This is a genomic window from Methylocystis heyeri (assembly GCF_004802635.2).
In the GTDB taxonomy this organism is placed as follows: domain Bacteria; phylum Pseudomonadota; class Alphaproteobacteria; order Rhizobiales; family Beijerinckiaceae; genus Methylocystis; species Methylocystis heyeri.
This window is the reverse complement of the sequence record NZ_CP046052.1, coordinates 1,084,884-1,196,078: the sequence shown is the minus strand read 5'-3', so window position 1 is coordinate 1,196,078 and position 111,195 is coordinate 1,084,884. Positions and strand designations below refer to the sequence as shown.

General features: G+C 62.8%; 113 protein-coding genes and 1 riboswitch (2 of these 114 running past the window's edge). Of the genes, 47 read left to right on the top strand and 66 right to left on the bottom strand.

What is annotated here, in order from left to right; all coding sequences use genetic code 11:
- Positions 1-824, top strand: partial view of a (Fe-S)-binding protein gene (locus tag H2LOC_RS05360; RefSeq protein ID WP_136495448.1) — the 3' portion only. The gene continues 514 nt to the left of window position 1, outside the view; the window shows 824 of its 1,338 coding nt (coding positions 515-1,338); its start codon lies beyond the left edge, outside the window; the stop codon is at positions 822-824.
- Positions 825-844: 20 nt separating this feature from the next.
- Positions 845-1,435 (top strand): DUF3501 family protein, encoded by a 591-nt coding sequence (locus H2LOC_RS05355; protein WP_136495447.1) that lies wholly within the window; start codon positions 845-847, stop codon positions 1,433-1,435.
- 157 nt (positions 1,436-1,592) lie between these two features.
- Here the strand turns inward: H2LOC_RS05355 and H2LOC_RS05350 are convergent, their stop codons facing one another.
- Complete coding sequence (locus H2LOC_RS05350) at positions 1,593-1,931, bottom strand: hypothetical protein (RefSeq protein ID WP_136495446.1); 339 nt, start codon at positions 1,929-1,931, stop codon at positions 1,593-1,595.
- 235 nt (positions 1,932-2,166) lie between these two features.
- On the opposite strand from H2LOC_RS05350, the gene glyA reads away from it, so the two are divergent.
- The 6 genes from glyA to H2LOC_RS22065 all read left to right on the top strand — a co-directional run bounded on the left by glyA (position 2,167) and on the right by H2LOC_RS22065 (position 6,771).
- Positions 2,167-3,441 (top strand): serine hydroxymethyltransferase, encoded by a 1,275-nt coding sequence (gene glyA, locus H2LOC_RS05345; protein WP_136495445.1) that lies wholly within the window; start codon positions 2,167-2,169, stop codon positions 3,439-3,441.
- Between the two features lie 72 nt (positions 3,442-3,513).
- On the top strand, positions 3,514-4,023 hold the full coding sequence (gene nrdR / locus H2LOC_RS05340; protein ID WP_136495444.1) for a transcriptional regulator NrdR: 510 nt from the start codon (positions 3,514-3,516) through the stop codon (positions 4,021-4,023).
- Complete coding sequence (gene ribD, locus H2LOC_RS05335; RefSeq protein WP_136495443.1) at positions 4,020-5,132, top strand: bifunctional diaminohydroxyphosphoribosylaminopyrimidine deaminase/5-amino-6-(5-phosphoribosylamino)uracil reductase RibD; 1,113 nt, start codon at positions 4,020-4,022, stop codon at positions 5,130-5,132. Before nrdR ends, ribD begins: the two co-directional genes overlap by 4 nt.
- Position 5,133: 1 nt before the next feature.
- Positions 5,134-5,736, top strand: a complete 603-nt coding sequence (locus H2LOC_RS05330; RefSeq protein WP_136495442.1) for a riboflavin synthase — start codon at positions 5,134-5,136, stop codon at positions 5,734-5,736.
- A 22-nt stretch (positions 5,737-5,758) separates the two neighbouring features.
- Positions 5,759-6,250, top strand: a complete 492-nt coding sequence (locus H2LOC_RS05325) for a hypothetical protein (RefSeq protein WP_136495441.1) — start codon at positions 5,759-5,761, stop codon at positions 6,248-6,250.
- Between the two features lie 29 nt (positions 6,251-6,279).
- Positions 6,280-6,771: a putative quinol monooxygenase gene (locus H2LOC_RS22065; protein WP_425487321.1), complete on the top strand. Its 492-nt coding sequence runs from the start codon at positions 6,280-6,282 to the stop codon at positions 6,769-6,771.
- Between the two features lie 51 nt (positions 6,772-6,822).
- Here the strand turns inward: H2LOC_RS22065 and H2LOC_RS05315 are convergent, their stop codons facing one another.
- The 3 genes from H2LOC_RS05315 to H2LOC_RS05310 form a co-directional block, all read right to left on the bottom strand.
- Positions 6,823-7,770, bottom strand: coding sequence for a tyrosine recombinase (locus H2LOC_RS05315; RefSeq protein WP_136495439.1), 948 nt, complete (start codon positions 7,768-7,770; stop codon positions 6,823-6,825).
- Between the two features lie 141 nt (positions 7,771-7,911).
- Positions 7,912-8,055, bottom strand: a complete 144-nt coding sequence (locus tag H2LOC_RS21485; protein WP_202620526.1) for a hypothetical protein — start codon at positions 8,053-8,055, stop codon at positions 7,912-7,914.
- Between the two features lie 169 nt (positions 8,056-8,224).
- Positions 8,225-8,971 carry a L,D-transpeptidase gene (locus H2LOC_RS05310; RefSeq protein WP_136495438.1) on the bottom strand — a complete coding sequence of 249 codons (747 nt, stop codon included), beginning with the start codon at positions 8,969-8,971 and terminating at the stop codon, positions 8,225-8,227.
- 438 nt (positions 8,972-9,409) lie between these two features.
- Between H2LOC_RS05310 and H2LOC_RS05305 the strand changes: the two genes are divergently transcribed.
- The 4 genes from H2LOC_RS05305 (at position 9,410) to H2LOC_RS05290 (ending at position 15,524) form a co-directional block, all read left to right on the top strand.
- Positions 9,410-11,089 carry an amidohydrolase gene (locus H2LOC_RS05305; RefSeq protein ID WP_162009700.1) on the top strand — a complete coding sequence of 560 codons (1,680 nt, stop codon included), beginning with the start codon at positions 9,410-9,412 and terminating at the stop codon, positions 11,087-11,089.
- 135 nt (positions 11,090-11,224) lie between these two features.
- Positions 11,225-13,930 (top strand): tetratricopeptide repeat-containing sulfotransferase family protein, encoded by a 2,706-nt coding sequence (locus H2LOC_RS05300; RefSeq protein ID WP_136495436.1) that lies wholly within the window; start codon positions 11,225-11,227, stop codon positions 13,928-13,930.
- Positions 13,931-13,970: 40 nt separating this feature from the next.
- The gene (locus H2LOC_RS05295; RefSeq protein ID WP_162009699.1) at positions 13,971-14,999 is read left to right on the top strand and encodes a type II secretion system minor pseudopilin; all 1,029 of its coding nucleotides are present in this window, start codon (positions 13,971-13,973) and stop codon (positions 14,997-14,999) included.
- An 84-nt stretch (positions 15,000-15,083) separates the two neighbouring features.
- Positions 15,084-15,524, top strand: a complete 441-nt coding sequence (locus H2LOC_RS05290; protein WP_136495434.1) for a uracil-DNA glycosylase family protein — start codon at positions 15,084-15,086, stop codon at positions 15,522-15,524.
- On the opposite strand, the gene H2LOC_RS05285 is transcribed toward H2LOC_RS05290, so the two are convergent.
- Positions 15,487-16,113, bottom strand: coding sequence for a septation protein A (locus tag H2LOC_RS05285; RefSeq protein ID WP_136495433.1), 627 nt, complete (start codon positions 16,111-16,113; stop codon positions 15,487-15,489). The genes H2LOC_RS05290 and H2LOC_RS05285 overlap by 38 nt on opposite strands.
- Entirely contained in the window at positions 16,110-17,189 is a 1,080-nt protein-coding gene (ftsY, locus tag H2LOC_RS05280) for a signal recognition particle-docking protein FtsY (protein ID WP_136495432.1), read from the bottom strand. Before ftsY ends, H2LOC_RS05285 begins: the two co-directional genes overlap by 4 nt.
- A 121-nt stretch (positions 17,190-17,310) precedes the next feature.
- Here ftsY and H2LOC_RS05275 point away from each other — a divergent pair, with 121 nt between their 5' ends.
- Positions 17,311-18,732 carry an MFS transporter gene (locus tag H2LOC_RS05275; RefSeq protein ID WP_246206994.1) on the top strand — a complete coding sequence of 474 codons (1,422 nt, stop codon included), beginning with the start codon at positions 17,311-17,313 and terminating at the stop codon, positions 18,730-18,732.
- 148 nt (positions 18,733-18,880) lie between these two features.
- Here H2LOC_RS05275 and H2LOC_RS05270 read toward each other — a convergent pair whose 3' ends face one another.
- The 6 genes from H2LOC_RS05270 to H2LOC_RS05245 all read right to left on the bottom strand — a co-directional run bounded on the left by H2LOC_RS05270 (position 18,881) and on the right by H2LOC_RS05245 (position 24,752).
- Entirely contained in the window at positions 18,881-19,804 is a 924-nt protein-coding gene (locus H2LOC_RS05270) for a DMT family transporter (RefSeq protein WP_136495431.1), read from the bottom strand.
- A gap of 88 nt (positions 19,805-19,892) precedes the next feature.
- The gene (locus tag H2LOC_RS05265; RefSeq protein WP_136495430.1) at positions 19,893-20,231 is read right to left on the bottom strand and encodes a cupin domain-containing protein; all 339 of its coding nucleotides are present in this window, start codon (positions 20,229-20,231) and stop codon (positions 19,893-19,895) included.
- Positions 20,232-20,323: 92 nt separating this feature from the next.
- Positions 20,324-21,043 (bottom strand): RlmE family RNA methyltransferase, encoded by a 720-nt coding sequence (locus tag H2LOC_RS05260; protein WP_136495429.1) that lies wholly within the window; start codon positions 21,041-21,043, stop codon positions 20,324-20,326.
- Positions 21,040-23,139, bottom strand: a complete 2,100-nt coding sequence (locus tag H2LOC_RS05255; RefSeq protein ID WP_136497000.1) for an ABC transporter ATP-binding protein/permease — start codon at positions 23,137-23,139, stop codon at positions 21,040-21,042. Before H2LOC_RS05255 ends, H2LOC_RS05260 begins: the two co-directional genes overlap by 4 nt.
- 163 nt (positions 23,140-23,302) lie before the next feature.
- On the bottom strand, positions 23,303-23,638 hold the full coding sequence (locus tag H2LOC_RS05250) for an integration host factor subunit alpha (protein WP_154331583.1): 336 nt from the start codon (positions 23,636-23,638) through the stop codon (positions 23,303-23,305).
- A gap of 289 nt (positions 23,639-23,927) precedes the next feature.
- Positions 23,928-24,752: a carbon-nitrogen hydrolase family protein gene (locus tag H2LOC_RS05245; RefSeq protein ID WP_154331582.1), complete on the bottom strand. Its 825-nt coding sequence runs from the start codon at positions 24,750-24,752 to the stop codon at positions 23,928-23,930.
- 261 nt (positions 24,753-25,013) lie between these two features.
- Here H2LOC_RS05245 and H2LOC_RS05240 point away from each other — a divergent pair, with 261 nt between their 5' ends.
- On the top strand, positions 25,014-26,024 hold the full coding sequence (locus tag H2LOC_RS05240) for an NHL repeat-containing protein (protein WP_162009698.1): 1,011 nt from the start codon (positions 25,014-25,016) through the stop codon (positions 26,022-26,024).
- On the opposite strand, the gene gcvPB is transcribed toward H2LOC_RS05240, so the two are convergent.
- The 8 genes from gcvPB to H2LOC_RS05200 form a co-directional block, all read right to left on the bottom strand.
- Positions 26,017-27,531 carry an aminomethyl-transferring glycine dehydrogenase subunit GcvPB gene (gene gcvPB, locus H2LOC_RS05235; protein ID WP_136495425.1) on the bottom strand — a complete coding sequence of 505 codons (1,515 nt, stop codon included), beginning with the start codon at positions 27,529-27,531 and terminating at the stop codon, positions 26,017-26,019. The two genes, H2LOC_RS05240 and gcvPB, sit on opposite strands and share 8 nt — an antisense overlap.
- Positions 27,531-28,865, bottom strand: coding sequence for an aminomethyl-transferring glycine dehydrogenase subunit GcvPA (gcvPA, locus tag H2LOC_RS05230; RefSeq protein WP_136495424.1), 1,335 nt, complete (start codon positions 28,863-28,865; stop codon positions 27,531-27,533). The genes gcvPB and gcvPA overlap by 1 nt, the downstream gene beginning before the upstream one ends.
- 14 nt (positions 28,866-28,879) lie before the next feature.
- Complete coding sequence (gene gcvH / locus H2LOC_RS05225) at positions 28,880-29,254, bottom strand: glycine cleavage system protein GcvH (RefSeq protein WP_154331580.1); 375 nt, start codon at positions 29,252-29,254, stop codon at positions 28,880-28,882.
- Positions 29,255-29,451: 197 nt separating this feature from the next.
- Positions 29,452-30,570 (bottom strand): glycine cleavage system aminomethyltransferase GcvT, encoded by a 1,119-nt coding sequence (gene gcvT, locus H2LOC_RS05220; protein WP_246206993.1) that lies wholly within the window; start codon positions 30,568-30,570, stop codon positions 29,452-29,454.
- Positions 30,571-30,728: 158 nt separating this feature from the next.
- A riboswitch (glycine riboswitch) is annotated at positions 30,729-30,818 on the bottom strand.
- A gap of 256 nt (positions 30,819-31,074) precedes the next feature.
- On the bottom strand, positions 31,075-31,626 hold the full coding sequence (locus tag H2LOC_RS05215) for a hypothetical protein (RefSeq protein ID WP_136495423.1): 552 nt from the start codon (positions 31,624-31,626) through the stop codon (positions 31,075-31,077).
- A 102-nt stretch (positions 31,627-31,728) separates the two neighbouring features.
- Complete coding sequence (locus H2LOC_RS05210) at positions 31,729-32,010, bottom strand: hypothetical protein (protein WP_136495422.1); 282 nt, start codon at positions 32,008-32,010, stop codon at positions 31,729-31,731.
- Positions 32,011-32,321: 311 nt separating this feature from the next.
- Positions 32,322-33,509, bottom strand: a complete 1,188-nt coding sequence (locus H2LOC_RS05205) for a cell wall hydrolase (protein ID WP_136495421.1) — start codon at positions 33,507-33,509, stop codon at positions 32,322-32,324.
- A 159-nt stretch (positions 33,510-33,668) separates the two neighbouring features.
- Positions 33,669-34,088: a secondary thiamine-phosphate synthase enzyme YjbQ gene (locus H2LOC_RS05200; RefSeq protein ID WP_136495420.1), complete on the bottom strand. Its 420-nt coding sequence runs from the start codon at positions 34,086-34,088 to the stop codon at positions 33,669-33,671.
- Positions 34,089-34,262: 174 nt separating this feature from the next.
- Between H2LOC_RS05200 and H2LOC_RS05195 the strand changes: the two genes are divergently transcribed.
- Positions 34,263-35,057 carry a sulfite exporter TauE/SafE family protein gene (locus H2LOC_RS05195; RefSeq protein WP_136495419.1) on the top strand — a complete coding sequence of 265 codons (795 nt, stop codon included), beginning with the start codon at positions 34,263-34,265 and terminating at the stop codon, positions 35,055-35,057.
- Positions 35,058-35,318: 261 nt separating this feature from the next.
- Here the strand turns inward: H2LOC_RS05195 and H2LOC_RS05190 are convergent, their stop codons facing one another.
- Positions 35,319-36,050: a cytochrome c biogenesis CcdA family protein gene (locus H2LOC_RS05190; protein ID WP_136495418.1), complete on the bottom strand. Its 732-nt coding sequence runs from the start codon at positions 36,048-36,050 to the stop codon at positions 35,319-35,321.
- 183 nt (positions 36,051-36,233) lie between these two features.
- On the opposite strand from H2LOC_RS05190, the gene H2LOC_RS05185 reads away from it, so the two are divergent.
- Complete coding sequence (locus tag H2LOC_RS05185) at positions 36,234-36,572, top strand: hypothetical protein (protein ID WP_136495417.1); 339 nt, start codon at positions 36,234-36,236, stop codon at positions 36,570-36,572.
- A gap of 342 nt (positions 36,573-36,914) precedes the next feature.
- Positions 36,915-37,448 carry a protease adaptor protein RcdA gene (rcdA, locus tag H2LOC_RS05180; protein WP_136495416.1) on the top strand — a complete coding sequence of 178 codons (534 nt, stop codon included), beginning with the start codon at positions 36,915-36,917 and terminating at the stop codon, positions 37,446-37,448.
- A 96-nt stretch (positions 37,449-37,544) separates the two neighbouring features.
- Here rcdA and rpmE read toward each other — a convergent pair whose 3' ends face one another.
- Both rpmE and cpdR read right to left on the bottom strand, forming a co-directional pair.
- Positions 37,545-37,775: a 50S ribosomal protein L31 gene (rpmE, locus tag H2LOC_RS05175; protein ID WP_136495415.1), complete on the bottom strand. Its 231-nt coding sequence runs from the start codon at positions 37,773-37,775 to the stop codon at positions 37,545-37,547.
- Between the two features lie 225 nt (positions 37,776-38,000).
- Positions 38,001-38,375, bottom strand: a complete 375-nt coding sequence (cpdR, locus tag H2LOC_RS05170) for a cell cycle two-component system response regulator CpdR (protein WP_136495414.1) — start codon at positions 38,373-38,375, stop codon at positions 38,001-38,003.
- 235 nt (positions 38,376-38,610) lie between these two features.
- Here cpdR and H2LOC_RS05165 point away from each other — a divergent pair, with 235 nt between their 5' ends.
- Both H2LOC_RS05165 and hisN read left to right on the top strand, forming a co-directional pair.
- The gene (locus H2LOC_RS05165) at positions 38,611-39,573 is read left to right on the top strand and encodes an N-formylglutamate amidohydrolase (RefSeq protein ID WP_136495413.1); all 963 of its coding nucleotides are present in this window, start codon (positions 38,611-38,613) and stop codon (positions 39,571-39,573) included.
- Positions 39,574-39,597: 24 nt separating this feature from the next.
- Positions 39,598-40,395, top strand: a complete 798-nt coding sequence (hisN, locus tag H2LOC_RS05160; RefSeq protein ID WP_136495412.1) for a histidinol-phosphatase — start codon at positions 39,598-39,600, stop codon at positions 40,393-40,395.
- A gap of 10 nt (positions 40,396-40,405) precedes the next feature.
- Here the strand turns inward: hisN and H2LOC_RS05155 are convergent, their stop codons facing one another.
- From H2LOC_RS05155 to H2LOC_RS05140, 4 genes are all read right to left on the bottom strand, one after another.
- Positions 40,406-41,563: a glutathionylspermidine synthase family protein gene (locus H2LOC_RS05155; protein ID WP_136495411.1), complete on the bottom strand. Its 1,158-nt coding sequence runs from the start codon at positions 41,561-41,563 to the stop codon at positions 40,406-40,408.
- Positions 41,560-41,952 (bottom strand): hypothetical protein, encoded by a 393-nt coding sequence (locus H2LOC_RS05150; protein WP_136495410.1) that lies wholly within the window; start codon positions 41,950-41,952, stop codon positions 41,560-41,562. Before H2LOC_RS05150 ends, H2LOC_RS05155 begins: the two co-directional genes overlap by 4 nt.
- Before the next feature lie 4 nt (positions 41,953-41,956).
- Positions 41,957-42,361, bottom strand: a complete 405-nt coding sequence (locus H2LOC_RS05145; protein ID WP_136495409.1) for a DUF350 domain-containing protein — start codon at positions 42,359-42,361, stop codon at positions 41,957-41,959.
- 105 nt (positions 42,362-42,466) lie between these two features.
- Positions 42,467-43,465: an aldo/keto reductase gene (locus tag H2LOC_RS05140; protein WP_136495408.1), complete on the bottom strand. Its 999-nt coding sequence runs from the start codon at positions 43,463-43,465 to the stop codon at positions 42,467-42,469.
- Positions 43,466-43,565: 100 nt separating this feature from the next.
- Here H2LOC_RS05140 and H2LOC_RS05135 point away from each other — a divergent pair, with 100 nt between their 5' ends.
- Positions 43,566-44,162 (top strand): TetR/AcrR family transcriptional regulator, encoded by a 597-nt coding sequence (locus H2LOC_RS05135; protein ID WP_136495407.1) that lies wholly within the window; start codon positions 43,566-43,568, stop codon positions 44,160-44,162.
- A 171-nt stretch (positions 44,163-44,333) separates the two neighbouring features.
- Here the strand turns inward: H2LOC_RS05135 and H2LOC_RS05130 are convergent, their stop codons facing one another.
- Positions 44,334-45,443, bottom strand: a complete 1,110-nt coding sequence (locus H2LOC_RS05130; RefSeq protein ID WP_136495406.1) for a type I restriction endonuclease — start codon at positions 45,441-45,443, stop codon at positions 44,334-44,336.
- Between the two features lie 285 nt (positions 45,444-45,728).
- Here H2LOC_RS05130 and H2LOC_RS05125 point away from each other — a divergent pair, with 285 nt between their 5' ends.
- Together H2LOC_RS05125 and H2LOC_RS05120 are read left to right on the top strand one after the other, a co-directional pair.
- Entirely contained in the window at positions 45,729-46,193 is a 465-nt protein-coding gene (locus H2LOC_RS05125) for a hypothetical protein (protein WP_136495405.1), read from the top strand.
- Positions 46,194-46,379: 186 nt separating this feature from the next.
- On the top strand, positions 46,380-48,350 hold the full coding sequence (locus tag H2LOC_RS05120; protein ID WP_136495404.1) for a DUF6165 family protein: 1,971 nt from the start codon (positions 46,380-46,382) through the stop codon (positions 48,348-48,350).
- Between the two features lie 425 nt (positions 48,351-48,775).
- Here H2LOC_RS05120 and H2LOC_RS05115 read toward each other — a convergent pair whose 3' ends face one another.
- Entirely contained in the window at positions 48,776-49,843 is a 1,068-nt protein-coding gene (locus H2LOC_RS05115) for a hypothetical protein (RefSeq protein ID WP_136495403.1), read from the bottom strand.
- Positions 49,844-49,922: 79 nt separating this feature from the next.
- On the opposite strand from H2LOC_RS05115, the gene H2LOC_RS05110 reads away from it, so the two are divergent.
- Together H2LOC_RS05110 and ybaK are read left to right on the top strand one after the other, a co-directional pair.
- Positions 49,923-50,870 (top strand): LysR substrate-binding domain-containing protein, encoded by a 948-nt coding sequence (locus H2LOC_RS05110; RefSeq protein ID WP_154331579.1) that lies wholly within the window; start codon positions 49,923-49,925, stop codon positions 50,868-50,870.
- A gap of 140 nt (positions 50,871-51,010) precedes the next feature.
- Positions 51,011-51,487 (top strand): Cys-tRNA(Pro) deacylase, encoded by a 477-nt coding sequence (gene ybaK / locus H2LOC_RS05105; RefSeq protein WP_136495400.1) that lies wholly within the window; start codon positions 51,011-51,013, stop codon positions 51,485-51,487.
- A 185-nt stretch (positions 51,488-51,672) separates the two neighbouring features.
- Here ybaK and H2LOC_RS05100 read toward each other — a convergent pair whose 3' ends face one another.
- From H2LOC_RS05100 to H2LOC_RS05045, 12 genes are all read right to left on the bottom strand, one after another.
- The gene (locus H2LOC_RS05100; RefSeq protein WP_136495399.1) at positions 51,673-52,203 is read right to left on the bottom strand and encodes a GNAT family N-acetyltransferase; all 531 of its coding nucleotides are present in this window, start codon (positions 52,201-52,203) and stop codon (positions 51,673-51,675) included.
- 153 nt (positions 52,204-52,356) lie between these two features.
- Positions 52,357-52,788 carry a PIN domain-containing protein gene (locus tag H2LOC_RS05095; RefSeq protein ID WP_136495398.1) on the bottom strand — a complete coding sequence of 144 codons (432 nt, stop codon included), beginning with the start codon at positions 52,786-52,788 and terminating at the stop codon, positions 52,357-52,359.
- 3 nt (positions 52,789-52,791) lie between these two features.
- Positions 52,792-53,073, bottom strand: a complete 282-nt coding sequence (locus H2LOC_RS05090; RefSeq protein WP_136495397.1) for a hypothetical protein — start codon at positions 53,071-53,073, stop codon at positions 52,792-52,794.
- Positions 53,074-53,226: 153 nt separating this feature from the next.
- On the bottom strand, positions 53,227-53,442 hold the full coding sequence (locus tag H2LOC_RS05085) for a type II toxin-antitoxin system Phd/YefM family antitoxin (RefSeq protein WP_136495396.1): 216 nt from the start codon (positions 53,440-53,442) through the stop codon (positions 53,227-53,229).
- 211 nt (positions 53,443-53,653) lie between these two features.
- Positions 53,654-54,568 (bottom strand): hypothetical protein, encoded by a 915-nt coding sequence (locus H2LOC_RS05080; protein WP_136495395.1) that lies wholly within the window; start codon positions 54,566-54,568, stop codon positions 53,654-53,656.
- A gap of 13 nt (positions 54,569-54,581) precedes the next feature.
- The gene (locus H2LOC_RS05075; protein WP_202620525.1) at positions 54,582-55,136 is read right to left on the bottom strand and encodes a hypothetical protein; all 555 of its coding nucleotides are present in this window, start codon (positions 55,134-55,136) and stop codon (positions 54,582-54,584) included.
- Positions 55,137-55,469: 333 nt separating this feature from the next.
- Positions 55,470-57,068, bottom strand: a complete 1,599-nt coding sequence (gene guaA, locus H2LOC_RS05070) for a glutamine-hydrolyzing GMP synthase (protein WP_136495394.1) — start codon at positions 57,066-57,068, stop codon at positions 55,470-55,472.
- Positions 57,069-57,222: 154 nt separating this feature from the next.
- On the bottom strand, positions 57,223-58,524 hold the full coding sequence (locus H2LOC_RS05065; protein WP_136495393.1) for an RsmB/NOP family class I SAM-dependent RNA methyltransferase: 1,302 nt from the start codon (positions 58,522-58,524) through the stop codon (positions 57,223-57,225).
- Positions 58,525-58,693: 169 nt separating this feature from the next.
- A complete protein-coding gene (locus tag H2LOC_RS05060; protein ID WP_136495392.1) occupies positions 58,694-59,533 on the bottom strand; it encodes an energy transducer TonB family protein in 840 nt (279 codons plus the stop codon).
- On the bottom strand, positions 59,530-59,979 hold the full coding sequence (locus H2LOC_RS05055; protein ID WP_246206992.1) for an ExbD/TolR family protein: 450 nt from the start codon (positions 59,977-59,979) through the stop codon (positions 59,530-59,532). Before H2LOC_RS05055 ends, H2LOC_RS05060 begins: the two co-directional genes overlap by 4 nt.
- Complete coding sequence (locus tag H2LOC_RS05050) at positions 59,980-60,627, bottom strand: MotA/TolQ/ExbB proton channel family protein (protein ID WP_136495391.1); 648 nt, start codon at positions 60,625-60,627, stop codon at positions 59,980-59,982. It abuts the gene before it with no gap.
- Between the two features lie 121 nt (positions 60,628-60,748).
- A complete protein-coding gene (locus tag H2LOC_RS05045) occupies positions 60,749-63,322 on the bottom strand; it encodes a TonB-dependent receptor (protein ID WP_136495390.1) in 2,574 nt (857 codons plus the stop codon).
- 212 nt (positions 63,323-63,534) lie between these two features.
- Here H2LOC_RS05045 and H2LOC_RS05040 point away from each other — a divergent pair, with 212 nt between their 5' ends.
- From H2LOC_RS05040 to H2LOC_RS05030, 4 genes are all read left to right on the top strand, one after another.
- Positions 63,535-64,251 carry a phosphatase PAP2 family protein gene (locus H2LOC_RS05040; protein WP_136495389.1) on the top strand — a complete coding sequence of 239 codons (717 nt, stop codon included), beginning with the start codon at positions 63,535-63,537 and terminating at the stop codon, positions 64,249-64,251.
- Positions 64,252-64,392: 141 nt separating this feature from the next.
- Complete coding sequence (locus H2LOC_RS21480) at positions 64,393-64,530, top strand: hypothetical protein (protein ID WP_202620524.1); 138 nt, start codon at positions 64,393-64,395, stop codon at positions 64,528-64,530.
- A gap of 80 nt (positions 64,531-64,610) precedes the next feature.
- Entirely contained in the window at positions 64,611-64,754 is a 144-nt protein-coding gene (locus tag H2LOC_RS21640; protein ID WP_154331578.1) for a hypothetical protein, read from the top strand.
- 46 nt (positions 64,755-64,800) lie between these two features.
- Positions 64,801-65,199, top strand: a complete 399-nt coding sequence (locus H2LOC_RS05030; protein ID WP_136495388.1) for a DUF930 domain-containing protein — start codon at positions 64,801-64,803, stop codon at positions 65,197-65,199.
- Between the two features lie 10 nt (positions 65,200-65,209).
- Here H2LOC_RS05030 and H2LOC_RS05025 read toward each other — a convergent pair whose 3' ends face one another.
- On the bottom strand, positions 65,210-66,202 hold the full coding sequence (locus H2LOC_RS05025; protein WP_136495387.1) for a fructose-bisphosphatase class II family protein: 993 nt from the start codon (positions 66,200-66,202) through the stop codon (positions 65,210-65,212).
- Positions 66,203-66,308: 106 nt separating this feature from the next.
- Positions 66,309-67,619 carry a homoserine dehydrogenase gene (locus H2LOC_RS05020; RefSeq protein WP_136495386.1) on the bottom strand — a complete coding sequence of 437 codons (1,311 nt, stop codon included), beginning with the start codon at positions 67,617-67,619 and terminating at the stop codon, positions 66,309-66,311.
- Between the two features lie 219 nt (positions 67,620-67,838).
- Here H2LOC_RS05020 and H2LOC_RS05015 point away from each other — a divergent pair, with 219 nt between their 5' ends.
- Positions 67,839-68,384 carry a DUF992 domain-containing protein gene (locus H2LOC_RS05015; RefSeq protein ID WP_136495385.1) on the top strand — a complete coding sequence of 182 codons (546 nt, stop codon included), beginning with the start codon at positions 67,839-67,841 and terminating at the stop codon, positions 68,382-68,384.
- A gap of 24 nt (positions 68,385-68,408) precedes the next feature.
- On the opposite strand, the gene H2LOC_RS05010 is transcribed toward H2LOC_RS05015, so the two are convergent.
- The 4 genes from H2LOC_RS05010 to rnr all read right to left on the bottom strand — a co-directional run bounded on the left by H2LOC_RS05010 (position 68,409) and on the right by rnr (position 74,438).
- On the bottom strand, positions 68,409-69,152 hold the full coding sequence (locus tag H2LOC_RS05010; protein WP_136495384.1) for an SDR family NAD(P)-dependent oxidoreductase: 744 nt from the start codon (positions 69,150-69,152) through the stop codon (positions 68,409-68,411).
- Positions 69,153-69,579: 427 nt separating this feature from the next.
- Positions 69,580-70,980, bottom strand: coding sequence for an amidophosphoribosyltransferase (gene purF, locus H2LOC_RS05005; RefSeq protein WP_425487320.1), 1,401 nt, complete (start codon positions 70,978-70,980; stop codon positions 69,580-69,582).
- 174 nt (positions 70,981-71,154) lie between these two features.
- Positions 71,155-71,868, bottom strand: a complete 714-nt coding sequence (locus H2LOC_RS05000; protein ID WP_136495382.1) for a CvpA family protein — start codon at positions 71,866-71,868, stop codon at positions 71,155-71,157.
- 278 nt (positions 71,869-72,146) lie between these two features.
- Positions 72,147-74,438, bottom strand: coding sequence for a ribonuclease R (gene rnr, locus H2LOC_RS04995; RefSeq protein WP_425487319.1), 2,292 nt, complete (start codon positions 74,436-74,438; stop codon positions 72,147-72,149).
- A gap of 269 nt (positions 74,439-74,707) precedes the next feature.
- Here rnr and H2LOC_RS04990 point away from each other — a divergent pair, with 269 nt between their 5' ends.
- A complete protein-coding gene (locus H2LOC_RS04990) occupies positions 74,708-75,601 on the top strand; it encodes a ChbG/HpnK family deacetylase (protein ID WP_136495381.1) in 894 nt (297 codons plus the stop codon).
- 111 nt (positions 75,602-75,712) lie between these two features.
- On the opposite strand, the gene H2LOC_RS04985 is transcribed toward H2LOC_RS04990, so the two are convergent.
- Both H2LOC_RS04985 and H2LOC_RS04980 read right to left on the bottom strand, forming a co-directional pair.
- Positions 75,713-76,987: an ImmA/IrrE family metallo-endopeptidase gene (locus tag H2LOC_RS04985; protein ID WP_162009697.1), complete on the bottom strand. Its 1,275-nt coding sequence runs from the start codon at positions 76,985-76,987 to the stop codon at positions 75,713-75,715.
- Positions 76,988-77,136: 149 nt separating this feature from the next.
- The gene (locus H2LOC_RS04980; protein WP_136495379.1) at positions 77,137-77,601 is read right to left on the bottom strand and encodes a hypothetical protein; all 465 of its coding nucleotides are present in this window, start codon (positions 77,599-77,601) and stop codon (positions 77,137-77,139) included.
- A gap of 520 nt (positions 77,602-78,121) precedes the next feature.
- Here H2LOC_RS04980 and H2LOC_RS04975 point away from each other — a divergent pair.
- The 3 genes from H2LOC_RS04975 (at position 78,122) to tnpC (ending at position 80,517) form a co-directional block, all read left to right on the top strand.
- A complete protein-coding gene (locus H2LOC_RS04975; protein WP_136495378.1) occupies positions 78,122-78,511 on the top strand; it encodes a transposase in 390 nt (129 codons plus the stop codon).
- Positions 78,508-78,852: an IS66 family insertion sequence element accessory protein TnpB gene (gene tnpB, locus H2LOC_RS04970; protein ID WP_136495377.1), complete on the top strand. Its 345-nt coding sequence runs from the start codon at positions 78,508-78,510 to the stop codon at positions 78,850-78,852. The genes H2LOC_RS04975 and tnpB overlap by 4 nt, the downstream gene beginning before the upstream one ends.
- 78 nt (positions 78,853-78,930) lie before the next feature.
- Entirely contained in the window at positions 78,931-80,517 is a 1,587-nt protein-coding gene (tnpC, locus tag H2LOC_RS04965; protein WP_246206786.1) for an IS66 family transposase, read from the top strand.
- A gap of 58 nt (positions 80,518-80,575) precedes the next feature.
- On the opposite strand, the gene H2LOC_RS04960 is transcribed toward tnpC, so the two are convergent.
- The 3 genes from H2LOC_RS04960 to H2LOC_RS04950 are packed head-to-tail and all read right to left on the bottom strand — an operon-like array spanning position 80,576 to position 82,129.
- Entirely contained in the window at positions 80,576-80,782 is a 207-nt protein-coding gene (locus H2LOC_RS04960) for a hypothetical protein (RefSeq protein ID WP_136495375.1), read from the bottom strand.
- Between the two features lie 50 nt (positions 80,783-80,832).
- On the bottom strand, positions 80,833-81,336 hold the full coding sequence (locus H2LOC_RS04955) for a DinB family protein (RefSeq protein ID WP_154331577.1): 504 nt from the start codon (positions 81,334-81,336) through the stop codon (positions 80,833-80,835).
- Between the two features lie 22 nt (positions 81,337-81,358).
- Positions 81,359-82,129, bottom strand: coding sequence for a Fic family protein (locus H2LOC_RS04950; RefSeq protein WP_154331576.1), 771 nt, complete (start codon positions 82,127-82,129; stop codon positions 81,359-81,361).
- Between the two features lie 138 nt (positions 82,130-82,267).
- Between H2LOC_RS04950 and H2LOC_RS04945 the strand changes: the two genes are divergently transcribed.
- A complete protein-coding gene (locus H2LOC_RS04945; RefSeq protein ID WP_154331575.1) occupies positions 82,268-82,609 on the top strand; it encodes a type II toxin-antitoxin system prevent-host-death family antitoxin in 342 nt (113 codons plus the stop codon).
- Positions 82,610-82,656: 47 nt separating this feature from the next.
- Complete coding sequence (locus tag H2LOC_RS21475; protein WP_202620523.1) at positions 82,657-82,938, top strand: hypothetical protein; 282 nt, start codon at positions 82,657-82,659, stop codon at positions 82,936-82,938.
- A gap of 45 nt (positions 82,939-82,983) precedes the next feature.
- Here the strand turns inward: H2LOC_RS21475 and nadC are convergent, their stop codons facing one another.
- The 4 genes from nadC to nadA form a co-directional block, all read right to left on the bottom strand.
- Positions 82,984-83,853, bottom strand: a complete 870-nt coding sequence (gene nadC / locus H2LOC_RS04935) for a carboxylating nicotinate-nucleotide diphosphorylase (protein WP_136495374.1) — start codon at positions 83,851-83,853, stop codon at positions 82,984-82,986.
- A complete protein-coding gene (locus H2LOC_RS04930; RefSeq protein ID WP_136495373.1) occupies positions 83,850-85,388 on the bottom strand; it encodes an L-aspartate oxidase in 1,539 nt (512 codons plus the stop codon). Before H2LOC_RS04930 ends, nadC begins: the two co-directional genes overlap by 4 nt.
- A 4-nt stretch (positions 85,389-85,392) precedes the next feature.
- Positions 85,393-86,034: a DUF4202 domain-containing protein gene (locus H2LOC_RS04925; protein WP_136495372.1), complete on the bottom strand. Its 642-nt coding sequence runs from the start codon at positions 86,032-86,034 to the stop codon at positions 85,393-85,395.
- A gap of 106 nt (positions 86,035-86,140) precedes the next feature.
- The gene (nadA, locus tag H2LOC_RS04920) at positions 86,141-87,244 is read right to left on the bottom strand and encodes a quinolinate synthase NadA (protein WP_154331574.1); all 1,104 of its coding nucleotides are present in this window, start codon (positions 87,242-87,244) and stop codon (positions 86,141-86,143) included.
- 360 nt (positions 87,245-87,604) lie between these two features.
- On the opposite strand from nadA, the gene H2LOC_RS04915 reads away from it, so the two are divergent.
- The 4 genes from H2LOC_RS04915 (at position 87,605) to H2LOC_RS04900 (ending at position 92,587) form a co-directional block, all read left to right on the top strand.
- The gene (locus tag H2LOC_RS04915; protein WP_136495371.1) at positions 87,605-88,990 is read left to right on the top strand and encodes a rhamnan synthesis F family protein; all 1,386 of its coding nucleotides are present in this window, start codon (positions 87,605-87,607) and stop codon (positions 88,988-88,990) included.
- Positions 88,991-89,173: 183 nt separating this feature from the next.
- Positions 89,174-91,156, top strand: coding sequence for a putative bifunctional diguanylate cyclase/phosphodiesterase (locus tag H2LOC_RS04910; protein ID WP_136495370.1), 1,983 nt, complete (start codon positions 89,174-89,176; stop codon positions 91,154-91,156).
- A 78-nt stretch (positions 91,157-91,234) separates the two neighbouring features.
- Positions 91,235-92,185 (top strand): aspartate carbamoyltransferase catalytic subunit, encoded by a 951-nt coding sequence (locus H2LOC_RS04905; protein ID WP_136495369.1) that lies wholly within the window; start codon positions 91,235-91,237, stop codon positions 92,183-92,185.
- A 45-nt stretch (positions 92,186-92,230) separates the two neighbouring features.
- Positions 92,231-92,587 (top strand): hypothetical protein, encoded by a 357-nt coding sequence (locus H2LOC_RS04900; protein WP_136495368.1) that lies wholly within the window; start codon positions 92,231-92,233, stop codon positions 92,585-92,587.
- Positions 92,588-92,794: 207 nt separating this feature from the next.
- On the opposite strand, the gene cysK is transcribed toward H2LOC_RS04900, so the two are convergent.
- Positions 92,795-93,775, bottom strand: a complete 981-nt coding sequence (cysK, locus tag H2LOC_RS04895) for a cysteine synthase A (protein WP_136495367.1) — start codon at positions 93,773-93,775, stop codon at positions 92,795-92,797.
- A gap of 107 nt (positions 93,776-93,882) precedes the next feature.
- Positions 93,883-94,389: an Lrp/AsnC family transcriptional regulator gene (locus tag H2LOC_RS04890; RefSeq protein ID WP_136495366.1), complete on the bottom strand. Its 507-nt coding sequence runs from the start codon at positions 94,387-94,389 to the stop codon at positions 93,883-93,885.
- Positions 94,390-94,633: 244 nt separating this feature from the next.
- On the opposite strand from H2LOC_RS04890, the gene H2LOC_RS04885 reads away from it, so the two are divergent.
- From H2LOC_RS04885 to H2LOC_RS04865, 5 genes are all read left to right on the top strand, one after another.
- Positions 94,634-95,098 (top strand): RrF2 family transcriptional regulator, encoded by a 465-nt coding sequence (locus H2LOC_RS04885; protein WP_136495365.1) that lies wholly within the window; start codon positions 94,634-94,636, stop codon positions 95,096-95,098.
- Between the two features lie 144 nt (positions 95,099-95,242).
- A complete protein-coding gene (locus H2LOC_RS04880; RefSeq protein ID WP_136495364.1) occupies positions 95,243-95,992 on the top strand; it encodes a protein-L-isoaspartate O-methyltransferase family protein in 750 nt (249 codons plus the stop codon).
- A gap of 206 nt (positions 95,993-96,198) precedes the next feature.
- Positions 96,199-97,677, top strand: a complete 1,479-nt coding sequence (locus tag H2LOC_RS04875; RefSeq protein ID WP_136495363.1) for a TolC family outer membrane protein — start codon at positions 96,199-96,201, stop codon at positions 97,675-97,677.
- Positions 97,678-97,901: 224 nt separating this feature from the next.
- Positions 97,902-98,471: a PopZ family protein gene (locus H2LOC_RS04870; protein WP_246206991.1), complete on the top strand. Its 570-nt coding sequence runs from the start codon at positions 97,902-97,904 to the stop codon at positions 98,469-98,471.
- Positions 98,472-98,552: 81 nt separating this feature from the next.
- Positions 98,553-98,876 carry an FtsB family cell division protein gene (locus H2LOC_RS04865; protein ID WP_246206990.1) on the top strand — a complete coding sequence of 108 codons (324 nt, stop codon included), beginning with the start codon at positions 98,553-98,555 and terminating at the stop codon, positions 98,874-98,876.
- Between the two features lie 8 nt (positions 98,877-98,884).
- On the opposite strand, the gene H2LOC_RS04860 is transcribed toward H2LOC_RS04865, so the two are convergent.
- Positions 98,885-99,784 carry an MBL fold metallo-hydrolase gene (locus tag H2LOC_RS04860; protein WP_246206989.1) on the bottom strand — a complete coding sequence of 300 codons (900 nt, stop codon included), beginning with the start codon at positions 99,782-99,784 and terminating at the stop codon, positions 98,885-98,887.
- 363 nt (positions 99,785-100,147) lie between these two features.
- On the opposite strand from H2LOC_RS04860, the gene H2LOC_RS04855 reads away from it, so the two are divergent.
- Complete coding sequence (locus H2LOC_RS04855; RefSeq protein WP_136495359.1) at positions 100,148-100,987, top strand: hypothetical protein; 840 nt, start codon at positions 100,148-100,150, stop codon at positions 100,985-100,987.
- Between the two features lie 192 nt (positions 100,988-101,179).
- Here the strand turns inward: H2LOC_RS04855 and H2LOC_RS04850 are convergent, their stop codons facing one another.
- From H2LOC_RS04850 to H2LOC_RS04840, 3 genes are all read right to left on the bottom strand, one after another.
- On the bottom strand, positions 101,180-101,701 hold the full coding sequence (locus tag H2LOC_RS04850; RefSeq protein ID WP_136495358.1) for a DUF1269 domain-containing protein: 522 nt from the start codon (positions 101,699-101,701) through the stop codon (positions 101,180-101,182).
- Between the two features lie 168 nt (positions 101,702-101,869).
- The gene (locus tag H2LOC_RS04845) at positions 101,870-105,106 is read right to left on the bottom strand and encodes an error-prone DNA polymerase (protein WP_425487336.1); all 3,237 of its coding nucleotides are present in this window, start codon (positions 105,104-105,106) and stop codon (positions 101,870-101,872) included.
- 129 nt (positions 105,107-105,235) lie between these two features.
- Complete coding sequence (locus tag H2LOC_RS04840) at positions 105,236-106,504, bottom strand: DUF4034 domain-containing protein (protein WP_136495357.1); 1,269 nt, start codon at positions 106,502-106,504, stop codon at positions 105,236-105,238.
- A gap of 407 nt (positions 106,505-106,911) precedes the next feature.
- Here H2LOC_RS04840 and H2LOC_RS04835 point away from each other — a divergent pair, with 407 nt between their 5' ends.
- Both H2LOC_RS04835 and H2LOC_RS04830 read left to right on the top strand, forming a co-directional pair.
- On the top strand, positions 106,912-108,015 hold the full coding sequence (locus H2LOC_RS04835; protein ID WP_162009696.1) for a TadE/TadG family type IV pilus assembly protein: 1,104 nt from the start codon (positions 106,912-106,914) through the stop codon (positions 108,013-108,015).
- 449 nt (positions 108,016-108,464) lie between these two features.
- Entirely contained in the window at positions 108,465-108,971 is a 507-nt protein-coding gene (locus H2LOC_RS04830; RefSeq protein WP_136495355.1) for a GNAT family N-acetyltransferase, read from the top strand.
- Positions 108,972-108,991: 20 nt separating this feature from the next.
- Here H2LOC_RS04830 and H2LOC_RS04825 read toward each other — a convergent pair whose 3' ends face one another.
- The 4 genes in view from H2LOC_RS04825 to H2LOC_RS04810 are tightly spaced (at most 45 nt apart) and all read right to left on the bottom strand, a layout consistent with a single transcriptional unit that may run on beyond the window.
- A complete protein-coding gene (locus tag H2LOC_RS04825) occupies positions 108,992-109,885 on the bottom strand; it encodes an RNA methyltransferase (RefSeq protein ID WP_136495354.1) in 894 nt (297 codons plus the stop codon).
- A complete protein-coding gene (locus H2LOC_RS04820; RefSeq protein ID WP_136495353.1) occupies positions 109,882-110,199 on the bottom strand; it encodes a type II toxin-antitoxin system RelE/ParE family toxin in 318 nt (105 codons plus the stop codon). The genes H2LOC_RS04825 and H2LOC_RS04820 overlap by 4 nt, the downstream gene beginning before the upstream one ends.
- Entirely contained in the window at positions 110,199-110,444 is a 246-nt protein-coding gene (locus H2LOC_RS04815) for a type II toxin-antitoxin system ParD family antitoxin (RefSeq protein ID WP_136495352.1), read from the bottom strand. The genes H2LOC_RS04820 and H2LOC_RS04815 overlap by 1 nt, the downstream gene beginning before the upstream one ends.
- Positions 110,445-110,489: 45 nt before the next feature.
- Positions 110,490-111,195 carry the final stretch of a class I SAM-dependent DNA methyltransferase gene (locus H2LOC_RS04810; protein WP_136495351.1) on the bottom strand. The gene runs 2,297 nt beyond the window's last position, so only the last 706 of its 3,003 coding nucleotides appear in the window; its start codon lies beyond the right edge, outside the window; its stop codon occupies positions 110,490-110,492.

Here is a 111,195-nt window from a genome sequence, read left to right as displayed (position 1 = left end):
TGCCGAAATACGCCGGCAAGACGCTCGAAGCCGAAGCGCAGGCCAATCCGCCGCAGCGCGCCGAGAACGCGCCGGCGAAAGGCCGCAAGGCGATCGTCTATGCGACCTGCTACGGCAATTTCAACGACACTTCCATCGGCAAGGCGGCGCTCGCCGTGCTCGCCCGAAACGGGGTGGAGACCAAGGTTCTGCATCCCCATTGCTGCGGCATGCCGAAGCTCGAGCAGGGCCTGATCGGCGAAGTCGCCGACTCGGCGAAGCTCGTCGCGGAAAGCTTTGCGCCTTACATCGCCGAAGGCTGGGACATCGTGGCGCTGGTTCCGTCCTGCGCCCTCATGCTCAAATTCGAATGGCCGCTGATTCTTCCCCGCGACGAAAATGTGAAGCGCCTCGCCGCAGCCACCTTCGATCTGTCGGAATATGTCGTGGACATAGCGCGCAAGGAAGGCCTCGCCGAGGGCCTGAAGCCGCTGGACGGCGGGGTCGCCTTCCACGTCTCCTGCCACTCGCGCGCACAGAACATGGGCCAGAAGGGCGCCGATCTGCTGCGGCTCGCGCCACAGATGGATCTCACCGTGATCGAGCGCTGCTCGGGCCATGGCGGCGCCTGGGGATGCAAGGGCTCGAACTTCGAAACCGCCCTGAAGGTCGGCAAGCCGGCCGCGCGGCAGATCGCCGGCGCCGGGAAGAAATACATGGTTTCGGAATGTCCGCTGGCTGGGATGCATCTGGCGCAAGGCGTGGAGCGCATGGAGAGCGACGCGCCCAAGCCCGAGCTCGTTTCCCATCCGATCGAACTGCTGGCTCGCGCTTACGGCGAGTAGGGGCCTGTCTGGAGCAAGAAATGTCTAGCAAGCGCGAACTGGGGCCGTCCGATATCCTGCCCTGGCCGGAATATGCTCGCAATCGCATGGAGCATCGCCGCCGGATAACCGCCGTCAAGCGGAACCGGCGCGTCGAGGTCGGCCCCTATGTCACCTTCTATTTCGAGAGCTTCGATACGATGTGGCTCCAGGTGCAGGAGATGCTGCACATCGAAAAGGGTGGCGAGGAACAGTTGAAGGACGAGCTCGCCGCCTATAATCCGCTGATCCCGGGCGGGCGTGAGCTGGTGGCGACCTTCATGATCGAGATCGACGACCCGCAGCGCCGCGCGCGCGTTCTGGCCGGTCTCGGCGGCGTGGAGGATACCGTTTTTCTCCAGATCGGCGGCGAGAAGATCCCGGCGCAGCCGGAAACCGATCAGGATCGCACCAGCGCCGAGGGCAAGGCGAGTTCCGTGCAGTTCGTGCATTTTCCCTTTACGGAGGCCCAGGTCGCGGCCTTCCGTCAGCCTGGGGCTCAGGCGATCCTGGGCATTTCCCACCCGGCTTACAGCCATATGGCGGTCCTGGGGGAAAATATGCGCGAAGCGCTGGCGCAGGATTTCGACTGACGTTTCGAGACAGGAGCGCTGGCGGCGCGGAGTCCCCGCCAGCGAGAATTCCGGGGCTAGGGCATGTTCCCAAAAAGCGCGAAGCCGGTTTTTGGAAAAGAACATGCTCCGTCATAGGTTTTGGAGCGCGTTCGACCGAGTTTTAACCGAACGCGCTCTAATGCGCGTCTCGCGGAGGCAGTTTCAAATGCTCCTCGACGCGTCGGACCCGTTCTTCCAGCTCGCTGATGAGCGCGCCGTGGCCCACGGCCGAGGAATGATATTCCATAACCGCGCGCCGCAGCCCGACTATCTGATCAGCCAGACGCTTCTCGACCGTCAGGAGATCTGAGGCCACGTCGGCCCGCAACGAATGCACTTCCGAGCGAAGGTCCGCGAGTTCGCTTTTTGTCGCCATCTCGGCGCGCACGTCCGCCATCTCTGCGCGCATGTCCGCCATTTCTGCGCGCATTTCACGCAGCAGGGCGAGCACGAGATTTTGCGGTTCTTCCGTCATGCCGTTTCCATCGGCTCCAGCTCAATCGACGCGATCCAAAACCAACCGCAAAATCATGTCAACTTTAGCCGAGCCTGCAACAACCCCCATCCGTGTCGCGATGCGCTCTTTTCGTCTTGTTCCAAGCGTGGTAAGCGCAGGGCCTCACTCATGCGCGTCACGGGACCGGCTGGCCATCATGCGCCGAACAGCCGGCGGAGCACAAGTTTCGCGCCTTTTGGCATAGAGGAAAATAATGAGCCAGTCGGGTTTCTTCACCACCCCCCTCGCGCAATCGGATCCGGAACTCTTCAAGGCTGTCGAACTCGAACTCGGCCGCCAGCGCCATGAGATCGAGCTGATCGCGTCCGAGAACATCGTTTCCAAGGCGGTGATGGAAGCCCAGGGCTCGGTTCTCACCAACAAATACGCCGAGGGCTATCCGGGCAAGCGCTATTACGGCGGCTGCCAGTTCGTCGATATCGCCGAAAATCTGGCGATCGACCGCGCCAAGCAGCTCTTTGGCTGCGGCTTCGCCAATGTGCAGCCGAATTCCGGCTCGCAGGCCAACCAGTCGGTGTTCCTCGCCCTCGCGACGCCGGGCGACACCTTCATGGGCCTCGACCTCGCCGCCGGCGGCCATCTGACCCACGGCTCGCCCGTGAACCTGTCCGGCAAATGGTTCAAGCCGGTTCCCTATACCGTCCGCAAGGACGACCAGCGCATCGACATGGAGATGGTCGAGAAGCTGGCCAAGGAGCACAAGCCGAAGATCATCATCGCCGGCGGCTCGGGCTATTCCCGCATCTGGGACTTCGAGGCGTTCCGCAAGATCGCCGACAGCGTCGGCGCCTATTTCATGGTCGATATGGCCCATTTCGCCGGCCTCGTGGCCGCCGGCCTGCATCCGTCGCCGTTCCCGCACGCTCATGTCGTCACCACCACGACGCATAAGACCCTGCGCGGCCCGCGCGGCGGCATGGTGCTGACCAATGACGAAGACATCGCCAAGAAGATCAACTCGGCGGTGTTCCCGGGCCTCCAGGGCGGTCCGCTGATGCATGTCATCGCCGGCAAGGCCGCGGCCTTCGGCGAGGCGCTGAAGCCCGAGTTCAAGGCCTATCAGCAGCAGGTGAAGGACAACGCCCAGACCCTGGCGCAGACTCTGGTCGACGCCGGCCTCGCCATCGTTTCGGGCGGCACCGACAACCATCTGATGCTGGTCGATCTGCGTCCCAAGAAGATCACCGGCAAGGCCGCCGAGGCCGCTCTCGGCCGCGCCCACATCACCTGCAACAAGAACGGCATTCCCTTCGACCCCGAAAAGCCCTTCGTCACCTCGGGCATCCGTCTCGGCTCCCCGGCTGCGACCTCGCGCGGCTTCGGCACGGCGGAGTTCAAGACCGTCGGCGGCCTGATCGTGGAAGTGCTGGACGGCCTCTCCGCCAAGGGCGAGGAAGGCAATGCGGCGACCGAAGCGGCGGTGAAGGAAAAGGTTCACGCGCTGACCGCCAAGTTCCCGATCTACTGATAAGGGGCATTCTCCCTTCTGAGCGCCCCCATTCCCTTGCGGGAAGGGGGCGTCTTCATTAAAGGCCGGAAGATGCGCTGTCCCTATTGCGGCTCGGCCGATACGCAGGTGAAAGACTCGCGGCCCGCCGAGGACAATTCCTGCATAAGGCGTCGCCGCGTCTGTCCCGTCTGCGGCGGCAGATTCACCACCTTCGAGCGCGTGCAGCTGCGCGAACTCGTCGTCATCAAGAAATCCGGGCGGCGCGTTCCTTTCGACCGCGACAAGCTCATGCGCTCGCTCGAAGTCGCGCTGCGCAAGCGGCCCGTCGATCCCGAGCGCGTCGAGCAGATGATCAATGGCGTCGTCCGCCAGCTCGAAAGCTCCGGCGATCCCGAAATCCCCAGCAGCAGAATCGGCGAACTCGTGATCGAAGGCCTGCGCTCGCTCGACCCCGTGGCCTTCGTCCGCTTCGCTTCGGTCTATCGCGATTTTCGCGAAGCCAAGGATTTCAGCGCTTTGATCGACGAACTCGAAAGCTCCCGCGCGGATGCGCCGGAGCAGCCGACCGGGGATGCGGCGCGGGGCGGCAAGACGCCATGATCTCCGTCGACGACGAAAGATTCATGGCCGCGGCCCTGGCGCTCGGAAGGCGCAATATGGGCCGCGCCGCGCCCAATCCCGCGGTCGGAGCGCTCGTCGTCCGCGACGGGATCGTCGTCGGAAGGGGTTATACCGGAACCGGCGGGCGTCCCCATGCGGAGACCATGGCGCTGGCCGAGGCGGGCGAGGCCGCGCGCGGAGCCACCATCTATGTGACGCTGGAGCCATGTTCGCACCACGGCGAAACGCCTCCCTGCGCCCACGCCATCATCGCCGCCGGGATCGCGCGTGCGGTCACGGCCGTCGACGACCCTGATCCGCGCGTCGCCGGGCGTGGCCTCGCCATGCTGCGCGAGGCCGGCATAGCGGTTGCGCATCGCGTGCTGGAGCGCGAGGCGAAACGCGAGCATCTCGGCCATATTCTTCGCGTGACCCGAAACCGGCCCATGGTGACGCTCAAACTGGCGCGCACGCCCGACGGCTTCGCCGCCGGGGCGCTCCACGATCCGCGCCTCCACATCACCGGGCCGCTGGCCGACGCCTACACCCATATGCAGCGCGCGCTGCATGACGCCATCATGGTCGGCGCGGGAACCGCCCGCGAGGACGATCCACTGATGACCGTCCGGCTTCCCGGTATGGAGAGCGAGACGCGCCTGAGGGTCGTCCTCGACGCCGAGTTGACGCTTTCGCCGCGGTCGCGGCTCGGCTCGACCGCAAGGCGGACGCCGACCCTGGTCATAGCCGGGCAGGGCGTCGATCCGGCCGCCGCCGAGAGGTTCCGGCAGGCGACCGGCGCCGAGGTCATAGCGGTTCCAAGCGACATGCTGGGGCGCGTCTCGCTGGAGGCGGCGCTGAAGGCGCTGGCCCAGAGGGGCGTCACGCGGGTTTTCTCCGAAGGGGGACCTCGCGTCGCCGAAAGCCTCATCACCGCGGGCTTCGCGGATGAGGTGATTCTGCACACCGGCGGCAAGCCTTTCGGCGGGGCGGGGCGGCTCGCCCTGAGGCCGGCGGCGGCCGCGGTGCTGGAAGATGAAAAGCTTTATCGTCTGGTCGAAACGGTCCAGTTCGGGCCGGACCTGATGACGCGGCGGGAAAGGATCGCTTGAGATGTTCACCGGCATCGTCACCGACATGGGCGAGGTCATCGCCATAGAAGAACGCGGCGCCCTGCGGCGGCTGCGCATCGCCTGCGCCTATCCTGCGGAGGGCATTGCGCTCGGCGCCTCGATCGCTTGCTCGGGGACATGCCTGACAGTCGTGGCGGTGGAGCAAAAAGGCGCTGGCGCAATCTTCGACATCGACGCCGCCGCCGAGACTCTCGCCCGCACCACGGTCGGGCGTTGGGAGGTCGGTTCGAGAGCCAATCTGGAGCGGGCGCTGAAGATCGGCGACGAGCTCGGCGGCCATATCGTCACCGGCCATGTCGACGGGACCGCGCAAGTGATCTCGCGCGAAGACTTCGACGGCATGGCCCGCTTCGTCATCGAGGCGCCGCACGATCTCGCCCGCTTCATCGCGCAAAAAGGCTCGGTGACGCTGGATGGCGTCTCGCTCACCGTGAACGAGGTCGACGGCGACCGCTTTTCCGTGCTCATCATCCCGCATACGCTGGCGGTGACGACCATCGGCGCCAGAAAAGCCGGCGACTGGTTCAACCTCGAGGTCGATCTGATGGCGCGTTATGCGGCGCGGTTAGCCGAGGCGAAGTAGGGGGCGCCATAAGGAGCATTCGATGAGTTGCGACTGGTTCGCCCGCTGGTGCTCCCTCGACGAAATCAGCACATCGACTCATCTGGTTTTTACTGATGACGGCTCCCCTGTCGGCGTCGCCAGGGCGCACTGCCTTGTGGAAACGCCGAATTGCACTATCGGGGTTTCCTCGCAAGGCTCCGGGGGAGAGCATACGGGCTTTTGGAAATGTCCTTCATCGGAAGGGCTCGTTATTCTTTTTGAGAATAAGGTCGTTGTCGTAGACTTGGGAAGTCCGGAATCCAACTCCGTTGTGGACGTCCTATGGGTGGCCGGGCCACCAATCATAACCAGCCGCTACGTCGTCCTGTGGTCTTTCTGGGCGATTACTTTGATCGCCTCGCCATGCGACATTATAGAAAAGCGCTTCGAGGACGGCGAGATTCAAGCCGTCTCTCTGCTGAGCCAGCCGGAAAGGCTGGAGATTGAAATCTTCTTCGCCGGCGAGACCGTCAAACAGACGCTTTTTCTTTAAATCGCGCGGATGGAGAGCCGCCCCTCGCCATGGGTCCCGAAACTCCTCCGGCCAAACTAAGGAACCCCATGCCGCTCGTATCGATCACGCGCCTGCGCCTGAGGTCGTGGGGATACCTCCCGGCATTCATCGCGGCGGCGGTTTGGTCGGTTTTGCAGGCGCGGCGGGCGCGGGGCAATCTGGCCGTCGGCGTCTCGCGTGAGGCAGGCAATGTCTTTTGGACCCGCTCGATTTGGACGGACGAATCCGCGATGAGGTCTTTCAGGGATTCCGGCGCGCACCGTGCCGCCATGCCGAAACTGCTCGATTGGTGCGACGAGGCGTCGGTCGTTCACTGGACGCAAGAATCCGCTCAGCCGCCGACATGGAAAGAAGCGCATCTGCGGATGCAACGTGACGGTCGCCCGTCGAGGGTGAAGCATCCGTCCGAGGCTCACCGCCGCTTCGAATGCCAAAAACAGGGTTGCAAATCACCCCACCCCGCTGCTGCGCAGCGACCCTCCCCCTCAAGGGGAGGGTAAGCGCCCCTCGCCTGATCACATTGTAATTTATAGATATTCTGCGTTGAGATCTCACGCCTCGTCCCCGAGCGGGTGCAGATCGCGCACCATGGCGCGCATGCGCTCGTCGAGTACATGGGTATAAATCTGGGTGGTCGAAATATCGGCGTGGCCCAGCAGTTCCTGCACCACGCGCAGATCGGCGCCGTTCTGCAACAAATGGCTGGCGAAGGCATGTCGTAGGGCATGTGGATGGATGTCGCTCGCGGAGATGCCGGCGGCGACGGCGGCGGTTTTGAGATCGCGGGCGAAAGCCTGCCGCGTGAGATGGCCGCTGTCGCTGTCGGAGGGAAACAGAAAGGGCGTCGCGGCGAGGGCGGGGCTTTTCTGCTCCAGAAGCGCACGATAGGCGACCAGGGCTTCCTTTGCGCGGCCGGTCAGCGGAACCAGGCGCTCGCGGCCGCCTTTTCCCTTGATCGTGATGAAAGGATCGCGCGCCCGCGCGGCGCTTTTCGGCAGCGACACAAGTTCGCTGACCCGCAGTCCGGTGGCGTAGAGCGTCTCCAGCAGAGCATACATCCGCGCCGCGCGCATGCGTTCTCCGAGCGGGCGTTTGTCGTCGTCGACGCCTTCGCGCGTGACGCTCAGCAGCCGGTTGACCTCGGCGACCGAGAGAACGCCGGGGGCGTTCTTGATATGGCGCGGCCCCTCCAGCGCTGCGGCGGGATCGTCGCCGCGGCGCCGCTCGACATAGAGAAATTTATGGAACTGGCGCAGGGCCGATAGGCGCCTCGCTACCGTTGCGCCGGCCATGCCGCATTGCGTGAGCGCGGCGATATAGCCGCGGAGATCGTCGGTCGTCGCGCCGGTCGGATCGAGCCCGGTCCTGGCGAGATGGTCGATATAATCGGTCAGGTCGCGCCGATAGGCCGCCAGGGTGTTGAGCGCCGCCCCGCGCTCCGCGGCCAGCATTTCCAGAAAACAATCGAGGAGGCGAAGAGCGCTCTGGCGCGTTTTCATGGTGCTTCCGGCGAATTGCTTCGCGTCGTCATTGCAAGGAGCGCAGCGACGCGGCAATCCAGAGGGACTGGCATTGCTCTGGATCGCTTCGCCTTCGCTCGCGATGACGACGTAAAGCCGGTTACTTGGCTGAAAATATCATCACTTGTTGAGGCGGGCCGGAGAAATGGTCTGGGTCATTTCCCTGGGTTGCGGCGTGACGAAGGTGACGAGCGCCAGCATCGCGCCATAGGCGAGGGCTGCGAGTAGGCCGGCGGTGACGAAGAAGCGAATGAGGCTGGGCAAGGGATCGGCCCCTCCATTAAGGAATAATCAGCCATGTCTGCTATCGCGCGAAGCGCCGCCGATTGCAACTGTCCGGTCGACGGCGGCCGGAGGCCGTCGACTAAGGGCGCCCGGCCATCTCTTTGAAGGGAAAAGACCGTCGCGCCTCACCCTCTACTGCAAAAGCCCTTTACCGCACCACGACCCGCGTCCCGACGTTCGCGCGATCGTAAAGATCGATGACATCCTCGTTCATCATGCGGATGCAGCCGGAGGAGACGTTCTGGCCGATGGTGTAGGGCTCGTTGGTGCCGTGGATGCGGTAGAGCGACGACCCGAGATAGAGGGCTCGCGCGCCAAGCGGATTTTCCGGCCCGCCGGGCATGAATCTCGGCAGATCGGGCCGTCGGGCGACCATCTCGGCGGGCGGCGTCCAGTCGGGCCACTCCGCCTTGCGGCTGACGGTCTTGACGCCGGACCATTCGAAGCCGGGGCGCCCCACGCCGATGCCGTAGCGGATCGCGCGGCCGCCGTTCTCCACGTAATAAAGGAACTTGTTTTGCGTATCCACCACGATCGAACCGGGCTGCCCGCCGGAATATTCGACCACCTGCCGCCGGTAGAGAGGACTGACCTCCCGGCGCATTTCGATCTGACCCGGCGCCGCGGTTGTGGCGACCTGCCGGCCATAGCGCCGGCCGCCGTAGCGCGGGCCGGGATCGCCGCCGGTCACGAGCATTTCGAGAAAGCCGCCGCCGAGGGCGCTTTGCGGCTGCGGTTGCGGCGCGGTCGGCGCCTGCACAGGCAAAAGGGATTCGAGCGAGGACTGGTCGGAGGCGCTTGCGAGCCAGGAACCCGCAACAGCCTGTTCCGGGGCCTGAAGCGCCGCGAAAAACGCCACGACGCCCAGAGTGGAGAAAACAATTCTATTGCGCATCGACTTCTGCACCAGTTTGGGCCGGGCCGAAGCGGCTTCGCCACGGCTATCGGTCCCCCGGAAATGTCTGTCCAGATGATAACCTTTAAATATTTATCGTAAATCTCAAGCATTTGCTGTGGTTAGGAAAGAGAAAACTGGTATATTTACGTGGTAATTGCTTTCATAATATTCACGATAAACGCCGGGTTAAAATCCGCTTCTGGGCGACGAGAGTCGGGCTTCACGACCAGTCATGTTAAAAAACCTGCGCGAAAGCGACGCAGCCACTTATCTTCCTTTCAAGATACTCTACCTTGACCACATTGCCCTCGAATCGAGAGAAAAGAAATGTGTCGCGCCTGTTTCAATCCCCTCGTTCTGAAAAGTGACTTCATCGAAGGCGGCAGCCGACATCTTTTCGGCCGGAGCGGCGTCAGCGCCACAAGGCGTAGTTTCATGGCCTATTCGGTCGCCGCGGCCGGCGCCGCCGCCGTGGTTTCGGACGCGCGCGCCGCGCTGCTGGGAGAAGCGGGCGCGGACGTCATCTTCAAAGGCGGAAAGATCATTCCGGTTCCGGGAGCGGCTGCGCAAAAAGCGCTCGCGATCAAGGACGGGCGGATTCTTGCGCTTGGGTCCGAAAGCGCCATCGACGGCTTGAAGTCGAAAAGCACCAGGGTCGTCGATCTCGGGGGACGGGTCCTGATGCCTGGTTTCGTCGATCCGCATAATCACACCGTTCTCGCGGCGCTTATTTTCGAGCTCCTCAATGATGTCGGCTATGCGAAATTTCCGACGCGCGGCAAGCTTCTCAACGAACTTCGCGCCATTGTCGCGCGCACCCCTCCGGGCCAATGGGTGGCGTGCTCCAATTTCGACAACCTGCTTCAGGGGGGCGACCTCTCGCGAGAGGAGCTGGATGGGATATCGACCAGCCATCCGATCTTCGTCTGGTACACCAACGGCCACGACGCCTGCGTCAACAGCGCGGCGCTGAAGGCCGCCAATATCCCCGAAAACATCGGAATGCTCCCCGGCGGCGGACATTTCGGGCGCGACGAGAAGGGTCGACTGAACGGTCTCGTCTATGAAGAGAGCGCGCTCCTGAAATTCGCTCTCCTCGCCTTTCCAAAGATTACGCCCCAACTCGCCACCAAAGCCGTCGGAGATTACCTGCGTTCGGTCGCCGCCCTAGGCAATACGGCGGTACACGAACCCGGAACCCTGCGCTCGGAGTGGATCGCGCCTTTCGCGAAATATTCCGGCCGGGCGGCCTGCCGCACGAGCGCGAGCCTGGCCTATGAAGACCTGAAGGGGATAGACCCGTACCGCAGTCTGGGGGTCGGAGCGAAGGCGACGCAATTGCCCAATTCGCTGTTCTCCCTTTACGGCATCAAGATCATCGGAGACGGCTCCAACCAGACCGAGACCGGCGCGCAGACCTCGCCCTATCTCGACACGGACAGCAAAGGCTCGGCCAATTACGACGCCGCGCAGATGCGAAAGATGGTGGCTGAGATCAAGGCCGCCGGGCTGCCGGTGTTGATCCACTGCAACGGCGACCACACGATAGACATTTCGCTCGACGCCATCGAGGCCGCCTACGGCGGTTCCACCGCGAACGGCGTCAATCGCATCGAACATTCGACGATGGCCCGGCCCGACCAAATCGAACGCATGAAGAAGCTCAACGTCCAGCCGAGCTTCCTCATGAATCATGTTCGCCTGTATGGCGCGGCTTACAGGGACCTGATTTTCGGGCCGGAACGGGCAGCGTTCACGGATCCGGCGGGCGCCTGCGTCAAGGCCGGCCTGCCGTTTTCCCTGCATACGGACTCGCCATGTTCGCCTCCGGGGCCGCTCGCCCTCGTGAGCACGGCGGTCACGCGGCGTTGCGATATCGACGGTTCCACGATCGGGCCGGATCAGGCCGTAACGCTCGATCAGGCTCTGCGCGCCGTGACCATCGACGCCGCCAGCCAGATCGGCCTCGGAGACCGCATCGGGTCGCTGGAGAAGGGCAAGGAGGCGGACCTCGTCATTCTGGAGGCCGATCCCTACAAGACGAAACCCGAGAAGCTCAGCGACATCAAAGTGAGCGAAACCTGGGTTGCGGGAGAAAGGAAATACGGGGGCTGATCACGCCTTGGGGCCACGATCCCCGCTTCCGCTTTTCAATGCCGGCGAAACAGGGGAAACGCGGGTTCTTGACTCATTGCGCGGCGTCGAGGCTTAGTCCGGGCCGATCAAGGATTTCACAGGTCTTTTCGCGCGATGAACAAGCTCTCCTCGGCCGCAGCGAATTGCGAGCGGCTGTTTCAGCAGGCCGCGCAACTGTTCCGGCAAGGCAAGGCGGCCGAGGCGGAGGCGCTGTGCAGGCGGATCGCCGCCGCCCGGAGCGATTACTTTCCAGCGTTTCATCTCCTCGGCGCGATCTGCCTACAACAGGGCCGGCCCGCCGAGGCCCTCGGCTCTCTCAGTCATGCGCTCGACTCACGCCCGCCCAATCCGGCGCGGATCTTAGCGGATCTCGGCCTCGCGCAGGCCGCTCTGGGACAGTTCGAGAACGCTCTTGCGAGCTACGACCAATCGCTCGCGCTGGCTCCCGATCAGCCCGACGTCCATCATCGCCGCGGCGCCGCCCTGGCGGCGCTGCGCCGGACCGGCGAAGCGATCGCGAGCTTCGACCAGGCGTTGAGGCTGAGGCCTGGTTTCGTCGACGCGCTCAATAATCGCGGCGTCGCCCTTTCGGCGCTCGGGCGGGCCGCGGAGGCTCTGGCGAGCTATGATCAGGCCCTCGCGCTCAAACCGGATTTTGCGGCGGCCCATTATAATCGCGGCGGCGCTCTCATGGCGCTCAACCGACCCGACGAGGCCGTGGCGAGCTACGATCATGCGCTCGCCCTGCGGCCCGACAACGCGGCCGCGCTTCTCAATCGCGGCAATGTGCTTTTCTCTCTCGGCCGTCAGCAGGAGGCGCTCGCCAGCTTCGACAGCGCTCTCGCCTCCAAGCCGGGCTTGGCCGAAGCGCTTTACGGCCGCGCCAATGCGTTGGAGCGGCTGGGCTGGACAGAGCAAGCGCTCGCGAGCTTCGCGGCGGCGGCCGAAGCGAAGCCGGATTACGCCGACGCTTTCTATAATCGCGCCAATCTTCTCCAGAAGCTCGGACGTCTCGATGAGGCCGTGGCGATCTTCGGTAAGGCGGTCGAGGCGAATCCGGCCTATGTCGAGGCATGGAACAACCGCGGCAACGCGCTCATGGATCTGGGCCGTCCGGCGGAGGCGCTCGCAAGCTACGAGAAAGCCCTCGCGATCAAGGGTGATTACGCCGAGGCGCTGGTCAATCGAGCCAATGCGCTGCTCGCGCTAACGCGGCTGGAGGAAGCGTTTGCGAGCGCGCGGGAGGCCCTTGCGGCGCGGGCCGATTATCCGGAGGCGCTGAACAGCCTCGGCAACGCGCTCGGCGCATTGCATCGTCACGCCGAGGCGCTGGCATGTTTCGACCGCGCCCTCGTGGTCCGGCCAGCTTACGCCGAAGCTCTAAACAACCGGGGCAACGCTCTTTTGAACCTCAGGCGTCCGCTCGAAGCCCTGGCCAGCTTCGACAGCGCGCTGGCCCTGAGGCCGGGCTGCCCCGAGACGCTGAACAATCGCGGCAATGCGCTTCGAAACCTCAGGCGCTTCGAAGAGGCTCTCGAAAGCTTCGAGCGCGCCCTCGCGGTAAGGCCGAACTACGCGCAAGCGCTCAACAACCGCGGCAATGCGCTCGGCGATCTCGACCGCGCCGCCGAGGCGCTGGAGAATTATGACGCGGCCTTGCGGGTTCGGCCGGATTTCGCAGAGGTGCATGACAACAAAGGCGGCATATTGCTGCAGCTCGGGCGCGCGCAAGAAGCCGTGGCCTCGATCCGGCAGGCGACGAAGCTCGCGCCGCAGCGCGCCTTTTTCCATTACAAACTCGCCTCCGCCAGGCGTTGGAAGGCGGGCGACCCGGAAATCTCCGAGATGGAGGCGCTTGCGCGGCGAAAGAGCGAACTCGCGCGCGAGGAACGGATCTATCTGCAATTTGCGCTGGCCAAGGTCTATGAGGACATCGACGACCGCGAGCGCTGCTTTTCCGCGCTTCTGGAGGGCAATGCGCTGAAGCGCGAGAGGCTCGGCTACGACGAAGCGGCGATGCTCGAGATGTTCGAGCGCACGGCGGAGGTTTTCTCCGAGGATATGCTCCGCAAACGGGCAGGAGACGGCGATCCGTCTCCTGCGCCTGTCTTCATTCTCGGCATGCCCCGCTCGGGGACGACGCTGGTCGAGCAGATTCTATCCAGCCATCCGGCCGTGTTCGGCGCGGGAGAACTGGACGATTTGAGCGAGTCGATCGCCGTCTGCTGCGAGGAGCCGGGCGAGAACTATCCCGATGCTTTCTTTGGCGTCGAAGGCGCGAAGCTGCGGGAGCTCGGCGCGAGATATGTGGCGGGGATCGGCAGAAATGCGCCGCCGGGGGTTCTCCGCATCACCGACAAGACGCCGGACAATTTTCGCTTTATCGGCCTTATCCGGCTCGCTCTGCCGAATGCGCGCATCATACACGTCCGGCGCGATCCGCTGGACACCTGCTTTTCCTGTTTTTCGCGGCTTTTCGCGGGAGACCTCGGCTATATCTACGACCTCGGCGAACTCGGGCGCTATTATCGCGCCTATGAGAAGCTGATGGCGCATTGGCGCGCCGCGCTCCCAAAAGGCGCCATGCTCGAAGTGCAATATGAGGAAGCGGTGGCCGATCTGGAGAGCTTCGCGAGGGGGATCGTCGATTTCTGCAACCTCGATTGGGACCCTCGTTGCCTGGATTTCCACCGGCAGGAAAGGCTGGTGCGGACGTCGAGCCTGATGCAGGTCCGCCAGCCGATCTACAACAGCTCCATCGGACGATGGCGCGCCTATGAAGCTTTCCTCGGCCCGTTGATCCAAGCGCTCGAGCGCTGAAAACGACGTCGCGGGGATGAAAAGGACCGCTCCGATTTCCATGAAGACGAGACCAGACAGCCGGCGTTCGCGTTCCAGAGTTCTCCGCCGCGGGACGCGCGCGGGCAGGGGCGCGGGTTATGCCCTGGTGGTGGTGATCTGGGGTCTAGGCATCATCTCGCTGATGATCGTTTCCTTCATGACCACGGCCCGCATGAGGCTTCAGGCGGCGAACAACATCGCCGGCGCCACTCAGGCCGACGAAATCGCCCAGGCCGCAATAAATCTCGCGATTCTATCCCTCGCCAAAGAGCGGCAGGCGGTAGCGCAGGCTCCCGTTCAACCTACGGGGGCTCTTCCGGTTCCGACAGCGGCGCCGCAGCGGATCATTCACGCAGGGGAACCGAGTTTCTGCGGCATTTCCGGAGCCGCCGTGGCGCTCGCGGTTGAAGACGAAGGCGGCAAAGTCGACCTCAACGGAGCCAATCAGGCCCTGATGAAGGCCATGCTCATCGGCTTTGGCCTCGGTCAAAACGACGCCGACTCCGCCGCCGGCGCCATCGTCGCCTTCCGCAGCGGTTCGGGGGACCCGGGCAACGCCAGTGCGCTCCCGGGCAAGATCGGCGGCCGACAATCGAAGCAGGAGCTTTTTCAGACCGTGTACGAGCTGGATCAGGTGGAGGGCTTCGATCCGTCGCTGGTGCGCCAGATCATCCCCTTCGTCACCGTCCATGGGCGCCGCCCGCGGGTGGACGCCGAAACCGCGCCGCCGGCGCTGTTCGGCGCGCTCATCGGCCTGAAACCCGAAGAAGTACAGACCTTGCGCGCGACGCCTTATCCGAACGACCTCGACCGCCAGGACCCCCGTTTTCCCGCCGCCTACAAGCAGAACGGCGACAGCGGGATTTATCTCATCCATGCGGAAAGCAGGCTCGGCATGGGGCAGACCGCCGTGAGGGAGGCCATCGTCGATCTCAACGGCGACAATGGCGCGCTCTTCGCGATCCGCGAGGTGCGACGGGGCGAGCTGCGGTTTCTGGAGGTCTTGCGCGCGGCGCAGGCGCAGGGCGGCCTGGCGTCGCCGTGCTGATTAGGGCTTCTGGAGCGCGTCCGGTCTCCCTCGGGGCAATCATATGAGCGGGCGGGGCATTCCTTCGAGCTGGGCCGAAAATCCATGGCGCCGGACTCAATCCCCACTCTCGCCGATGCAGGTTTGGCTGAAATATCTGCCGAGGCGGGTCGTTGCCGCCGATGCCCATTGTATCGCGACGCCACCCAAATCGTTTTCGGCGAAGGCCCCGCAGATGCGCGCATGGTTCTGGTCGGCGAACAGCCGGGCCACCATGAGGATCTGAGCGGGCGGCCTTTCGTCGGTCCGGCGGGACTGGTGCTGGAAAAAGCGCTGAACGCCGCGGGCGTCTCGCGCCTGACTTGCCGATACATGGCGTCGTCGTCTCGAAGACGAGAAATGCAAAATCCAGGATCTGCATCGCTTGCAGCCCGGCCACTTGCTCAAGTGGGAAGAAAATACAAAAGCGAGGCACAAACGGCCCCGCCTGCTAGCTCGCCGCAAAAACTCAAAAATGCGCCTCGGCGTTGTCTTCTTCGGGCTTGATCTCGTGGCGGAACACCAGCGGCATCTGGGTCAGCACGAAAAGGAAGGTCAGCGGCAAAATGCCGAAGACCTTGAAATTCACCCAGGCGTCGGTGGTGAGAACGCGGCGCAGCACTTCGTTGAGACCGGCGAGGAAGAAGAAGAAAAAGCCCCAGCGCCAAGTCAGCTTGCGCCAGCCGGCCTCGTCGAGATGGAAGGCGGCGTCGAAGACGATGGGCAGCAGCAGCTTGTCGAACCAGAGCGCCCCGATCAGCGCGCCGCCGAAAAGCAAATAAAGGATCGTGACCTTGAGCTTTATGAAGGTCTCGTCCTGCAGCACGAAGGTCAGCGCGCCGAAGATCAGCACCAATATGGCTGTGACCACCGGCATCACGGGCAGGCGCCTCGTGACGACCCACGAGACCGCGAGGGTCAGGAGCACCCCGACCATGAGAGCCGCTGTGGCAGCGAAGATCCCGAATTTCTGGTTGGCGATGAAGAATACGGCGAGCGGCCCGAGTTCCAGCGCCATTTTCAATCCGGGGCTGAGGCGCTTGCGATCGCCGCCGTCGGGGCCGGCGTTCTTCTCCAGGGCTGTTTGCTCAGTCATTTTGCGATCTCCGCCGCGGCTTTCGCGGGGTCGGATTCCTCGGGGTCGAGTCCCGCTATGGCGCGCGCGAAATCGCGCGCAGTGAAGGGTTCGAGGTCGTCGGCGCTTTCGCCGACGCCCACGAAGTGGATCGGAAGCGCGTATTTCTCCGCGATGGCGACCAGAATGCCGCCGCGGGCGGTTCCGTCCAGCTTGGTCATGACGAGGCCGGTCACGCCCGCGGTCTTGCCGAAAACTTCGACCTGGGCGAGGGCGTTCTGGCCGACGGTGGCGTCGAGCACCAGCAGCACCGCATGGGGCGCTTCCGGGTCGGCCTTTTTCATCACCCTGACGATCTTTTCCAGTTCCGCCATCAATTCGGTGCGGTTCTGCAAACGGCCCGCGGTGTCCATAAGCAGAACTTCGGCGTTCTGCTCCCGGGCGGTCTTGATGGCGTCGAAGGCGAGGCCGGCGGCGTCGGCGCCCTCTTTTCCGGCGACGACAGTGGCGTCCAGACGGTCGCCCCATATCCGCAACTGCTCGACGGCGGCGGCGCGGAAAGTGTCGCCGGCGGCCAGCACCACGCTTTTTCCCTCGCTGCGCCATTTGGAGGCGAGCTTGGCGATGGTGGTGGTTTTGCCCGAGCCGTTCACGCCGACCACGAGGACCACGAATGGACGCCTGGAGGCGTCGATGTCGAAGGGCAGGGCGACGGGCTCGAGAATGTTCTCGACCTCGCGCGCCAGAATGGCGCGAACCTCGTCGGGCTCGATGTTTTTCTCATAGCGGGCGGCGCCCACCGCTTTGGTGACGCGCTGGGCTGCGGCGACGCCGAGGTCGGCGCGCAGAAGCACGTCCTCCAGCTCCTCGAGCGTCAGCGTATCCAGCTTACGCTTGGTGAACACCTCGGCGATGCCCTTGGCGATCGCCTGCGAAGACCGGAACAGCCCGCCGAACAGGCGTTCGCGCCAGCTGCGCTTGGGGGCCGGGGCTTCCTCCGCCGGGGTTTCGCCCGCAGGCTCCGGCGCCGGGGCGCCGCGACCGAAAAGGCGCGCAAACATGCCCCGCTTCTCTTTGGTCCCGTCTGATTGGCTCATGGTTTCCTCTTCGCGGCTGACCCGTACACCAGACTGCATTAAAGAACCAGTGCAAGCGTGTCTGCGCCGCAGCTCGTGATTCTTTCCGTTCGCGCCCCGAAATCAAAGAGGCCCTTCGCCTTTGCCCACTCTGGTCCTGACGCCCCTCATCGTCGCCACCGCCCTGTTCATGGAGAATCTGGACGGCACCGTGCTGGCCACGGCGTTGCCGGCGATGGCTGCGGACCTTCATGAGGACCCGATAGCCCTCAAGCTGGCGCTGACCTCCTATCTCTTGGCTCTTGCGGTATTTATCCCAATGTCGGGTTGGGCGGCGGATAAATTCGGGGCGCGCAAGGTTTTTCGCGCGGCGATCGTGGTTTTCACCCTCGGCTCGATCCTTTGCGGCCTGTCGTCCTCGCTGGAGACCGTGGTGGCCTCGCGCGTCGTCCAGGGCATGGGCGGAGCCATGATGGCTCCGGTCGGCAGGCTGGTGATCTTGCGCACGGCCCCGCGCGCCGAGCTGGTGCGCGCTCTGGCCTGGCTCACCATCCCGGCGCTGATCGGCCCCTTGATCGGCCCGCCGGTCGGCGGTTTCATCGCCACCTATTTCCATTGGCGATACATCTTCTGGATCAACGTGCCGATGGGCGCGCTCGGCGTTCTTCTGACGAGCCGCTTCATACCCGACCTGCGCGAAACCGATGTGAGCCCGCTCGATATACGAGGCGCCGCGCTCACAGGGGTTGGGCTGTCCTGCCTCGTATTCGGCTTCAGCGTCGCGGGCAGGGGCGCCGTGCCTCCCTTGGCCTGGACCTCGCTCATCCTTATCGGATTCGCCGCCCTTTTCGCCTATGTCCGCTACGCTTGCAACGCGCCTTTTCCGATTCTGGATCTAGGGCTGTTGAAGGTTCCGACCTTTCGCGCCGCGGTCCTGGGCGGGTTCCTGTTCCGCATCGGCATAGGGGCCCTGCCTTTTCTGCTGCCGCTGTTGTTTCAGGCCGGATTTCATCTGTCGGCGTTTCAGTCGGGCTCGCTCACCTTTATCGCCGCGGCGGGCGCGATGGCGATGAAGACGGCGGCTCAGCCCATCCTGCACGCCTTCGGCTTCCGGCGGGTGCTGATCGTAAACGCCCTGATTTCTTCGGTTTTTCTGACTGCGAACATCTTCTTCACGGTCGAAACGCCCCATTGGATCGTGATGGCCGTCCTTCTGGTCGGCGGTTTTATCCGCTCGCTCGAATTCACCGCGCTGAACGCCGTCGGCTACGCCGAGATCGACCAGCGCATATTGAGCCGGGCCACCAGCTTCGCTTCCGTCGGCCAGCAGCTTTCGCAATCGGTGGGGGTGGCGATCGGCGCCGCGGCGCTGGAGGCCTCTCGCGCCATGCGCGGCGGCGGCGAGTTGGCGGCTTCGGATTTTGCGCCCGCCTTCATGGTGGTTGCGCTGATTTCGGCGGCTTCGATTTTTGCGTTCCGGCCGCTTGCGGCAAATGCGGGAGACGAGCTCGCGGGGAGAAACAGTCGGTCCGACTACGGGGAAGTTTCCGTGAGATCCGGCTAGGCGGCTTTCGGCGAGTTCTTCATGGGCTATATACTACAGACGGCCTGATGCGTTTCCTCGTTGATGCGCAATTGCCTCCTGCGCTTGGCGAAGGTCGCGACGCTTTTCGAATAAACGCATTTACCCTTTTGGGCGCCATCCCGGCTGTTCAATCGCGACGCCATTGCGGAACACTGCCGCCGCTGGCGAGGAACACGCCTGCCGACACCGCGAAAAGCGGCGCCCAGTCACGCGGCGCCGGAATTTCTCCGAGGATCGGGATGGCGAGAAGCGCCGCCAGGGCGGGCGTCAGAGCGCTGAAGGCCGCACCGGCCGAGGCGCCGAGCAAAGCAATGCCTTTTCCAAAGAAAAACAGAGCGAGGATAGAAGACAGGACGCCTTGGAAAAACGCCTGAAATGCGAGATCGCTGAGCGGCGCGGCGAAGGCGTGCGCCCCTTGCGTCAGGAAATACGCCGGCAAATACAGCACGCAGGAGCCGGCGGAGACAAGCGCCGCGCCGTGAAGCGGCTCGAGTTGCGATTGGCGAAGAACTATAGTGTAGCAAGCCCACATGAAGGCGGCGGTCAAAAACAGCAAATGCCCTTCGGTCTGTTCCCCGCTCGTCGCCAGGGCCGACACGCCGAGGATAGTGAGAACGCCAAGCGCAATGAGGGCGTAGCCCGCCTTCCGCAGAGCCGAAAATTTCTCCCTCATCACGAATGCGGCGATGAGCGCGACGAACAACGGCATAACGCCGGGCATCAGCGCGCCGGCATGAGCTGCGGGCGCGAAGCGAAGACCGCTTGATGCGACGAGCACATAGGGAGCGCCCGCGCCGCTGACAAGCACGAGCAGGCGCGGCCAGCCGAGTCGGTCGATCGCCCAGCCCTTGCGGACGACCACCGGCGCGAGCAGAATTCCGGCGGTTGCGAAACGCAGCATTGTGAGATCATAGACGCTGAGCGATGTCGTCACGCCGAGGCGGGTGATCGACATCCACATCGCCCAGACGCAGACTGCCGCGAGTCCAAATGCCGCCCCCATCGCGTATCTCGTTTTTTGCGACACCGGATGGAAGTCCTGCTCGATCATTTCAGCATGGTCCGTAAAGTCGAAATCCGCCGGGCGTAAAGCCGGCCGCGATCCCAAGAGGGCGGCGTCGTGAATAGGTCAAGCGGAGCTAGACGTCCGTTCGATCGCCTCTCGTCGTCGGGCTGGAGATGACGAGGAAATGCACGTCCTCGTCAGAGTCGTTGCGAGCCTGGTGCTTTGAAAGAGGCCGGATTTCGACGCCGCTCATCATCGGCACGCGATGAATTTCTCCCTCCAATTCCATCGTCAGCTCTCCATAAAGAACGAAGAAGAATTGCCTGGCCATGGAGTGCACATGCCGCCGCTCGGAACTATGCGGGGGCATGCGTTCTTGAATGACCGTCAGCTGCGGCGATGGAGAGAGAATCCATCCATCACATGCCTCGCCCCAGCTATAATGTTCCGCGGTTTCCTTGCTGACCGTCATCGAACAGTTCTCGAATTGGCGCTTGGCGTAGCATTCCCTCGCCGAAAAGTCGTGGCGGCAGAAAGGCCCGCGCTTGTGCGGGTCGGGCTTTCTCAGTCCTTCGCGGCCTCGCGCGCGCCGCGGAATCCGGTCGCGAGAACGTAAAGCTCCGGCGAGCCGGCGCGGCTGGCCTGAGGCTTGACATGCCGCACGATGGCGAAGTCGCGCTTGAGCCGAGCGAGGAGTTGACCCTCGGCGCCGCCCTGAAACACCTTGGCGACAAAAAATCCGCCGGGCGCCAGCACCTCGCCGGCAAAATCGGCGGCGAGTTCCGCCAGCGCGACGATCTTGAGGTGATCGGTGGCCTTATGCCCGGTTGTGTTGGCGGCCATGTCGGACATAACGCCGTCGGCGCCGCCGCCGAGCATTTCCTTGATGAAATCGGGGGCGTCCTCGTCGTTGAAATCCTTCACCGCGAAGGAGACCCCGGGGATGGGCTCCATGTCGAGCAGATCGACCGCGACGATCTTGCCCTTGCCGTCCGTCGCCTTGATCTTTTCGGCCGCGACCTGACACCAGCCTCCCGGAGCGGCGCCGAGATCGACGATGCGCATTCCGGGTTTCAGGAAATGGAAGCGCTCGTCCATCTCCAGAAGCTTATAGGCCGCGCGCGAGCGATAGCCCTCGCGCTTCGCGCGCGCGACATAGGGATCGTTGAGCTGCCGCGCCAGCCAAAGCGTGGATGAAAGAGAGCGCTTGCGCGCGGTCTTCACGCGCACCTTGAGGGAACGGCCGCCGGCGCGGCCGTCGTCGCCGCCTGTCTTGGTGGTCATGCGAAGGCCTTTTCGCGCGGGGTGAACAGGCCGTCGCCGTTGGTCTCCATGTCCAGATGGCGCTGGTGAAAAGCGGCGAGGGTGGCGCGATGGCCGATGGAGACGATGGTCGTACCCGGCAGGCGCTCGCGCAGAACCTTATAGAGCCTGGCTTCGAGCGCTTCGTCGAGGGCGGAGGTCGCCTCGTCCAGGAACAGCCAATCGGGCTTTTCCAGCAGCGCGCGGGCGATGGCCACACGCTGCTGCTCGCCGCCGGAAAGCCGTTGGCTCCAGCCGTTCTCATGGTCGAGCCGCGAAACGAAAGGCGCGAGCTCGGCGGCCTCCAGAGCAGATCTTATTTCGTCGTCCGAATAGGCTTGGGTTTCGTGTGGATAGGCGACCGCGGCGCGCAGCGATCCGATCGGGATGTAGGGCCTTTGCGGCAGCAGCATCACGCGGTCGCCGCCGGGAAAAACGATGGAGCCGCGGCGATAGGGCCAAATGCCCGCGATCGCGCGAAACAGGGTCGATTTTCCCGAGCCCGAGGGCCCTGTGAGCAGCACCGATTCTCCCCGCGCGAAATCGAGCGAGCTGACGTCGACGATGAGCCGCCCGTCGGGAAGCGCGAGCGCCACATTTTCGAGCGAGATGGGGGCGCCCGAAGGCCCGCGAGTCACGGCGGCGGCGGTCTGGCGGCGGTCTGCGACGTCGATAGCTTCGTCGAAGGAGCTCAAGCGATCCAGCACCGCCCTGAAGCTCGCGAGCGAGGTGTAATAGGTCACGAAGAAATTGAGAGATTCCTCGACTGTGGAAAAGGCCCTGGCCGTCTGGCTCATGACGCCGAGCTGGATTTTGCCGGCGAAGTAGAAGGGCGCGGTGAGAATATAGGGGATGATGGGCGAGAGCTGGCCGTAGCTGGCGGTAAAGGCCAGCAACTGCTTGCGCTTTTTGACCAGGGCGAGGAAGTTCGAGATGATGGCGCCGAAGCGCTGGGCCAGCGAGGCCTGCTCGGCGGGCTCGCCGCCCAGCAAGGCGACCTGCTCGCTATATTCGCGCAGGCGCGCAAGGGAAAAGCGGAAATCCGCCTCCCGCCGCTGACGCTCGAAATAGATCACATTGAGGGACCGGCCGATGATGAAGGTGATCAGCGTGCCGACCGTGGCATAGATCAGAGCGACCCAGAACAACAGGCCCGGAATGCGGAGTTCCGTGCCCGGAACGGCGAAATTCCCCGAGAGATCCCAAAGGACGATCGAGAAGGAGACCAGCGAGCTGAGGGTCGAGATCAGCGTGATCGAATAGGCGTAGATGCCGTTGCCGGTCGCGTCGCCTTCGATGAAGCTCCTGATGTCTTCCGAAATGCGCTGGTCCGGGTTGTCGGTCTCGCCGCCCTCCAGAGTCATGCGGTAGTGGCTGTGGCGGCTGAGCCAATGCGAGACGTAGTATTTGGTCAGCCAACTACGCCAGCGTATCAGCATGAACGACTGCATGACGAATTCGATTACTGCGCTGGACACATAGACGAAGGCCCAGGGCGTGAACACCATCAGCAGCTGGCGCCAGAATTCGGGCTGGTTCTTTTCCTGAATGGCGTTGAACCAGTCGCGGTTGAAGAAGGAAAGGCGCACGGAAATGCCGACCTGGCCCTGATTGATCAGAACCAGAAGCACGATCATCGTAATCGCCAGCGCGCTCTCGCGTCCGCGCCAGATCCGGACGCCCATAAAGGTCGACTGGGTCTCGTGCGCGGAGTCGAAGAAAAGATCGGCGATGCGCGTCGCGCGGCCTACCACCGGCACATGAGAAACCGCAAAGGTCAGGATCGAGAACACCGCCACCGTGAGCGCCATGCTCTCCGGCAGAGCGTAATCCTTCAGCGAGGCGGGCCAGAGCCCCTCGGTCTCGGAGAGACGCAACAGGCCGAAGACGACGACTTCGGACGAGAAAATCGCGACGAAGATTTTCAGGAAGCTGGAGATGGGCTCCGAGCGCCAGGTCGTATAGGCGCAGATCGAGGCCCCGACGCCGAGAAGGAGAGTTTCCGGATCTCCTTTATGCGCGCCCGCAAGGAGGGCTAGGATAGCAAAGACGCCGACCGCCGCGCCGAGTTTCCGCATTTTCATCCCCAATTCGGGCGCCGCCGCCCGATAGCGTTTCCTGCAGCTCTATCGAGAAGCTGCAATCGTCAATTCGCGATAGCGCGAGTTGGACGCAGAGAGAAGCGGTTTTGAGGCGATTTCCGGGAGAAAATGCAGAAATGGGGCGACACGCGAGCCGCGGTCAGTCTTCTTCCTCGGTCACGGTTTCGCCGTTGATCAAAGCGACCAGAACGGGCGAGGCCTTGAAGGTGAGGACTTTCCGGGGCGTGATCGGCGCTTCGACCCCGGTCTTCGGGTTCCGTCCCACGCGAGCGCGCTTGCTCCTGATGTTGAACGTGCCGAAGGAACGCAGCTTGACCTGCTCGCCGCGCACCAGAGCTTCGCAGATTTCCTCGAAAGCGGTGTCGAGGATCTTGCGGGCTTCCGAACGGGAGAGGGTCGGGCAGCAAGCGTACACCGCCTCGCGCAACGCCGCGCGAGTGAGGGTATTTCCTTGATTTTCTTCTCTTATCGACATGTTCAAAATACGAGTGAAAGTCTGACCGGGAGTCGGTCGTCAATATTGCGGCGCAAAACACCCCCCGTTGGCAAACCGCTTCGACGCAGCATGGCCGGCGGACGTCAGCGCCGCAAGCTTATCAGCACAGCACCCTAATAATAAATCCCGAAAATGCAAGGGTCGCCTAAGCGATTAAAATTTCACCAACTTTTCGTTGCAATGTTCGTGCAATCAACGCAAGAACTTGATTGTGCATAATATTCACCTGCGCCACGGGCGCCGTGAGGCGCCCGTGCGCGAGTAGCTTTCAAATAGAGAGTGCGACCTTGTGTTTCGCGACCGGAATCATCGATCGTATCTTCCTTATGCGATCAATATCGACATGGGATGATACTAGTCCGGGTCCTTCGGAAGCTTTTGCGACGACATGCCCCCAGGGGTCGGCGATGAGAGAGTTGCCATAGGTGAAGCGAGTCTCATGCCCGGCTTTATGGGCGCCGGTCTGCGCCGGAGCGCAAATATAGGTCTGGGTTTCGATGGCTCTGGCGCGGCAGAGCACCTCCCAATGGTCCTTTCCGGTCACGAGCGTGAAAGCGGAGGGCAGGGCGATCAGATCGACATTCTTGTCCGCAAGCGCCTGAAACAGGTAGGGAAAGCGCAAATCGTAGCAGATGGCGCATCCGATGGTCACGCCTTCGCAATCATAGGTCACGACCTCGTTGCCCGGCTTGAAGGCGGCGCTCTCGTGATATTTCGCGCCGTCCGGCGCCGTGATGTCGAACATGTGGATCTTGCGGTAGCGCGCCACCTCCTTGCCTTCGCGGTTGAACGCCACGCTGGTGTTGTGGATGCGCTCGTCCCCCGGGATTTTCTCCAGCATGGAGCCGGCGTGGATGAAGACCCGATGCTCGCGCGCGAGATCCTGGCACATGGAGTACGCGTCTCCGCCGGGAAGCTCCTCGGCCGCCGCCATTTTCTCGGCGCGGGTGCCGCCGATGAAATCGAACACCTCGGGCAGACAAATCCAGTCAGGGCGCTCTTGAGCGACAGCCTGCTCTATCAGCGCCTTGGCGTTCGCCAGATTGGCGGCCTTGTCGCTGATCGAATTCATCTGGACCAATGTGACTTTCATTCCGGGCGCCCCGAAGGTTTGTGGTTGCGGAAAGCAAGCGCCCCGCAGGGGGCGGCTCGCGCCGACGCTCATACTAACCCCTCGCCGCCGGTCCCGCCAGCGCTCGCCAATATGTAGGTGGGCGGTCCTGATCGCCCGGCCCGCTTCCCACCGCCATCCCCACAACGAAAGCGGGCGCGAGATATGAGGATAAGCCTGAACTCATTTGGTCAGACCCGCAAAAACACATATGCTGCCCCCGGCATTGCGCAGGAGACCATTATGAAGCAGGACGGCGTGACCGAGAGCTTTTTCTATGCGGGAGCGGCGAGAAGAGCGCTTCTTTTTCTTGCGCTTCTCGCCGCGGGCGCCATGTCCTCGGGCGCAGCCCGCTCCGAAACGACGCTCAGACCCATCGGCGGCGCAACCGCAACTCCGACCGTCAGCTCTTCCCAAAGCGTGACCCCGGGCAAGATCTTCGGCGGTCCCATCGGCGTGCCGGGCGCCGCAACGCTCAGCACCCCCATGGGGGTGGCGGTCGACCCCACGGGCAGGGTTTATGTCGCAAACAAGAATTCGAGCCGCGTGACAGTCTATTCGCCGGCGCTGGCGCCTGTCGGCGTCATCACGGCCGGGCTGAATTCGCCTGTCGGCATCGCCATATCGAGCCCCTTCTACAATACGCCGATGCAAATTTACGTCGCCAATAACGGCGGCAACAATGTCACGGTGTACAATCCCGACTTATCCCAGAATACCGCAGCGACGATCGCCGGAGGTTCGTATTTTGCCTACCCCACCGGTATTTATGGCGATCCCGCGGGGGATATCTGGGTTCTCGACGGCGCTCATGTGGCCGGCTACCGCTTCGATGGAACCTATTTCACTACGCTGACGGGTTACGGCGCTTCCGCCATAGGGCCCGTCGGCGCGTCGCTGGCGGCGTTCGGCGCTTCCTGGAACAACTTGCCGTCCGTAGTCGCGGGCAATCTGGGACAGGCGATTCAGGGTAGGGATTTCACGCTCGTCGAATACCCCCTGCCGGTATTCGTCGGCGGCGTGGCCGAGGACCAGTTCAACCAGACCTATTTCTCCGACACCAACAACAATCTAATCCGGATCATGGGCCCGGACCTGGCGCCTCTGGGATCCGTCATCAAAACCGCATCCAGCCCCTATGGCGTCGCCGTCGACAAGATCTACTATCGGATTTATGTGGCCGAACCCGTGGTCAATCAGGTCGAAGTTTTCTCACTGAAGCCGCCACATGTTCTGCTGGGCGTCATCAAGTAGCGCCGCCCTCCCACCGCAACACGGGCTTTCGCGCCGCCAGCGTTTCGTCGAGACGGCGGCGAGGGGCGTAGCGCGGCGCTGCGTGAAACAGCTCAGATTCCCCGCTCAACGCCTTCTCGCCGAGCCGGCGCAGCGTGGCGATGAACAGGTCGAGCGAGGCTTTCGACTCGGACTCGGTCGGCTCGATCAGCATGGCGCCGTGCGCCACCAGGGGGAAGTAGATCGTCATCGGATGATAGCCCTCGTCGATCATCGCCTTGGCGAAGTCGAGCGTGGTCACGCCGCTGCCTGAAAGCCAGGCGTCGTCGAACAGAACCTCATGCATGCATATGCGGTCGCCATAGGGAGCGCTCATCAGTCCGCGCAGCTTCGCGCGCACGTAGTTGGCGGACAGAACCGCATCGCGGGAGGCCTGCGCCAGCCCGTCGCCGCCATGGGACAGCATATAGGCGAGGGCGCGCACGAACATGCCCATCTGCCCGTGAAAGGCGGCGATGCGGCCGAAGCCCTGTCCGTACTCGACGTCTTCGTTCAGCTCCAGCTTTTCTCCCTTTCTGATCAACACGGGCGCCGGCGCGAAGGGCGCGAGCCTCGCCGAAAGCGCCACCGGTCCCGCTCCCGGACCGCCGCCGCCGTGAGGCGTAGAGAAAGTCTTGTGCAGATTGATATGCATGGCGTCGACGCCGAAATCGCCCGGCCGCGCGAGGCCCGCAATGGCGTTCAGATTGGCGCCGTCGCAATAGAAATAGCCTCCGGCTTCGCGCACCAGCTTTGCGATCCGCCCGATGTCGCGCTCGAACAAGCCGCAGGTGTTGGGATTGGTGAGCATGATCGCAGCGACATCGGGGCCGACGGCGGAGGCGACGTCTTCGGCATGGACGATCCCATCGTCGCCCGCCGGAACGGAGCGCACTTCAAATCCGAGCAGGGCGGCGCTCGCCGGATTGGTGCCATGCGCCGATTGCGGGACGAGCACGATCTTGCGCGTCGCGGTCTCGCCGCGGGCGGCGATGGCGCTCTTGATCGCCATCAGGCCGCAGATTTCTCCATGGGCGCCCGCCTTGGGCGAAAGCGCCAGCGCCTCCATGTTTGTGAGCGTCAGCAGCCAGTGGGTCAGCTGCTCCATAGCCTCCAGCGCGCCCTGCACCGTCGACTGCGGCTGCAGCGGATGAATGTCGGCGAAGCCGGCGAGCCGCGCCATTTTCTCGTTGAGGCGGGGATTGTGCTTCATGGTGCAGGAGCCGAGCGGATACATGCCCGCGTCGATCGAATAATTCATGCGCGAGAGACGCACGTAATGGCGCAGGGTTTCGGGCTCCGAGAGACCGGGCAGGCCGATGGGCCTTTGGCGTTCGAGCCCGCCGAGACAATCCTCGAAAGGCTCGGGCTCTTCAACGTCGACGCCGCTCGTCTCCGGACGGCCGATCTCGAAAAGCAAAGGCTCTTCCATCTCCAGGGCCCGATTGCCGGTGAAGGTGGCGGGGGCCGTTTTGGGTTGATCGAGCATCACAACGCTCCTTTGAGTTCCGCGACCAGCGCGGCGCGGTCTTCGTCGGTGTTGATCTCGGTGCTGGCCACCAGCAGCAGATCGTCGAGGCCGGCGTTGGGAATGAGGCGCGAGACCGGTGCGCCGGCGAGAACGCCTCTGGCCGCGAGCCTCTCGACCAGTTCGGCGGCGTCGCCTTTCACGCGCAGGGTGAATTCGTTGAAGAAGCTTCGGTTGAGCGGCTCCACGCCGGGAATCTCCCGCAGCATATTGCGCAGGGCGACGGCGTTGGCGTGGTTTCTCCTGGCGAGGCGGCGCAGGCCAGCTTCGCCCAGCAGGGTCATGTGAATGTTGAAGGCGAGCGCACAGAGGCCCGAGTTGGTGCAGATGTTGGAGGTCGCCTTGTCGCGGCGGATATGCTGCTCGCGCGTCGAAAGCGTCAGCACGAAACCCCGGCGCCCATCTGCGTCGACAGTCTCGCCGCAAAGCCTGCCGGGCATCTGCCGTACGAACTCGCGCCGGGTTGCGAACAGCCCGACATAAGGGCCGCCGAAGCTCAGCGCATTGCCGATCGACTGGCCTTCGCCCACGACGATATCCGCGCCCATTTCGCCCGGCGGCGTGACGAGGCCGAGCGAAACCGCCTCGGTGAAGACCGCGACCAGCAAGGCGCCGTGGCGATGGCAAGTCTCGGCGACGGCGCGAAGATCGCGCAGATTGCCGAAGAAGTCGGGCGTCTGGACGATGACGCAGGAGATACTGTCGTCGACGCGCGAGACGATATCCTCCTGCGCGACTATGTCCGGCGCCAGGGATACGACTTCATCTTCCGCGAGACGCGCCACCGTGCGCGCGACCTCGGCGTAATGCGGATGCAGGCCGCCGGACAGCAGCGCCTTGCGTCGCTTGGTGATGCGATGCGCCATCAGCATCGCCTCGGCGCAGCCTGTGGAGCCGTCGTACATGGAGGCGTTGGCGACCTCCATCGCGGCGAGCGCCGCGACCTGGGTCTGGAATTCGAACAGATATTGCAGGGTCCCTTGCGAGATTTCCGGCTGATAGGGCGTGTAGCTCGTCAGGAATTCGGAGCGCTGGATCAGATGATCGACGCTCGCCGGCACATGATGCCTGTAGGCGCCGGCGCCGATGAAGAACGGGACTTGTCCGGCCGGCAGGTTCCTGGCGGCGAGACGCGAGAGATGACGTTCGACCTCGAGTTCGGACTTGCCCGGCGGCAGAGCGAATCCGCTCGCGGGCGCCGCGCTCGTGTCCGCGAACAGCTCGTCGACGTCGGCGACGCCCACCGCCGCGAGCATGGCGGCGCGGTCTGAATCAGTAAGCGGATGGTAGCGCATCTTTGTCTCCCGCTTTACAGGCTGCGCAGGTGAGCCTCATAGGCCGCCTCGTCCATCAGGCCGGAAAGCTCGCCTTCATTGGTGAGCCGCAGCTTCACGAACCAGCCGGCGCCGAGTGGATCTTCATTGACGGTGGCGGGGTTTTCCTCGAGCGCGGCATTGGCTTCGACGACCTCGCCGGAAACCGGAGAAAACACTTCGCTCGCGGCTTTCACGCTCTCGACCGTCGCGAGTTGCTCGCCCTTGGCGATCCTCTTGCCGACCTCGGGAAGCTCCACGAAAACGATGTCGCCGAGCTGCTCCTGTGCGAAATTGGTGACGCCGATAATCCCGTTCTCTCCATCAATGCGGATATATTCGTGATCCGTGGTGAAGCGCATGTCTGACATCGAGCGATCCTTTCAGTGGCGAACACCCTCCCCTTGAGGGGGAGGGTCGCCGCGAAGCGGCGGGGTGGGGTGATTTTGAGCGCTAATTTGCGCCTTTTTATCCCCCACCCGATCGGCTTCGCCGATCGACCTCCCCACGCAGGGGGAGGTAGGGGGCGCCTATCAAGAACGGTTGTTCCTTTGATCCAATTGCCCTTTCAGTGGCGAACATAGCGATGCGGCACGAATGGCAGCGGAACCACGGAAAGCTCCACAAGCCTGCCGCGCAGATCCGCATGAAGCGCGTTTCCCGTCGTCGCTGCACCGCGCGCGACGTAACCCATGGCTATGGGTCGCGAGAGCGACGGCGAGAAACCGCCCGAGGTGATGCTGCCGACTTCGGCGCCGCCGGCGTCCAACAAAAACGCGCCTTCGCGGATCGGGGCCTTGCCTTGCGGCAGCAGCCCCACGCGCCGGCGTGGCGGACCGTTCTGGAGCGCGTCGCGTATGCGCTCGAAACCGGGAAACCCGCCTTCTATGCGTCGCCGCTTCCCGATCGAAAAGGAGAGCCCCGCTTCGACGGGGTCGATCCCGGGATCGAGATCATGGCCGTAAAGACACAGGCCCGCCTCGAGCCGCAGCGAGTCGCGGGCGCCGAGGCCGATCGGCGCTACATCGGGGTTTTCGAGGAGGCGCAATGCAAAGCCCTCCGCTTTCGACTCCGGCAGAGAAATTTCGAAACCGTCCTCGCCGGTATAGCCCGACCGTGTGACATAAAAGCCCGCGCCTTCGTAATCGAAGGCTTGCCATTCCATGAAGCCGAGCTCTTCCACGCCGGGCAACAGCGCCTGTAGCGCATCGACCGCCCGCGGCCCTTGCAGCGCCAGCATGGCGCGGGTTTTCTGGACATGAAGCGATAGCTGCGGAAGCTTCTCCTGCAGCAGGGCGAAATCCACCGCCTTGGTCGCCGCATTGACGACGAGGAACAGGCGCTCGTCGCGACCGGGGAGGCGCGTCACCATCAGATCGTCGAGCACGCCGCCGGCTTCGTTGAGCAGCTGCGTGTAGCGGTTGCGCTCCGGCGCGAGCTCGATCAGATCGGCCGGGCAAAGCGTCTCCAGCAGCCGCGTAGCGCCCGCTCCCGCGAGTATGGCCTGACCCATATGCGAGATGTCGAACAGACCGGCTTTTTCGCGCGTATGCAGATGCTCTGCGACTATGCCGGGCGGGTAGTGCAGGGGCATTTCGTAGCCCGCAAAGGGAACCATGCGCGCGCCGAGGCGGCGGTGCAGGGCGTCCAACGGGATTTTGGCCGGGGCAGGGGCTGGGGCGGTCAAGAGGTCGCTCCGGAACGAACATGGCCGCGCGGCGACGGTTCGACACCGTCCGCGCGCCCCCTCTGTCCGGTTACCTGAGAGATTCCTCGCACGGATGCGAGTTTCGCCCTTCGGTGGGCGCCTCGCGAAAATCGCGGCGCCGCTTTCCAGAGTTTTAGAAACCTCGCGCGGTTCTTTTGCCTGAGCGTTTCCGGGGCGGTTGCGCCTTCGGCTCCGGCCTTGCGGCCGGCCTCTCCCGCGTGAAATCTTTATTCTCCTCAAAGATGTGCCTGAAGGCCGATTCCGTCAAGGCGGAAGATGCAGCAGCAGCCAGCGCCGCAATATCTCTTCCCTCGGAAGCGTAGCGTAAGGCTTCCCCGAAACGGATGGACGCGCAGCCGAAGCGAACCAGAACCGCGCGAGTCCTCCTGGATCGCCGCGGAGCTTACGCTCCTCGCGATGACGGCGCGAAGCCGATTCATTCAGCCGGAAACCGTATAACTCTCTGGCCGAGTCGGGACAGAGTTAAATGATATTCTGAAAGTTCAGATTGGTCGTGCCGCCGCTCTGAGGCAGAGGCATCGATTGAACAGTTTCGTTGATATAAATGTTGTTGATATTGTAATGGCCCGCGATCGGAGACGTTTGAGCAACCCGCGAGACGCTGGCTGATATGGACAGTCTGGTGGTCGCCGGCTCCACGACGACGCTGTAGGGCACGTTCACTGTGCAGGTGACGTTTGCGGGCGTGACGGTCGCCTGCGTCGAGTAAGATCTGGTGTCGTAAAGTCCGGTAGTCGTGTCTATTATGGTCGTCTGAACAGTGCATTGCAATATGCTGGCGGAGGTAATGCCTGAGTTGTTTGCAAAGGTCATTGCGACCGATATGGTTCCCTTATTGACGCCCAGGGTAGCGGGCTTCACGCCGCTGGAAGCTGCGGCCACATAGGGTTCGAAGGCCCCGGTGGCCGGGTTCAGGAAGCCGAGAATTTTCTGGTCCTGAGCGGATGCTGGGCAGGTCCAGACAAGCGTCGTCAGCCCAAGAAATTGCAAAACGCGGTTCTTCGAAAAGTTCATGATTTACCCTCGTTCTTCAATTGGGTTCGCCTCATGGCGCCTCTCCCGCGCCGAAACATCTTTCGATTTGGGCTTTTTGTCAAAATTGCGTGAGATTTTGCTTCAGGACCTGTCGAAAATAAAGCCGTCTGCCGTCTCGTTCAGAACGCCCGCTCCATATTCGGCAAGGCGGGAGGCGATCGCGGAAGCGACGGGCGCCCCTATTGCCAGCAACTGCTTCCACGAGGGATGATGCTGGTCGACCGTCTCCAGTATCGAGAGGAAACATTCTTCTCGGGAGGCGCCAGTCGCGACAAAGATGGTGAGATGGTCCGGCGGCAATGTCTTGCCCGCCCAAAGACGCTGCACGACATGTCGATTTATCGCCGAGTCGCAGAGCCACACGGGCCCCTTTCTCACCAGTCGACCGACGGACTCGCCGAAGTCCGGATCAAGAACAACAAAGATATTCTGGCAACGCACGAGCTTGAGTCATAGCGACGGAATTACGGGCTCGACCGAATGGTCGCAACGGGCTTCATCAGCGGCGCCGAGGCTGAGGCGGTGAAACAGGATCCCTGAATACTTAAAGAAGCATTACGCGTTAAATGCCGCGCAAACTTTGCCTCGATGCAAGACGAGCACGGCTTTGGGCGAAAGCCCTTCGGATCACCATGGCTGGAACGCCAACACGACCCGCGCGCTACACTACTGCCTCACGTCTGCCCCGGCTTCAGCCGATAGAACACATGACGGCCGATCACGTCCATCTTGGTCAGGCTACGCGCCCAGCGCGGCTTTACGTAATTGGCGTGGTAATGGGTGGAGCGGCCGACATCCGAAATATAGGTGCGGCCGGCCAGCACCTCGTCGGCGATGCGCACCGCCGTCGTCCAGGAGTCGCGCTCGGTGATGCGCAGCGATTTTCCTTCGCAGGCGAAGGAGAACTGGCAACCCTTGTAGTGATGGCGGTTCTGGTAAACGACGCCGCAGATGTTGCGCGGATAGAGCCCGCTGGAAACGCGGTTGAGCACCACCTGCGCCACCGCGGCCTGTCCCGCCTCGGGCTCGCTGCGCGACTCGAAATAGACCGCCTCGGCGAGACAGCGCTTTTCGCTGCTCATCCGGTCCGCGTCGATCATCGATGCGTAATCGGGCCGAGCATTGCTGGAAAGAGCCAGCGTAGCGCGCGGGAAGGAGCCGGCCTCGATCGGAACGGCGTCGGGCTGGGCCGGCGTGGAGGAGCCGAGCGCCACCGCGCGCGCCACCTGCGGCGTGGCGCCGTGAGCGGCGCGCTCCTGCAGCGCCTCCAGGGAGGCCGGGGTCGCCGCCGAGGCCGCCTGCGCCGGCATCGCTGCCGCAGCGCCTTTCTGGGTCGTGATCTGAACGCTTTCCGCCGGGTTCTGGAACTCGGAAGCCTCCTCGTCGCCGGGCAAGGCGGCGCGCGGCGCCAATATGACCCGGGTCGTGGCTCCCGAAACGTTGAAGGCGAGATCCGGCGAGACAGGGCCGGGGAGGCGGGTTTCGAAGGAAGGGCGGATGGCGACCACGGGATCGCCCTTGTGGGTGCGGTCTATCTCTGGAAAAATTGCGGCGTTGGGCTTGAGGTCGACATGCGGCTCGCGCTCGTCGGGCAGGCTGTGCATGTCGAGCGGGCCGCCGTCGGTGAGCCTCGCCAGCTCGACGTGCGGACGATTGGGGTTCTGGGCGAAGTCCCCCGCCAGCGCCGCCGCCAGCGTCGCCGCCGACGGTCCCGGGGAGCGCGCCGTCAACGGCGCCTCGTTCCAGCCGGTGGCGGAGTCCTGCCCGGCCGAAGCCGTAAAGGAGACCACGAGCCCGAAACCCAGAACCCAGGGCGCAATGACATCTACGGACCACTTTGCTGCATTAGACCGACGACGCATACTTATCGCTCACGCCTGAACGCCACGCTTTGCAACGGGCGCTGGCGCGAGGACCATCGCCATCCCAAAAGCAAGCCTTAAGAAGGGTTATCGCGCATTAGGCTTGCCGGTCGGTTACGCCGGCTAGAAAATTCGCGTCTCAGAATGGCGCAGCGGGACTCATTCGCCGAGTAGATGCAGCGCGATCTCGCGCCGGTGGGGCTTGCGCCTGTGCTCGAACAAATACACGCCCTGCCAGACCCCAAGCGCGAGCGCGCCGCCGATCAGGGGGATCGAAAGCTGGGTTTGCGTCAGGGCGGCCCTTATATGCGCCGGCATGTCGTCGGGCCCTTCGCTGTTGTGCGCATAAAGGGAAGGGTCTTCGGGAGCCAGCCGTTCGAAAACTCTTTCGAGATCGCGAAGCACGTCGGGGTCGGCGTTCTCCTGAATGACCAGCGAAGCCGAAGTGTGTCGGCAGAACAGGGTGAGGAGTCCCATCCGCATCCTTTGCTCGCCGGCGAAAGCCTGGACGCCCGAGGTGATGTCGTAAAAGCCTTTGCCCCCGGTTTCCACACGGAGCGTTCTCGCAGCCTGGCGCATCGCTGTCTCCCATCCCTTTGCAGAAAGATTTTCCCTTTATCGGGCGCCTCGCGGCGTAGGAACGGCGTCAGAGGGGCGGTCCGAAAAAAATTTGTTTGCTTTTATAGACTGTTCTATTAGGTTACTAGATTAATAGACTAAGCCGCCGTCGCCGCCATGTGGGAGCGCCAAGGGATGTGGGAGCAATTGCATTCGATCAACCCGCTCTACACGCTTTCCGGCTTTCTGGTCGGCGGGCTGGTGGGCTTCACCGGCGTCGGGGGAGGGGCCCTGATGACTCCGATCCTCCTGCTGATTTTCGGCATCGCGCCCAAGACGGCGGTGGGAACCGACCTTCTTTACGCCGCCATCACCAAGAGCAGCGGCACGCTGGTTCACGCGCTGAACGGCAATGTCGACTGGCGCATCACCAGAAGGCTGGCGGCGGGCAGCGTGCCGGCTACGATTCTTTCGCTGCTGTTTTTATGGCGCCTCGGCGGCTCCAATGAACATGCGGCCAACGGCGCCATCACTTCCGTCCTCGGCTTCGCGCTCATTCTCACTGCTGCGGCGATTCTGTTTCGAAGCGCGACACTGAAATATATAGCGCGCCACACCGACTCGCTGACGGACGCCCAGAGCCGCAATCTCACCATCGCGCTCGGCGTTTTCCTCGGGACCGTGGTGACGATTTCTTCGGTCGGGGCGGGGGCCATCGGCATGACGGTGCTGCTCGCCCTCTATCCGCGCCTGCCCACGGTTCGGCTGGTCGGCTCCGACATCGCCCATGCCGTGCCGCTCACTTTCATCGCCGGAACAGGGCATATGCTCATGGGCGGGGTCGACTGGCTCCTGCTGGTCTCGCTGCTGATCGGCTCCTTGCCCGGCATCGCGATCGGCAGCCAGCTCGCTGCGCGGGCGCCCGACCGTTTCCTGCGCCCGGTTCTCGCCAGCGTGCTCGCGGTCGTCGGAGCCAAGCTGAGCATCTGAAGCTGCGCTCGTCCGCGCCCGACCCGCAAGGGGGAGAGATTCGTAGCCCTATGCTTGTCAGAACGTCCCAAGGCGCCTTGCAGCCGGAAGGAAAAAGATAAACATGACACGCTCTACTTCATTTGGTCATTTTACAGTCACGTTTGGTCAGTAAACAAACAAATAGAACCTTTGAGAGGCAGCAATGTCCTCAACGGTTTGAACGCCGGGCCGGATGTACGCCCGGCGTTTTTTATTGCGAGACGCTCGAACGGAAGCTGGTCAGCCCAGATTGGCGAGGCCGGGGAAAGTCTGCATCAGCCAGAAGGAAATGTTCTGGATGCCGCCGGACCAGAACACAACGCCGGTGAACACCAGCAGCCCGCCGACGATTCTCTCGATCTTCACAAAATGCCGCTTGAACCTGGAGATGAAGCCCATGAAGGGCTCCAGCGCCAGGGCCGCCGCGAGGAAGGGCACCCCGAGGCCCAGTGAATAGACGCTGAGCAATTGCGCCCCGCGCCAAACCGTATCCTCCGTGCTCGCCACCGCGAGAATCGCCGCCAGAATCGGGCCGATGCAGGGCGTCCAGCCGAAGGCGAATGCGAGCCCCATGACATAGGCGCCGAAGAGCCCCATGGGTTTTTCGATCTCGGCGCGCTTTTCACGATAGAGCAGGCCGATCCTGAACACGCCGATGAAGTGCAGGCCCATGGCGATGATGATGGCGCCGGCGGCGTAAGAGAGGATTTCCTGGTTGGCGCGCAATTCCTGGCCGAAAAAGCTCGCGCTGGCGCCGAGAGCGGTAAAGACGGTTCCAAACCCCAGCACGAACAGCGCCGCGGCCAGGAGCACGTCGCGTTGCGCCTTGCCTCGCGATTCCGCGGATAGATCCTCCAGCGTGACGCCGGCGATGAAGGTCAGATAGGGCGGAACCAGAGGCAGCACGCAGGGCGAAAGAAACGACAGCAATCCTGCCGCCGCCGCCGCGGGAAAAGTGACGTCCGCCGCCATTATCGTGTTTCCTCTCTCAACCGGGGATGTGAGCGCGCACGGTGGCAAAGCCGTCACGCAATGTCTAGCGCCTAGGTCGATAATTGGCGGCATTTTATCGTGCTGGTTCGCTACTCGTTAACCAAGCGGAAAACCGAACGCGGTTAACTCGCCTTCGCGGCGCTGCAGGGCGGAGATTCGATCATGCATGGCTTGATGCTTTGGAGCAACGGCGAGGACAGGCGTCCGAGGCTCGCGCATCCGGCCGCACCCCGTCGCAAGGCGAAGTCCGCGGCCGATCCCGCCCGATTCCCGCCCAGGGCCCCGGTCAACCCTTTCGCCCGGCCGCCCTGCGTGACGGGCGGGCAATTGTTGCGCATTTCGCTGCTCATCCTGGCGTCGCTGATCTATTCCGATCCGTCGCCGTTCCTGTCCGGCCGCCTGGTCGGGCCTCTCGCGCAGAAATTTGCCGCGAGGGGAATCGACCCGACGCCGACTGCGGCGATTGCGCCTGCGCAGTCTCAGGACCCCGCAGGGCGTTAACCATAATTTAACGGATTGAGCGCAGCCTGATGATGTCCTGCTGATGCAGGATATTCGGGTGACGACACCCGCGTCCTTGATGCCTCCCTGTCGAGACGCCTCGAGAGCCGCCCCCCAGCGGCTCTTTTTTTTGGACGCAACAGAACTATCATTTATTGTCAAAGGACGACCGTCCCATGCCGAAAACGGCGTGAGCGATCGCGTCCCGGCTCAGCCTTTCCCCCGGCTTTGCGGGAATTAAGGTTAAAGAAAGGCTAAGCGAGCGACGCCCCGATAAATACGCTAGATTGAATCATGTCGAATCCGCCGGGCGGGACCCGGGGCAAGTTCCGCGAGCGTGACATGCGTCTGAATGACAGCGTAAATGAAGCAGGCCAACCCGTTTCCTTTGTCGAAAAGCTCGCCTGTTCCGAAGCTTTCGGCGCGCTTTTTCGGGAAGGCATGTCGCTGGTCGAGGACGCCGCAGCCTATCTCGACGGCGCGGGCCGTGACGAAGCCAAGTCGCTCCCGCGCACCGAAGCGCTCGCTTACGCAGCCGAAAGCATGAGGCTCACGACCCGTCTCATGCAGATCGCCTCCTGGCTCTTGCTCCAGCGCGCCGTCAACCAGGGCGAAATGACCCGCGTTCAGGCCGCCAGCGATCGCAACAGGGTCAAGCTCTCCCAGCAGGAGCTGGCGTCGAACCCGGACGTCTTCCAGCGTCTCCCGCAAAAGCTGCGCGATCTTTCGATTCACTCGCTGCGGATGCAGGCTCGAATCATGCATCTCGACATGCTGATCTACATGCCGGTCACACAGCCGATTCAGGCCCCTGTCGGCAGTCCGGTCGAAGACCAGCTGCAGAGGCTGCGCGACGCCTTCGCTCCGGCCCGGTGAGCCACGACCCCCGGCTCATCGTATGCTGGAAAGAAGAAAAGCTCCCGATTTCGCATCGGGAGCTTTTTCATTTTCAATCTCGTTTGTCGCTCGAGCTCACTTCTTGCCGAAGGAGAGCCCGCCGAAACGCGAATTGAACTTCGAGAGGCGACCGCCGCGGTCGAGGAGCTGCTGCGATCCGCCGGTCCAGGCCGGATGGGTCTTGGGATCGATGTCGAGGTTCATCGTCTCGCCCTCGGACCCCCAGGTCGAACGGGTGAAATATTCGGTTCCATCCGTCATCACGACTCTGATGGTGTGGTAATCGGGGTGAATGTCTTTTTTCATCTCGGCAGACCTCATGAAAGGCGAATACGATCGCTTCCGCGACAATCGTCGCGGGCAGGCGACCGTTTCGGAATTGGATTTGGCTGGCTATTAGCTCATCGCTCGGCGTTCGGCAAGCCGAAGCGCCGATCGGCCAAGGCGACGAACCGGGTGACGAACCCTTGCTTTGCAGCTTCGCGGCGCGGTCGCACGCGGCGATCGCGGCCGAAGCGCCCTCGGCGGACCTCAGGCGGCGAGAAGCCGGTGCACCTCGTTGACGAGATCGCGCAGGTGGAACGGCTTGGAAAGGATCTTGGCCTGGCTCGGCGCCTGATTGTCGGGATTGAGCGCCACGGCGGCGAATCCGGTGATGAACATCACTTTTATGTCGGGGTCGAGTTCGGTGGCGCGGCGGGCGAGCTCGATTCCGTCCATCTCGGGCATGACGATGTCGGTCAGCAGCAGCTCGAAGGGCTCCACCCGAAGCTGGTCATAGGCCGCAAGCCCATTGTCGAAGGAGGTGACGCAAAAGCCTGCGTGCTGCAACGCCTTGACCAGGAAGCGGCGCATGTCGTTGTCGTCTTCTGCAAGCAAGATCTTGGCGGCTGCCGGGTCGGTCATGACGCTCCTCTTCTCCTTTTCCATCAGTTGTGCGGATTCTTAGTAAAAATCAGGTGAAACCCTAATCGTTCCCATTTAGCTTTCCCGCGGCGCGCTGACCAGTCTCCGTTTGCATGCGCAAACGGCGTGGATTTTGCGAAAGCGGTTGCGCAAGGGGTTAAATTCTGGCTCCATAGCCTTGGAAGCCGCTATGGCGCCGGCCCTATAAAAAACACATAGCACGAGGCGGCGACGCATGGAATCAGCCCCGCGGCAAGAGTCGAGCGACGCCGGTTTCTCCGGCGAGGGGGTCGAACCCGAGCTTGCGCGCCCCTTTGAAATCGTCGCGCCTCCGGTCCTCGCTTCTCCGCTGGTGTTTTCTTCCCCCCATTCGGGCTGCGTCTACCCTGCGCGCTTCCTTCAGCAGGCGCGGCTGGACTCGGCGAGTCTGCGCCGGTCCGAGGACGCCTATGTGGACACGCTTTTCGCCTGCGCCCGGGGTTTGGGCGCGCCGATGTTGCGGGCGTGCTTTCCGAGAGCCTATCTCGACGTGAACCGCGAACCCTATGAGCTCGACCCGCGCATGTTCGAGGAAGACCTGCCTGAATTCGTCAATACGAGGTCGCTGCGCGTCGCCGCCGGCCTCGGGACCATTCCGCGCGTCGTGACAGACGCCCGGGAGATATATCAGGGCAAGCTGAAGCTATCGGACGCCCTCAGACGGATCGAGAAACTCTACAAGCCCTACCACGCCGCTCTCGCCTCGCTGATGGAGGAAGCGCGCCGGGCTTTCGGCCTCGCCATATTGATCGACTGCCATTCCATGCCCACGATCGCGGCGCGCGATCCCGGCGCTTCGGCGCGCACGGAAAAACGGCGGGTCGATTTCGTGCTCGGGGACCGTTTCGGGGCGAGCTGCGACACCGGTTTCGTGGATCTGATCGAGCGACGCTTGCGCGGCTTCGGCTACAACGTGCACCGCAACCGCCCTTACGCCGGCGGCTTCATCACCGAGCATTACGGGCGTCCCGGCGCCGGATGGCATGCGATGCAGATCGAGGTCGCGCGCGGCCTTTACATGAACGAAGCCACATTGGAGCGCAACGAGCGCTTCGAGCTTCTGGCTCAGCATCTGCAAGAGGCGCTGTCGGAGCTCGTCCAAAGCATCGGCCGAGGCGAGAGCGGGCGGACGCAAGCCCCGCGCGCCGCGGCGGAATGATTTCTCCCCCTGGAGACCCAGAGAGTGACAGCAGTCGATTTCGAGAGATTCGTGGAACAGCTCGCGGAAGTCTCCGCCGAGGCCATATTGCCTTTTTTCCGTACGGCTCTCACCGCCGAAGACAAAGGGCGCGGCGGCGCCTTCGATCCGGTGACCGAAGCCGACCGCGCCGCCGAGAGCGCCATGCGGCGGCTGATTCAGGACACCTTTCCCGGCCACGGACTGATCGGGGAGGAATTCGGATCGCAGCAGGAGGACGCCGAATTCGTCTGGGTGCTCGATCCCATAGACGGCACCAAGAGCTTCATCTGCGGCTTTCCCACCTGGGGCACGCTGATCGGCCTCACCCACCGCGGGGCCCCCGTTTACGGCCTGATGAATCAGCCCTTCACCCGTGAGCGTTTTTCCGGGGATTGCGAGGCCGCCTTTTGGCGGGGACCGGCGCGCAACGGCAATGGCATGGAGAGACGGGCGCTGAAGACACGGCCCTGCGCCGATCTTTCCCACGCGACCTTGCTGACGACCTCGCCCTTGCTGATCGATCCCGATCTGCGGGACAACTTCCACCGCGTCGAAAAAGAGGTCCGGCTCTCGCGCTACGGCGGCGATTGCTACGCCTATTGCGCGCTCGCGGCCGGCCATGTCGATCTCGTGATCGAAACCAATCTCAACCCCTACGACATCGTAGCGCTCATCCCGATCGTAGAGGGCGCAGGCGGCGTCGTCACGACATGGAGCGGCGACAGCGCGGCTGGGGGAGGCTCCATCATCGCCGCGGGCGATCGGCGCATCCATGAGGCGGCGATGGCGCTGTTGGGCTGATAAGGCGCTCTCACCCCAGGATCACATGCGGCAGGAAGCGCGAGCGGTTTGAGGTTATGGCCGAGGAATCCTCGCGCACGCCTACGCCCGCGGGCGCATCGCCGATAATCCAGCTTCCGACCACGGGACGCTTCCCTCCGAAATCAGGGAGCGGGCAAAGCGCCTGGCGGACGAAACCCTCCGCTCCGTAACCGTCCCGGTCTCCTTCGGTCCTGCGGTCGCCGTCGACGAGTTCGACATCGGCGCCTTCACGGGAATAAAGCGGCTTGCGGGCATAGCGCGGCCCGAGCTGCGCGGAGCGGGGATCGTCGTCGAAATAGCAGGGCAGCAGATTGGGGTGGCCCGGCGCCATTTCCCATAGCAGCGCCAGCATACCCTTGCAGGAGAGAATCATCTTCCACTGCGGCTCGACGAAGCGCGTGCGCAGCAGGGCCGCGGACCTGCCGAAAGGATCGGCGAACATCCACTCCCAGGGATAGAGCTTGAACAGGAAGTCGATCCTGCGGCCCCAGCGGTCGACATAGACCGGCTCCTGAAGGCCGATGTCGCCCATGTCGAGCGTCTGGCTCTGGAGCCCGGCCTGACGCGCGCAATCCTGGAGATAGGCGATTGTTCCGGAGTCCTCGACGCCGCCGGCCATGCAGGCGAGATGCAGGAAGCGCCCGAGCCCGATCTCGCGCCAGCGCGCGATCAGCTTTTCATGCAGCGAGTTGAATTGATCGGCGCCTTTCGGCAGAAGCCCGCGCGCAGTCAGATGTTCGAGCCAGAACCACTGGGCCACCGCAGTTTCGTAAAGGCTCGTGGGCGTGTCGGCGTTGTATTCGAGCAGTTTGGCGGGGCCGCGGCCGTCAAAGGCGAAATCGAAGCGGCCGTAGAGCGAGGGATCGCGCCTGATCCAGCTCTTCCTGATCGCCTCGAAAGCAAATGACGGAATACGGAGCTTCGCCAGCAGATCGTCGCTGGCGACGACGCGCGAGACCAGTTCCAGGCAGAGCGCATGAAGCTCCCGAGTCGGCCGCTCCAGCTCGTGTTCGACCTCCTTCAGCGAAAAGACATATCGAGCGGTTTCGTCCCAATAGGGCGCGCCGTCCTGGTAGGCGTAGAGGAATCCGATTTCCTCGAAATGCGCCTTCATGTCGGGCCGGGGAGGGGAGGCTTCGCGCCTCACTCGCCGCCCCCGCCATGGCCGCCGCCGGAGCCGCCGAAACCGCCGAAGGCGGCGTGTTGGCCTCCCGACCCGGAGCTGGAATGCCAGGAGCTTCCGCTCCCGCCGCCATGGCCGCCGCCCGAACTCTGGGTCTGCCGGCAGGTCGATTGATCGGCGTTGGGCCCTTGCGGCGTGTCGCAGCCCACACGCTGGTCGAAATTGTGGAGCGCCTCGGTCGCGGCGATGAGCGCCAGCACCGTGGCGCCGATCGATCCGACCGTAATCGTCAGCGTGCGCAATTGTAGGGGGCCGAGCGGGTCGGGCGCCTCGGGGAGTCCTTCCGGGGCGTGCATGACCACCGGCGGCGGCTTCACGCCACGCTTGCCGAATTCCTTTTTCGAATCGGCCATGGCGTCACGGGCTCATGCAGGCGGCGCTGAGGACGCCGGCGGAAATGGATACGGCGGCCACCCACACCGCCGCCGCGACCGCGTTCTGCTCGATGGCGTGCGAAAGGCCCGGATGCGCGAGCCGCGCCAGCTGATAGGCGATGACCTGGGTCGCGAAGGCGACCACGCCCCAGACCGCGAATTCGAGCGCGCTCCCGGTGTTGTGGATAGCGCCCGCCAGCGCGATGGCGAAGCCGATCAGGCTGCCGCCGAAGGCTATCGCCGCCGAGGCGTTGTGCTGGCGCACGATGAGGTCGAATTCGTTATGTGGCGTGAGACGGACATAGACGACGCAGAAGCCGGCGCAAAAGGCGATCGACGCCGCGAAATAGGCCGCAAAGGAAGCAAGGCCGTACACAAAATCAGGCAAGGGGACCAATCCTGCTGTTGCAATAACCGGGGAAGGCTAGCAGGGGAGCCGGGGGCGAGCAAGGCGGGGTGACGAGCGCGACCTCTGGCGTCGGCCCGTTCCGGTTTACGAACGCCACATCTGCAGAATTTGCGGCGCGTAGCGGTCTCCCACGACGGCGCCGGGCGCGAACATTCGATCGAGCGCAGCGAGATCGTCGGCCGAAAGCTCGATGGCGCCTGCCGCTATATTCTCCGCTATGCGGTTGCGGTTGCTCATGCCGACCAGAGCCACGATATCCTCGCCCTGCGCGAGGACCCAGGCGGCGGCGAGCTGCGTCGGCGTCCAGCCCTTCGACGCCGCGAAGGCGGCGAACTTCGCCACCACTTCCAGATTCTTCGTCAGCGCCTCGCCGTGGAATCGCGGCGTCCAGTTGCGGACGTCATGCGCGGGAAGGGGCCCCTTGATCGCGCCGGTCAGAAGGCCCTGCGCCGCCACGCTGTAGGCGACTATGCCGACGCCCAGTTCGCGCGCGACCGGCAGGAGGTCGCGCTCGATGGCGCGGCCGGCCAGCGAATATTCGATCTCGACCGCCGTCACCGGGTGAACCGCATGGGCCCGGCGAAGCTGCGCGCCGGTCACTTCCGACAGGCCGAGATGGCGGACCTTGCCCTCCTTGATGAGCTCGGCGATCGCGCCCACGGTTTCCTCGATCGGCGCCGAGGCGGGGATGCGGCCGGGCTGATAGAGATCGATCGCCTCGACATCCAGCCGCTGCAGCGAATAGCTGCAGAAATTCTTGACCGCGCGCGGGCTGACGTCGACGCCGAGCGGCTGGCCGCCGGGCGCGACCATCATGCCGAATTTGACGCTGAGGAAAGCCTTGTCGCGCCTCCCGCGCAACGCTTCGCGCAGCAGCAGCTCGTTATGGCCCATACCGTAAAAATCGCCCGTATTGACGAGGCGGACGCCGGCGTCGAGCGCGGCCTGGATCGTCGCGACGCTTTCCGCGTCCTTTGCGGCGTCATGACGGCCCGGCTGCGGGCGCAGCGGCGACATGCCCATGCAGCCGAGGCCGAGGGCGGGCAGCTCCGGGCCGTTCTTTCCCAAGCGGCGCAGCTTCATCGAAAGCTCCTTTAATAGATCGATCGCTCTATTTATGTAAAAACAAAATCAATCGCACGTCAAGATTGATAGAGCGGTCGTTCTAGTTTTAAGGACAGACATGAGAAAGCTCGATCCCGTCCGGCACGAGGAGAAACGGCTGGAGATTCTGGCCGCCGCCAGACGCTGTTTCGAGCGCAGCGGGCTCAAGGGCGCGTCGATCTCGGATATCTGCAAGGAGGCGGGCATCAGTCCCGGCCACCTCTATCATTATTTCGACAGCAAGGACGCGATCGTCGCCACGCTCTCGCAGGCCTGGCTCGCGAGGACGCGGGAGAGATTCGAGCAACTGTCGGCGCCGGAGGGCGACGTTGCGGCTCTACTGGCGGAGGAGATCGGCAGACTTGCGCCGAGCGGCCCCAATTCCGGCGTGGAGATCGTTTTCGAGATGCTGGCGGAAAGCGCGCGCAACCCCGCCATGGCGGAGGTGATCCAGGCGCACAGCCGCGGTCTGCGGGCCATACTCGCGGATGTTTTGCGCAAGGGACAGCAGCGCGGCGCCGTCGACCCCGGTCTCGACGCCGAAGCCACGGCCGTCGTCATCATCGCGATCATCGACGGATTGAAAGCCATGCCGCTGCGAGACCCCGCGCTGGACCGGGGGTCCGCTATCGGGCTGCTTCAGCAGATGGTGAAGGATATTCTCGATCGTAGATGAACGGGGCGACCGCCGAGGTAAAAGAATCGTCCCAACAGGCTAGTATTATGTAGTTTAACTCTCCAAAAGGAGGGGTCATTGCGAGCAGAGCGAAGCAATCCAGAGTCATACCAATAATATTGATAATTTTTCCCTGGATTGCTTCGCTTCGCTCGCAATGACGCGCCTTCGTCAGTTCACCTCGGCAAGACTCATTTTTCCGCTATCGTAATTCAGGGCCACTGACTTCAGGCGATCCGCATACCTGAAAATATCGTCGATTACCTCGATTCTTATTTTTTCTTCGTTTTTCTCGGCGTCGAATAGGCCCACATATTTCGTGGCGCGGTTGAAATGCAGCCGGCAAATTGGTTTCCGATTGTTGTCGTCCAGAAGGATTGCGCAATAGCTCTTCGAATCACGCATAGCTATTCGTTCGACTTTCACCACTTCGCGAACGATAGCTCGTACGATCTGATAACCCTCGATTTCCTCTTCCGTTGTCACCACTTCCTCGGCGCCCTCCACAATAGTCAAGGGAGGTGACTGGGGAGCGGAAGGCGCCAATTCCACCGCCGTAACCGATGGACTATCCTCGATTGCGGAGGACAGGCGCTGATTGAGCAATTCACGGACAGTATCTTTCATCGCCTTCTGAACTAAAGGTTTAAATTTCGAAAATATATTTGACGTTAACTTTCCTTCATAAACCCTAGATATGAGCATTCTTATGACTTCGTCTGAAGGATTATCTATTTCTGTCGATATTTCTCTAATAAATATCGAACCATATTTGAGATCGCTCGCGGTTTCGAGAATGAGAGGGACATCAAAATTCTCATTCGCAAATTTCTTTAGCTCATCTATATGCGATGGACGGTAGTTCAATATGTCGAACTCGAAAAATGGTTTCGCATCCATCTTGTTTGGTTCCTCGAGGTCGGTGAAGAACCAATAAATGAGACCGTTAGTCAGCACGCTAAACCGCGCATCCGTGACAGAAAAATATCTATAAAGTTGAGACATATGTTGAGGGCTTAGCTTTTCTCTGCAGGGCTTGCATTCGACGAGCAATATCACCTTACCGTCGAGTTTAATTGCATAGTCGACCTTCTCGCCCTTCTTAACGCCTACGTCTGCAACAAATTCTGGTATGACCTCAAGAGGGTTGAACACGTCATAACCCAGCGCGCTGATGAAAGGCATGATAAACGCGTTCTTCGTAGCCTCCTCAGTCTCGACCGAATCTTTCTGCTTAGCTGCCCGCTGCGCAAGCGCAGCAATTTTCGCTGAGAAATCCATGATTTAGCACCGCTCCCAATATTATTGACCACAATGATATACGTTTGGAATCAACTGGCAAACAATATAGGCAAAAACGCCTTCCGGTCGGGGTCGCCGGCCAGAACAGGGAAAGACCAACGTCTGCTTGGGAGGATCGTTTCGGTGTGCGATTTCCAATCGCTTTCGGTTCTGCATGAAATCCGCGGCCGGGGGGCTTGCTACGCTCGAGATTGCGACTTACTACAATCATAGGTTGAATATCGAGTCTTCTGAAGCATTCGATGAGTGGAGTTCGGGGGCGCCATGGTCGCCAATTCGACGTCAAATATTCGTCCGGAAACCATCGAGCTCATCGAAAGGATGGCCGGACATTCGCCTCGCGCCGGCGAACCCGCGGATTTGGCCTCGATCGACCCTCTGGCGCTCGGCGATCTTTGGGCGGTCGCCCATGGGACCGAAACCTGGCGAGGCGATGGCCCCGCGCCAAACCCTGCCGCCTACATCGCCGGCGCGGTCCTCGATCTCGGCGACAAGATGGACCCGGTTTTTCGCGCCTCGGCCTGCCGGGACTACCTCGACCTGCTGACGCGCAAAGCCGAAGGGGACCAAGACGAGCCTGTCGATCGCACCAGCGACTATCCGTGGCGAAAAGCGTGCTTCGCGCTCCGGCGCTTCCTTGCGGCCTGGGGCGCCGCGCTTTGCCGGGAAAGCCTCTTCTGGTCATATTGCTGGAAAGATGAGGAGGCTGCCATCAGCAGGGCAGGATGACCAGGGCGCCCCGGCGTGGCAGCTTGCAAAATCATATCAAATTGGTATGATTATTCGTTGGCCGCGCGCTCTTCGACGAAGCCGCGCCGTTCGTGGAAACCCAGCGAGAGTAGTTCCTTGCGACATCGGGCCGAAAAATCGCGAGGCGGACGAGAGGACGCCTTCGCCGACAGGCAGGCGCCCCCGGTGAACGACCCGCTGGCCAGAGGCCTCGCGTTTCACCGGCGCGGCGAGTTATTCCGGGCGGAGCAGATCTACTGCGAGATCGTTACGCGGGACGCCGCCAACGTCGTCGCGCTGCATCTGCTCGGCGTCGTGATGACGCAGACTGGGCGCGCCGCCAAGGGCGTGGCGTTCATCGACAGGGCGCTCGCGATTCATCCGAACGATGCGGAAGCTCTCTATAATCGCGGCAACGCACTGTTGTCGCTCCGCCGTTTCGAAGAGGCCTTGGAGTCCTTCGACAAGGCGCTCGCGATCGCGCCCCGCTACGCCGAAGCCCATAATAATCGCGGCAATGTGCTGCAAGAGCTGAACCGACACAGGGACGCCTTGCCGTCTTACGACAAGGCGCTGGCGATCACGCCCCATTATGCCGAAGCTCACAACAATCGCGCCAACGCGCTCAAGGAGCTGCGAAGGCTCGGCGAGGCGCTCGAGTCCTACGACAAGGCGCTGGTCATGGCGCCGCGCTTCGTGAAGGCCCTGTATAATCGCGGCGCAGCTTTGCAGGAGCTCGGTCATTTCGGCGAAGCGCTCGCGTCTTACGACCAGGCGCTGGCGCTAAAGCCGGACCATGCCGACGCGCGCTACAATCGTGCGCTGCTCGCCCTGCTCCAATCGGACTTCGTGGCGGGTTGGCAGGATTATGAAAGCCGATGGGACAGAAAGGGCGCGCCGAAGCGAAAGCTGACGGCTTCCTTTCCCTCATGGAAGGGCGAGAACATTGCCGGCAAGAAGATCGTCATCTACGACGAGCAGGGCTTCGGCGACGTCATCCAGTTTTCACGATACGTGACGAAGCTCGTCGAAGCGGGCGCACATGTGACCTTCCTCGTGCGCGCGAGCCTCCTGCGCCTCATGGAATCCTTGCCTTCGCGCGAGTCCATCCGCCTCGTGACGTCTCTGCCGCCCGCGGAGTCTTTCGACTTTCAGTGCCCCTTGCTCAGCCTGCCGCTCGCCTTTCAAACGAGGCTGGAGAGCCCGTCGACTGCTACTCCTTATCTGCGCGCCGAACAGCAGCGCGCGCTGAAATGGCGGGAGAAGATCGGCGAGGACGGTTTCAAAGTCGGGATCGCTTGGCAGGGTAGTAAAGCAGGGAAGATCGATCTCGGCCGGTCTTTCGCGCTGGCCGAGTTGCACGGCTTATCCCGGATCCAAAACCTCCGGCTGGTCTCGCTTCAAAAAAATGACGGCGTCGAGCAGCTGAGCAGACTTCCCGATGGCATGATCGTCGAAAGCCTCGGCGATGACTACGACGCGGGCGAGGACGCCTTTCTCGACGCGGCGGCCGTTATGGAAAGCCTGGACCTCGTCGTAACCTCCGACACGTCGATTGCGCATCTCGCCGGCGCCTTGGGGCGGCCCGTTTGGGTCGCGCTGCAGCGGACGCCCGACTGGCGATGGCTCCTGGAGCGCTCCGACTCTCCCTGGTATCCTTCAATACGGCTGTTTCGGCAGAGGACCAGCGGCGATTGGAAGGGCGTGTTTACGGACATTGAAACCGCGGTGCGGGAGTTGATGAACGAGTGGCGCCCTCGCCCTCGGGCGGAACCGCCGCGGGCGCCGATTTCCTGGGGCGAGCTGATCGACAAAATCACGATTCTCGAAATCAAGAGCGCCGAGATCATGGAGACGGCGGCGCGCGCGAATGTCGAGCGGGAACTGCGGATGTTGCAGGAGGTGGTGGGGCCGCGGGACTCTCGGGAAGCGATAGCAAGCCTGAAGAGCGAGCTGAAAGCCACGAATCTCGCGCTTTGGAGCATCGAGAATTCGATCCGCGAGAAAGAGCGCGCCGGCGAGTTCGACCCGGAATTCGTCGAGCTCGCGCGTTCGGTCTACAAGCGCAACGACGAACGCGCGCGGCTCAAGCGACAGATCAGCACCGCACTCGGATCCGAAATCATCGAAGAGAAATGCTACGGCGCTCCCGCGTGACCGCGACGGTCGGCCTTTCCGCGCGACCCTTTCGGAGATTTTGCGCGCCGTCGATCTTCTGGTCGGCGCCAGCGGCTTCGCCGTGACCGAGGAAACCGATCCGGGCTACGATCCACGCCTGCGGCGCCTGGGTGAATTACCGCTCGGCGCAGTGGCCGAAATGCGCAAAGGAGCTCTCCAGCGCATGCTGTGGGGCAGGGATGGTGTTCGCTTCGAGGCCCGCCATCTGTGCATCGGCCCCTGCGCCATTCACCTCGCGACCGGACGGGTCACCCGCGACGGAGACCCGGTGACGATCGAGCTGCCCAAGGAGCCGGCCCGCGCCCCAAAACCCTGGCTGCCCTATGACGAAAAGCTGCTGGAGACGATCTACCGAACGGCGGTGGAAATCGGGGAAGGGCGCGCCTCAAGGGTGACAGCGGCGTTCATGCGTTCGAAAAAATGCGGACGCCGCACATGCCCATCAGAATTGCGGCGGCGATCAACGCCGCGAAACCGGCGCCGACGATCGCCATACGATCACAGTTTCGGCGGGCTGCTCCGTGTTCAATCATAACTATCCGGAGGCCTCCGACGAGATGGGTGAGAAGGAAGAACACCCCCAGCACGTAATGCGGCGCCAAGCGAATATTCCATTCGTCGTCAACCAAGCCCGTAGGCGCGCCAGTCGCGAACGACCATTCCGTATCGATTCCCAACCACCGTCGCGCATAGATGAACACCGAGTTCATGTGTCCGATCAGGAAGAACAGGAGGTAAGCTCCTGAAGCGGCCTGAAGCGCCAAAAACCCGTCCATCGGGTTGCGCAGCCGGCGCCAGAGGAGGACCGCGCCGGTGGCGGCGACCGAGAGCAGGATCAGAACAAGGACCGGCTCGACGATGGCGGCGCGATACCAATGGCGCCCGATATTCATGACCGCCTTGTGAGCGTCGCCGCCGGCCAGCCCCGTGAGGTGGTTGAATATATGGAAGCCCAGGAACGCCAGGAAAGCAGAGGCCGCAAGTGCGCCGTGGACGCTGCGCAACTTAGTTGCGAGGAGAACGCCACGATCTCTTTCGTGGCTCGGAGCCACGGCGACTAAAGCGATGACGCCCCAGGCGGCCACCCACGCCGCCTTCTCCTGAACCGGATAATGCAGCATGTAGAGGACGACTCCGACGAAGGTGAATATTGCGGGAGAAGCCACCGCGAGCGCCGCGGCGATCTTCACGCCGCTTCCGTCATTGATCGCCGCGAACCGCATGAAGCTCACGAACGCGATCAGCGGAATGGCGAACGCGATGCCGATGCTCGCAACGGCGAGCAAAGTTCCCGAGGCCGGATCGCTCTTCGTAAGCTCCACGCTCGCGTGGAACGCCTCGAGCGCGAATGGGTAGAGCAGCGCCAAAACCGGGGGCGCAATCCGATAGCTGAAAGACTTCATTCTCTGGGCCCGGTCATGGGCCGAACGCCATGGCGGCTCGGAAAATTCGCCGCTGCGCGTTTCGGCCATGCAAATCTCGTTTTGGATCTTGCTTCAGGATGCGACCCGGCGTTTGATATGTCTAATCTGAATTATCGGCGCTTTTGATATGAAAAACATCTCACTCGATGCACGGCGTCTCCGCTATTTCGTCGCAGTCGCCGAGGCGCTCAATTTTCGTAGGGCCGCCGAAACGCTCAACATCTCGCAGCCCCCCTTGAGCCAGCAGATCCAGACGCTCGAGGCGGAACTCGGCGCCGCTCTGTTCATCCGTCACGGCCGATCGATCGAGTTGACGGACGCCGGCTGGATCCTTCTGCGCCGGGCGCGGGCGCTGCTCGCTTCGATGGAGGCCACCGCCACTGAAATCGGAATGGTCGGGCGCGGCGAAATGGGAATGATCCGGATCGGATATATGAGCGCCGCCATGCTCGGACGGCTGGCCTCGATTCTCGCCATGTTCAGGATTGAAAAGCCGAAGGTCGAAGTGCGACTGAGGCAAGCTCAGCCGCGGGACCAGATCGCCGCAGTTGCGTCAGGCGAAATCGACGTAGGACTTTTATCGGTTTCGTCGGCGCTGACAGGCGCGGTTCCGGATGAACCGGACCTTTTCATCGAGCCGCTCTGGAAAGAGGAAATGGTGCTTGCGTTACCGCCGGGTCATCGGCTCGTTAATCAATCTTGTCTCTCCCTGCATCACTTGGACGGCCAAACTTTTTTGACTCTGCCTCGAGCCCCCCTCCCAGGAGCCTATGAACAGCTTTTGCACTTGCGCCGGGGGCAGGGGGGCTCCAAGGCGACCGACATTCAGGAAGTCGAGGAATTGCCGGCTGGATTGGCGTTGGTCGCCGCCGGCTATGGCGTTGGTCTCGTGCCCGTTTGCGTGATGGAGAACTGGAGCGGCGAAGTCATATTCCGTCGGCTGAAGGAGCGACCTGAAATTCAGGTGGCAATGCTGTCGCGGCGGAACAATTGCTCACCGGCTCTTTCCGCATTTCGCACAACTGTGACGCACCACAATCGGAGCCTGCATTACCGGGCGGAGGATCTTCAATGAGCTGACGGCCGAGGTCCAGAGGATCAATCAGACCGACGAGGGCCGTTGGACGCCGCTCGTCGACGCGGCGCGTCGAGGCTTTACTGCATCGGACGCATGGGCCCTTTGATAAAGTGCGCTTCGGTTGTCGGGAGGATTAAATGGCGCAGGCGACGCGGGCGACGAAAGCCCTGGAACAAGTTGGCGTCCCGTTCGAACTTCACAGCTATGACTATGATCCCGATGTCGACAGCATCGGCATGGCGGCCGCCAACGCCCTTGGGGTCGAGCCGGGGCGGGTGTTCAAGACGCTGATGGTGCTGGTCGACGGCAAGCCGGCCTGCGTCATCGCCCCGAGCGACGGCGAAGTCTCGATGAAGCGGGTCGCGGCGGCGCTTTCCGCCAAGGCGGCGACAATGATGAAGCCCGCCGACGCCGAACGCGTCTCCGGCTATAAGATCGGCGGCGTCAGTCCTTTCGGCCAGCTCCGCAAGGTTCCGGTCGTCATCGACGAAACCGCGCTGCTCTGGGACGCCATTTTTCTCAATGGCGGCCGGCGCGGACTGCAAGTCCAGCTCTCGGGCGAGGACGTCGCGCAGGTTCTGGATGCGGTGTTGGCGGACGTGAGCGCGCGGTAAGGACGCCAGCAATCCGAGGCGCCCGCGTGGCCGCGGGCGGCGCTTCCGCAGATCGAACAACAGCGGCAAACCTGGCGGCCAGAGCATTTTCATGTTTCATGGAAACATGAAAATGCTCTAAGTTTTTGTTTTCACGCGTTTCCTACGCCGAACCGGCGTCCACTTCGGCTGGAAACGCTCTATGGTTAGGCCGTCCACTCCTTGCGCAGGATGGCGTATTGCATCGTGTTCTCGAATTTCGGGGCGCCTTCGTCATCGGTCACGAAGGATACGAACTCCCGGAACAGCCCCTCTCTCCTCATTCCCAGTCTTTCGCACAGGCGCTGCGAGGCGATGTTGTCTTCCTCCACATAGGCGTAGAGGCGGCGGGCGAGCTTCGCCGTGAACAGATACTCGAAGAGCGCCCGCGCGGCCTCGGAGGCGTAACCCGCGCCGCCGAAATCCGCGTTGAAATTCCAGCCGACCGAATAGGTGTCGGGAGGCTCGTGCACGCAGAACAAATCGCCGATCAGATTATCGGAGCTTCGCAAACCTACGGCGATATGCTCATCGCTGCTGCGGCGTGTCTCCACTTCGGCTTGTGCAGCTTCGAGATCTGGGAGTCTGAGCGAGAGGAAGCAACTCGACCTCGGATGGCGCAAATAGGCAAACAGATCGGCGGCGTCACCCAGCCTGAAATTTCTCAAGATCAGCCGGTCGGTTTGGATGACGTCCATTCGAACTCCCTCCCGGGTTTCGTTCTACCTTTCTGCAATATACGGCCCGATGACGGCAAAGCTTCGCAGTTTTCAGTAATTACGCGGCATCGTCCTGAGGAGCTCGCCCGCGCGCTTTCTGCTCAGGATGAGGGGGTTGGCGATCAGGCGCTATTAGACTTCGGCGAACGCCCTCAGGAGATTTGGAGTCGACCATGTAGCGACGCCCGTCCCAGCGAAATCGCGGTCCGTGGTCCACACGTCGGCGTCGGCGCTCCAGGCCAAGGCCAAGACATGTGCGTCATTGGTCGACCCGTTACGGCTCGCCACGGCGTCCCTGAGAGCAACTTCGGCAACAGCCAAAAGCGGCCCCAGCGCTGCGACCGGCACGATGGTCATTTCGTTGGCGAGCGCGTTGATGATGGGAAGAAGTTCCGGCCGCTTCAATCCCAATTCGATGCGCCGACGCGCCTCCTGCAACACGCGATCCGTCGTAACGAGTGTGGCGTTGCGAGCGACTTCAAGCAACGCTCCGGTGCTTCTGCCGCGGGCCGCTGCGATCAGCACCGCGGCATCCAGCACGATTGTCGACGTGGGCGTCCTCACACCTCACCGCCCGGACATCAGCGCCCGCACCGCCTCGACAGACCAGTCAATGGGATCGACTTCGCCGAAAGGCGCCAGAGCCGCGTCTTCTTCCGCGGGATTGCGTCCCTTTGCCAGCGCTTCGGCCTGCGCGAGGATGGCGGCCAAGCGGTCTGGATCGGCCGCTTTCAAGGGAACAAGAAGCCCGATCGTGCGGTCGCCCGACTTTACCGCGGTCGGCCCCGGCAAGGCGCCAATCGTCTCGCCTGAGATTTTCTGCAAATCGCGAATGCTGAGATGGGTCATGAAGGTTACATATAGGGGTAGGTATCAGGAAGGTAAAGCCTGGACCTTGGACTAATGACATGAGTTAGCAGCAGCTCCGATACGACATTGGTGTCCAGCAGGAACATCAGGTGAAGTCGGCCAGCCGCGCGCTCTCGCGCGAGCGGGGGAACTCTACCTCATATCCTCAACGCCCGGGGAAAATCCGAGCTCGTCGAGAATGTTGACTTGGCGATATTGGCCGGCCAGCCGCTGATACTCGTCGTAAGTCAGCAAGACATGCGCGGGGCGCCCCCGTTCGGTGATGATGACCGGGCCGCTTTCGCTGGCGCGCTTCGCACGGCCGAGATCCTGATTGACTTCACGGGTCGATAAGGTTGTGACAGCCATCGAGAATCCGCCTTCTGGTTGAACAATTTGTAGTTACACGTTACTACAAGTGCGCCGCACGGGCAATTCTGTAGTTGCGGCGCTCTGCAGGTAGGACATGATGACACTAGCGCTGGTCGAATGATAAGCCATGCAGCGACTTTCGCCACGATCCAGAAAATACAGTCAAAGCTTTCTACTTCCCCCTGTAGCGTTTATGCATTCTGGTAATCTAGGCAAGTCTCAGTCCGTATTTCTGTCGTGTGTTGACAGGTGTGCGGACATAGTCCGCAGACGAGGCACCGAGCAATGCGATGGCTAAACGGCAGATCAGCGCTTGCATCTCAATTATCAGATTCCGGTTTGTACCCAAGCCGTGGATATTAAAGCCGAGGGGCTCACCCATGAAGAGGGCTTCGTGGATCGTTTCATTTCGCAGGGAAGCAACCTCAGGGGCAATCGAGGCGATTTTATTGGCCCAAGCCGGAACCGGCATCGAGAATTGGTCGCACATCCAGGCAACGCGATCTTCGTGACGCACGGAGCCAGTCTTCCCGAGTAGTGACTTGGCCAGTGCAAAGCAGGCATCGAACGCCGTGTAGAGCATAAGAAATTCCTCGAACTGCAGATGCCGAGGATTTTGTGCCAGAAAAAAAGCATGAATGACGGCACAAAACAGCTTTGCTCGTCGCGGCGTGGCTTTGTGGGCAATCCAGAAATTTTCCGCAAGTTTGATACCATTGGAAAGGCTTTCGCCCACAAGCACAAAATCGACTAGCTTGCCGGGTTGGATTGGCGTGCAATCCAGAAAACCCGCTTCAGTCGAAGTCAGTCGCATCCCAGTGAGGAAGGATACTGCCCACAAATGGAAAATAAGTTGGTTGTCGCTGTGTGCTGATTGGTGGGTGATGACATGAGTCTTGGGCAGGCCGAAGACCCTGGCCGCATAAGGGCGCTCGCTTATGCCGCCGCCGAGATGGCGAACCCGTTGTGGCGGCGCATATATCCAACCGTTGTCAATGCCGGCGTCGGCTTCAACCCGCGCGACGACCTCTGCAAGATCGGGTGAAGATTTCAGTGTCACCGGCCCCACGACGAGGTCAAGCGGTCTAGGATAATAGCCAAAAGGAAAGCTGAGCGCACTCATGCCGAGCCGCCAATCAATGATGATCTATCGATGGCTCGCTGGGGCTATCGTAGCGCGGCAAGCAATCGGCCAATTCACCTTGTAGCGGGATGGCATAAGAATCAGCCAGAGCGGAAATCTGATAAGCAACGGATTTGCGTAGCGCCTTCAGAGCGGTTTCAAAGGCCCGCCAGTCGGGGTCTCTACTATCACAGCGCAGGGTCGTGAGATTATATTGCTCGACCGTGTCGAAGAAATGCCGGATAGTTTTTCCCAGCGCCGCAATTACAGAATCCAGTGGACCTCCTGCTGCGCACTTCCCTCGTAAACTTGTCAGCCGATATCGAAGATCATCCAGAGACCCCCGAACTCGATCAGGGAACTCTGCGTTGAAGCAAGCCCATAAAGCTCGACGGTCTTCAATAAGGGAGATTATCTCGCGTGCCACCACTGGCGCCATCTGGTTGGAACGAAGTAACTCGATGCTGCGCGACCACCCCTGCTGACGCACCTCAGCGATCATTACCTCATGATCATGCTTCCAGCGGCGAAGTTGCTCGGCACTAAACCCTTCGGCGTCTTTATCCACTATATCGCCGCATTCACGGCAAAGCCAAATCCCGTTTGACCCCGATTTGCGCTCTGCCTCGCTTTGGGTGGAGTCATAACGAGGGCCGCCGCTGGCTGCCGCGCAGATGTGGGCTGCGTGTCCCGTCCCGAGACCGCGATCCCTCCCGGATCTTGGTCCCGCGGTCAGTCGCAGACATTGCGGATTAGAGCAGAAATGAGCAGCGCGTAGAGCTAGCTCGCGCTTTACTGATTGGGTGAAGTCATCACGAGTCATCATGTCTTCTTGAATGCAATTGGATAGAGGTGGCGCAATCGTCGGCGTGAGTTACGTGAACCGGCGAACCGCTCCCCCTCACTCCCACTCAATCGTCCCCGGGGGTTTGCTCGTCACATCGTACACCACCCGGTTCACGCCCTTGACCTCATTGATGATGCGGGTGGCGGCGCGGCCCAAAAAATTCATGTCGAAGGGGAAGAAATCCGCGGTCATGCCGTCGGTGCTGGTCACCGCGCGCAGGGCGCAGACATAATCATAGGTGCGGCCGTCGCCCATCACGCCCACGCTGCGCACCGGCAGCAGCGCCGCAAAGGCCTGCCAGATCTCGTCGTACAGCCCGGCCTTGCGGATTTCGTCGAGATAGACCGCGTCCGCCTTGCGCAAGATATCCAGCTTTTCGCGCGTGACCTTGCCGGGGCAGCGGATGGCGAGGCCCGGTCCGGGGAAGGGGTGGCGGCCGACAAAGGCCTCCGGCAGGCCAAGCTCGCGGCCGAGCGCGCGCACCTCGTCCTTGAACAATTCGCGCAAGGGCTCGACCAGCGCCATATTCATGCGCTCGGGCAGGCCGCCGACATTGTGATGCGATTTGATCGTGACCGAAGGCCCGCCGGTAAAGGACACGCTCTCGATCACATCGGGGTAGAGCGTGCCCTGGGCCAGGAATTTGGGCGCGCCGCGCTGGTCCTGCGCGATCTTCTTGGCCTCGGCCTCGAAGGTCTCGATGAAGAGCCGGCCGATGGTCTTGCGCTTGACCTCGGGGTCTTCGACGCCCTCCAGCGCATCCAAAAACAGATCCTGCGCTTCGACATGGTGGAGCGGGATATTGTAGTGGTCGCGGAACAGGGTGACGACTTCCTCGGCCTCGCCCTGCCGCAACATGCCGTGATCGACGAAGACGCAGGTGAGGGCGTCGCCGATCGCCTCATGGATCAGCACCGCGGCGACGGCGCTGTCGACGCCGCCGGAAAGCCCGCACAAAACCCGCCCGTCGCCGACCTGGGCGCGAATGGCCTTGATCGCCTCCTGGCGGAAGGCGGCCATGGTCCAATCGGATTTGAGCCCCGCGACCTTATGCACGAAATTGGAGATCAGCTTCGCGCCGTCGGGCGTATGCACCACCTCGAGATGGAACTGCACGCCGTAATAGCGCCGGGCCTCGTCGGCGATCGCGGCCATGGGCGCGTTTTCGGATTGCGCGATGACCTCGAAACCCTCGGGCAGGCGGGTCACGCGGTCGCCATGGCTCATCCAGACCGGATATTTCTTGCCCTGGTCCCAAACGCCGTCGAAGAGGGCGCTCGGGGCGATCGCCTCGACGTCGGCGCGGCCGAATTCGCGGTGGTGCCCGGCCTCGACCCTGCCACCGAGCTGCTCCGCGAGAAGCTGCTCGCCATAGCAGATGGCGAGGATCGGAACGCCCGAGTCGAAGATCGCCTGCGGCGCGCGGGGCGAGCCCTCGTCGGTGACGGAGCAGGGGCCGCCCGAAAGGATCACCGCCTTGGGCCTCACCTCGGCAAAGGCTTTTTCGGCGCTCTGGAACGGCGCGATCTCGCAATAGACCCCCGCTTCGCGCACGCGGCGGGCGATCAACTGGGTCACTTGCGAACCAAAATCGACGATCAGCGTCTTGTCGTGGCGGTCGGCGATCTGTTGATGGAAGTCCTCGGCGTTCATGGCCCGTCCCGTTGAAGTGTTTTCGAGCGAAGTGGATACCGGTTCGCGTGAAGAAAACACGATTGGTCTAGGAATCCTGGAGGCTTTCCGGGAACCGGAAAGACTCCATGGCGCCGCGGGGCGCCGCAAATTGAAGCCTGCCTGAACGGCAGTACTAGACAACATCGCCTTTTTGAAGCGCGGCGACGAAAAAGCCGTCCGTTCCAGAGGTCAGCGGCGAAAAGCGCAATCCGACGCCATGAGGCGAGGCGAAGCGCGCCAGCTCCGGCAGGCCGCCTTTTTCCGCCACATCGCTGGCGGGCAGGGCTGAGAAGGCCGGGTGCGCGCCCAGAAACGCGCTTATCTGGTCTTCGTTTTCTTCCCTCAGCAGCGAACAGGTGACGTAAACGATGCGACCCTTTGGCTTCACGAAGCGGACCGCCTGGTCGAGCAGCTCGCGCTGGTCCTGTTGGCGTTGCTCCAGCGCGCCGGGGGCGAGCCGCCATTTGGCGTCGGGGTGCCGGCGCCAGGTTCCGGTTCCGGTGCAGGGGGCGTCGATGAGGACGATGTCGCAGCGCCCTTCGAGATCGGTCAGCACATCGGCCTTGCCGCGGGGCGCCCGCACCTGGACATTGCGCACGCCGGCGCGCTCCAGCCGCTCGTGGATCGGCGCCAGCCGGCGGCCGTCGTCGTCGAAAGCGTAGATCTGGCCGCGGTTGTGGGTTTGCGCCGCCAGAGCCAGCGTCTTGCCGCCGCCGCCTGCGCAAAGATCGAGGATCTGGGCGCCGGGTTCGGCTCCGCAAAGCAGGGCGGCGAGCTGCGAGCCTTCGTCCTGGGTCTCGACGAGACCCTTGATGAAAGCGGTTTCCGCCGCCAGCGCCGGCCCGCGTCCGTCGGCGCCGGGCAGGATGCGAAGGCCAAAGGGCGACAGCGGCGTGGGCGCAGCGCCGAGATGGGCGAGCTTCGCCATAGCCTGATCGCGCGAGGCCTTGATGATGTTGACGCGCAAATCCACCGGGGCGCGCGCCGAAAGCGCCGCGCCTTCCGCCGCGGCCTCAGATCCAAACGCGGCTTCGAGCTTTTCGCCCAGCCATTCGGGATAATCGCCGCGCACATGGGCCGGAGCGCCGTCGAGCGTTCCCTGTTCCAGCCGCTCGCGCTCCTGCAGCGTCAGCGGGGCGGGGGCATGGCCTTCTCCGGAAAACAACAATCCGACGCCCTCGGGCGAAAGGCCGCGGGCCTCGCGCAGAGCGCCGATCATGACCGCGCGGGCGCTGTTCTCGCCCATGACGAAAGCGCTCGAGGCGCGCTTTCTGAGGGCGTCGAACACGAGGCTGGAAATCGCCGCGCGGTCCTTGGAGCCCGCAAAGCGGTGAGAAAGCCCCCATTCCTTGATGACGTCGCCCGCCGGACGCCGGTTGTCGGCGAGCTTTTCCAAAATCTCGATGGCGGCGGAAACCTGGGCGGCGGGGGTCATGGGGCCTTTTTGGTCTGTGAACAGGAGCGACGGGCGCCAGCGCCCTCTTTGGAGGGAAGCTGTGTCACAGAGCCGGGCCGAAAAGCAACAGCATGGGCGACAAAGATTTGACCGGCGGCCGAGGTCGCCCGCCGGTCTCGCGCGTATCCCTGCCGAAGAGAGACGCGCGTCAGCGTTTCACGTCGAATTTTATCGTCGTGCGTCCCTGGAAGCGGCCGAGCGGCGGCGGGGGTGCGACCGTCGCGTCCATCATCGCCAGCGCCGCGTGGTCGAGTTCCGGGCTGCCTGTCGACCGTTCGAGGCGGCGTTCGACGATATGGCCGTCGGCGCCGACCGTAAAGACGATGGCGGCCGTGCCGGTGACGCCGGCCTTTTTCGCCAGCCGCGGATAGAACATGTGCTTCTGGATCTCCACCAGGACCTTGGAGCCGTAGCGCGCCCGCGCTGCGCTGGAAGGGGCGTTCTTTCCGTCGGCCGCTCCCGCGCGCTCCGCCGCCGCTGCGGCGGCGGCCGCCTCTGCTTCGGCGCTCGCGGTCTGGCGAACAGCGGCGGTTTTTTCCGTCGGGGTTTCGTCGGGCGTCTGGGGCAGTTCGAGCTTGGCGAGCTGGACCTTGGGCTTCAGGGTCGGGTTGAGGGGGTCTTCCTCGCGCTGCTTGGTCTCCGCCAGGGTCACCGCGTCGGGAGCGACTGTCTGCGGCTTTTCCAGCGCGAGCGGGTTTTCGGCCTGCTGCTGCGTTTTGGGCGCCGCCTCGGCCTGCGCCTGCGCCGCTGCCTGGGTCACGTCGCTTTGCGCGTTTTCCAGCTGTTCTTCTGGAGTGGACTCCGCCTGCGCCAAGGGGGCGGCGTCGCCTTCCTGTACATAAGAGACGTCATGGGAGTCATAGGCCGCCGAGGGCGGATCGCCCGCCAGCAGAAAGACGCCGACGAGGGCGGCGTGGGCGGACAAGGCGGAGCCTACCGCGGCAGGGCGCAGCCAGGCGGGGCGCAGGCCGGGGGGCGAAGCGCTCACTTGCCCGCCCCCTTGGCTTCCTTGGCCGGAGCCTCCCGCTTGGACAGAATGGCGATATGAGTCAGGCCGTGAGAGGAGAGCCGATCCATGAGCGCCACCATATCGCCGATGGCCGCATCCTTGTCGCCGCGCAAATGGATCACATGGGCGAGGTCGCCGTTGACCTTGGCGCGCACAGCGTCGACGAGCCGATCCAGCGGGACCTCATCCGCGTTGAGCATCAATTTGCCGCCCTTGGCGATGGTGATGACCACCGGCTCTTTGGGATTGAGCGGCTTGGCGCTGTGCGCCTGCGGCAGATCGACCTTCATGCCGGCCGCCATCATCGGCGCCGTGACCATGAAGATGATCAGCAGCACCAGCATCACGTCCACGAGCGGCGTGACGTTGATTTCGGCGAGCGGCTGGAAGCCGCCCGTCGCACGCTTTCCGACGGACATTCCCATCTAGGCGGCCTCCGCCAACGGAGCAGGCGCCGCCGGGGCTTCCGCCGCGACGAAGGAAATGGCCTTTTCCTCGACGAAGTCGCCGAGAGACTCGCCGGTGTGAGCCAGCGAGCCGCCGAGTCGGTTGAAGGCGAAACCGGCGGGAATGGCCGCGGCGAGGCCGAAAGCGGTGGCGGCCAGCGCCTCGGCGATGCCGGGAGCCACCACCGCGAGGCTGGTGTCCTGCGATTCCGCGATGCCGGCGAAGCTGGTCATGATGCCCCAGACCGTCCCGAACAGGCCGACGAAGGGCGCAAGCGAGGAGACGATCGCGAGATTGGGGAGGCCGCCTTCGGTCGCGACGAGAACCTTGCGCGCGGCGCGGCCCATGGTCTCGACGATGCGGGCGCGGCGCTCGCCGACGCTCTCTCCCGGCACCCGCAGGCTTTGGGCGCGACGGCCTTCGGCGATGACCGGCGCGAGCAGATCGCTTTCGCCTTTCTCATGCGCTTCGGCGATGGCGCCGCGCAGGCGGCGGATGAGGATGATTTCCTCGATGATGATCGCCCAGCACCACAGCGAAGCCGCAGCGAGCAACATCATGACGAATTTTCCGACCGGCCCCGCCTGCATGAACAGCGCGACGGGATTGATAGTTAAACCTTCCATGAACTCAGACCTTGAATTTTTGGGGAGCGCGCGAGCACGGCGTGCTTACGCCGGAATTTTGACAGGGCTGTAACCAGACCGCGCCGGCCCACGCGAGCGGGCCGGCGGCGGGAGACCGAGGTCAGAAGCTGACCTTGACGCCGCCGTAGATGTAACGGCCGGCCTGGGAGGTGTAGGTGAAGGGCGCGCCCGACGTGAACTTGTTGTTGCCGCCGATCGACGGGTTCAGATAGCCGACCGGACTTCCGCCGATGTCGGTCAGACCGTGGTTGTCGAACAGGTTGGTCACGCCGAATTTGAACTCGACCTTGTTGTGGAAGCCGACCTGCGAGAAATAATCGGTGCGGTAGCCGAGGACGAGATCGGTGGTGTGATAGGCGGGGATATGGTTCACCGCCGGGTTGGTCAGAGCGATCGTCCCGAGATTGCCCCACCAATAGGCTTCGTTTCCGGAGGTGCCGTAGAGGTCGCCGGTGACCTTGTGCATGATCGAGCCGAAGATGTCGCCATTGTCGTAGATGAAGCCGGTGGCGGCCGTGTAACGCGGCGCGCCGCCGACCTCGAGCCCGGCGAACTGGCCGTTCAGGAAGCGCGCGTTGCCGTAGGCGCCGCTGGCGTAGAAGGCGAGCCCCTGGATGATCTTGTAGGTGCCCTCGGCTTCAATGCCGCGATAACGCGCCGAGCCGCCGTTCTGGTAGGTGGTCAGGCCCGTGGTGTCGGTATAGGTGACCGGGAAGTTGTTGGCCGTAATCTGATAGACGTCGATGTCGCCGGTGAAGTCCCCGGACTTGTAGACGGCGCCGAGCTGATAATTGGTCGTGGTCTGCGGCTGGATGTTGTCCATGCCGGGGTTGAACACGTAGTAGGCCGATACTGTCGGCGCGAGGAAGCCGCGCGAAGCCTGCCCGTAGACGGTGACTTCAGGCGTGATCTTGTAGCGCGCCGCAAAGAACGGCATGCCCGCGCGATAGGTGTTCTCGTAATATTGAGGCGAGATGGTGGTCTGGTTGATGCGCGCCGTCTGATTGCGCGTGAAGGCTTCGAATTTATAACCGGGCGTGATGCTCAGATTTTCGATCGGCCGCCATTCATATTCGATGAACGGCTGCACGTTCTGGGTGTGCGAACCGAGATCGATCTTATAGGCGCCCTGATAGGCGCCGAGCAGCGAAGTGGCGTAGTAGGGGTAGGTTACGCCCGTCGTATAGTTGATATATTCCTGCAGGCGCCAGTTGTCGCCGCGCTCCCACCATACGCCTGTGCGCAGCGTGCCGCTGGCGTAGCCCGCCTCGATGTCGCGCGTCGCGTCGAATATATTGCCCCAGACGCGATAATCGTTGTTCTTGACGTAGCCGGTGATGTCGCCGACGGGGACGTTGAAGCCCTGCTTCGTCGATCCGCCCAGAAGAAGCGGGATCTTGACGCTGGTTATAGTGTCGGCGCCGCCGATCAGATATGACAGGCCTTCCGTCGCCGTGTTGGCCGGGTTGTTCTGCAGCGACGGATACCAATAGGCGTAGGTGTAGGCGGTGTCCTTGAAGCGAATGCCGAAATATTCGGCTTTCGCAGTGATATACTCCATGTCGGTCTGTTTTTCGGAGTTGTTGTAACCGACATATTGCGCCGTGAACGGGTTTGGCCCGAGCGCCGCATAGGTTGGGCCGCCCAGGAAATACTGCTGCACGCCGGGCGTATTGCCGCCGTCGTAATGTTCGCGGCCGTAATTGGCGAAGCCCGTTATGTTGATATCGCCGAACTGGCGGTCGGCCTTCAGCAGCCACTGGTTGGTTTCGACGCTGTTGTATTGCAGCGCGCCGGCGGTTTCGGCGTGGTAATACTGCATGAGGGCGCGCACGCCGGTCGCCTCGTCGAGGCCCGATTGCAGCGTAGCCGCGCTGACGAGCGTGCTGAAATTGCCGTAGTAGGACTCGAGGCTCCCGCCGAAATGATCCTTCAACTCCAGGGACTGGAGCGCCAGCGTGCCGCCGAAGGTGGCGTAGCCGACCTGAGACGCCGCGCCCGGGCCGCGGTCCAGCGTGACCTTGCCGAGGAACTGCGCCGGAAAATACGCGGCCGAATGGTGCGTCGGGTCGTTCAGGTCTCCGAACGGAATGCCGTCGAAGGTGATGTTGTACTGACCGTCCTGAAAGCCGCGCCAGCCGCCCTTGGCGTCGCCGAGCGGGCCGTTGGGATTGTTGGAGTAGAAGCCCGGCGTATATTTCACGGCTTCGTTGTAGTCGCCGCTGGGAACGACGACGTCGCGCAGGATCTTGTCCGAGACGACGGAGGCCGGCTCGAAGGAATTGAGAGGCGCCTGCGAGGGCGAGAGCGCCGGCGCGCTGCCGGGCGGCGCATTCGTGCCGATGGCGGCGTCCGAAGAGATCGGCAGGCCGGCTCCGGCGCCCGCTGCCACGACGGGGCTCGGCGCCGTCGGGCGCTGCGATACGACCCGGGCCGGCGCGTGCGAGCGCACCGGGGCCGAATGCGCGACGACGACCGGGTGGGGCTCCGCATGGTGGACGACATGGGGAGCCGGCTTCGGTTTCGCCTTCGGCTTGGCTTGACGGGCGACGACTTTGACTTCGCCGATGTCGGCCTGGGCGAAGGCCTGATCGAAGGTCGGCAGCATAGCCGCAGCCGAGACGACTAGGCTCATCGCGGCGAGCGAAGGCCCGCCGATCCAAGTTTTATGCATGGTTGTTTATCCCCGAAAGCGACCCAGGCAGGGCGCGAGCGTTGCTTTAGCGGGGGCGTAAGGGCCTAATTTAACAGTTTATTTACAGCGGGAGCCGGCGGCCATAGTTTTGGAAAAACTATGGCAAAATTGCCACAGTTTGGTCGCTGTTATGCGTACGACACATAATTCTGGTCGCTGACAGGCAAATTCAGCCACTGGAGCGTCTGCCTATGCGAGCCTTTGAAGTCTTTTTCTCGGCACTGACCAGCCTCGTCCTGTTCTGCGGGGCGCCGGCGCAAGCGCGGGAGGCCAATTTCGTTTCCCCCGACCAGCTCGGCCTAGCGGCTATGCTTCCCGATCCGCCGGCGGACGGGGCGGACGCCACCAAGGCGGAACTGGCCGAACTGCATCGTTTGGAAGGCGCGCGCACGGAGGCTGAGATCGCGAGCGCCCGTTTCGACGAGGAAAACGAAAACATCTTCGCGTTCAAATCCGTGCTCGGCGATTCGTTCACGATGGAGAATCTGCCCTTGACCGCGGCGCTCGGCGTGCGGGTCAAGAACGACGAAGGGCTGGACACGGCCCTGGCCAAAGCCGCCTTTCATCGGGTGAGGCCGTATAATTTCGACAAGACGCTTCATCCCGTCTGCAAGACCAAAGACAAGGCGGACGCCTATCCGAGCGGCCACGCGACCTCCGGCTACCTGTTCGCGCTGACCCTCGTCGACATGGTTCCCGAAAAACGCGAGCAATTGCTGGCCCGCGCAAGCGATTACGCCCACAATCGCTTGATCTGCGGGGTGCATTACGCGAGCGATCTGGAGGCGAGCAAACTCGCCGCCTATGCGCTCCATGCGCAGATGTCGCTCAGCGCTCAATATCGGAGCGAACTCGCGGCGGCGCGCGCCGAACTGAGGCAGAAGCTGGGCTTCGAACCGGCGCGCTGATCCTTGAAGAATCAAATGTCTGAACTGTTTCTGAGCCGCCGATGGCGCGCCTTTGCGATTCCGTCGGATCGGGAAGCGCGCTAAAACGAAGCCGTGCGAAAACGAAACGAGCCTTTCGTGACGCGTTTTTCAGGAGGCCATATGAAACTGTTCAGCCCGATCGCGTTGCTGTTGCTTCTCGCCTTGGGAGCCTGCGCCACGCAGCCCGCTCCCGATCTCACGCCTCCGCCCCGCAAGCCCGCCGACGCCAAGACGCAGCTGGAGTCCGGGCGGCAGTAAAAGCGCGCGCCGACGCCGCGAGGAGCGTCGGCCGCTGACAGCGGCCCCGCGGACGCCGCTTTTCGCGGGAGGCCGAAAAGATGCACAGCCACGATTATGACGAGGAAGATCTTCCCTGGGCGAGAGCCGTCGGCGCTCGCGATGCGCCGCAAAGGCGCATGAGAGACGCCACATGGGCGCCACGTTCTCTGCGCAAAGGCGGACAGCGATGGGGCGGCGGATGATGAGATCGATTCCGGCCCTTGCGCATATCGAAAAAACGTCGAGGCTATGAGACTTAAAATTGCTTTCCCCGCCGCAGTCGCCGTCGCTCACGCTTTCTTCACATCGGCTTTCGCTTTTGATGCAAGGACGGCCAAGGGACTTCTTCGCCTCGATCCGAACATGCGGCTCGAACAAGTCTGCGATCTCGCGGCGATGGAGCGGATCGGAAAAGAGTCCGCTGAATTTCATCCCGATCGGGCGAAAAGCGACGTAATCACGCCTCCAAATCATCTCGGGAACATATTGAAGGCGGACGGCGCCGCTTTCAGGAGCGGGCGCAAATGGCGCCGGTTTTCGTTCACGTGTCGAGCCACCGAAGACCACATGAAGGTGATTGCGTTCGATTACAGTATCGGAGAGCTCATTCCTGAATCCAAATGGGATGATTACGGCCTGTGGCGATAGGCCGGGCCGCTCAATCCTGAAGCCGGTCGGCGCGGTGCTCGGCGCGGATGCGCCGCACCGTGCCGGTGAAGGAATGATAGACGACGGTCTCGGTGGAGATCGTCGCCTTCTCGAAAACCACCCCGTCCAGCAACGGTCCTTCGGTCACGCCGGTGGCGCAGAGAATCACGTCGCCGCTGGCGAGCTCCGCCATGTCATATTTGCGGAACGGGTCCTCGATTCCTATTCTGGCGGCGCTGGCGAGCTTTTCGCTGTTGTCGATCACGAGACGCCCCTGCATCTGGCCGCCGACGCAGCGCAGGGCGCCTGCCGCCAGCACGCCCTCACGGGCGCCGCCGCGGCCGAGATAAATATCGACGCCGGTCTTCTGCGGCTGGGCGGTGAAAATCGCTCCGGCGACGTCGCCGTCGGAAATCAGCCTGACGCTCGCTCCCGCCTCCCGGCATTTGGCGATCAGATCCGCATGACGCGGGCGATCGAGGACGCAGACGGTGATTTCGCTGCTGGCGACGTTCTTTTCCCGCGCGAGAGCTTCTATGTTCTGGCTGGGCTCGCGGTCGAGATCGACGAGCCCGGGAGGATAGCCGGGCCCGATGGCGATCTTGTCCATGTAGACATCGGGGACCCGCAGAAACGAACCTTCCTTCGCCATAGCGATCACTGAAATCGCCCCCGGCATGTCTTTCGCGCAGAGGGTCGAGCCTTCGAGAGCGGCTACTGCGAGGTCAAGCCGCGCGCCGCCGCCGGCGCCGACGGTCTCGCCGGGGCCGAGCGAGGAGGGCAGGGAGCCGTGGTCGTTCTCTCCGATCACCACCGTCGCCTGTATCGGCAGGCGATCGAGCTCGGCTCTCATCGCACGGGCGGCCGCCCGGTCTGCAGCCATTTCGTCTCCGCGCCCGCGCAGCCGCGCCGCCGCCACCGCGCCTCGTTCAGTGACGCGGGCCAGCGCCAGCGCAAGGAACCGCTCAATCGACTGGTCTTCGGCGAAGGCTTTTTGAATCAAGGCGTTCTCCCTGCCGATTCAGGCCGATAGGGCGACGGGCGGAACCGTTCTATGGCGGAGCCGCCCTACTTCCCCCTCAAAGGGACCCGACCAAACCCATCGGCCGCTATTCCCGCTCGATGCGGATGACCTGCGCCGGGGTCTTGACGGCGCCGTCACGATGGATGGCTTCGAGCGCCTCTCTCACCAGATGCTCGCTGGTCGCGTGAGTGATGAGGATGACCCCGACGGGTGCGCCATCCTCCCGGCCGGCGCCGCGCTTTCCGCCATGCTGCATGATGCTCTCCAGCGAAATGCCGCGTTCGGCCATTCGCGTCGCGATCCCGGCGAAGGCGCCCGGAACGTCGGGTACGGAGAGGCGGATGTAATAGCCGCCTTCGTGGCGGCGCATCGGTGCGCGCACCAGCTCCAAAAGCCCCTCCGCCGGCACGCCGAAGGGGGCCGATCTCACGCCGCGCGCAATGTCGGCGATGTCGGCCACGACGGCCGAAGCGGTGGCGTCGCCGCCGGCGCCCGGTCCCACCAGCGTCAGTTCGTTCACGGCGTCGGCGTCGATCGTCACGGCGTTCAGCACGCCCATGACCTCGGCGATCGGAGTGGATTTGCGCACCATGGTCGGATGGACCCGCTGCTCCACGCCGTCGGCGGTGCGCTGGGCGACGCCCAGCAGCTTGATGCGGAAGCCGAGCTCCGCCGCCGCCTCGATGTCGGCGAGAGTCACCCGCTCGATGCCTTCTATGTCTATGGCGTCGGGCTCGATTTTCACGCCGAAGGCCAGCGAGGCGAGAATGGAGAGCTTGTGCGCCGTGTCGAAGCCGCCGATGTCGAAGGTCGGGTCCGCCTCGGCGTAGCCGAGCTTCTGGGCCTCGGAGAGGCATTGTTCGAACGAGAGTCCTTCCCGCTCCATGCGGGAGAGGATGTAATTGCAGGTGCCGTTGAGGATGCCGTAGACGCGGCGGATGGAGTTCCCCGCCAGTCCCTCGCGAAGGGTTTTGACGATGGGTATGCCGCCGGCGACCGAAGCCTCGAAGGCCAGCGCGGCATGTTTTTGCTCGGCCAGGGCCGCAAGCTCCACGCCATGGGCGGCGAGCAGCGCCTTATTGGCGGTGACGACCGATTTTCCATGCGTCAGGGCGGTTTCGACGCTGGCGCGCGCAGGCCCCTCCGCGCCGCCGATCAGCTCGACGAAAAGGTCGATCGCCGGCGAGGCGGCGAGCGCGGACGGATCGGTGAAAAACTGACAGCCGCTGAGGTCGGCGTCGCGCTCCTTGCCCGGGTCGCGCGCCGAAAAGGCCGTCACGATGATTTTTCGACCCGTGCGCGAAGCCAGAGCTTCGCTTTGTCTTGCGAGCAGGCGCGCAACCGCTGCGCCGACCGTGCCGACCCCGGCGATGCCGACGCGCAATGTTTCCGACATGGCGATCTTTCGTATGGAAATCTTCTCGACCGGCCGGAAGGGGCGCGGCAGGCAGCTTTTTGCCCGATTTTCACGGAGCGATCAAGAAACCCGCACGAAGGCTCGAAAACCGCCGCTTTGCGCTCCCTCGATTTTTAAAGCTGCGCCTTGCCGGGGATTTGAGCCATCATAGTTTTTGGGAGAAACAGCCGGGACTGTGCAAAAGTGGGAAAGGCCGACATGCGTGTTGATTTGGCGATCGCAGGACAATTTCTGCGCGGGGCCTTGCTGGTCGCGGCTTTGGCGCCCGCGGCTGCTTCCGCCGGCGGGCGGACCGGCGTGCTGCAATGCCGGCTTTCGGGGAACAATGTCTCGATTCTCGTCGAAAACCAGGACATCGACTGCCTCTACCAGGACAATGACGGCCTTCCTCCGGCGCACTATATCGGCAAGCTGACCAAGGTCGGCGCCAATGTGACCGTGAACGGGCCAGGGGAAGTCGCCTGGGGCGTGGCGGCGGCCACAAGCATCGGGCCCGGCGCCTTGGCGGGCGCCTATGCCGGTCCGAGCGCGACGGCCAAAATAGGCGTCGGCGGAGGGGGCGCGCTGCTCGTCGGCGGCTCCAGCAACACGTTTTCGCTGCAACCGATCGAGATCGAGGCGGGAACCGGACTCGGCTTCACCGCCGGCGTCGAAAGCCTGACCCTGGCTTATGTGCCCTATGCGCCGGAGCCGACGTTCACGCATCCGGTCAAGCGCCGCAAGCTGCGCCACGCCAAGGGGTGAACGACGGCCTGATTACGCCCGGCCTTAAGCCGGGCCGCAAAACTCCAGCAGGCGATCGCTGGGGAAATCATAGAGCTTGCCGCTTTCGCGCCACTCCGGCGCGCACAGCGGCAGGAGCTTCTCGGCAAATTCCTCCGGCGGCCTCACCGAAGACGGGTCTTCCCCCGGCATGGCCAGAGCGCGCATCCGCGTGCGCAGCGGCCCCGGATTGGCGAGCATTACGGTGAGGGAAGGGGTGGTTCGCGCTTCCGCGGCATAGGTGCGGGCCATCGCTTCCAGCGCGGCTTTGGAGATCGCATAGGGCCCCCAATAGGGTTTCATCTCAGCCCGATGCGCGGCCCCGGAAGTGATGAAAACCACGCGGCCATGCTCCGAGGCGCGCAGAAGCGGATCGAAAGCGCGGATGAGCCGCCAGTTGGCGGTGACATTGACCGAAACGACCTTGTCCCATTCCTTTGGAGAAACATGGGCGAGCGGCGTGAGCGGGCCCAGGATGCCCCCGTTTCCGACCAGAATATCGAGCCGGCCATATCGTTCGAACAGGGCCCCGCCCAGCCTGTCCAGCGCGTCGTGATCGGCGAGGTCGCAAGGGACCAGCGTAGCCTGGCCGCCGAAGGCGCCGATTTCGTCGTCGAGTTCTTCGAGTGCGCCCTGGGTTCGCGCCAGCGCCACGACATGAACGCCCTGGCGCGCGAGGGCGAGGGCAAAGGCGCGCCCAATGCCGCGGGACGCTCCGGTGACGAGTGCGATTCTTTGCGATGTGGTCATTTTGCTCCGCCGTCAGGCAATAAGAGTCCCATGCCGGGGCGATTGGGCGAAGGGTGCAAACCCTCCCCTTGAGGGGGAGGGTCGTCGCCAGGGCGCATTCCGCAAAAGTTGACAGACTTTTGCGATAAGAATGCGCCCAGTTTTTTGAGTTGGCGCGATTTCTTGTCGCTCGAACGTTTCCGTTCGAGCGGAAAGCGCGCTGGCGGCAGGGTGGGGTGATTTACGCCCCCAACTTGCGCCTTTATTGCCCCCACCCGTCGCGCTGCGCGCTCCACCCTCCTCGCAGGGGGGAGGGATGGAGAGCCCCAAGTTACATGGTTCTTCCCTTCATCCGTGAAGGCCCAGCCGTGAGCAGAAAAGCGACCCAGAGCCGCCTGGATCGCCACGTCGCTGCCTCTTCGCGATGACGGCCTTGGGACCGCCTCCGTCAACTCGCCTCGGCCAACAGCGACAATTGCGCCCGGTTCTCGGCCATCAGGTCGGTGAGGGGCGTGGGATAGTCGCCGGTGAAGCAATGATCGGTGAATTGCGGCTGCAGATTGTTGCGGCCGGGCTCGCCCATCGCGCGGTAAATGCCGTCGACCGAGAGAAAGGCGAGCGAATCGCTGCCGATCCACTGGCGCATTTCTTCGAGACTATGGGTCGCGGCGAGCAGTTTTTCCTTTTGCGGCGTGTCGATGCCGTAATAATCGGGATTGGTGATCGGCGGCGAGGAGATCAGGAAGTGGACCTCGGTGGCGCCGGCGTCGCGCATCATCTGCACGATCTTGACCGAAGTGGTGCCGCGCACGATCGAATCGTCGATCAATATGACCCGCTTGCCTTCGACCACCGAGCGGTTCGCGCTGTGTTTCAGGCGTACGCCGATTTCGCGCACCGACTGCGTGGGCTGGATGAAGGTGCGGCCGACATAATGGTTGCGGATGATGCCGAGCTCGAAAGGTATTCCCGCCGTCCGGGAATAGCCGAGCGCCGCAGGCACTCCCGAATCCGGCACCGGCACGACCACATCGGCTTCGATTCTGCGTTCTCGCGCCAGCTGCGCGCCCATGGCCTTGCGCACTTCGTAGACCGGGCGGCCATGCACGATCGAATCGGGGCGGGCGAAATAGATATATTCGAAGATGCAGGGCCGCATGGCCTGTTTCGGGAAAGGCTTTATGCTCTGCAGCCCCTCGTCCGAAATCACCACGATCTCGCCGTTTTCGACGTCGCGCACGAAACGGGCGCCGAGAATGTCCAGGGCGCAGGTCTCCGAGGCCAAAATATATTTGCCTTCGAGTTCGCCAAGCACGAGCGGGCGGATTCCCAGAGGATCGCGGGCGCCGATCAGCTTGTGGTTGGTCATCACCACCAGGGCGTAGGCGCCTTCGATCCGCTGCAGCGCTTCGATGAAGCGGTCGATCATCTTCTCCTTGCGGCTGCGCGCGACGAGATGAAGGATGACTTCGGTGTCGGAGGTCGACTGAAAGATGGCGCCGGCTTCGATCAGCTCTTTTCTCAAGCTCAGGGCATTGGTCAGATTGCCGTTGTGCCCGACCGCGAAGCCGCCGGTGTTCAGCTCGGCGAACAGCGGCTGCACGTTGCGCAGGATGGTTTCGCCGGTGGTGGCGTAACGGACATGGCCGATCGCTGCGGAGCCGGGAAGGCGCTTGATCGTGCTTTCCTTGGAGAAATGATCCCCGACCAGACCGAGGCGGCGTTCGGCATGGAACCTCTTGCCGTCGAAGGAGACGATGCCGGCGGCCTCCTGTCCCCGATGCTGAAGCGAGTGCAGGCCGAGCGCCGTGTAGACGGCGGCGTCCTGATGGTCGAATATCCCGAACACGCCGCAATATTCGCGAAGCCTGTCCTCATCGAGGTCGCCAGTGTGGCCCAGGGGCTCCAACGCGTCCGACGGCGAACCGTTCATTCTCCAATCCTCTCCATTCCTGAAGGCCGTCCGGTCGCTTCGCCGTCGCGATGCGCCGGGCCGCCTGAACTCACCCCGTAAACTTCAGCCTCACCGGGCCTTTCGCGTGTTCTTCCCTCCGGAAAGCAGCGCGTCGAGACGCTGCTGATCCGACTGCGCATTGGTTTGCGCGGATGTGTCCTTGGCGGCCGGCGCCTCGGTCCGCTTTTCGGCGCCCGGAGCGGCCGGTTCGGGCGTCTTGCCGCTGTCGGCCTCGTTCTCGGCGGGCGGCTCCTCGTTGTTGGCAGGAGCGGACTTCTTGGTTTTTATATTGGCGATCAGGGCGTCGATATCCTGCGGCACGAGGTCGCGAAGTTTTTCGCCGCCGGCTTCGAGAATAGGCTTCAGGCGGGCGTTGCGAACCCATTCCGGCTGATTGGCGTCGGGCGCGAGCCAGCCGTAAAAGACGAAAGCGACGACAGCCAGCAGAAAGCCGCGCACGCCGCCAAAGATGAAACCCAGCGTCCGATCGAGCGCGCCGATCTTGGAATCGAGAATGACGTCCGAGATCTTCACCGTGATCATGGACACCAATATCAGGCCGACCAGGAACACCGCCGCTATGGAAAGGCCCTGGGCGATATTCTCCTTGGGAACATGGGGTCGGATATAAGGCAGCGCCAGAGGATGGAAATAATAGGCGACCGCCGCCGCGGCCACCCAGGACACGATCGCCAGCACCTCGCGGGTGAAGCCGCGCAGCAGGGCGAGCATGGCCGAAACGAGCACCACGGCGATTACTGCCAAATCAAGATAAGACGGCATTTCAAGGCCTTTCGAGTTATCCTCCCGCCGGCGGGCTCATACGCCGGCGTCTTGCCCCTCGGCGCGGGGCCAAGCGCCTCGCCGGGAAAGCCTGATTCTCCGCATCTGCGGAAAAGCCGGGCTCGCGCGCTCGCGGCCGGCCTCAAACATGAGCTTCGGCCGGCGCGAAGACGCCTAGCGCATTTTTTGCGCGAACGAAACGGCCAGACCGCCCGATGGAAGACTTTGCCAATGTTTTTATCTCGCCTGCACGCGCCCGCGTCACGATGACAAAATGATCAGCGGCGGCGTGGCCGTTTCGTGGCGCGCCCCTCTGTTCTGTGGTTGATCCTCCCTCGCCCCGGCGCGCTCGAGGCGACCTCGAATCGCAGCGCGCCGGCGACCGGCGCGGCCTCGACCAGTCTGACCTCGATATGATCCGCAAGACGATAGCTTTCGCCGCTGCGCTTCGAAGTCAACGAGTGAGCGGCCTCGTCATAGGAGAAGTAGTCGCGCCCGAGCGTCGCCGCGGGAACGAAGCCGTCGGCGCCGGTTTCCTGCAGCCGCACGAAAAGCCCCGAACGCGTGACGCCCGAAATGCGCGCCGGGAAAACCGCGCCGATCTGATCGGCGAGATGGGCGGCGACGAGCCGGTCGACCGTCTCTCGCTCCGCCGCCATCGCGCGCCGTTCCGCGGCCGAGATGCGCGCCGCGATCTCGGCGAGTTCGCCGACCGCTATATCGGGCATGGCGCCGGAGCCGAGCCTGAGCGCGGCGATCAGCGCGCGATGCACCACGAGATCGGCATAACGGCGGATCGGCGAGGTGAAATGGGCGTAGCGCCTCAGGTTCAGGCCGAAATGGCCGTAATTCTCATGGGTGTATTCGGCCTGGGCCTGGGTGCGCAGGATGATCTCATTGACGAGATTCTCATGCTCCATGCCTTTCACCTTGGCGAGGATGGCGTTGAAACTCGCCGCGCGCACGGTCTGCCCTTTGGCGAATTTCACCCCGATGGTGGCGAGGAACTCCGACAGCGCCGCAAGCTTTTCGCGGCTCGGCTCGTCATGCGCGCGGTAGATCAGCCTCTGACGGTTTTCTTCCAGCGTCTCGGCGGCGGCGACATTGGCGAGGATCATGAATTCTTCGATGAGCCGGTGAGCCTCCAGCCGCTGCGGAATGACGACGCGATCGAAGGAGCCGTCCGGCTTGAGGATGATCTTGCGCTCGGGCAGATCGAGATCGAGCGGCGAACGCTTGTGCCGGGCGTGCTTGCTCGCCTCATAGGCGGCCCATAGCGGGCGCAGCGCGGGCTCCAGCAGAGGCCCGGTGGTGTCGTCCGGCTTGCCGTCGATCGCCGCCTGCGCCTGGGCGTAGCTGAGCTTCGCCGCCGAGCGCATCATCACGCGATGGAAGCTGTGATCGAGCTTTCGTCCGTCCTTGCTCAGGCGCAGCCTGACCGCCAGCGCCGGCCGGGTCTCGCGCGGGCGCAGCGAGCAGAGATCGTTGGAGATGCGCTCGGGCAGCATGGGCACGACTCGATCCGGGAAATAAACCGAATTGCCCCGCTCCAGCGCGTCGCGATCGAGCGGGGAGTGCGGCCGCACATACCAGGCGACATCCGCGATGGCCACGGTCACGACATAGCCGCCCTCATTGTCGGGCGCATGGTCCGGCGCGGCGTGGACGGCGTCGTCGTGATCCTTGGCGTCGGGCGGATCGATGGTCACGAGCGGCAGGTCGCGCCAATCCTCATGATGCGGGCTATGGGAGATGACGCGGACCTTCTCGGCTTCCTCGATCGCCTCCGCCCGGAAAACGTCGGGGATGTCATGGGCGCGCAGCGCGATGAGGCTGACCGCCTTTTCGCTTTTGACGGAGCCGAGATTCTCGCGCACCCGCGCCTTGCCGGCGCCGAGCCGCGTCCGCCCGAGCACATCGACCGAGACGAGGTCGCCGTCCCGGGCCTCGCCGCGGTCCTCTTGGGCAATGACGAGGTCGCGGCCGGCCTGTTTCTTGTCGATCGGCTCCAGCCGCCCCGCGCCGGTCTCGTCGAGGCGCAGCACGCCGATCAGACGATGGCGCGCGCGGGCGAGCAGCTTTACGACCCGGCCGAGATAGGGCGGATCATTGGGACCGGCGTCCTCATCCGGCTCGGTGCGCGTCAACGCGCGGTCGCCGACGCCGGGCAGGGGTTCTCCGGCCCGCGCGCGGCGTGGGGCGCGGATCAGAATTCTCGGCGCTGCGCCGAATTCGTCCTCGTCCCATTCCACCGGCATGGCGATGAGCTCGCCGTCGGGATCGCGCCCAATGATGTCCACCAGCGCGACCGCCGGCAGCACGCCGGGCCGCGTCACGCGCCGGCCACGTTTCTCGATCGCGCCTTCGGCGGCGAGTTCGCCCAGCAGGCGCTTGAGCTCGATCTTGTCGGCGCCCTTTATGCCGAAGGCGCGGGCGATCTCGCGCTTTCCGATCTTGCCGGCATGGCCGGATTTGCTCATGGCTTCCTTCTCGCGCGAAAGGAAAGCCAGAATGTCCTCGCGCGAGGGTAACGGGCGCGCTTCGGAATCGATATTTTGCCTTTTAGCCAATGAAGAACCTTCTGGCGCCGCGCCGGCGAGCCCGGCTGGCGCAACGCGGATTATACACCTTTTACTCGCAGGCCGCAGGGCCCGATATTTTCCGCTCTGACGGGGCGATTGACCTCGGACCGGGCATGCCGCAAACAGAGCCCGCCGGAGAATTTGCGGTTCGGATTGAACCGCAAATTCTCCGGGATTCCTTTGGTCGTGTTTTCTTCACGCGAACCGGCATCCACTTCGCTCGAAAACACTCCAGCCAGAAGAGGCTCGGCGGCGCGATGGCCAAAATCAGAACCGTAACCCTTTGCGCGGACGATTACGGCCTTTCATATGGCGTCAGCGCGGGCATTCTTGAAGCCCTGCGCGCCGGGCGACTTTCGGCCGTTTCGGTCCTGACCAACGGGCCGCGCTGGCCCGCGATGGGGACCGAGCTGCTGCGCGGCGGCTTCGACGCCGACATCGGCCTGCATTTCAACCTCACCCTCGGCGGCCCGCTCTCGGTCATGCCGCTGTTTGCGCCAAACGGCCGCTTTCCGGAAATCTCCGAGGTGGTTCGCGGCGCGATGCGCAAGAAACTGCCGCTCAAGGAGATCAGGGCCGAGATCGACCGGCAGATCGACCGCTTCGAGGCGGTGATGGGCCGCCCGCCCGATTTCGTCGACGGGCACCAGCATGTGCAGGCGCTGCCGGGCATAAGGGAGGCGCTTTTCGACGCCCTGGCCGAGCGCAAGCTGGAGGGCAAATGCTGGCTGCGCGACAGCGGCGACGCCCCGCACCGCATTTTTTGGCGCGGCGGGCCGGTGAAAAAGGCGCTGATCGTGCGCGGGCTCTCAAGCGGCTTTCGCCGCATGGCGCGCCGGCGCGGTTTTGTCGTCAATGACGGCTTCGCCGGCTATTCCGATTTCAACCCGGGGCAGGACTACGCCAGGCAATTCGCGGGCTTTCTGAGCGCGCCGGGGCGCCGGCACCTCATCATGTGTCACCCCGGCCATGTCGACGAGGATCTCCGCGCGCAAGACCCGGTGACCGTCACCCGCGAGCAGGAACTGGCCTTTTTGCTCTCGCCGAGGTTTGCCGAGATGCTGGAGAGCCGCAGGTTTATCCTGGGGCGGTTGTCGGTCGCGGCGGGGCAGTGTAACACAACCGCCGAGAAATCGATCGCCGCCAGATGAAAGCCGGGGACAGGTGGACTGTTACCTAAAAACGATCATCATTCTTGGGGCGAATGGGGTATTTGTTGAGCAGCAGTAGCGCACGAACTTTTTCTCTGAATGTAAACGACGTTAACGGCGTGTTAGGTTAATTATGCTCTCCATAATATCTTGACTTATGTTGTCTTCTGTTGTCTGAAGGAATGTCGCGGCTGTATCTCTCGATATTAACCCCTCCCTAAACGCTTGAGCAACAATCGAAGCGAATTTGCCGACTAACGCTGGTGGAATACCCTTGATTGGGAAATAGTCGATCGTAAAATCTTCTTGCCCTCTCATCTCATCAGATGGCTCGGGGAATTTGCTGCCACGTGGAGGAACTACCTCTACTCTTCTGACATTTCCAATATGTGCTGCAGCGGCGGTTACGCTGATGCCAAAGTGCTGAGCAACCTCGAATACAGCTGAAGGGGTAATCTCAGCGTGACCGACCATTTTGTCTACGGCAGAGGGCGGCGCTAAAAACGCAATCGCGAAAGCATTGGCTCGGATCTCCACAGGATCACGGCGGATAACGCTGTTATCACTGTACTTATCGACCGTTAAATCGCTGTAACCATCGACTGTCAAACGATTGAGCCTTTCTGCTGGATCCCACAGCATATGGCCAAGCTCATGGGCAAGCGTCATACGACGTACCCAAACGTTTCGATTACGACCTTGGATATTAACGACAATGCCGCGCACCTCGCCAATTGCGATTGTAGCGCCGGCGAGATTCTCGCTAAGTGTTGTCTGTACAAGTGGGATATTAAGCATGCTGGAGACCAGACTACGCATGCTTTTTATTGGCGGTTCCGGCGGCAGACCCAAAAGCTGACGCGCCTGTGCAGCAAGCCTATACCCACGTTCGTAGGTCGGGTATTCGTAATCATCATCGACTTGAAAGGTTTCCAAGCTCTTCGTATTTCGCTCGCCGATCATAGATAGGAGTGACGTCTGACGCCCAATTACCCACGCACTTTCCGCAAGCGCAGCCACCGTGGTCGAAGTAAGACGCGCATTGCCTTGGGGAGCAGCAAGCTCTCGAAGGCGCACACCTAGCTCCTCGGTACCCCCTTGGGTAGCGAAGCCCAAAATTCTTTCGTCAATTGCCAGCGGGCGGGCAAGTCGCTCCAATATTCGAATAGGAGAGACTTGGCCAGGCGTCTCAGCCTTGACGACGTCATTAGCATCCACCTTCGCAAGACGCGCGAGTTCCTCCGGTGTGTAACCGAGAGCATTACGGTGGCTCTGTATAGTCCGTGCTGGCTCGCTGCGCCCCGGCACTAAAGGGGCCTGTCCCTCTTCGACTGCGGCCAGAAGTTTTTCAAAGCCATAATTGGCGAGCGCCTCTGCTGCCGCCAATCTACGCCCCGTCGCCTCGGCGCTGGCTTCCGCGAGCATCGTTTGCCCCCGTACGAACTCTCGCCGTGATGACCTGGCTCGCTTCTCAGGGGTGTCACCACAAGACTCGGGACCAAACACTTTGTCCAAGTCAGCCGTAGAAAAACCGCTCATAGCGAAATCCATTTGGGGTCGGATAGCCCGAACTGGTGCGGACGATTGGTGTCTTCGTTATAGCCCATCGACCATACGTTATAGCCGGACTCCACAAAAGCACGTTCAATCGCAGCCATCTCCTTACCGCTCCGAAGCCGATACCGGCCCGAACACCCTGTGATCGCGATTGTATCCGCTTCAAGGAATACCAGTTCCCCGCCGACAAAAGCCCGGCCGCCACCGGTCAGATTGCTATGTTTGGTGGCACCGGCGCCTCGACACTTGCCGAAATCGCAAGCTTCGGGAGCATAGTGGACATTCTCTGTCGTCACTACCCAGAGATGCCGATCCCCGAATTCTTCAGGAGTCTCAGGCTCGGCTATGGGGCTTTCTATGGTACCGTCCACCCAACACATCAGCCCATCATCGGGCCTCATTTGATCGGCGTCACCAACGTACCTGCGCGCCTCCGAATTCATTGGCTGATCCGGCTGGTGGGCAGCACGGTATTTCCCGAATGCAGTATTACTACGCGTGTTCGATATCATGCGTAATTTAGCTCCCCAGCCCAATATCACTTAACTTTCAAGCTTTAGCGAGTCCGTTGATATCTTGCTAGTGGATAAAATCTAGCGCTTGGTGTCCTCGGCTGGCAGCGAAGTCGGCATAGTCCACCATTTTCGGTGCCGGGTTGCGCAGCAGTGTTTCGACGAGGGCACCAGCCAGCCCAGGTCGGCGACCGCATCGCACCGCTCCTCGTCGAATTACCAGCGCAGATAGAGCCAGCTTACGCCCTGCGCGAGTCCAATTAGCGCCCCGAGTGGGGTGCTTGTCGACGGCGTGCGCTAATGCCGATGAGCTTGCACGGCGAGCAGAGGAGCCGGAGGATCACGACCTTCGGGCGCAGTTCCGATGTAAGCGCCAAGGCAGCCCCGTGATGGCGGCGCATAGGTGGCCCAGCTATCAATAGCAGCACAATTTGTACTGCTGTGAGCATCTATGTCTGCGCCTATGCCTGGTGATAGAAGTTTCCAACTGATCGAAGCCGTGGTTGATCGTCTTGATGGCGCTCCGGTTTCTCGCCGTCGCCGGTGGTCTGACGAGTTCAAGGCACGAGCTGTTGCGGCGACACTGGATCCCGACGTGAATATTTCCGCGGCCGCGCGGGAGATGGGCATTTCGCCGTCTCAGCTTTTTGGCTGGCGCCGGCAAGCGATGCGCGAAGGTGCGGTGACGGCCTCGCCTACCGCTTGCGCGAATCCGCCGGATGTCGAGGGCAGGTCTGCGCCAACGGTGGAAATCTCCGTCGGCGCCACAGTGATCCGCGTCAGCGCCGACATTGGCGAAGCCGATCTGCGTCGCGTGATCCGCGCGGTGCGCTCGGCATGATCGCGTCGGGCGTGAAAATCTATCTGGCCAGCCAACCGGTCGATTTTCGCAAAGGCCCGGACGGTTTGCTGTCGCTGGTGCGCGATGTCGGCGCCGACCCGTTCAACGGCGCGCTTTATGTGTTCCGGGCCAAGAGAGCCGATAGAATCAAGATCGTTTGGTTTGATGGGACCGGCGTGTGCCTGTTCTCGAAGCGATTGGAGGAATCGCAATTTTGCTGGCCGCGGATCGGGCCAAACCAGGTTCAACTCAATCATGCCCAGTTGATGGCGCTGGTTGACGGATTGGATTGGAAACGGGTGCGTCCGGTCGACCTCAAACGCCCGGTCAGCGCCGGCTGAACGGTCGGAAAATCGGCATGATTACGTTGAAAACACGAGCGTTTCCACTGGATCTGTGCTTTAATCATCCTAATGAAAATGCTCGATTTTCCGCTTCCTGACGATGTTGACGCGCTGAAAGCGCTGGTCCGCGTCATGGCCGAAAAGGCGGCGCGCACAGAGGCGCTCGAAAGCGAAATCCGCGACCTCAAAGTCCTCAATGCGGCAGCTGACGAACGCATCGCCCGGCTGACTTCGATCCTCAAGGCGCTGGAGCGAAACCGCTTCGGCAAGCGCTCGGAAAAGCTGGGGGCTGCCGCGGCCGAACAGCAGGCCTTCGTGTTTGAGGAGATCCAGACCGGCATCGCCGAAATCAAGGCGGGGCTGGACAAAGCGGGCGGCTCGGCCAAACAAAAGCGGGCGCCGCGTCCGCGTAAGGCGTTCGCCTCTCATCTTGAACGGGTCGAGGTGGTGATCGAGCCCGAGGTACCCGCCGAACATCTGGGCAAGGAGAAGATCAAGATCGGCGAGGACGTTTGTGAACGCTTGGACGTCGAGCCGCCGCGCTTCCGGGTGATCGTCACCCGCCGCCCGAAATACGCCTTCAAAGACGTCGACGTCGATGGCGTCATCCAGGCGCCTGCTCCCGCGCGCATTATCGAGGGCGGCATTCCCACCGAGGCCCTGTTGGCGATGATCGCCGTCTCCAAATACGCCGACGGCCTGCCGCTTTATAGGCAGGAAGGCATTTACGCCCGCGACGGGGTCGAGCTTGATCGTTCGCTGATGGCGCAATGGATGGGGCGGCTTGGCTTCGAACTGGAGCCGCTTTCGGACCATGTGCTGTGGCGGATCAAGCAGAGCCCGCGCGTCTTTGCCGACGAGACGACGTTGCCGACGCTGGAGCCCGGCGCCGGCAAGGCGAAGAAAGCCTATTTATGGGCCTACGCGAGAGACGATCGGCCCTTTGGCGGCGGCGATCCGCCGATGGTCGCCTACCGCTTCGAGGACAGCCGTTCCGGCGATTGCGCCTTGCGGCATCTGAAGGGGTATTACGGCATTCTGCAAGTCGATGGCTACGCCGCCTATCAGCGGCTGGCCGGGGCAGATCGCGGCGAGAAGGCTTTGCTCCTGGCCTGCTGCTGGGCGCATCTGCGCCGAAGATTTTACGAACTGCATGTCGCCGGCAGCTCCAGCTTGGCCACCGCTACGGTCGAGCGGATGAAGGATCTCTGGTCGGTGGAAGACCAGGTTCGCGATCTGATGCCGGACGATAGGTTGGCGGCGCGCCGCCAATCCTCGGCTCCGATCGTCGCCGAATTGTTTGCGCGCTGGGAACGGGAGCTGGCGCTCATCTCGGGCAAATCCAAGCTCGCCGAACACATCCGCTACGCTTTGGGGCGCCGAGCCAGCTTGGAACTGTTCCTCGCCGACGGCCACGTCGAGATCGACTCCAATGTAGTCGAGCGGGCGATCCGGCCCCAGACCATTACAAGAAAGAATGCGCTCTTCGCCGGTTCCGACGGTGGTGGCCGGACGTGGGCAACTTTGGCGACCCTGCTGACCACCGCGAAAATGAACGGCGCCGATCCATTCGCCTGGCTCAAGCAAACCCTCGAGCGCATCGCCAACGGCTGGCCAAACCGCGACATCGAGGCTCTCATGCCCTGGAATTACGTCGCCTAAACGGCCTCGGCTTTGCGCTTACGTTCCGATAGCACATTGGTGTCGAGGAGCCACCCGGTCACAGCTCTACGCCGCGCACGGGCATAGGATCGCGCCGCGGCTCGATGTCGATATCACGGTAGGGCGACGCCTGCAGGGTGGCGATCAAGGGTTGGCCATTGCGCTCGCCCTTAAGACGGCGAGACTGCACCTTCATGGCCACGCTTGTCCGAGCCATCAACGCCAAGAAGCCGCGAACATGCGCGAGAACGACGGTATATTTCATTCTTGTTCAAAAGCTCGCCTAGCTTAAGGCATAAAAGCAAGCGCTCCGCGCTAGCCAGGCTGCATCATTATCAAATCCGTCCCGTGCGGCTGCGCGCCCGCCGCGGTCAGCATGGCGTGAACCTGCCCTCGATGGTGGGTCTGGTGATTGAACATATGGACCACGGCGAGACGCCTCGGCTTCGTGATCGTCCTTTGCAGCAGGCCCGAATACCAGGACAGTTCGCTCCCTAGCGCCGCCGTGTCGAGACTGTCGGCCCATTCGATCAGCCGCAGATCGCATCGCGTGCGGTCGTCCTTTAGCGCCTGCCAGTCCGCGCGAAAGCCGCTCGATTCATCGAGGCTGCATTCGGGCTGCGGGCCCCCGGCGAAGCGGCTCAGCCACATATGATCGGCCCATAGCAGGTGATTGAGCGTCGCGTGGATCGACTTGAAGAAGGCGCCACGGTCCTTGCGACGCTCTTCCTCGGGCAAGGCGTCCGCGGCGGAAAAAAGGTTTTGGTTCTGCCACTGATTGTAGCGCGCCATGGTTTGCGCAAAGGACGGATCGATCATCGGCTTGCCTTATATACTTCACTCATTCGCCCCCAGCGTTGGGCATAGGCGGCGGAAGCGCTTCCCGCAAAACGCTTAGATACTCCGCCAAAGTCGCGTCCAGGCGCTGGTGCATGAAAGTCTGGTAGGGAGCAGGATCGTCCGCCAGCGAAGCGCTTTCAAGGCTATCGAGATAAGCCTTGCGATCTTCGGGCCGCACCGCAACCGGCGGGTAGCCACCGCGGATCAAAATAAGATTCATCAAAAGCCGCGCCGAGCGCCCGTTGCCGTCGGCGAAAGGATGAATGGCGGTGAGGCGATAATGCGCCTCGAAGGCCGCCGCCGGCGTCACGGGCGCAGTCGTCAGCCACGCGCCGAACTCCTCCATGAGCTGGGGAATCTTGGCCGGGTTCGGGAAAACGACTGGGGAGCCCGCAATCCGGCGCGGGTTTCGGCTGTAAATTCCTGCAATCTGAGGCTGGCTGCGAGCGACGATGCGCCGATGCAATTCGCATACGGCGTTTTCATCGACGGGCGTGGTCGCCGCCGCAAGCTCGCGCATCCAGAGCAGCGCATCATAATGATCGACCGCCTCGAGGTGATCGCGAAGCGATTTGCCGCCGACAGTAATCCCGTGCTCGATGACTTCGGCCGTCTCGCGTAGAGTGAGGGTGTTGCCCTCGATCGCGTTGGACGTGTAGGTCAGATCGACGTCATAGTGTTTTTGCAGCTGCGCCAGGGCCGGCCCCGACAGCGGGCGCAAACGATCGAGCGCAGCCTTTTTTACGGCGATCTGGTTTAAAAGCTCGTCCATGCTTTGTTCTTATCGCGCGGCCGCGGCAAACGGCAAGGACAAAAACGCAAGCTCGAGTCGGGCATCATAATATGGTCGGCCAAAAACCTGCTTCATCTCGCCAAATAACCCGATATGCTGGATATTAAAGAGGTTCCCATGCGCCGCTTCACCACGGTCGAACTCGACAAGAACATCGGCGACATCAAGGCCGTCGCCGCGCGCGAGCCCGTCATCATCACGGAACATCGCAAAGACCGCTTCGTGATGATGTCGATTGAGGATTTCGAGCGGCTGCGGAAAGCAGGCGCTCCGCAGCGGGCTTTCGGCGCAGGTGAGACGCCTCCAGAGATCGCTGGCCCATTCCTGGCGGAAATCGACCGCGTCTTGGATACACCGGATGATTCAGCGCCGCGCTTCGATCGAATCTGGCGATATCATCCCGGCTTATCCTTATCTGTGGCTTCGGCAAAGCCAGCGCGGCGAGGAAGAGGGCCGTAAGAGCCCGTCCCATTTGCGTGGCGATCGCCAGTCGAGGCGGCGATGGTTTGACGCATCTCGCCTTGCTAGCAATTACCCGGACAACCCCGCGCGCCGATCAGCTCGCAGTGGAGGTTCCAGCGCTCGAAATCCGGCGCATCGGCCTCAGCGAATTCAAACAAGCCTGGATCATCGTCTCCGAATATAATTACGACATTTTGGAGCGATCGTTTTCTTTGGAGCCACCGGCTTCGCCGCTACCGAAACTCTCGCACAGATTTCTGAAGACTGTGCTGAAGGCGTTCCGCCCGATACTCATGGCGGGCCAGACCCGTGTTGATCGGCTATAGGCGAGAACTCGCGAGGCTTGCTGTTTAGTTACTCTGAGAATTCCATCACCGTGGACCGGAATCCATCTCTATATCCAACCCCAGATCCAGCACCCTGGCGGAGTGGGTCAGGGCGCCGATGGAGATGAGGTCCACGCCGGTCTCGGCAATCGCGGCGATGGTGTCCAGCGTCACGCCGCCGGAGGCTTCCGCCACCATGCGCCCGCCGATCAACCCGACCGCCTCGCGCAGCTTTTCTGGCGGCATATTGTCGAGCAGCACGACATCGGCGCCCGCGCTCAAAACCTCACGCAGCTGATCGAGCGTATCGACCTCGATCTCGATCTTGACCAGATGGCCGACGAAAGCCTTGGCCGCGCGGAGCGCCGCAGTAACGCCGCCGGCGACAGCGATATGATTGTCCTTGATCAGCACCGCGTCGTCGAGGCCGAAGCGATGATTGGCGCCACCGCCGCAGCGCACCGCGTATTTTTCAAAAGCGCGGAGCAGGGGGGTCGTCTTGCGGGTGTCGCAGACCTTGGCGCGGGTGTGCGAAATCTTCTCCACATATCGCGAGGTCAGAGTCGCAACGCCCGAAAGCCTGCCCAGGAAATTGAGCGCGACCCGCTCCGCCGAGAGAATTCCGCGCGCCGGTCCCTCTATCCTGGCGATCACGGCGCCGGCGGTTGCGCGGGCTCCGTCCTCGAGGCAGGGGATGAAGCTCACCGCCGGATCGGTCTGGCGAAAGGCTTCTTTGGCGAGGGCGAGGCCGGCGACGACGCCGGCTTCGCGCGCGGCGATCACGGCCGTGGCGCGCGCCGAAGCGGGAATGGTGGCCTGGGTGGTGATGTCGCCGGCGCGGCCGAGGTCTTCGAGCAAAGCGGCGCGAACCGCGCTCTCGACCGTTTGGGCGGGCAGGGCGGGAAGCTCGCTCATGGCGCGGCCCGCCTTGCGATTTCCTGCGCCTCGCCGAGCGTAAAGCGGGAGCGCTTCGCGAACGCGGCCGAACTTTCCGGATAATCGGAGCGGAAATGCGCGCCCCGGCTCTCGCGCCGGACGAAACCCGCGCTGGCGATGAGCATGGCGGTCGTCAGCATGTTTTGCGCTCTTGAGCTTTTGGTCTGCGCGCCGAGCCGGGCGATCCGCTCGAGAGCAAGAGAAAGGCCGGCGCCGTCGCGCACCACGCCGACATGGGAGGCCATGACGTCGCGAAGCTCCTCGATCACCGCGCCTTCATTGGGGTCGTAGCCAAAGCGAGGCAGATCGGCAGGGGCGCCGACGGACTGGTTCAGCGCGTCGCTGCACAAAATGTCGACGGCGACCCGCGCCCCGACGACCAGGGCCTCCAGCAGGGAGTTGGAGGCGAGGCGATTGGCCCCGTGCAACCCGGTGCAGCCGACTTCGCCCGCGGCCCAGAGGCCGGCGACCGTGGTGCGGCCGTTGGCGTCGGTGGCGATCCCGCCCATGTGGTAATGCGCCGCCGGGGCGATGGGAATCGCGTCTTTCACCGGATCAATCCCGGCGCCCATGCAGCTTGCGTAAACGGTGGGGAACCTCGCGGGGAAGTGCTCCCCGACCGCCGCCCTCGCATCGAGAAAAGCGCCTTTGCCCTGCGCGATGCTGCTGAACACCGCCCGCGCCACGATGTCGCGCGGCGCGAGTTCGGCGGCCGGGTCGGCGTCGAGCAAAAAGCGGCGTCCGTCCCGGTCGACGATCAGCGCGCCTTCGCCGCGCAGCGACTCGGTGGCGAGCGGCGCCGGATCGACGCCGATGTCGATGGCGGTGGGATGGAACTGAACGAATTCCGCGTCGGCGATATGCGCGCCGACGCGCGCGGCCATGGCGACGCCGGCGCCGCAGGCGTCGAGAGGATTGGTGGTGACCCGGTAGAGATGACCGACGCCTCCCGTGGCCAGCACGAGCGCGCGGCAGGGAATGAAGCGCTCGCGCCCCTCGGCGTCATGGCCGCAGATTCCGGCGACGCGCCCTCCGGCCATGACGATATCGTACGCCGTGACGCCCTCGATCACCTCGATGGAAGGCGTCTCGCGCACCTGCCGCGCCAGGGTCTCCATGATGGCGCGGCCGGCGACGTCGCCCTTCACCCGGACGATGCGGCGATGGGTGTGCGCGGCTTCGCGCGAGGGCTGCAGCAGGCCTTGGGCGTCGCGGTCGAAGGGCGCGCCATAGGCGGCGAGATCCTCGATGCGCGCCCGGGCTTCCATCGCGACGCCGAGAGCAATGTCGGCGTCGACGATTCCTGCGCCCGCAGCAACCGTATCCGCGGCATGGGTTTCGGGCGTATCGCCTTCCGAGACTGCCGCGGCGACTCCGCCCTGCGCCCAGGACGAAGCGCCGCCGACGCCGGAAGGCGCGAGGATCGCGACCGGGGAGGGGGCGAGTTTCAGGGCGCAGAATACGCCGGCGAGACCGCCGCCGACGATTAGTATTGGCGGATAGCTCCTCTCCATCGGATCAGTCGACCGCTACGGCGGCGAGGCGCGCCAGCGCCGCGGATTCTTTCTCGATCGCCGCGGCGACGAGAGCGAGCGAACGCGCGGGCAAATTCATCTCCAGCGCCGCCTTGTGGCCGCGGGGCGACATTTTGCATAAGGTCTTGCCGAGGATGTCGATGATCTTCTCGTCCTCATAGCCGGAATATTTGGCCAGGAAGTCGCCGAAATAGCACTCGAGGAACACGAGCGCGGCCACATTCTCCAGGGCCTGGGATTCGGGATCTTTCTTGAGCTGCTCTTTGCGGATCAAGGCCCCGACGTGGCGCGTTTCCGCTTCGTCATAGCCGTGCCGGAGCATGATTTCCGCAGCGAGCTCGGCGTGGTGGAGGCGGCACCGCTTGCGCCACTCGTTGTAGCCGTGCCTTCCCTCGGGGTAGTCGCTGCGCGCGATCTCCCAGCGACGCAAATGCTGCGCCCGCGCCGCGACGCGGAGCAGTTCGGAAGCCTCGGGATAGGTCTTGTCCAGCCTTTCGCTCATGCGCCGCGAATAGAGCTTCTCGAAGGCGATTTCCTCGCCGTCCAACTCGCATTTGCGCGGATCGGCCGCATTGGCCGCGTCGATCGCCGCTATGACGGATTCAAGGCGTGTGTTTGCGGTCATGGCCGAAGTCCCCGAAGCGTGATATCCGCCTTCCGCCCGCTGGCAAGATTGGAGCCATGCCCAGATCCGCATGGGTCGGACGAAGGGCGTCGCCCCTTGGCGAAGCTCAGCCCACGTCGATCATACGCTGGACGCTGGCGCGCGCCCGCTCCGCCAGCAGCGGGTCGACCTGAACTTCTTCGCGCATGTAGATCAGGCTGTCGAGAATCTTCGGCAAAGTGATGCGCTTCATGTGGGGGCAGAAATTGCAGGGCCGGATGAACTCCGTCCCGGTGGTTTCCGCCGCGACATTGTCGGCCATCGAGCATTCGGTGACGAGCAGGACCCGCGCCGGCTTCCTGGTGCGGACATAGTCGATCATGGCCGCCGTCGAGCCGGCGAAATCCGAGATTTCCACCACCTCGCGCGGGCATTCGGGATGGGCGATGATCTTCACGCCGGGGTGATCGGCGCGGTAGCTTTCCAGCTCCTCGGCGGTGAAGCGCTCATGGACCTCGCAGGCGCCGCGCCAGGCGATGATCTTCACCTTGGTCTGTGCGGCGACGTTCTGCGCCAGATAGCGGTCCGGAACCATGATGACCCGGTCCGTTCCAAGGCTCTCGACAATCTTGAGCGCGTTGGAAGACGTGCAGCAGATGTCGACTTCCGCCTTCACCTCGGCCGAGGTGTTGACATAGGCGACAATCGGAACGCCCGGATATTCCCGGCGCAGGGCGCGAACATCGGCGGCGGTGATGGAGGCCGCCAGCGAACAGCCCGCTTCCGAATCCGGTATCAGCACGGTCTTTTCCGGGCTCAATATCTTCGAGGTCTCGGCCATGAAATGCACGCCGCCCTGGACGATGACGTCCGCAGGGGAGGCGGCGGCGAGCTTGGCGAGCTGAAGGCTGTCGCCGACATAATCGGCGACGCAATGATAAATTTCGGGGGTCTGATAGTTATGCGCGAGGATGACGGCGTTGCGCTCGCGCTTCAGATCGTTGATGGCCTTGACGTAAGGCGCATGAAACGGCCACTCGACCGGGGGGATGACCTTGGCGACGCGCTCGTAGAGATGCGCCGTCGCCGCCTCCACCTCGGCGGTCCATTCCAGATTGGGCCTGGTGACGACGGGAAAGTGCGATACGAGACCGTCGCCAAGACCTGCGGCTGCAGAGGCCGCCCCGGCGACCGTCGCCAATTTTTCTCCCATCAGGGACCGCGTGCTCATCGCGAACTCCTAACATAAGCCCGAGGCGGTTTTGCTCATTATGAGCATAAGCTGGCCATTCTTATACTGAACACCGACCTGTGCGCTCCTGAGAGAAGCGCCTGCCGTGAACCAGATTGCGTTCCGACATATGCTCGTTAAGAGCATATGTCAAGCGAGGCGATCGGAAGCGGTCCGCCACGTGCGCGAACCATGGCTCCCGGCGTCGATATCCCGGTCGACTGTGATTTCTTCCGCTCGCGGCGCAGCGCTTTGTGGGGGACTCTTGCCCCCGAGCGCCAGAATCTAATATAAATCTGACTTTCAGACGGCTCGCTGGGGGCGTCTTCGTCGTTTCAACGATGCAAACAACGACATGACATGAAAGAGAACCGAGATCTCCTCCAGTTGTTCGATGTTTCCTTCTATCTGGAGCAATATCCGGATGTGGCTTCCGCGGGCGTCGACCCTGTAGCCCATTACCTGATCCACGGCGCAACGGAACGGCGCAATCCCCACCCCTTGTTCGATACGCATTTCTATCTCGAGCAATATCCCGACATAGTCGCCAGCGGCGTCAATCCTCTCGTCCATTACGTCCGGTGTGGCGCGAAGGAGAGGCGAAACCCCCATCCGCTTTTCGACACGAAGTTCTACCTTGAACAAAATCCGGATGTATCGGCCGCGGGAATAGACCCGCTCGTCCATTATTTGTTGTACGGCGCCGAGGAGGGCCGCCAACCCAACCCGGTGTTCGACACCGGTTTTTATCGCGAAAAAAACCCCGATTGCGCGAGTTCCAACCCGCTTGCGCATTATGTTCGATGGGGCGCGAAGCATCGGCGCGCTCCCCATCCGAGCTTTGACAGCGATTACTATGCCTATTCCTACCCGGAAGTTTCGTCAGAAGGGTTTGCGCCTCTTGCGCATTATCTACACTACGGCATAAACGAAGGCCGGCGAACTAATCTACACGTCGTCGGCGACGTTGCTTCAGCCCGGCTCGATTGCCTCAAACCGCTGTCCATCCGTAGTGAAACAGCTCTCTTTGTCACTCATTCGCCTGACGGGCGAATGAAGCCGCATATTCTACATCATCTTTCCGCGCTGAAGCGGCATGGCGTCGGTCTCGTGCTGATCGTAGCGTGCGATACTGCGTTTCGCGATGCTGACGACTATTTATTAGATCTCGTCGACGGCATGTATATTCGGCAAAATGTTGGATTTGATTTTGCTGCATGGGCGCATCTCTTGCGCCTCGACCCAGAACTTCATGCGATCGACACCCTCTATTTGATCAATGACAGCATCGTCGGACCCTTGGATCTCGACGCCTTCGGGGAGGTCATGCGGCGGATACGCGACACAGACGCGGATGTGATAGGCCTTACGGATAATATTGAGCGGCAATGGCACCTGCAGAGCTATTTTCTGGCCTTCAACTCCGGCGTTCTTACTTCGCGCGCGTTTGCGGACTTCTTCAACCGCGTCGAGAGCCTTTCGGAAAAGCAGGATGTTATAAATTTGTACGAAACCCGTTTGGCTGGACGGCTTTCGGCTGCCGGGTTGCGATGCAAGGCGCTGTTTCCTTCCAGATACGAGCGCAATGCGACGACCTGCGATTGGGAGGAACTCGTCGAAAGCGGATTTCCGTTCGTTAAAATGGAAGTGTTGCGCAGCTTGCCGGATCGTCTTCACTACCCCGACTGGATGTCCGTCGCCGGAAATCTTCTGATTCCGAGTCAGAGAACATCAAATTCCGATTGAAAAGGACTTCATTCCCTTTCCGAAATCGCCGCGAGGCCATTTCCGTGCGAGCGACGGCCGTTCAGGCTTCGGAAACCGTAACAAAAATGAGCGGCAATCGATGCAATTCATTTACAATTGTGAAAGCGCCAAAGCGGAAGATTTGACGGCGACCGGGTTAATTTCAGGCTGTTGAGACAACGAATGGCGACCCCGACCTTTGGCGTAGACGATGACGCCACTTTTGCCCGAGCGATCATTCCTCAACAGCGGAGCCAGCCGTTAAAGCTGTTCCTGCAGTTCCTGAGAGGGGACGCCCTCTATTTCGGCCGCGGGGAGCCCTCCGACGCGCTTACGAAGCGAATCCGGCGCGAGCAATTCGCAGCCGTGTGCAAATTCACCCCCTTGATGATGCTGGGAAGCTGCCTGAACGCCGTGGTCCTGACCTGCGCCTTGAGAAACGGCCTGCCGTCGGTTCCTGTGGCGGCGTGGGGCGGGACGGTGATCGCGCTGACGGCCGGCGGCGCGGCCGGGATGCTGAGCGCCAGGCCTGGGCAGCCCGGCCTGCGCGATTTGGCGGCGATCACGACGGGCGCTGCGGCGCTGGGCCTGCTTTGGAGCGTTGCGCCGGCGCTTTTTCTCGCCTTGGGCGACTCCGCCGAAAGGCTGATCGTCATTTGCGTCAGCCTCGGCATGATGTTTGTCGGCTCGACGGTCATGGCGTCGATTCCCGCGGCCGCGGTCGCCTTCATGGCGCCGGTCATGACGGGCCTGCTATACGCCGTGGAGAGCGCTCAAACCAAAGGGTTGGAGCCTTTCGCCACCATCCTCGGATTTTTCGGGCTCTTCATGCTCGCCTCCAACGTTGCGCGGTCGGACGCGTCCGTGCGGCGTTGCGCTACGCTTCTGGAAACCGAGGACAATGTCCTCCGGGACGAACTCACCAGCCTGCCCAACCGCAAATTCTTCCACGACCAGATGACGCGAGCGCTGGCCCGCCTCGAACGCACGGGCGAGGGCTTCGCGGTGATGTGCCTGGATCTCGACGGGTTCAAGAAAGTCAACGACACCCTCGGCCACGCGGCCGGCGACCAGACTCTGATCGAAGCCGCCCGCAGATTGGAGCGCTGCACGCGGCGAGCCGACGTCGTGTCCCGGCTCGGAGGCGACGAATTCGCCTTGATCGCCTCCGGCGCATCAAACGAGGCGCAGGCGAGGAGCGTCGCAGAACGAATAGTGCAGAGTTTCAGGGAGCCTTTCCTCGTCGACGGCGAATCTCGCAGCATCACAATCAGCGTAGGCGTCGCTCTCGCACCCCGGGACGGCATGGACGGGGTGACGCTGATGCGCAATGCGGACAGCTCCCTCTACGTCGCCAAGAACTCCGGCAGGAGCGCCTTCGCGCTGTTCCGCGACCGTTCGGCGAGCGTCGCAGGCGGCGCAAGCGAACCCGAGCGGGCGCCCGAGGCCAAGGAGCTGGACCTCGTGTTCGAGCCTTGCGTCAATCTCGGCGCGCTGCAGACCAGCGGCTTCAGCGCCGCGCTGCGGCTGGATCAGAACCTTTGCACGGCGGAGCGCAGCGATTCGCGCGGCTCCGTCGAGGCGTTCCTCCTCGAAAAAGCGGTCGAGGCCGCGGTTTCCTGGCCCGAGGCTCTAAGGGCGAGCGTGCCCGTCTCCCATTTGCAATTATGCCGTGAGGGCTTTGCGCGGAGCGTGGAGAAAACGCTCGCGCGCCACGATTTCGATCCGCGGCGGCTCGAGATCGAATTGGCTCAGGCGCCCCTCATAGTCTCGTCCCCCGACGCCATGCGGCAGCTCCGACTGCTTCGGGACATGGGGATTTCCGTGGGCCTGAAGGATGTGGACGGCGGCCTGGGCGAACTCTCCAATCTCGTGGAATTGCCCCTGACGAGGCTGAGCCTCGGCACGAATCTGGTGCGCGAACTCGGCGCCGGCACGATTTCCTCGACCGTCGCCAGGATTTCCTGCGAGGTCGCCCGCGCGCTGGGGCTCGAGGTCATAGCCAAAGGCGTCGAAAACGAGGGCCAGCTGGAAGCCGTCCGCAAGCTGGGATGCAGCGAGGCCCAGGGGCCCTTTTTCGGGGCGCCGGCGCGGGCCGATGAATTGGCGGGCCTGATGGGATTTCCCCGCCTTGCGGCCTGCCTCGAAGGCGAACGGGCGGCCTGAGCGCCGGCTTCCAGAGCCGGCGTAAACGAGAAGAGAAAAGCTCGTTCCACGCCGCCCATGAAGATGGTATCAGGCGGCATGGCCTCAAACTCCTCCACTGCTTATTACCCTCACCGTCATCTGCTCGGCATTGAGGGGCTGTCGCGGCCCGAGATCGTCGCGCTGCTCGACATGGCGGAGAACGCCATCGAAGTATCGCGGCAGGTGGAGAAGAAGAGCTCGAAGCTTCGCGGGCGGACGCAGATCAACCTGTTCTACGAAGCCTCCACGCGCACGCAGGCCTCCTTTGAGATCGCCGGCAAGCGCCTCGGCGCCGACGTCATGAACATGTCGGTGGCGCAGTCTTCGGAAAAAAAGGGCGAGACCCTGCTCGATACGGCCATGACGCTCAACGCCATGCGCCCCGACATCATCGTGGTGCGGCACTCCCAGGCCGGCGCCGCGCATCTTCTCGCCCGCAAGGTCGACTGTTCGGTGGTCAACGCCGGCGACGGAGCGCACGAGCATCCGACCCAGGCTCTGCTGGACGCGCTGACCATCCGCAGAAACAAGGGGCGGATCGAAGGGCTGATCGTCGCCATTTGCGGAGACGTGCTTCATTCGCGCGTGGCCCGCTCCAACATCCTGCTGCTCGCCGCCCTGGGCGCGCGGGTGCGCGCCGTGGGACCTTCGACGCTGGTTCCGCGCGGGCTGGAGCGCCTCGGGGTCCAGGTCGTCAACGACATGCAGCGCGGCGTCGACGGGGCGGATATCGTGATGATGCTGCGCCTTCAGCGCGAGCGCATGAGCGGCTCCCTGGTGCCGAGCTCCCGTGAATATTTTCACTTTTTCGGCCTCGACGAGGAAAAACTCGCCCGCGCCGCCCCCGGCGCCCTCGTCATGCATCCCGGGCCCATGAACAGGGGCGTGGAGATCGACTCGTCCGTGGCCGACGGACCCCAGTCCCTGATCCGCGAGCAGGTGGAGATGGGCGTGGCCGTCCGCATGGCGGTGCTCGAAGCACTCGCGCATCATCTGCCGAACGTGTAATTATGAGGCTGAAGCTTCCGGTTCTCTACCTTAAAGGGTGACCCAATGGTGAAGATCATTCGACTGCTCGGCCTCGTGTCGCAGTCCATTTTCCTTCAGTTTGTCCATCTCGTGGGTCTGGTCGCTTTCCTGATCGCCGCAGCGCTGGGCTATTTCAAAGTGCCGTCCTGGGTGGTTCCGATCGTGGCCGTGGTCTCCGGCGTCGCAGTTGATAAGTTCGCGGATGTGACCGACGTGACCGGCCTGCTGGAAAAAGCTTCGAAGGCCAATGAGCGGGGCGGCTTCCTGATCCTGGTCTACGCTGTGATCACCGTGGTGGGTTATATCGTCGGCGCCTACGGCCGCCACCATCACGACAGACTGAAAGCCACGACGAGCGCGCCCAAGCTGAACAGCAAGTAACCAGGACCGGCGCCTCAAAGGCGCGCCGGCCTGACTGCTTACAGAGTCGGGGCATCGCCCCTCGTGCTTCGAGACGCCTGCTTCGCAGGCTCCTCAGCAAGAGGGGCGTCTTATTTTGTCAGATGCTCAGTCAGGCCCCATCTCGAGGAACGAGCTTTGCTCGTCTTAAACGAACCGGCGCCTCAACGGCGCCGGCCGTAAGCTCGTTCAGAGCCCTTCGAAGAGCGCGGTCGACAGATAGCGCTCGGCGAAGGAAGGGATGATCAGCACGATATTCTTGCCTTCGGCCTCGGGCCTCGCGGCGATCTCCAGCGCCGCGGCCACCGCCGCGCCCGAGGAGATGCCGACCGGAATTCCCTCGATCCGGGCGAGCAGCCGGGCGGTCTCGAATGCGGTCTGGTTGCCGATGGTGACGACCTCGTCGATCACGCTGCGATCGAGCACGGGCGGCACGAAGCCGGCCCCGATGCCCTGGATTTTATGGGGTCCCGGCGGGCGACCGGAAAGAACCGCGGAATCCTCGGGCTCCACGGCCACGATCTTCAATCCCGGCTTGCGCGGCTTCAGCGCGCGCCCGACGCCCGTGATGGTGCCGCCAGTGCCGACGCCGGAGACGAAATAATCCACCGCGCCGTTGGTGTCGTTCCAGATTTCTTCGGCGGTGGTGGCGAAATGGATTGCGGGGTTGGACGGGTTTTCGAACTGCTGCGGGATGATCGAGCCGGGATTTTCCGCATTGAGCTCATTCGCCTTGGCGACGGCGCCCTTCATGCCCTGGGCCGCCGGGGTCAGCACCAGCTCCGCTCCGAGCAGCGAGAGCATCTTGCGGCGCTCGATCGACATGGACTCGGGCATGACCAGTATGAGCTTGTAGCCCCGGGCCGCGGCGACGAAAGCCAGCGCGATGCCGGTGTTGCCGGAGGTCGGCTCGATGATGGTGGTCTTGCCGGGCTCGATCGTTCCGCTCTTCTCCAGGGCGTCGATCATATTGACGCCGATGCGGTCCTTGACGCTGGCGATCGGATTGAAGAACTCCAGCTTTGCGAGCAGATTGGCCTTCACTCCCTTTTCCTGGGCGAGGCGATCCAGGCGCACGATCGGGGTGTCGCCGATGGTCTGGGTGATCGAATCATAGATGCGGCCGCGGCCGGGTTTCGCCGGCGGCGTATAGATCGGGGTTTGCGACACTGTTGCTGCTCCGTGTTGGGATCGCTCCGATTTTGCCTTGCCGGGCGACCCTGGTCCATTTCAAAAATGCATCACAGCCAGGCTCGACCGCGCTCGCCTGACGCCGGTCACAGATTTGCGACCTCGGCGATGCGCGCCGTGCGGGAGGCCTTTTCGATCTGTCCCGGCAAGGGCAGGGCGGTCGTGGTCTTCAGGCGTTGTATCGTAAATCTCGAAACGACCTTGCGCAGCGGGGTGATCGACACGAGGCGCCGGTAGAACTCGTCGAAGCCGGCTATGTCCGGAACCACCACGCACAGCATGTAGTCGATGTCGCCGGCCATGCGGTCGAAATCCACCACCTCGGGCATTTTGGAGACCTCTTCGGCGAAACGCTCGAACCAGGCCTGAGAGTGCTCGCCGGCGACGATGGAGACATAGACGCGGAGCCCGAGACCGAGCTTTTCGGGCGAGAGCAGCGCCACCCGGCGCTTTACGACGCCCGTGGCCTCGAGTTTTTGTATCCGCTTCCAGCAGGGCGTCTGGGAGAGTCCGACGCGAAAAGCGATTTCCGCCACCGGCAAGGAGGCGTCTTCCTGGAGAATTGCGAGGATCTTCTGGTCGATGGCGTCCATGTCGTCGTCCGGGCGGCGCAAGCGTGAGCAAGCAGGAAAAGGGCCATAGGCTTCCCGATAGGAGGAACACTATCTATAATATCTGTAGTTTTTGTCAACAAATATCCCCGCGCAAGCGCGGCCTTCTCCGAAACCGCAATGCGCTAGGGAATATTTCTCGCTTCTGTTATGAGGGATTTAGCCGTCGCCGCACCGGCCGGGCGCGCATTTCGAGCGGGGCGGGGTCAGGGAGGAATATCGCGGGATGCTGACCAAGAAAGCCAAATACGGGCTCAAGGCGTTGGTCTATCTGGCCGGCCTGGCTCCGGGCCAGACCGCGCTGGTCGCAGACATCGCCAGCGAGAATCAAATTCCCAAGAAGTTTCTCGATGCGATTCTGGGCGAACTGCGCAATGCGGGCTTCGTGCACTCCAAGAAGGGAAAGGGCGGAGGCTACACTCTGGCGCGAAACCCTTCCGAAATCGGCGTGGGCAATGTCATCCGGGCGCTCGACGGGCCGCTCGCTCCAATACAATGCGCCAGCAAGACGGTTTACCGCCGCTGCGACGATTGCACGGACGAGGTCCATTGCGCCGTGCGTCTGGTGATGCTGAAGGCCCGGGAGGCCATCGCCAGCGTTCTCGACAGCACGACGCTGGAGCAGATGCGGGAACTGGGCGAAAAAGGCGAGCCGGGCGAGATGCTAGAAAAAGGGCTTCAACTGGCTTGAGAGGCGCCCGGATGCCTGTGCGGGAAACACTCGAGGCATAGACATCAATTACCGGGGAATTTATAAAGCGCCCACTCCCGCCCGCGGATGAAGCGCGGATTTCTCAATCATTCGAAGAGGCCGGCGGCTCGCCGGGAAGAAAGCATGGCTCTAGCAGCGACGGATCACGTGGCGCCCGAGAGCGGCGTCGCCGGGCCCAAGGCGGCCAACGACCTCGGCAAGGCCACGGCGCATCTGCGCAGGACGATGGTGGAACGCCAGCTCCGTCCCTATGACGTCGTCGATCTGCCCGTGCTGAACCGTTTTCTCGAGGTTCCCCGCGAAGTCTTTCTGCCTCCCGCGCTCGAGGCGGTGGCTTATTCGGACCTCGCCATACCGGCCAAGGGCGATTCCGGCGCAGCTTCGCGCGCGATGCCGGCCCCGCTCGTCCTGGCGCGCTTTCTTCAGGTCGCGGAAATCCAGCCTGGCCACAGGGTTCTGGACGTCGCGGGCGGAACCGGCTACCCGGCGGCGCTGCTGTCCGGACTTGCGGCCGATGTGACGGCTCTCGAAAGCGAGGCCGAACTCGTGGCGCAGGCGCGCAAGAATCTCGACGAGGTCGGGGCGACCGGCGTCCGCCTCGAATGCGGACCGCTGGAGAAGGGCGTCCCCGGCGCGGCGCCTTTCGACGTGATTCTCGTTCACGGCGCCGTCGAGGCCAATCTCGACGATCTGCTCCGGCAGCTCACGCCCAACGGCCGCCTGATCGCCTATATGCGCCTTGCCGGCGGCGGCGGCATGAAGGTGGTGGCCTTCGAGCGCTCCGAGGGCAATGCGGCCGGGGTGAGGCCGTTGTTCGACGCGGCGGCTCCTGTGCTGCCGGCCTTCGCCAGGGCTCCAGCCTTCGTGTTTTGACGCTTCGGCTCCGCCCCGGGCTCGATCCGGGGTGGAGGCGATCGCCTATGTGTGTGCGTGATTTGTGTTCGTTTCCGTCAGCGCCCCGCGCTGACGCCTCCAGGGCGCGCCAGCCGCCGCCTTTCGCGGAGCCATGCGATTTCCGGTCGCTGGCGACCGCCCATCGCGGCAGGCTCTCCAAACTGCGTGCGATACCGGGGTGTCCGATGCCTGATCCCGCCGAATTCCCGTTTCCGCATCGACGCCTGCCCCTGTCGCGATCGAAGCCCCGTCTTCGGCGCGCGATCGCTCTTTCGGTTCTGGCGGCGGCTTCGTGGGGCTGGGGCGCCGTGCCTGGCGCTCGCGCCGAAACGATCAATTCTGCGCTGGCGCGAGCCTATGACGCCAATCCGGATCTCAATCAGAGTCGCGCCAGCGTGCGCGCTCGGGATGAGGATGCGCCCAAGGCGCTCGCGGGCATGCGCCCGAAGGCGAGCATTTCCGCCAGCGCAGGACCAGAATACGGCACGATCACCATTCCCGCCGGCCGCAACTCGACCACCGGTCAGCGACAGTTTTTTTCGGACCAGTATGTAGGCGCGCCGCGCAGCGCGGCCTTGAACGTTTCGCAGCCGATCTTCGACGGCGGACGCACGGCGAGCGCGGTCAGACAGGCGGAGTCGTCCGTTCTTTCCGCCCGGGCCTCGCTGGCCCAGACCGAACAGGCGATTCTGCAGAGCGCCGCCGCCAACTACATGAATGTGCTGCGCGACACTGCGATCCTCGACCTGCGCAAAAGCAATGTCTCTGTGCTGGAGCAGCAATTGCGCCTGACCAAGGACCGTTTTTCGGTCGGCGAGGTGACGCGCACGGACGTCGCTCAGGCTGAGGCTTCCCTCGCTCAGGCGCGTTCCGATGTTTACGCCGCCGAAGGGCTGCTGAAAATCAGCATCGCCAGCTATCGGCAGGTGGTGGGCGTCGAGCCCAAGCGGCTCGAACCGGCGCAGAGCGTCGAAAAGCTGCTGCCGAAATCGCTCAACGAGGCGATCTCGCTCGCCCTGGTGGAGAATCCGGCGGTGGTGGCGGCCCAGCATCAGGCCGATGTCGCGGCGCTCGGCGTGAAGGTGGCGGAGAGCGCGCTGAACCCCACTCTGTCCTTCAATGCGCAGGTCGGCCCGTCCTACGACTCCTTCTTCGGCCTTCCGGGCTCGCATCAGTTTGCAGCCCAGGCGACGGGCCAGTTGAATATCCCCCTGTATCAGGGCGGGTCGGAATACGCCTCGATCCGTCAGGCCAAGGAGCAACAGGGGCAGGCGAGATTATCCGCGGACATGCAGCGCGACAGCGTGAGGGTCAGCGTCGTGTCCGGCTTCGCGCAGCTCGATACGGCGAAAGCGTCGATCGTTTCGAATCAGGCCGCCGTCAAGGCCGCGGAGATCGCGCTGCAGGGCGTGCGCGAGGAGGCGAAGGTAGGCCAGCGCACGACGCTGGACGTCCTCAACGCCCAATTGGCGCTGCTGAACGCGCGCGTCAATCTGGTGGTGGCGCAACGCGACAGAATCGTCGCCTCCTATGCGGCGCTCGCCGCGATAGGCCGGCTCTCGGCGCAACAGTTGAACCTCGACGTCGCGCAATACGATCCTTCCGTCCATTTCGATCAGGTCAGACAACAATGGTTCGGCGTCGACACCCCCGACGGGAGATGACGCTTTTTTGGTTTTCATTGCGTGACAGGGAAACGCGAAAGGTGTGGAATTCGCAGTGGCGCAGTTGATTCGAGCTGCGTCCGACGTCACAGGATAACTGGATTTGAATCGCCGGCCGATCAGCCGCGGCCGAGAGCCAGAAAAGACGACGCCCTATGAGCGCTTTGAACGTCCATGCTCCGCACTCTTCTCTCGATGAGGAACGCCGAGCGCACGAGCCTTCCATGGAGGAGATTCTTGCCTCGATCCGGCGGATTATCGCGGACGAGGACAGCATCTCGGCAAGCCGCCGCGAGAGAATCGAGCCTCAGATCGCTCCGATCGCGCAACAAAACGAAGTTCCGGCTCCGGCGCCTGCAGCCGCCGAGCCGGCTCCGGAAGAGTTCGATCTCGATGAGCCGGCCTTCGAGGCCTATGAAGCCACAGAGACCTACGCGCTCGACACGCCCTTGCCGGATGATGCGGCCCCTATCGAACAGACCGACGAAAGCGGCCTCGAGCCGGCGCTCGCCGATTACGAGCCGGAGCAGATCTCCGAAGAACCCGGCGATTATTATCTCCACGACGAAGCCCCGGCGCCTCTGGTGTCCCCGGACGCCGCCGCTTCGGTCACCGCCCAGTTCCAGACTCTGGCCGCGAGCATGCTGATCAACGACTCCGGCCTGCTGCATGATTACGCGCGCGAGCTGCTGCGGCCGATGCTGAAAGCCTGGTTGGACGACAACCTTCCGGTCCTGGTGGAGCGTCTGGTTAGAGCGGAAATCGAGCGTGTCGCCCGCGGCGGCCGGCGCTGAGATTTCGAGCCGCCGCCAAACCGCGTTAACGCCGCTTATACCCTGTCTGTTTAGCATGGCTCCATGTATCGCTTGCGCGCCATGCTACGTCCGCTCCTGGTTCCCCTGGGCCTCTACAGCCTGGCGGGACTCATCGCGAGCTACTTCATCTGGCATGGCCTCCACGGCCAGCGCGGCCTGAAGACGGGCGAGGAATATGAGCAGCGCCTCGGCCAGCTCCGTCTGGAGCGCGATCTCCTCAAGCTCGAGCGGCTTCAGTGGGAAAAGCGAATCAAGCTCATTCGCGGCGAGACGGTCGATCGCGACATCGTCGACGAGGAAGCGCGGGCGCTTCTGGGGCGCGTGCATAAGAACGAAGTCGTGATTCTGACGCAGACGGCGGACGGCGGATCGACGACGCGGTAAGCGCCCCTTCAAACGACCTTTACAAAGCGTCCCTGAAGAATATCGACCGGTCCCTTCGGCTCCACCGCGCCGCGCGCAATCAGATCCTCCATATGGGCGAGGATCGTCAGGGCTGCGGCGCCGTGCAGGCGCGGATTGACCCCCTCGTAGATGCGCGCGACCATCTGCGGAATGGTTTCATCCCCTTCGTCGAGCCGTTGCAAAATGGCGGCTTCGCGCTGTCGCCGATGGTGGGCGATGGCGCGCAGGTAGCGTTGCGGCTCCCGAACCGGGCCGCCATGCCCGGGCCAAAGCAGAACATCCGCGCGCCGGCGCAGTTTCTCGATCGACTCCATATAGTCCCGCATCGAGCCGTCGGGCGGCGCGACGACCGTGGTCGACCAGGCCATCACATGGTCGCCGGTGAAGACCACGCCTTCCTCGTGGAGCGCAAAGCAGAGATGATTCGCGGTATGGCCGGGCGTCGCCACCGCTTCGATGGAGACCTCGCCGACCCTGACCAGTTCGCCGTCGTTCAGGGCCCGATCCGGGGCGTAGACGAAGTCGTGGGAGGCGTCGAGACCGGAGCCTGCCGCGATGCCGTTGCTTCGCGGGACGTAAGGCCCGCAACCGAGGATAGGGGCGCCGGTCTTCTCGCGCAGGATTGCGGCGGCGGGGGAGTGGTCGCGATGGGTGTGCGTGACGAGGATGGCGACGAGCTCCTGGCCGGAGACAGCCCTCAAGAGCGCTTCTACATGGGCCGGGATGGCGGGACCGGGGTCGATGATCGCCACCCGCCTGCGCCCGACCAGATAGGAGCAGGTGCCGCTGAAGGTGAAGGCGCCTGGATTGGGAGCGATCAGGCGACGCGTGAGCGGCGAGACGTCGGCGACGACGCCGGCGGGTCCGGGCGCGGAAGTGTCGAACATCAACGAATTTCGATCCATCGGCTTTTCTTGGCCCGAAGCAGGGGGCTTTCGACGTCATATATCGCGGACGGCGGTCGGGGTGTCTTCGCAATCTGGAGATTCGCAAGGATCCCCTCGGCTGGATTCGTCCTCCGCCTTTTTACACATAGCGCCCGGTCGTCAGCGCTCGCAAAGGGCCCTCGGCGGCTTGGCGGAAACAACCGCCCCCGCGCCAGACTGCGGCTTTATGACAGAGTAAAACCGGCCGAAAGCCTGTTAAGTTCGAGCCTGACTGCTCCGCTAGAGTCTTTGTTTTATCGTGTTTTCTTCACGCGAACCGGTATCCACTTCGCTCGAAAACACTTTAGTCCTGCGAGGAATCAGATGAAGGCTTGCAAGCCAAATCATAGGCTGATGTTGCTCACCTTAACAGCCTTTGTCCTCGCGTTCAGCGGGGCCCGGGCCGAAGACGCGGACGAAAGCGCGACCGAACTCGCAAAAAAAGTCCAGAACCCGGTCTCTGACCTCATAAGTCTTCCATTCCAGGACAACAACAATATCCACCAGGGCCCCTACCATCAGACTGGAAATATCCTCAACATCCAGCCGGTAATCCCGCTTCACCTCAGCGAAGACTGGAATCTCATCAGCCGGCCAATCTTTCCACTGATTTCCCAGGTTCGTCTGGCCCCCGATATCGGCCCGGAATACGGCTTGGGGGACATCAACCCGCAATTTTATCTCTCGCCCGCAAAGCCCATTCCCTTTCTCTCGGGGGGCATCGTCGCGGGTCTTGGACCGATCTTCCTTCTTCCTACCGCCGGCAGCGCGCAACTTGGTTCGCAAAAATGGGCATCCGGGGTCACCGGCGTCGGCGTGTTCCTCTCCGGTCCGTGGGTCGTCGGCCTTCTAGCGAACAACCTGTGGTCGTTCGCCGGTCCCGGCCGGCGCAACGTCAATCAATTCCAGGCGCAGACCTTCGTCAGCTACAACTTTCCCGATGGCTGGTATTTGACGTCGAGTCCGATCATCACGGCGGATTGGGTGGCGCGAACCCGCAATCAATGGACGGTTCCGCTCGGCGGCGGCTTGGGGCGGGTCTTTAAGGTCAACGATCAGGCGGTCAATATGACCCTTCAGACATTCTATAACGTCGTTCGCCCGGACAACGGGCCATGGTGGCAAATTCGCTTCCAACTTTCGTTACTGTTCCCGACGAAATAACGGGGCCGGCTCAAAATTTTCCTGCTCGTTCCATGCGTCCAAAAAATGCGCGCGCCGCTTCGCCCATGACGAACGGGCGCACCATAATGTTTCGTGCGATTTGTCGCTTGAACGATCCCCTTCGACGGACAAACGCGTAAGGGCGAGCCGCGGCGGATGAGGGCGCCGAGGCTCGCCGGAAACTGCGGACGATCAGGCGCCCGGCGCGGAGGCGGGAGGAGCAGCCTTGCTCGCTTCGGAGAGCGCGGCGCGCAGCGCCTCTTCCTTGGTGTGATCGAAGGATGTCCGCATCACTTTGCCGCCGACGCCCTTGAGGTCTTCCAGCACCTTGTCGGCGGTGAATTTGCGGATCAGCAGAAACAGCGCCGCATTGCCGGGCTCCAGGCTGCTGGCGACTTCCTTCATGAAGCTGTCGTTGACGCCGACGTCGGTGAGCCAGCCGCTCGCGGCGCCGGATGCGGCGCCGAGCGCCGCGCCGGCCAGAGGCATCAGGAAAATGAGGCCGATGAGAGTGCCCCACAAAGCGCCGGAAGCGGCGCCGACCGCAGTAGTGTTCATGAGCTGGTTGAGTCGCACGCTGCCGTCGGCCTGCCTGACGGCGATGGCGGCGTCGCCGAGTTCGATGAGATATTCCTTCTGCAGGTTGAGCACCTTCTGGCGAACTTCCTCCGCCTTGGCTTCGCTCGGAAATGCAATAACGACGAGATCGCTCATGGCTTTTTCCTCTGTTTGCTTCTGGAAGACCTGAAACTCGGGACCTTCGATTCGCGGCCGACCGACAACGGCGCCGACCGTTAATTATGCCTGCGCGATCCGACGGCCATCCGGATCTCGAACTTAACGCTCGGCTGCGAGCTATTTGTAATCGCGGCATTGAAAGCTTTAGTGAAAATTTCGCGCCTTCGGGGTCGCAGCCCGCGCCTTTTCGATTTTGCGCAGATCGGCCGAAATATCTTCGATTCGGGTGGCGACGACATGCACGACGCCGGATTCGTTCTGCACATTGCCGGTGACGACGACAAGACGCGAACCGAGCACTTCCGGCCGGAATCTCTCGAATAATTTCGGCCAGACGATGATATTGGCGGCGCCGGTTTCATCCTCGATCGTCATGAAGATCACCCCCTTGGCCGTGGCCGGACGTTGGCGCATCAGCACCAGCCCGGCAATGGCGGCGCGCAGAGGCGGCGGCTCGTAAGGGCGCGACAGATCCGCGCAGGGGGCGACGCCCCGCCCGGCCAGCGACCGGCGCAAAAACGCCACCGGATGCGCCTTCAAGGAGAGCGAGAGCGAGCGGTAATCCTCCATCACCTCTTCGCCGGGCGGCATGGGCGGCAGATCTGCGTCGGGCTCCGTCGGAGAAAAGGCCAGCATGCGCAGCAAGGGCAGGTCGTCCTTGTCGCCGGCGCGGTTGAGGCCGGCGATCGCCCATAGCGCCTCGCGCCGGGTGAGGCCGAGACTGGAGAAGGCGTCGGCCTCCGCGAGTTTTTCAAGCGTCGAGGGCGGCAGGCCCGTGCGCAGCCATAAATCGCGCACCGAATCATAGCCGGCGCCGCGCCGCTCCACGAGCAGGCGCATCTCCGCCTCCGCGACGCCTTTGACGAGGCGAAAACCGAGACGCAGGGCGCAATTTCCCGCAATGTCGGAAGCCATCGACTCGTGGCGCGGATGCAGGCGTCCTTGTTCGATCGTGCTTTCTTCACGCGAACCGGCGTCCGCTTCTCTCGAAAACACTCCAGGGGAAGGCTCGAGCGCGCAATCCCACTGGGAAGCGTTTACGTCGACCTCCCGCGCTTCGACCCCATGTTCCCGAGCGTCTCGCAGGATCTGCGCCGGCGCGTAAAACCCCATCGGTTGGGAATTGAGGAGCGCGCAGGCGAAAACATCGGGATAGCGGCATTTGAGCCATGCCGAGGCATAGACCAGCAGCGCGAAGGAAGCCGCGTGGCTTTCGGGGAAGCCGTAAGTGCCGAAGCCTTCGATCTGCCGGAAGCAGCGCTCGGCGAAATCCTGCGGATAGCCGCGCGCCATCATGCCGGATATCATCTTGTCCCGAAAAGCGCTCACCAGCCCCGCGCGTTTGAAGGTGGCCATGGCCCGGCGGAGCTGATCGGCTTCCGCGGGAGAAAAACCGGCCGCGACGATGGCGATCTTCATCGCCTGCTCCTGGAACAAGGGAACGCCGAGAGTCTTGCCGAGCACCTGCTCCAGTTCGGGCGAGGGATATTCGACCTTTTCCTTGTTCATGCGGCGGCGCAGATAGGGATGAACCATATCGCCCTGAATGGGTCCGGGACGCACGATGGCCACCTCGATCACGAGGTCGTAGAAGCATTGCGGCTTGAGGCGCGGCAGCATCGACATCTGGGCGCGGCTCTCGATCTGGAACACGCCCACCGTATCGGCCCGGCTGACCATGGCGTAGACGCGCTCGTCCTCGGCGGGCAGCGTCGAAAGGCGGCGACGAATTCCGTAATGCGCCGCCAGCAGATCGAGGCCCTTGCGCAGGCAGGTGAGCATCCCGAGCGCCAGCACGTCGATCTTGAGAATGCCGAGAGCGTCGAGATCGTCCTTGTCCCACATGATGGTGGTGCGGCCCTCCATCGCGGCGGGCGCGACCGGAACCACCTCGTCGAGCCGCGCCCTGGTGATGACGAAGCCTCCGCTGTGCTGGGTGAGATGGCGGGGAAATCCCTTGAGCTCCTGCGCCAGCGCCAGCGCCATGGCGAAGCGCGGCTCGCTCGGGTCCAGCCCCGAGCGGATCATGTCGGCGCGGCGCTGTTCGGGCGTCGTTCCGCCCGACGACAGGGCGGAAAGCCGCCCCAGAAGATCGCTCGAAAAACCGAACGCCTTGCCGACCTCGCGCAGGGCCGACCGCGAGCGGTAGGTCACGACGGCGGCGGCGAGGCCCGCATGGGCGCGGCCGAAGCGCTGGTAGATATATTGGATCACTTCCTCACGCCGCTCATGCTCGAAATCGACGTCGATGTCGGGCGGCTCGTTGCGCTCGGCCGAAACGAAGCGTTCGAACAGGAGATCGTGCTTGGTCGGATCGACTTCGGTGACGCCGAGGCAAAAGCACACCGCGCTGTTGGCCGCCGAGCCGCGTCCCTGCGCCAGAATCCCGCGCGAACGGGCGAAGCGCACGATATCGTGCACGGTGAGAAAATAGGCGGCGTAGTTCAATTGGCCGATGAGGCTCAATTCGCGTCGGAGCAGCTCCTGCACATGGCCCGGAACGCCTTGTGGATAGCGCTTTTTTGCGCCCTCGAAGGCGAAAGCCTCCAACGCCGCCTGTTCGCTCGCGAAGCCTTCGCGCAATTCGCTGGGATAATCATAGGCGAGGTCGGAGAGGCGGAATTCGACGCGCTCCAGAAAACGCGCGGTTTCGTCCACCGCTCCCGGCGCCTCGGCGAAGAGACGGCTCATCTCCTCCGCGCTCTTGAGATGGCGCTCGGCGTTGGCGGCGAGCCTGAAGCCGGCGTTCTCGAGCGTCACGCCTTCGCGAATGCAGGCCAGGGCATCGGCGAGCGGCCGCCTCCCGGGCTCGTGATAATACGCCTCGTTCACCGCGATGAGCGGCAGGCCGAGCTTGCGCGCCTGCGCGGCGCGGCGGCGGAGCCGCTCCCGCATTCTTTCGTCGTAAAGGGCGCCGGCGCCGAGCCACAGCCGATCCTTGAAGGCGGAATAGATCTCGGCGGGCGGCGCGGCGTCGCCGAGCGCGATCAGTTGCAGCCCATCGCTGAATTCGAGCAGATCCCCGAGCGTGAGCGCGCATTCGCCTTTCTTGGCGCGCATATTGCCGCGCGTCAGCATCAGGCAGAGGCGCCCATAGGCGGCGCGATTCCGCGGGTAGCAGAGAAGGTCCGGGGTCTTGTCGGAAAAGACCAGCCTTGCGCCGACGGCGAGCTGGAAACTCTCCGGCGCGACGCCATCATGCGCCCGCAGAAAAGAGAACGCCCGCACCACGCCCGCCACCGAATTGCGATCAGCGATCCCGATGCCGCAATGACCGAGCTCCAGCGCGCGGGCGACCATCTCCTCCGGGTGCGAGGCGCCGCGCAGGAAGGAGAAATTGGTCGTCGTCGCAAGCTCGGCGTAGCGGGGCAGGGGGATGATCAAGAAACGCTCCGGACGCAGCGTCGCAGAAATGTTCCTTTATTGTTCTCTTTTTACCCCTTCATGTCAACCACTGCGGCTCCAGTGCTGTCATCGAAAGCCCACGAACCGGGTTCGCTCGAAAATGCTCTACAGCGCGTGGCCGGGAAATCTTGCCTCGCATACGTCGATGGATAGATTGGAGGGCCAAGCCTGCTCCATGATTTTATCCTTCATCCGGGCTCGCGCTTCCCAAAAACTGTCGCCGTCTCTCGCCAAACAGGCGAAGACCGCATAGGCATTGGCGTTCCAGGCGCTGTGCGGATAGAGCCTCAACATGTCCTTGAAGCCCTGTCTCATGTGCGGCCAGTCGGCGCGCGTATCCTTGAAAATATTGAAGCCGATTTCTTCGGAGCCCGAAACCAGCCAGTACATCCGGGTGTAAGTCGAAGCGCCGTCGACGTCGCGGGTTTTTTCTTCCGCGTCCTTTATCACTGCGTCGACCAGACTCCAGTCGCCGCCCCACTTTGGAGCGAGAAAAGTTATGTAGGCGTCATAGGCCCAATAGTAATATTTGTGTTCCTTGGTAACCGCACGATACAGTTCGTATTGGCGTTCTCTAGGCCAATTCAGAAGCGCGACGACATCGAGATAGAGATTACCCCAGAGTGGATTCCTGGACGCATAGGATTTGCTATCCGACAATATCCGCTCTACTTTCCGAAGCCTTTCTTCAAACAGCCGCCAACCTTCCGACTCCACCGAGGAAGCATAGCCACCGCCTCGGGCCTTCCATGCCAGAGAGTAATAGTAGTTCGCCTCGGCGATCGCCGCTCCCGCAGAGGTCGGGTTGGCGGCCTTCCACCGCTGGATAATTGCGCCCATCCGCTCCCAGCCGTTGGGTTGGTAACTCTGGTTCTTGAAGCCGTCCAACAAGAAGGTGAGTTTCCATCTGCCGTCCGCAATGCGCTCCTGCCTGGACGTCCAGTCGTCGATCAGGCGGTCGAGATCGGCGAACTTCTCCTGCGCAAGCAACATTTGGACGAGATTGCTGAGCTGCCCTGCTGCAATGCCGTCGAACCAGATTGGCCTGCCCTCGGCGTCGAGATCGGAATAGTCATGGCAAGCAGGTTCTGCAGCGCGTGGAACGGGAACAAAGACCGGCGAAGGTTGCACGAGTGGAAGCTTTTTCGCCTCAGGGTCCTGCGTCAGCAGCGGGCTAACGACGGATCGGGGCACGTCGTACGCGTGATAGCGCAAATAATAGGCGGGCCAGTAGCAGTTCCACTCCTTGTCCGTTTCCGAGCTCTGCGGAGCTGGAAATTGCGCCTTCGCGATCACCTGCTTCTCCGCTACCGCAGAGTCCGTTGCGACGCAGCAAAAGCCGAGACAGGAAGCCAGGATCGAAATCCTTTTCATCGTCCAATTCCTTCCAATCAAATACCGACGAAAAAGACTTCTAGCCTGGAGCGCTCACGATCGATTTAAAGCGCCTTCCGCCGCGAGCTGGATGATCAAACAATCTTAACGGCGTATTGAACTATTCGGACTCGCGAAGACGTTGGGGAGTTCGGTTGGATATTGTCGAGCCTGGCGCGCTCGGGGCTGCAAAGAGGACAATGAAACAGAAATAGAATGCCTGTCCCAAATTTATTTGTAGAATTAACTTTTTCTGGAAAGCATTTGTTATGCTTTCTTGGGCTTTCATCTTAAGTAAAGTTTAATTATATCATAATTACGCAATGTTATACGTATTCGTACGAGGGTATAGCTGCGACAAATCAGCTCACGCCGGCTCACGGCTCTCGGCTCACGGATTGGTCGCTATGGATAATAAAGACTTGGTTTCGGTTTCGCCCGCCCTCGCCAGCTTCCGCTCGGAGAACTCCGGCGCGGCGGCGGTGATGTTCGGAGTCGCGGCGGTGCCTTTGATGTTGATGCTCGGCGTCGCCATCGACACCGGGCGGGCCTCGCGGGCCAAGCTGGCGCTCCAGCAGGCGGCGGATGCGGCGGCGCTCGCCGCAGCGGCGCAGCCGGGCCTCACCCATTCCGCACGCCAGAGCCTCGCCCAAAATGTGGCGCTGGCCAATCTGAGCCACTCCGCCTGGACCGCAACCCCCGCAGTCACGGAAACGGAGTCCTCGGGAAATTATTCAGTCTCCGCGACCGCACAGGTGAACAACACATTCATGCGGCTCGCGGGAATCAACACGACGGCGGTCGCCGCCAGCGCGACGGCGACCGCGGCCGCTGCGGGTTCCCCGATTTCCTACACGCATTATGCGGGCAACGGCTCCGTGGCGGGGGATCCTCATGTCGGCGGCGCCGACGGCACGAACGGCTATCTCGATTGCGGGACGGGGGGCTGGTATAATCTGCTCAGCGACTCCGGCATCGAAGTAAACGTCTCCTGCGTGAATTACTCCGGCGACAATATGTCGGTTCTTCAGTCCTTCTCCATTCTGCTCGGGACGCATGTGATATCGCTCTATGCGCCGCAGCCGAGTTTCAACTCGTCCGGAACCGCCTCCTATGATCCGAAGACGGCCTGGTTCGGCGCGATCGCCATAGACGGCGTGACCTATCCGCCGGTCATCGGCACGCACAGCTATCTGGGCGGACTCGTAAACACCAAGATCACCGACCTCACCAATTTCTATGCCTCAGACAATATGGTGAACATCAAGACGGCGACCTACAACATCTTCATAACCTATGACGAATACGCGATGGGCGACATCAACATCACGGCGACCAACGCCGGGCTGTGCGGCGTTCCAGGCGGCTTCTGGGGTGGGACGCTCGCGGGGATCGACGATTACAAGGCCGCAGACTTCCTGGTGAGCGGTCCCACCGCCACGACGGCGCAATTCAACTGGTCGACCTGTCCGACGAGCACGGCGGCTACGCCGGTCCGTCTCGTGAAATGACGATTGGAGCCGACGCCGAAGAAAGCCTCCGACACAGATTTAGCCAGGAAAAAGACCAAATGCGCGGCCTCAAAATACAATCCGTTTTCGTCTCCGGGGCGCTCTCGATCGCCCTCTCATGCGGTTCGGCGCCCGTTGGAGCCAAGGAACTGAGCTGCCTCCAGCTGAAGCAGAACTGCGAAGCCTACATGGCGCGCCGCCTCAACGCTCTCTCCCATACTCAGGCCGATCAGATCGGGGATCAGTCTGCTCGAGGCCTGGACGCCAATCGGTGCCAATCCCTTTATTCATCCGCTTCGACGACGGGGATATGGCCCGAAAACGGAACTACTCCGGCTCTTCCCTGCACGAGATGACCCGTTGGGCGCCGGCCTCCCGCCTGTAATGCTCTGGCCTTCGTTCGCCGGCCCATGCACTATCCACGGCAGTTCCATGTCGAGGCGAGCACGATGCCGGCAGGTTTTTCGATCAGGCGGTTGAATGCGGCGGACGCCGGAGCTTTCAAAGAGGCGCGGCAGGAGATGTTTCGCAGCCAGCCGCGCGAGTTCCGCTTTGCGCCCGAAGACGAAAGCGGCCTTCCTTTGGAGGAATTCGCCCGCCGGCTCGGAAACGATTACGTCGTCGCCGCTTTCGGAACGGGCGGCCTCGTCGGATTAGGGGGCTTCAGCTGCTTTTCCGGCGCCAAGGTCGGTCACAAGGGCCTGATCTGGGGCATGTATGTGAAGCCGGAGGCCCGGGGCGCCGGCGCCGCCGACGCCATCATGCGGGCGCTGCTCGATCACGCCGCCGGGACCGTGGAGCAGGTGGTTCTCACAGCTGTCGCCAGCAACCCGCGCGCGATTCGCTTCTATGAGCGATGGGGTTTTCGCGCCTATGGCTGCGAGCCGCGCTCCGTGAAACTCGCCGATGGGGATTATCTCGACGAAACGCTGATGGCGCTTTCGTTCAGCAAGTGAGCAAGATCTAGGCGCCAAAATCACTCCGGCGCTTCCGGCGGCGCGCCTTTGGGTATGCGCAGCCGTTCGGCCGCGGCGGCCTCCTCCCGCGCCTGCGCCTCTTCCAGCTTCTTGCGCCGGCGGGCGTTGGGCTCCCGGCGGGGTCCTTCCACCAGCCGCACCACCACGCCCCACAGCGTGCGCACGTCCTGCTCGGTCAGGCTCATGCGATGGAACATATTGCGCAGGTTGCGGGCCATCACCGGCTTCTTGGTCTTGGGCCGGAAGAACTCGCGCGCGTCGAGCTGCTCCTCCAGAAATTCGAAGAAGGCGGCCGTCATCTCGCGCGTCGCCGGCGGCGAGCGCTCGGAAGTATCGAAGGGCAGGGCGTCGCCATGGGCGGAGCGAAACCATTCATAGCCCGTCAGCAGAACTGCCTGCGCCAGATTGAGCGAGGCATAGGCGGGATTGACCGGAAAGGTGAGGATGGCGTCGGCGAGCGCCACGTCGTCATTGTCCAGCCCGGTGCGCTCGGGGCCGTACATCACGCCATGCTTCTCGCCGGCGGCGATGCGCGCGGCGGTCTGGGGCATGGCCTGAGAGGGAATATGCACAGGCTTCATCTGCCCACGCCCGCGCGCGGTGGCGGCGTAGCAGAAGGAGAGGTCCGCGATGGCCGTGGGCACGTCGGGATAGACCTTGGCGCTTTCCAGCAGATGCACCGCTCCGGCGGCGGCGGCGTAGGCCCCCTTGCGATAGGCCCCGGTGCGCGGCCAGCCCTCGCGCGGCGCCACGAGACGCAGATCCGACAGGCCGAAATTCGCCATGGCGCGGGCGCACATGCCGATGTTCACGGCGAGCTGAGGCCGCACCAGAATGATCGCCGGCCCGCCTTCGAGCTTCGGCTTGGTGTGATCGGTTCCGGCGCCGGTCATTTGGGGAAGGTGTCTTTCACGAAAGCCGATTCCACATCGCGGCGCTGGTGAAGAACGTCAACGACATACAGCCTGTCTTTTTCATAGCGCATGAATATCAAATAACCTCGAAAGGGGAAGCTCCGTAGCCCTTTTGCTAGGTTGTCGCGTGGACGGCCAATGGTCCCGGGCAGGGCGGCCATTTTCTCCACCTGTTCGACGATGGAATCGACGAATTCACGCGCAAGGGCGAGATCGCCCGACTGCTCGGCGAGATATTCGAAGATGTCATCCAAATCACGCAAGGCGGCGTTCAAAAAGATTGGCGTGCGCATCACCGAGGCCGGACCTCGAGCTCCCGATGCTTACGCTCGATACGCTCGCGAGCATCGGCGACCGTGTTTTCCCCGCCCTCGGCCAGCGACTCCTGGATCGTCTCGCGCAGCGACTTCAGCTTGGCCTCGCGTTCTTCGACGAGGCGCAGGCCCTCGCGCATCACTTCAGCGGCAGAGGCGTAGCGACCCGATTTCACCAGTTGGTCGATGAATTCTTCCCAGCGCTGGCCGACCGAGACGTTCATGACGGGACTCCTTTGCGCGAAACAATAACACGCTTTGCGCATATTTCATTGCCGGGCCGAGCGCTCCAGATTGAGTTCCAGCAGCTTGGCCAGCGCGTCCTCGGTCGAAATATCCTCCGGCCAGCCATAGGCCGCGGCCACCGCGCGGTCGAGTTCGGCATGGGCGTTCTGGAGCCATTGCGGCCGCTCGTTGTAAAGATTGGTCAGTGTGCGCTTCTTGAGCAGGTCGGCGGCTTTCTCGTCCCTGGGCAGGATGCGGTCGGGATAACCTGGAACCACCTCGGGAACGATCTCGACGAGGTCGGGCGGGTTGAGCCAGTTGCGGCGCAGCTCGTCGAGCTTCTTCGCCGCCGCCGCGATGCGCTTTGCTCGGGGGTCGTCGGCGTAATCCGTGGCCGGAATATTCGGCGTGAGCCCAGCGGGGAAGGGGAAGGTTTCGAAGCAAGTACTTGTATTATAAACTGGATCATCGCCCACGCCATGCCAAGAACCCGTCGCCATGCTCCAATGCTCGTGGAATCCACTTTGCAAGATACCAAAAAACGCTTCGTCGTTTCTTGCTAGCGCGAAGCAACGAGAGTCCGGCACACAGGACCCGTGCATCCATAGAAAACTTCTGTACCTAGCTACCCTCGGCGTCGCGATATATCTCGCTCCCGACGTGGCGTCTTTGCGAGGAGGCGAAGCCGACGAGGGGCCGCCCTCGACTCCTGGATTGCTTCCCGGTTCGCTTGTCGCTCGCGGTCGCAAT

Bases quoted from the DNA above. Each gene is read 5' to 3' on its own strand.
- H2LOC_RS05355 (WP_136495447.1), top strand. From the start codon at position 845: ATGTCTAGCAAGCGCGAACTGGGGCCGTCCGATATCCTGCCCTGGCCG.
- H2LOC_RS05350 (WP_136495446.1), bottom strand. From the start codon at position 1,931: ATGACGGAAGAACCGCAAAATCTCGTGCTCGCCCTGCTGCGTGAAATG.
- glyA (WP_136495445.1), top strand. From the start codon at position 2,167: ATGAGCCAGTCGGGTTTCTTCACCACCCCCCTCGCGCAATCGGATCCG.
- nrdR (WP_136495444.1), top strand. From the start codon at position 3,514: ATGCGCTGTCCCTATTGCGGCTCGGCCGATACGCAGGTGAAAGACTCG.
- ribD (WP_136495443.1), top strand. From the start codon at position 4,020: ATGATCTCCGTCGACGACGAAAGATTCATGGCCGCGGCCCTGGCGCTC.
- H2LOC_RS05330 (WP_136495442.1), top strand. From the start codon at position 5,134: ATGTTCACCGGCATCGTCACCGACATGGGCGAGGTCATCGCCATAGAA.
- H2LOC_RS05325 (WP_136495441.1), top strand. From the start codon at position 5,759: ATGAGTTGCGACTGGTTCGCCCGCTGGTGCTCCCTCGACGAAATCAGC.
- H2LOC_RS22065 (WP_425487321.1), top strand. From the start codon at position 6,280: ATGGGTCCCGAAACTCCTCCGGCCAAACTAAGGAACCCCATGCCGCTC.
- H2LOC_RS05315 (WP_136495439.1), bottom strand. From the start codon at position 7,770: ATGAAAACGCGCCAGAGCGCTCTTCGCCTCCTCGATTGTTTTCTGGAA.
- H2LOC_RS05310 (WP_136495438.1), bottom strand. From the start codon at position 8,971: ATGCGCAATAGAATTGTTTTCTCCACTCTGGGCGTCGTGGCGTTTTTC.
- H2LOC_RS05305 (WP_162009700.1), top strand. From the start codon at position 9,410: ATGGCCTATTCGGTCGCCGCGGCCGGCGCCGCCGCCGTGGTTTCGGAC.
- H2LOC_RS05300 (WP_136495436.1), top strand. From the start codon at position 11,225: ATGAACAAGCTCTCCTCGGCCGCAGCGAATTGCGAGCGGCTGTTTCAG.
- H2LOC_RS05295 (WP_162009699.1), top strand. From the start codon at position 13,971: ATGAAGACGAGACCAGACAGCCGGCGTTCGCGTTCCAGAGTTCTCCGC.
- H2LOC_RS05290 (WP_136495434.1), top strand. From the start codon at position 15,084: ATGGCGCCGGACTCAATCCCCACTCTCGCCGATGCAGGTTTGGCTGAA.
- H2LOC_RS05285 (WP_136495433.1), bottom strand. From the start codon at position 16,113: ATGACTGAGCAAACAGCCCTGGAGAAGAACGCCGGCCCCGACGGCGGC.
- ftsY (WP_136495432.1), bottom strand. From the start codon at position 17,189: ATGAGCCAATCAGACGGGACCAAAGAGAAGCGGGGCATGTTTGCGCGC.
- H2LOC_RS05270 (WP_136495431.1), bottom strand. From the start codon at position 19,804: ATGATCGAGCAGGACTTCCATCCGGTGTCGCAAAAAACGAGATACGCG.
- H2LOC_RS05265 (WP_136495430.1), bottom strand. From the start codon at position 20,231: ATGACGGTCAGCAAGGAAACCGCGGAACATTATAGCTGGGGCGAGGCA.
- H2LOC_RS05260 (WP_136495429.1), bottom strand. From the start codon at position 21,043: ATGACCACCAAGACAGGCGGCGACGACGGCCGCGCCGGCGGCCGTTCC.
- H2LOC_RS05255 (WP_136497000.1), bottom strand. From the start codon at position 23,139: ATGCGGAAACTCGGCGCGGCGGTCGGCGTCTTTGCTATCCTAGCCCTC.
- H2LOC_RS05250 (WP_154331583.1), bottom strand. From the start codon at position 23,638: ATGTCGATAAGAGAAGAAAATCAAGGAAATACCCTCACTCGCGCGGCG.
- H2LOC_RS05245 (WP_154331582.1), bottom strand. From the start codon at position 24,752: ATGAAAGTCACATTGGTCCAGATGAATTCGATCAGCGACAAGGCCGCC.
- H2LOC_RS05240 (WP_162009698.1), top strand. From the start codon at position 25,014: ATGAAGCAGGACGGCGTGACCGAGAGCTTTTTCTATGCGGGAGCGGCG.
- gcvPB (WP_136495425.1), bottom strand. From the start codon at position 27,531: ATGCTCGATCAACCCAAAACGGCCCCCGCCACCTTCACCGGCAATCGG.
- gcvPA (WP_136495424.1), bottom strand. From the start codon at position 28,865: ATGCGCTACCATCCGCTTACTGATTCAGACCGCGCCGCCATGCTCGCG.
- gcvH (WP_154331580.1), bottom strand. From the start codon at position 29,254: ATGTCAGACATGCGCTTCACCACGGATCACGAATATATCCGCATTGAT.
- H2LOC_RS05215 (WP_136495423.1), bottom strand. From the start codon at position 31,626: ATGAACTTTTCGAAGAACCGCGTTTTGCAATTTCTTGGGCTGACGACG.
- H2LOC_RS05205 (WP_136495421.1), bottom strand. From the start codon at position 33,509: ATGCGTCGTCGGTCTAATGCAGCAAAGTGGTCCGTAGATGTCATTGCG.
- H2LOC_RS05200 (WP_136495420.1), bottom strand. From the start codon at position 34,088: ATGCGCCAGGCTGCGAGAACGCTCCGTGTGGAAACCGGGGGCAAAGGC.
- H2LOC_RS05195 (WP_136495419.1), top strand. From the start codon at position 34,263: ATGTGGGAGCAATTGCATTCGATCAACCCGCTCTACACGCTTTCCGGC.
- H2LOC_RS05190 (WP_136495418.1), bottom strand. From the start codon at position 36,050: ATGGCGGCGGACGTCACTTTTCCCGCGGCGGCGGCGGCAGGATTGCTG.
- H2LOC_RS05185 (WP_136495417.1), top strand. From the start codon at position 36,234: ATGCATGGCTTGATGCTTTGGAGCAACGGCGAGGACAGGCGTCCGAGG.
- rcdA (WP_136495416.1), top strand. From the start codon at position 36,915: ATGCGTCTGAATGACAGCGTAAATGAAGCAGGCCAACCCGTTTCCTTT.
- rpmE (WP_136495415.1), bottom strand. From the start codon at position 37,775: ATGAAAAAAGACATTCACCCCGATTACCACACCATCAGAGTCGTGATG.
- cpdR (WP_136495414.1), bottom strand. From the start codon at position 38,375: ATGACCGACCCGGCAGCCGCCAAGATCTTGCTTGCAGAAGACGACAAC.
- H2LOC_RS05165 (WP_136495413.1), top strand. From the start codon at position 38,611: ATGGAATCAGCCCCGCGGCAAGAGTCGAGCGACGCCGGTTTCTCCGGC.
- H2LOC_RS05150 (WP_136495410.1), bottom strand. From the start codon at position 41,952: ATGGCCGATTCGAAAAAGGAATTCGGCAAGCGTGGCGTGAAGCCGCCG.
- H2LOC_RS05140 (WP_136495408.1), bottom strand. From the start codon at position 43,465: ATGAAGCTGCGCCGCTTGGGAAAGAACGGCCCGGAGCTGCCCGCCCTC.
- H2LOC_RS05135 (WP_136495407.1), top strand. From the start codon at position 43,566: ATGAGAAAGCTCGATCCCGTCCGGCACGAGGAGAAACGGCTGGAGATT.
- H2LOC_RS05130 (WP_136495406.1), bottom strand. From the start codon at position 45,443: ATGGATTTCTCAGCGAAAATTGCTGCGCTTGCGCAGCGGGCAGCTAAG.
- H2LOC_RS05125 (WP_136495405.1), top strand. From the start codon at position 45,729: ATGGTCGCCAATTCGACGTCAAATATTCGTCCGGAAACCATCGAGCTC.
- H2LOC_RS05115 (WP_136495403.1), bottom strand. From the start codon at position 49,843: ATGGCCGAAACGCGCAGCGGCGAATTTTCCGAGCCGCCATGGCGTTCG.
- H2LOC_RS05110 (WP_154331579.1), top strand. From the start codon at position 49,923: ATGAAAAACATCTCACTCGATGCACGGCGTCTCCGCTATTTCGTCGCA.
- ybaK (WP_136495400.1), top strand. From the start codon at position 51,011: ATGGCGCAGGCGACGCGGGCGACGAAAGCCCTGGAACAAGTTGGCGTC.
- H2LOC_RS05100 (WP_136495399.1), bottom strand. From the start codon at position 52,203: ATGGACGTCATCCAAACCGACCGGCTGATCTTGAGAAATTTCAGGCTG.
- H2LOC_RS05090 (WP_136495397.1), bottom strand. From the start codon at position 53,073: ATGACCCATCTCAGCATTCGCGATTTGCAGAAAATCTCAGGCGAGACG.
- H2LOC_RS05085 (WP_136495396.1), bottom strand. From the start codon at position 53,442: ATGGCTGTCACAACCTTATCGACCCGTGAAGTCAATCAGGATCTCGGC.
- H2LOC_RS05080 (WP_136495395.1), bottom strand. From the start codon at position 54,568: ATGAGTGCGCTCAGCTTTCCTTTTGGCTATTATCCTAGACCGCTTGAC.
- guaA (WP_136495394.1), bottom strand. From the start codon at position 57,068: ATGAACGCCGAGGACTTCCATCAACAGATCGCCGACCGCCACGACAAG.
- H2LOC_RS05065 (WP_136495393.1), bottom strand. From the start codon at position 58,524: ATGACCCCCGCCGCCCAGGTTTCCGCCGCCATCGAGATTTTGGAAAAG.
- H2LOC_RS05055 (WP_246206992.1), bottom strand. From the start codon at position 59,979: ATGGGAATGTCCGTCGGAAAGCGTGCGACGGGCGGCTTCCAGCCGCTC.
- H2LOC_RS05050 (WP_136495391.1), bottom strand. From the start codon at position 60,627: ATGGAAGGTTTAACTATCAATCCCGTCGCGCTGTTCATGCAGGCGGGG.
- H2LOC_RS05045 (WP_136495390.1), bottom strand. From the start codon at position 63,322: ATGCATAAAACTTGGATCGGCGGGCCTTCGCTCGCCGCGATGAGCCTA.
- H2LOC_RS05040 (WP_136495389.1), top strand. From the start codon at position 63,535: ATGCGAGCCTTTGAAGTCTTTTTCTCGGCACTGACCAGCCTCGTCCTG.
- H2LOC_RS21480 (WP_202620524.1), top strand. From the start codon at position 64,393: ATGAAACTGTTCAGCCCGATCGCGTTGCTGTTGCTTCTCGCCTTGGGA.
- H2LOC_RS21640 (WP_154331578.1), top strand. From the start codon at position 64,611: ATGCACAGCCACGATTATGACGAGGAAGATCTTCCCTGGGCGAGAGCC.
- H2LOC_RS05030 (WP_136495388.1), top strand. From the start codon at position 64,801: ATGAGACTTAAAATTGCTTTCCCCGCCGCAGTCGCCGTCGCTCACGCT.
- H2LOC_RS05020 (WP_136495386.1), bottom strand. From the start codon at position 67,619: ATGTCGGAAACATTGCGCGTCGGCATCGCCGGGGTCGGCACGGTCGGC.
- H2LOC_RS05015 (WP_136495385.1), top strand. From the start codon at position 67,839: ATGCGTGTTGATTTGGCGATCGCAGGACAATTTCTGCGCGGGGCCTTG.
- H2LOC_RS05010 (WP_136495384.1), bottom strand. From the start codon at position 69,152: ATGACCACATCGCAAAGAATCGCACTCGTCACCGGAGCGTCCCGCGGC.
- H2LOC_RS05000 (WP_136495382.1), bottom strand. From the start codon at position 71,868: ATGCCGTCTTATCTTGATTTGGCAGTAATCGCCGTGGTGCTCGTTTCG.
- H2LOC_RS04990 (WP_136495381.1), top strand. From the start codon at position 74,708: ATGGCCAAAATCAGAACCGTAACCCTTTGCGCGGACGATTACGGCCTT.
- H2LOC_RS04980 (WP_136495379.1), bottom strand. From the start codon at position 77,601: ATGAATTCGGAGGCGCGCAGGTACGTTGGTGACGCCGATCAAATGAGG.
- H2LOC_RS04975 (WP_136495378.1), top strand. From the start codon at position 78,122: ATGTCTGCGCCTATGCCTGGTGATAGAAGTTTCCAACTGATCGAAGCC.
- tnpB (WP_136495377.1), top strand. From the start codon at position 78,508: ATGATCGCGTCGGGCGTGAAAATCTATCTGGCCAGCCAACCGGTCGAT.
- tnpC (WP_246206786.1), top strand. From the start codon at position 78,931: ATGCTCGATTTTCCGCTTCCTGACGATGTTGACGCGCTGAAAGCGCTG.
- H2LOC_RS04960 (WP_136495375.1), bottom strand. From the start codon at position 80,782: ATGAAATATACCGTCGTTCTCGCGCATGTTCGCGGCTTCTTGGCGTTG.
- H2LOC_RS04955 (WP_154331577.1), bottom strand. From the start codon at position 81,336: ATGATCGATCCGTCCTTTGCGCAAACCATGGCGCGCTACAATCAGTGG.
- H2LOC_RS04950 (WP_154331576.1), bottom strand. From the start codon at position 82,129: ATGGACGAGCTTTTAAACCAGATCGCCGTAAAAAAGGCTGCGCTCGAT.
- H2LOC_RS04945 (WP_154331575.1), top strand. From the start codon at position 82,268: ATGCGCCGCTTCACCACGGTCGAACTCGACAAGAACATCGGCGACATC.
- nadC (WP_136495374.1), bottom strand. From the start codon at position 83,853: ATGAGCGAGCTTCCCGCCCTGCCCGCCCAAACGGTCGAGAGCGCGGTT.
- H2LOC_RS04930 (WP_136495373.1), bottom strand. From the start codon at position 85,388: ATGGAGAGGAGCTATCCGCCAATACTAATCGTCGGCGGCGGTCTCGCC.
- H2LOC_RS04925 (WP_136495372.1), bottom strand. From the start codon at position 86,034: ATGACCGCAAACACACGCCTTGAATCCGTCATAGCGGCGATCGACGCG.
- nadA (WP_154331574.1), bottom strand. From the start codon at position 87,244: ATGAGCACGCGGTCCCTGATGGGAGAAAAATTGGCGACGGTCGCCGGG.
- H2LOC_RS04915 (WP_136495371.1), top strand. From the start codon at position 87,605: ATGAAAGAGAACCGAGATCTCCTCCAGTTGTTCGATGTTTCCTTCTAT.
- H2LOC_RS04910 (WP_136495370.1), top strand. From the start codon at position 89,174: ATGGCGACCCCGACCTTTGGCGTAGACGATGACGCCACTTTTGCCCGA.
- H2LOC_RS04905 (WP_136495369.1), top strand. From the start codon at position 91,235: ATGGCCTCAAACTCCTCCACTGCTTATTACCCTCACCGTCATCTGCTC.
- H2LOC_RS04900 (WP_136495368.1), top strand. From the start codon at position 92,231: ATGGTGAAGATCATTCGACTGCTCGGCCTCGTGTCGCAGTCCATTTTC.
- H2LOC_RS04890 (WP_136495366.1), bottom strand. From the start codon at position 94,389: ATGGACGCCATCGACCAGAAGATCCTCGCAATTCTCCAGGAAGACGCC.
- H2LOC_RS04885 (WP_136495365.1), top strand. From the start codon at position 94,634: ATGCTGACCAAGAAAGCCAAATACGGGCTCAAGGCGTTGGTCTATCTG.
- H2LOC_RS04880 (WP_136495364.1), top strand. From the start codon at position 95,243: ATGGCTCTAGCAGCGACGGATCACGTGGCGCCCGAGAGCGGCGTCGCC.
- H2LOC_RS04875 (WP_136495363.1), top strand. From the start codon at position 96,199: ATGCCTGATCCCGCCGAATTCCCGTTTCCGCATCGACGCCTGCCCCTG.
- H2LOC_RS04870 (WP_246206991.1), top strand. From the start codon at position 97,902: ATGGAGGAGATTCTTGCCTCGATCCGGCGGATTATCGCGGACGAGGAC.
- H2LOC_RS04865 (WP_246206990.1), top strand. From the start codon at position 98,553: ATGCTACGTCCGCTCCTGGTTCCCCTGGGCCTCTACAGCCTGGCGGGA.
- H2LOC_RS04860 (WP_246206989.1), bottom strand. From the start codon at position 99,784: ATGTTCGACACTTCCGCGCCCGGACCCGCCGGCGTCGTCGCCGACGTC.
- H2LOC_RS04855 (WP_136495359.1), top strand. From the start codon at position 100,148: ATGAAGGCTTGCAAGCCAAATCATAGGCTGATGTTGCTCACCTTAACA.
- H2LOC_RS04850 (WP_136495358.1), bottom strand. From the start codon at position 101,701: ATGAGCGATCTCGTCGTTATTGCATTTCCGAGCGAAGCCAAGGCGGAG.
- H2LOC_RS04840 (WP_136495357.1), bottom strand. From the start codon at position 106,504: ATGAAAAGGATTTCGATCCTGGCTTCCTGTCTCGGCTTTTGCTGCGTC.
- H2LOC_RS04835 (WP_162009696.1), top strand. From the start codon at position 106,912: ATGGATAATAAAGACTTGGTTTCGGTTTCGCCCGCCCTCGCCAGCTTC.
- H2LOC_RS04830 (WP_136495355.1), top strand. From the start codon at position 108,465: ATGCCGGCAGGTTTTTCGATCAGGCGGTTGAATGCGGCGGACGCCGGA.
- H2LOC_RS04825 (WP_136495354.1), bottom strand. From the start codon at position 109,885: ATGACCGGCGCCGGAACCGATCACACCAAGCCGAAGCTCGAAGGCGGG.
- H2LOC_RS04820 (WP_136495353.1), bottom strand. From the start codon at position 110,199: ATGCGCACGCCAATCTTTTTGAACGCCGCCTTGCGTGATTTGGATGAC.
- H2LOC_RS04815 (WP_136495352.1), bottom strand. From the start codon at position 110,444: ATGAACGTCTCGGTCGGCCAGCGCTGGGAAGAATTCATCGACCAACTG.